112 protein-coding genes and 1 pseudogene are annotated in these 112,834 nt (G+C 64.6%); 51 read left to right on the top strand and 62 right to left on the bottom strand.

The annotated features are described in order from the left end of the window. The first annotated feature begins 41 nt into the window (after positions 1 to 41). Together CSW57_RS09510 and CSW57_RS09505 are read left to right on the top strand one after the other, a co-directional pair. Positions 42 to 425, top strand: coding sequence for a VOC family protein (locus CSW57_RS09510; protein ID WP_099382581.1), 384 nt, complete (start codon positions 42 to 44; stop codon positions 423 to 425). A gap of 118 nt (positions 426 to 543) precedes the next feature. Further along, entirely contained in the window at positions 544 to 831 is a 288-nt protein-coding gene (locus CSW57_RS09505; protein WP_143696505.1) for a hypothetical protein, read from the top strand. 54 nt (positions 832 to 885) lie between these two features. On the opposite strand, the gene CSW57_RS09500 is transcribed toward CSW57_RS09505, so the two are convergent. The 5 genes from CSW57_RS09500 to rnhA all read right to left on the bottom strand — a co-directional run bounded on the left by CSW57_RS09500 (position 886) and on the right by rnhA (position 4,852). After that, positions 886 to 1,647 (bottom strand): GAF and ANTAR domain-containing protein, encoded by a 762-nt coding sequence (locus CSW57_RS09500; RefSeq protein ID WP_099382579.1) that lies wholly within the window; start codon positions 1,645 to 1,647, stop codon positions 886 to 888. 184 nt (positions 1,648 to 1,831) lie between these two features. Then, the gene (locus CSW57_RS09495) at positions 1,832 to 2,950 is read right to left on the bottom strand and encodes a PQQ-dependent sugar dehydrogenase (RefSeq protein WP_099382578.1); all 1,119 of its coding nucleotides are present in this window, start codon (positions 2,948 to 2,950) and stop codon (positions 1,832 to 1,834) included. A gap of 133 nt (positions 2,951 to 3,083) precedes the next feature. Continuing rightward, positions 3,084 to 3,293 (bottom strand): dodecin, encoded by a 210-nt coding sequence (locus tag CSW57_RS09490; RefSeq protein ID WP_099382577.1) that lies wholly within the window; start codon positions 3,291 to 3,293, stop codon positions 3,084 to 3,086. A gap of 159 nt (positions 3,294 to 3,452) precedes the next feature. Then, positions 3,453 to 4,370, bottom strand: a complete 918-nt coding sequence (locus CSW57_RS09485; protein ID WP_099382576.1) for a D-isomer specific 2-hydroxyacid dehydrogenase family protein — start codon at positions 4,368 to 4,370, stop codon at positions 3,453 to 3,455. Further along, entirely contained in the window at positions 4,367 to 4,852 is a 486-nt protein-coding gene (gene rnhA / locus CSW57_RS09480) for a ribonuclease HI (protein WP_223249153.1), read from the bottom strand. The genes CSW57_RS09485 and rnhA overlap by 4 nt, the downstream gene beginning before the upstream one ends. Before the next feature lie 98 nt (positions 4,853 to 4,950). Here rnhA and CSW57_RS09475 point away from each other — a divergent pair, with 98 nt between their 5' ends. The 4 genes from CSW57_RS09475 to CSW57_RS09460 all read left to right on the top strand — a co-directional run bounded on the left by CSW57_RS09475 (position 4,951) and on the right by CSW57_RS09460 (position 9,676). Beyond that, positions 4,951 to 5,973 (top strand): nitronate monooxygenase, encoded by a 1,023-nt coding sequence (locus CSW57_RS09475; protein ID WP_099382575.1) that lies wholly within the window; start codon positions 4,951 to 4,953, stop codon positions 5,971 to 5,973. A 309-nt stretch (positions 5,974 to 6,282) separates the two neighbouring features. Continuing rightward, positions 6,283 to 8,118, top strand: coding sequence for a hypothetical protein (locus CSW57_RS09470; RefSeq protein WP_099382574.1), 1,836 nt, complete (start codon positions 6,283 to 6,285; stop codon positions 8,116 to 8,118). Further along, positions 8,118 to 8,351: a hypothetical protein gene (locus CSW57_RS09465; RefSeq protein WP_099382573.1), complete on the top strand. Its 234-nt coding sequence runs from the start codon at positions 8,118 to 8,120 to the stop codon at positions 8,349 to 8,351. Before CSW57_RS09470 ends, CSW57_RS09465 begins: the two co-directional genes overlap by 1 nt. Further along, positions 8,348 to 9,676: a hypothetical protein gene (locus CSW57_RS09460; RefSeq protein ID WP_099382572.1), complete on the top strand. Its 1,329-nt coding sequence runs from the start codon at positions 8,348 to 8,350 to the stop codon at positions 9,674 to 9,676. The genes CSW57_RS09465 and CSW57_RS09460 overlap by 4 nt, the downstream gene beginning before the upstream one ends. 8 nt (positions 9,677 to 9,684) lie before the next feature. Here CSW57_RS09460 and CSW57_RS09455 read toward each other — a convergent pair whose 3' ends face one another. From CSW57_RS09455 to CSW57_RS09440, 4 genes are all read right to left on the bottom strand, one after another. After that, a complete protein-coding gene (locus CSW57_RS09455; protein ID WP_223249152.1) occupies positions 9,685 to 10,461 on the bottom strand; it encodes a glycoside hydrolase family 16 protein in 777 nt (258 codons plus the stop codon). 5 nt (positions 10,462 to 10,466) lie between these two features. After that, positions 10,467 to 10,616 carry a hypothetical protein gene (locus CSW57_RS24430; protein ID WP_189339197.1) on the bottom strand — a complete coding sequence of 50 codons (150 nt, stop codon included), beginning with the start codon at positions 10,614 to 10,616 and terminating at the stop codon, positions 10,467 to 10,469. 83 nt (positions 10,617 to 10,699) lie between these two features. Then, entirely contained in the window at positions 10,700 to 11,134 is a 435-nt protein-coding gene (locus tag CSW57_RS09445) for a VOC family protein (protein WP_223249151.1), read from the bottom strand. A gap of 64 nt (positions 11,135 to 11,198) precedes the next feature. Then, positions 11,199 to 12,173, bottom strand: coding sequence for an arsenic resistance protein (locus CSW57_RS09440; protein ID WP_223249150.1), 975 nt, complete (start codon positions 12,171 to 12,173; stop codon positions 11,199 to 11,201). Between the two features lie 94 nt (positions 12,174 to 12,267). Between CSW57_RS09440 and CSW57_RS09435 the strand changes: the two genes are divergently transcribed. From CSW57_RS09435 to CSW57_RS09425, 3 genes are all read left to right on the top strand, one after another. Further along, positions 12,268 to 12,501, top strand: coding sequence for a DUF3263 domain-containing protein (locus tag CSW57_RS09435; protein WP_223249149.1), 234 nt, complete (start codon positions 12,268 to 12,270; stop codon positions 12,499 to 12,501). Positions 12,502 to 12,571: 70 nt separating this feature from the next. After that, the gene (locus CSW57_RS09430) at positions 12,572 to 12,784 is read left to right on the top strand and encodes a hypothetical protein (protein WP_099382569.1); all 213 of its coding nucleotides are present in this window, start codon (positions 12,572 to 12,574) and stop codon (positions 12,782 to 12,784) included. A gap of 233 nt (positions 12,785 to 13,017) precedes the next feature. Next, positions 13,018 to 13,992 (top strand): antibiotic biosynthesis monooxygenase, encoded by a 975-nt coding sequence (locus CSW57_RS09425; RefSeq protein WP_099382568.1) that lies wholly within the window; start codon positions 13,018 to 13,020, stop codon positions 13,990 to 13,992. A gap of 22 nt (positions 13,993 to 14,014) precedes the next feature. On the opposite strand, the gene CSW57_RS09420 is transcribed toward CSW57_RS09425, so the two are convergent. The 7 genes from CSW57_RS09420 to CSW57_RS09395 form a co-directional block, all read right to left on the bottom strand. Beyond that, positions 14,015 to 14,764, bottom strand: a complete 750-nt coding sequence (locus CSW57_RS09420; protein WP_099382567.1) for a maleylpyruvate isomerase family mycothiol-dependent enzyme — start codon at positions 14,762 to 14,764, stop codon at positions 14,015 to 14,017. A 19-nt stretch (positions 14,765 to 14,783) separates the two neighbouring features. Next, positions 14,784 to 15,683 (bottom strand): universal stress protein, encoded by a 900-nt coding sequence (locus CSW57_RS09415; protein ID WP_099382566.1) that lies wholly within the window; start codon positions 15,681 to 15,683, stop codon positions 14,784 to 14,786. Positions 15,684 to 15,813: 130 nt separating this feature from the next. Beyond that, the gene (locus CSW57_RS24425; protein ID WP_165842475.1) at positions 15,814 to 15,963 is read right to left on the bottom strand and encodes a hypothetical protein; all 150 of its coding nucleotides are present in this window, start codon (positions 15,961 to 15,963) and stop codon (positions 15,814 to 15,816) included. A 140-nt stretch (positions 15,964 to 16,103) separates the two neighbouring features. Next, positions 16,104 to 17,714: a regulator gene (locus tag CSW57_RS09410; RefSeq protein WP_099382565.1), complete on the bottom strand. Its 1,611-nt coding sequence runs from the start codon at positions 17,712 to 17,714 to the stop codon at positions 16,104 to 16,106. A 14-nt stretch (positions 17,715 to 17,728) separates the two neighbouring features. After that, the gene (locus CSW57_RS09405) at positions 17,729 to 18,427 is read right to left on the bottom strand and encodes a cysteine hydrolase family protein (protein WP_189339196.1); all 699 of its coding nucleotides are present in this window, start codon (positions 18,425 to 18,427) and stop codon (positions 17,729 to 17,731) included. Continuing rightward, positions 18,424 to 19,854, bottom strand: coding sequence for an allophanate hydrolase (gene atzF / locus CSW57_RS09400; protein ID WP_099382564.1), 1,431 nt, complete (start codon positions 19,852 to 19,854; stop codon positions 18,424 to 18,426). Before atzF (CSW57_RS09400) ends, CSW57_RS09405 begins: the two co-directional genes overlap by 4 nt. Positions 19,855 to 19,910: 56 nt before the next feature. Next, positions 19,911 to 20,591 (bottom strand): GntR family transcriptional regulator, encoded by a 681-nt coding sequence (locus CSW57_RS09395; protein WP_370623933.1) that lies wholly within the window; start codon positions 20,589 to 20,591, stop codon positions 19,911 to 19,913. 204 nt (positions 20,592 to 20,795) lie between these two features. Here CSW57_RS09395 and CSW57_RS09390 point away from each other — a divergent pair, with 204 nt between their 5' ends. Continuing rightward, positions 20,796 to 21,170, top strand: a complete 375-nt coding sequence (locus tag CSW57_RS09390) for a nuclear transport factor 2 family protein (RefSeq protein ID WP_099383266.1) — start codon at positions 20,796 to 20,798, stop codon at positions 21,168 to 21,170. Here the strand turns inward: CSW57_RS09390 and CSW57_RS09385 are convergent. Continuing rightward, complete coding sequence (locus CSW57_RS09385; protein ID WP_099382562.1) at positions 21,163 to 21,924, bottom strand: SDR family NAD(P)-dependent oxidoreductase; 762 nt, start codon at positions 21,922 to 21,924, stop codon at positions 21,163 to 21,165. The two genes, CSW57_RS09390 and CSW57_RS09385, sit on opposite strands and share 8 nt — an antisense overlap. Positions 21,925 to 22,035: 111 nt before the next feature. On the opposite strand from CSW57_RS09385, the gene CSW57_RS09380 reads away from it, so the two are divergent. Together CSW57_RS09380 and CSW57_RS09375 are read left to right on the top strand one after the other, a co-directional pair. Further along, on the top strand, positions 22,036 to 22,830 hold the full coding sequence (locus CSW57_RS09380; protein WP_099382561.1) for a helix-turn-helix domain-containing protein: 795 nt from the start codon (positions 22,036 to 22,038) through the stop codon (positions 22,828 to 22,830). 64 nt (positions 22,831 to 22,894) lie between these two features. After that, on the top strand, positions 22,895 to 23,272 hold the full coding sequence (locus CSW57_RS09375; protein ID WP_099382560.1) for a DUF427 domain-containing protein: 378 nt from the start codon (positions 22,895 to 22,897) through the stop codon (positions 23,270 to 23,272). Positions 23,273 to 23,276: 4 nt separating this feature from the next. Here the strand turns inward: CSW57_RS09375 and CSW57_RS09370 are convergent, their stop codons facing one another. Then, a complete protein-coding gene (locus CSW57_RS09370; RefSeq protein ID WP_099382559.1) occupies positions 23,277 to 24,299 on the bottom strand; it encodes an acrylyl-CoA reductase family protein in 1,023 nt (340 codons plus the stop codon). Between the two features lie 145 nt (positions 24,300 to 24,444). Here CSW57_RS09370 and CSW57_RS09365 point away from each other — a divergent pair, with 145 nt between their 5' ends. Then, positions 24,445 to 25,644, top strand: a complete 1,200-nt coding sequence (locus CSW57_RS09365; protein WP_099382558.1) for a hypothetical protein — start codon at positions 24,445 to 24,447, stop codon at positions 25,642 to 25,644. 66 nt (positions 25,645 to 25,710) lie between these two features. On the opposite strand, the gene CSW57_RS09360 is transcribed toward CSW57_RS09365, so the two are convergent. Together CSW57_RS09360 and CSW57_RS09355 are read right to left on the bottom strand one after the other, a co-directional pair. After that, complete coding sequence (locus CSW57_RS09360; RefSeq protein WP_099382557.1) at positions 25,711 to 26,670, bottom strand: alpha/beta hydrolase; 960 nt, start codon at positions 26,668 to 26,670, stop codon at positions 25,711 to 25,713. 292 nt (positions 26,671 to 26,962) lie between these two features. Beyond that, positions 26,963 to 28,414: an MFS transporter gene (locus CSW57_RS09355; RefSeq protein WP_189339195.1), complete on the bottom strand. Its 1,452-nt coding sequence runs from the start codon at positions 28,412 to 28,414 to the stop codon at positions 26,963 to 26,965. Between the two features lie 432 nt (positions 28,415 to 28,846). Here CSW57_RS09355 and CSW57_RS09350 point away from each other — a divergent pair, with 432 nt between their 5' ends. Further along, positions 28,847 to 29,992 (top strand): alpha/beta fold hydrolase, encoded by a 1,146-nt coding sequence (locus tag CSW57_RS09350; protein WP_370623953.1) that lies wholly within the window; start codon positions 28,847 to 28,849, stop codon positions 29,990 to 29,992. Positions 29,993 to 30,054: 62 nt separating this feature from the next. Here the strand turns inward: CSW57_RS09350 and CSW57_RS09345 are convergent, their stop codons facing one another. Both CSW57_RS09345 and CSW57_RS09340 read right to left on the bottom strand, forming a co-directional pair. Then, positions 30,055 to 30,975 (bottom strand): 3-oxoacyl-ACP reductase, encoded by a 921-nt coding sequence (locus CSW57_RS09345; protein ID WP_099382555.1) that lies wholly within the window; start codon positions 30,973 to 30,975, stop codon positions 30,055 to 30,057. 67 nt (positions 30,976 to 31,042) lie between these two features. After that, a complete protein-coding gene (locus CSW57_RS09340; protein ID WP_099382554.1) occupies positions 31,043 to 31,549 on the bottom strand; it encodes a nuclear transport factor 2 family protein in 507 nt (168 codons plus the stop codon). Between the two features lie 162 nt (positions 31,550 to 31,711). Here CSW57_RS09340 and CSW57_RS09335 point away from each other — a divergent pair. Then, positions 31,712 to 32,604, top strand: a pseudogene (locus tag CSW57_RS09335) (IclR family transcriptional regulator). 34 nt (positions 32,605 to 32,638) lie between these two features. On the opposite strand, the gene CSW57_RS09330 reads toward CSW57_RS09335, so the two are convergent. Next, complete coding sequence (locus CSW57_RS09330; protein WP_099382553.1) at positions 32,639 to 33,142, bottom strand: flavin reductase family protein; 504 nt, start codon at positions 33,140 to 33,142, stop codon at positions 32,639 to 32,641. A 183-nt stretch (positions 33,143 to 33,325) separates the two neighbouring features. On the opposite strand from CSW57_RS09330, the gene CSW57_RS09325 reads away from it, so the two are divergent. Genes CSW57_RS09325 through bphC form a run of 7 tightly spaced genes read left to right on the top strand, consistent with a single transcriptional unit; the run spans position 33,326 to position 40,824 of the window. Beyond that, the gene (locus tag CSW57_RS09325; protein WP_099382552.1) at positions 33,326 to 34,195 is read left to right on the top strand and encodes an alpha/beta fold hydrolase; all 870 of its coding nucleotides are present in this window, start codon (positions 33,326 to 33,328) and stop codon (positions 34,193 to 34,195) included. 2 nt (positions 34,196 to 34,197) lie between these two features. Then, positions 34,198 to 35,901, top strand: a complete 1,704-nt coding sequence (locus CSW57_RS09320; RefSeq protein WP_099382551.1) for an FAD-binding protein — start codon at positions 34,198 to 34,200, stop codon at positions 35,899 to 35,901. Next, entirely contained in the window at positions 35,901 to 36,686 is a 786-nt protein-coding gene (locus tag CSW57_RS09315; RefSeq protein WP_099382550.1) for a 2-keto-4-pentenoate hydratase, read from the top strand. Before CSW57_RS09320 ends, CSW57_RS09315 begins: the two co-directional genes overlap by 1 nt. Positions 36,687 to 36,696: 10 nt before the next feature. Then, a complete protein-coding gene (locus tag CSW57_RS09310) occupies positions 36,697 to 37,599 on the top strand; it encodes an acetaldehyde dehydrogenase (acetylating) (RefSeq protein WP_099382549.1) in 903 nt (300 codons plus the stop codon). 32 nt (positions 37,600 to 37,631) lie between these two features. Beyond that, on the top strand, positions 37,632 to 38,660 hold the full coding sequence (gene dmpG, locus CSW57_RS09305) for a 4-hydroxy-2-oxovalerate aldolase (protein ID WP_099382548.1): 1,029 nt from the start codon (positions 37,632 to 37,634) through the stop codon (positions 38,658 to 38,660). 36 nt (positions 38,661 to 38,696) lie between these two features. After that, the gene (locus CSW57_RS09300; protein WP_099382547.1) at positions 38,697 to 39,875 is read left to right on the top strand and encodes an acyl-CoA dehydrogenase family protein; all 1,179 of its coding nucleotides are present in this window, start codon (positions 38,697 to 38,699) and stop codon (positions 39,873 to 39,875) included. Between the two features lie 22 nt (positions 39,876 to 39,897). Next, positions 39,898 to 40,824: a biphenyl-2,3-diol 1,2-dioxygenase gene (gene bphC, locus CSW57_RS09295; protein WP_023954446.1), complete on the top strand. Its 927-nt coding sequence runs from the start codon at positions 39,898 to 39,900 to the stop codon at positions 40,822 to 40,824. A gap of 103 nt (positions 40,825 to 40,927) precedes the next feature. On the opposite strand, the gene CSW57_RS09290 is transcribed toward bphC, so the two are convergent. Genes CSW57_RS09290 through CSW57_RS09280 form a run of 3 tightly spaced genes read right to left on the bottom strand, consistent with a single transcriptional unit; the run spans position 40,928 to position 43,162 of the window. Next, positions 40,928 to 41,719, bottom strand: coding sequence for an SDR family NAD(P)-dependent oxidoreductase (locus CSW57_RS09290; protein WP_099382546.1), 792 nt, complete (start codon positions 41,717 to 41,719; stop codon positions 40,928 to 40,930). Positions 41,720 to 41,766: 47 nt separating this feature from the next. Further along, positions 41,767 to 42,021, bottom strand: a complete 255-nt coding sequence (locus CSW57_RS09285; protein WP_023954444.1) for a hypothetical protein — start codon at positions 42,019 to 42,021, stop codon at positions 41,767 to 41,769. Next, entirely contained in the window at positions 41,999 to 43,162 is a 1,164-nt protein-coding gene (locus CSW57_RS09280) for a Rieske 2Fe-2S domain-containing protein (protein ID WP_099382545.1), read from the bottom strand. Before CSW57_RS09280 ends, CSW57_RS09285 begins: the two co-directional genes overlap by 23 nt. A 175-nt stretch (positions 43,163 to 43,337) precedes the next feature. Between CSW57_RS09280 and hsaA the strand changes: the two genes are divergently transcribed. Beyond that, on the top strand, positions 43,338 to 44,504 hold the full coding sequence (gene hsaA / locus CSW57_RS09275; RefSeq protein ID WP_099382544.1) for a 3-hydroxy-9,10-secoandrosta-1,3,5(10)-triene-9,17-dione monooxygenase oxygenase subunit: 1,167 nt from the start codon (positions 43,338 to 43,340) through the stop codon (positions 44,502 to 44,504). A 17-nt stretch (positions 44,505 to 44,521) separates the two neighbouring features. Here the strand turns inward: hsaA and CSW57_RS09270 are convergent, their stop codons facing one another. Then, entirely contained in the window at positions 44,522 to 46,066 is a 1,545-nt protein-coding gene (locus CSW57_RS09270; protein WP_099383264.1) for an FAD-dependent oxidoreductase, read from the bottom strand. A 160-nt stretch (positions 46,067 to 46,226) separates the two neighbouring features. Between CSW57_RS09270 and CSW57_RS09265 the strand changes: the two genes are divergently transcribed. The 6 genes from CSW57_RS09265 (at position 46,227) to CSW57_RS09240 (ending at position 52,750) form a co-directional block, all read left to right on the top strand. After that, positions 46,227 to 46,841 (top strand): TetR/AcrR family transcriptional regulator, encoded by a 615-nt coding sequence (locus CSW57_RS09265; RefSeq protein ID WP_030165775.1) that lies wholly within the window; start codon positions 46,227 to 46,229, stop codon positions 46,839 to 46,841. 144 nt (positions 46,842 to 46,985) lie between these two features. Then, a complete protein-coding gene (locus tag CSW57_RS09260; protein ID WP_099382543.1) occupies positions 46,986 to 48,149 on the top strand; it encodes a steroid 3-ketoacyl-CoA thiolase in 1,164 nt (387 codons plus the stop codon). 52 nt (positions 48,150 to 48,201) lie between these two features. Further along, positions 48,202 to 50,391 carry an acyl-CoA dehydrogenase gene (locus CSW57_RS09255; protein ID WP_099382542.1) on the top strand — a complete coding sequence of 730 codons (2,190 nt, stop codon included), beginning with the start codon at positions 48,202 to 48,204 and terminating at the stop codon, positions 50,389 to 50,391. 34 nt (positions 50,392 to 50,425) lie between these two features. Then, entirely contained in the window at positions 50,426 to 51,295 is an 870-nt protein-coding gene (locus CSW57_RS09250) for a MaoC/PaaZ C-terminal domain-containing protein (RefSeq protein WP_099383263.1), read from the top strand. Then, on the top strand, positions 51,292 to 51,936 hold the full coding sequence (locus CSW57_RS09245) for a PaaI family thioesterase (RefSeq protein ID WP_030165765.1): 645 nt from the start codon (positions 51,292 to 51,294) through the stop codon (positions 51,934 to 51,936). The genes CSW57_RS09250 and CSW57_RS09245 overlap by 4 nt, the downstream gene beginning before the upstream one ends. A 25-nt stretch (positions 51,937 to 51,961) precedes the next feature. Beyond that, a complete protein-coding gene (locus CSW57_RS09240) occupies positions 51,962 to 52,750 on the top strand; it encodes an SDR family NAD(P)-dependent oxidoreductase (protein WP_099383262.1) in 789 nt (262 codons plus the stop codon). Positions 52,751 to 52,883: 133 nt separating this feature from the next. Here the strand turns inward: CSW57_RS09240 and CSW57_RS09235 are convergent, their stop codons facing one another. Then, positions 52,884 to 54,545, bottom strand: coding sequence for a class I adenylate-forming enzyme family protein (locus tag CSW57_RS09235; protein ID WP_099382541.1), 1,662 nt, complete (start codon positions 54,543 to 54,545; stop codon positions 52,884 to 52,886). Positions 54,546 to 54,735: 190 nt separating this feature from the next. Here CSW57_RS09235 and CSW57_RS09230 point away from each other — a divergent pair, with 190 nt between their 5' ends. The 9 genes from CSW57_RS09230 (at position 54,736) to CSW57_RS09190 (ending at position 64,444) form a co-directional block, all read left to right on the top strand. Beyond that, entirely contained in the window at positions 54,736 to 55,929 is a 1,194-nt protein-coding gene (locus CSW57_RS09230) for an NADH:flavin oxidoreductase (RefSeq protein ID WP_099382540.1), read from the top strand. An 83-nt stretch (positions 55,930 to 56,012) separates the two neighbouring features. Continuing rightward, complete coding sequence (locus CSW57_RS09225) at positions 56,013 to 57,641, top strand: AMP-binding protein (RefSeq protein WP_223249244.1); 1,629 nt, start codon at positions 56,013 to 56,015, stop codon at positions 57,639 to 57,641. Positions 57,642 to 57,694: 53 nt separating this feature from the next. Next, complete coding sequence (locus CSW57_RS09220) at positions 57,695 to 58,861, top strand: acyl-CoA dehydrogenase family protein (protein WP_099382538.1); 1,167 nt, start codon at positions 57,695 to 57,697, stop codon at positions 58,859 to 58,861. Further along, positions 58,858 to 59,793, top strand: a complete 936-nt coding sequence (locus tag CSW57_RS09215; protein ID WP_099382537.1) for a bifunctional MaoC family dehydratase N-terminal/OB-fold nucleic acid binding domain-containing protein — start codon at positions 58,858 to 58,860, stop codon at positions 59,791 to 59,793. The genes CSW57_RS09220 and CSW57_RS09215 overlap by 4 nt, the downstream gene beginning before the upstream one ends. Then, the gene (locus tag CSW57_RS09210; RefSeq protein ID WP_099382536.1) at positions 59,793 to 60,896 is read left to right on the top strand and encodes an acyl-CoA dehydrogenase family protein; all 1,104 of its coding nucleotides are present in this window, start codon (positions 59,793 to 59,795) and stop codon (positions 60,894 to 60,896) included. Before CSW57_RS09215 ends, CSW57_RS09210 begins: the two co-directional genes overlap by 1 nt. Next, positions 60,893 to 61,297, top strand: coding sequence for a MaoC family dehydratase (locus tag CSW57_RS09205; protein ID WP_223249148.1), 405 nt, complete (start codon positions 60,893 to 60,895; stop codon positions 61,295 to 61,297). Before CSW57_RS09210 ends, CSW57_RS09205 begins: the two co-directional genes overlap by 4 nt. After that, a complete protein-coding gene (locus CSW57_RS09200) occupies positions 61,297 to 62,472 on the top strand; it encodes a lipid-transfer protein (RefSeq protein ID WP_099382535.1) in 1,176 nt (391 codons plus the stop codon). Before CSW57_RS09205 ends, CSW57_RS09200 begins: the two co-directional genes overlap by 1 nt. After that, positions 62,472 to 63,308: a MaoC/PaaZ C-terminal domain-containing protein gene (locus CSW57_RS09195; protein WP_099382534.1), complete on the top strand. Its 837-nt coding sequence runs from the start codon at positions 62,472 to 62,474 to the stop codon at positions 63,306 to 63,308. The genes CSW57_RS09200 and CSW57_RS09195 overlap by 1 nt, the downstream gene beginning before the upstream one ends. Before the next feature lie 80 nt (positions 63,309 to 63,388). After that, positions 63,389 to 64,444, top strand: a complete 1,056-nt coding sequence (locus CSW57_RS09190) for a ferredoxin--NADP reductase (RefSeq protein ID WP_099382533.1) — start codon at positions 63,389 to 63,391, stop codon at positions 64,442 to 64,444. A 12-nt stretch (positions 64,445 to 64,456) separates the two neighbouring features. Here CSW57_RS09190 and CSW57_RS09185 read toward each other — a convergent pair whose 3' ends face one another. The 4 genes from CSW57_RS09185 to CSW57_RS09170 are packed head-to-tail and all read right to left on the bottom strand — an operon-like array spanning position 64,457 to position 67,782. Then, entirely contained in the window at positions 64,457 to 65,296 is an 840-nt protein-coding gene (locus tag CSW57_RS09185; RefSeq protein ID WP_099382532.1) for a mycofactocin-coupled SDR family oxidoreductase, read from the bottom strand. A gap of 46 nt (positions 65,297 to 65,342) precedes the next feature. Continuing rightward, positions 65,343 to 66,086, bottom strand: coding sequence for an SDR family NAD(P)-dependent oxidoreductase (locus tag CSW57_RS09180; RefSeq protein WP_099382531.1), 744 nt, complete (start codon positions 66,084 to 66,086; stop codon positions 65,343 to 65,345). Next, positions 66,083 to 66,964, bottom strand: a complete 882-nt coding sequence (locus CSW57_RS09175; protein WP_099382530.1) for a TIGR03619 family F420-dependent LLM class oxidoreductase — start codon at positions 66,962 to 66,964, stop codon at positions 66,083 to 66,085. The genes CSW57_RS09180 and CSW57_RS09175 overlap by 4 nt, the downstream gene beginning before the upstream one ends. 5 nt (positions 66,965 to 66,969) lie before the next feature. Further along, positions 66,970 to 67,782, bottom strand: coding sequence for an SDR family oxidoreductase (locus CSW57_RS09170; RefSeq protein ID WP_099383260.1), 813 nt, complete (start codon positions 67,780 to 67,782; stop codon positions 66,970 to 66,972). Positions 67,783 to 68,014: 232 nt separating this feature from the next. Here CSW57_RS09170 and CSW57_RS09165 point away from each other — a divergent pair, with 232 nt between their 5' ends. Next, a complete protein-coding gene (locus CSW57_RS09165) occupies positions 68,015 to 68,776 on the top strand; it encodes an SDR family NAD(P)-dependent oxidoreductase (protein WP_099382529.1) in 762 nt (253 codons plus the stop codon). A 298-nt stretch (positions 68,777 to 69,074) separates the two neighbouring features. Here CSW57_RS09165 and CSW57_RS09160 read toward each other — a convergent pair whose 3' ends face one another. The 11 genes from CSW57_RS09160 to CSW57_RS09110 form a co-directional block, all read right to left on the bottom strand. Next, positions 69,075 to 69,614 carry a DinB family protein gene (locus CSW57_RS09160; protein WP_099382528.1) on the bottom strand — a complete coding sequence of 180 codons (540 nt, stop codon included), beginning with the start codon at positions 69,612 to 69,614 and terminating at the stop codon, positions 69,075 to 69,077. A gap of 78 nt (positions 69,615 to 69,692) precedes the next feature. Continuing rightward, positions 69,693 to 70,217 (bottom strand): PaaI family thioesterase, encoded by a 525-nt coding sequence (locus CSW57_RS09155; protein ID WP_099382527.1) that lies wholly within the window; start codon positions 70,215 to 70,217, stop codon positions 69,693 to 69,695. After that, complete coding sequence (locus CSW57_RS09150) at positions 70,210 to 71,634, bottom strand: MFS transporter (RefSeq protein WP_099382526.1); 1,425 nt, start codon at positions 71,632 to 71,634, stop codon at positions 70,210 to 70,212. The genes CSW57_RS09155 and CSW57_RS09150 overlap by 8 nt, the downstream gene beginning before the upstream one ends. Positions 71,635 to 71,660: 26 nt before the next feature. Further along, entirely contained in the window at positions 71,661 to 71,852 is a 192-nt protein-coding gene (locus CSW57_RS09145; protein WP_099382525.1) for a hypothetical protein, read from the bottom strand. Between the two features lie 105 nt (positions 71,853 to 71,957). Next, positions 71,958 to 73,835 carry a propionyl-CoA synthetase gene (locus CSW57_RS09140; protein WP_099382524.1) on the bottom strand — a complete coding sequence of 626 codons (1,878 nt, stop codon included), beginning with the start codon at positions 73,833 to 73,835 and terminating at the stop codon, positions 71,958 to 71,960. 51 nt (positions 73,836 to 73,886) lie between these two features. After that, positions 73,887 to 74,762 carry a metal ABC transporter permease gene (locus tag CSW57_RS09135; protein ID WP_023954409.1) on the bottom strand — a complete coding sequence of 292 codons (876 nt, stop codon included), beginning with the start codon at positions 74,760 to 74,762 and terminating at the stop codon, positions 73,887 to 73,889. Continuing rightward, a complete protein-coding gene (locus tag CSW57_RS09130) occupies positions 74,759 to 75,547 on the bottom strand; it encodes a metal ABC transporter ATP-binding protein (protein WP_051721135.1) in 789 nt (262 codons plus the stop codon). The genes CSW57_RS09135 and CSW57_RS09130 overlap by 4 nt, the downstream gene beginning before the upstream one ends. Continuing rightward, a complete protein-coding gene (locus CSW57_RS09125) occupies positions 75,544 to 76,473 on the bottom strand; it encodes a metal ABC transporter substrate-binding protein (RefSeq protein WP_099382523.1) in 930 nt (309 codons plus the stop codon). The genes CSW57_RS09130 and CSW57_RS09125 overlap by 4 nt, the downstream gene beginning before the upstream one ends. A 55-nt stretch (positions 76,474 to 76,528) precedes the next feature. Then, the gene (locus CSW57_RS09120; protein WP_099382522.1) at positions 76,529 to 77,338 is read right to left on the bottom strand and encodes an alpha/beta fold hydrolase; all 810 of its coding nucleotides are present in this window, start codon (positions 77,336 to 77,338) and stop codon (positions 76,529 to 76,531) included. 13 nt (positions 77,339 to 77,351) lie between these two features. Continuing rightward, positions 77,352 to 77,777, bottom strand: a complete 426-nt coding sequence (locus CSW57_RS09115) for a hypothetical protein (RefSeq protein ID WP_030165686.1) — start codon at positions 77,775 to 77,777, stop codon at positions 77,352 to 77,354. Between the two features lie 61 nt (positions 77,778 to 77,838). After that, positions 77,839 to 78,747: a LysR family transcriptional regulator gene (locus CSW57_RS09110; protein WP_099382521.1), complete on the bottom strand. Its 909-nt coding sequence runs from the start codon at positions 78,745 to 78,747 to the stop codon at positions 77,839 to 77,841. Between the two features lie 83 nt (positions 78,748 to 78,830). Between CSW57_RS09110 and CSW57_RS09105 the strand changes: the two genes are divergently transcribed. Next, positions 78,831 to 79,943, top strand: a complete 1,113-nt coding sequence (locus tag CSW57_RS09105; protein WP_099382520.1) for a TDT family transporter — start codon at positions 78,831 to 78,833, stop codon at positions 79,941 to 79,943. Positions 79,944 to 80,090: 147 nt separating this feature from the next. On the opposite strand, the gene CSW57_RS09100 is transcribed toward CSW57_RS09105, so the two are convergent. From CSW57_RS09100 to CSW57_RS09090, 3 genes are all read right to left on the bottom strand, one after another. After that, positions 80,091 to 81,269, bottom strand: a complete 1,179-nt coding sequence (locus CSW57_RS09100) for an HNH endonuclease (protein WP_223249147.1) — start codon at positions 81,267 to 81,269, stop codon at positions 80,091 to 80,093. A 227-nt stretch (positions 81,270 to 81,496) separates the two neighbouring features. After that, the gene (locus CSW57_RS09095; RefSeq protein ID WP_099382519.1) at positions 81,497 to 82,174 is read right to left on the bottom strand and encodes a DJ-1/PfpI family protein; all 678 of its coding nucleotides are present in this window, start codon (positions 82,172 to 82,174) and stop codon (positions 81,497 to 81,499) included. Between the two features lie 51 nt (positions 82,175 to 82,225). Then, a complete protein-coding gene (locus tag CSW57_RS09090; protein ID WP_099382518.1) occupies positions 82,226 to 83,245 on the bottom strand; it encodes an NADP-dependent oxidoreductase in 1,020 nt (339 codons plus the stop codon). A 132-nt stretch (positions 83,246 to 83,377) separates the two neighbouring features. Here CSW57_RS09090 and CSW57_RS09085 point away from each other — a divergent pair, with 132 nt between their 5' ends. Then, positions 83,378 to 84,691, top strand: coding sequence for an alpha-hydroxy-acid oxidizing protein (locus CSW57_RS09085; RefSeq protein WP_099382517.1), 1,314 nt, complete (start codon positions 83,378 to 83,380; stop codon positions 84,689 to 84,691). Here CSW57_RS09085 and CSW57_RS09080 read toward each other — a convergent pair. Then, positions 84,688 to 85,575, bottom strand: a complete 888-nt coding sequence (locus CSW57_RS09080) for an oxygenase MpaB family protein (protein ID WP_099382516.1) — start codon at positions 85,573 to 85,575, stop codon at positions 84,688 to 84,690. The two genes, CSW57_RS09085 and CSW57_RS09080, sit on opposite strands and share 4 nt — an antisense overlap. A gap of 109 nt (positions 85,576 to 85,684) precedes the next feature. Between CSW57_RS09080 and CSW57_RS09075 the strand changes: the two genes are divergently transcribed. Next, positions 85,685 to 86,317: a TetR/AcrR family transcriptional regulator gene (locus tag CSW57_RS09075; protein WP_099382515.1), complete on the top strand. Its 633-nt coding sequence runs from the start codon at positions 85,685 to 85,687 to the stop codon at positions 86,315 to 86,317. Here the strand turns inward: CSW57_RS09075 and CSW57_RS09070 are convergent. After that, the gene (locus CSW57_RS09070; protein WP_099382514.1) at positions 86,302 to 87,561 is read right to left on the bottom strand and encodes an MFS transporter; all 1,260 of its coding nucleotides are present in this window, start codon (positions 87,559 to 87,561) and stop codon (positions 86,302 to 86,304) included. The genes CSW57_RS09075 and CSW57_RS09070 overlap by 16 nt on opposite strands. Positions 87,562 to 87,727: 166 nt before the next feature. On the opposite strand from CSW57_RS09070, the gene CSW57_RS09065 reads away from it, so the two are divergent. From CSW57_RS09065 to CSW57_RS09050, 4 genes are all read left to right on the top strand, one after another. Further along, entirely contained in the window at positions 87,728 to 88,372 is a 645-nt protein-coding gene (locus tag CSW57_RS09065) for a TetR/AcrR family transcriptional regulator (protein WP_023954281.1), read from the top strand. 120 nt (positions 88,373 to 88,492) lie between these two features. Beyond that, a complete protein-coding gene (locus CSW57_RS09060) occupies positions 88,493 to 89,719 on the top strand; it encodes an acyl-CoA dehydrogenase family protein (protein WP_099382513.1) in 1,227 nt (408 codons plus the stop codon). 14 nt (positions 89,720 to 89,733) lie between these two features. Next, positions 89,734 to 90,738 (top strand): phosphotransferase family protein, encoded by a 1,005-nt coding sequence (locus tag CSW57_RS09055; RefSeq protein ID WP_189339252.1) that lies wholly within the window; start codon positions 89,734 to 89,736, stop codon positions 90,736 to 90,738. A gap of 12 nt (positions 90,739 to 90,750) precedes the next feature. Further along, positions 90,751 to 91,491 carry an SDR family NAD(P)-dependent oxidoreductase gene (locus tag CSW57_RS09050; RefSeq protein ID WP_099382511.1) on the top strand — a complete coding sequence of 247 codons (741 nt, stop codon included), beginning with the start codon at positions 90,751 to 90,753 and terminating at the stop codon, positions 91,489 to 91,491. 62 nt (positions 91,492 to 91,553) lie between these two features. Here the strand turns inward: CSW57_RS09050 and CSW57_RS09045 are convergent, their stop codons facing one another. Next, positions 91,554 to 92,237, bottom strand: coding sequence for a DUF4352 domain-containing protein (locus CSW57_RS09045; RefSeq protein ID WP_223249146.1), 684 nt, complete (start codon positions 92,235 to 92,237; stop codon positions 91,554 to 91,556). Positions 92,238 to 92,660: 423 nt separating this feature from the next. Here CSW57_RS09045 and CSW57_RS09040 point away from each other — a divergent pair, with 423 nt between their 5' ends. Beyond that, positions 92,661 to 93,239 carry a hypothetical protein gene (locus CSW57_RS09040; protein WP_143696504.1) on the top strand — a complete coding sequence of 193 codons (579 nt, stop codon included), beginning with the start codon at positions 92,661 to 92,663 and terminating at the stop codon, positions 93,237 to 93,239. Positions 93,240 to 93,355: 116 nt separating this feature from the next. After that, positions 93,356 to 94,015: a hypothetical protein gene (locus tag CSW57_RS09035; RefSeq protein ID WP_099382509.1), complete on the top strand. Its 660-nt coding sequence runs from the start codon at positions 93,356 to 93,358 to the stop codon at positions 94,013 to 94,015. Positions 94,016 to 94,122: 107 nt separating this feature from the next. On the opposite strand, the gene CSW57_RS09030 is transcribed toward CSW57_RS09035, so the two are convergent. The 4 genes from CSW57_RS09030 to CSW57_RS09015 all read right to left on the bottom strand — a co-directional run bounded on the left by CSW57_RS09030 (position 94,123) and on the right by CSW57_RS09015 (position 99,382). Next, on the bottom strand, positions 94,123 to 94,557 hold the full coding sequence (locus CSW57_RS09030; protein WP_143696503.1) for a hypothetical protein: 435 nt from the start codon (positions 94,555 to 94,557) through the stop codon (positions 94,123 to 94,125). 151 nt (positions 94,558 to 94,708) lie between these two features. Then, on the bottom strand, positions 94,709 to 95,170 hold the full coding sequence (locus CSW57_RS09025) for a DinB family protein (RefSeq protein WP_099382507.1): 462 nt from the start codon (positions 95,168 to 95,170) through the stop codon (positions 94,709 to 94,711). A gap of 44 nt (positions 95,171 to 95,214) precedes the next feature. Beyond that, on the bottom strand, positions 95,215 to 95,775 hold the full coding sequence (locus CSW57_RS09020; RefSeq protein WP_189339194.1) for a GNAT family N-acetyltransferase: 561 nt from the start codon (positions 95,773 to 95,775) through the stop codon (positions 95,215 to 95,217). Between the two features lie 493 nt (positions 95,776 to 96,268). Continuing rightward, positions 96,269 to 99,382, bottom strand: a complete 3,114-nt coding sequence (locus tag CSW57_RS09015) for a DUF4132 domain-containing protein (RefSeq protein WP_189339193.1) — start codon at positions 99,380 to 99,382, stop codon at positions 96,269 to 96,271. Positions 99,383 to 99,796: 414 nt separating this feature from the next. Here CSW57_RS09015 and CSW57_RS09010 point away from each other — a divergent pair, with 414 nt between their 5' ends. Further along, positions 99,797 to 100,165, top strand: coding sequence for a hypothetical protein (locus tag CSW57_RS09010; RefSeq protein WP_143696502.1), 369 nt, complete (start codon positions 99,797 to 99,799; stop codon positions 100,163 to 100,165). 178 nt (positions 100,166 to 100,343) lie between these two features. On the opposite strand, the gene CSW57_RS09005 is transcribed toward CSW57_RS09010, so the two are convergent. Continuing rightward, positions 100,344 to 101,825, bottom strand: coding sequence for an SDR family oxidoreductase (locus CSW57_RS09005; RefSeq protein WP_099382503.1), 1,482 nt, complete (start codon positions 101,823 to 101,825; stop codon positions 100,344 to 100,346). Positions 101,826 to 101,936: 111 nt separating this feature from the next. Further along, entirely contained in the window at positions 101,937 to 102,623 is a 687-nt protein-coding gene (locus CSW57_RS09000) for a histidine phosphatase family protein (RefSeq protein ID WP_099383257.1), read from the bottom strand. A gap of 80 nt (positions 102,624 to 102,703) precedes the next feature. Between CSW57_RS09000 and CSW57_RS08995 the strand changes: the two genes are divergently transcribed. Beyond that, positions 102,704 to 103,579, top strand: coding sequence for a TIGR03621 family F420-dependent LLM class oxidoreductase (locus tag CSW57_RS08995; protein ID WP_099382502.1), 876 nt, complete (start codon positions 102,704 to 102,706; stop codon positions 103,577 to 103,579). Here CSW57_RS08995 and atzF (CSW57_RS08990) read toward each other — a convergent pair. The 5 genes from atzF (CSW57_RS08990) to CSW57_RS08970 are packed head-to-tail and all read right to left on the bottom strand — an operon-like array spanning position 103,576 to position 110,425. Further along, positions 103,576 to 105,237, bottom strand: a complete 1,662-nt coding sequence (gene atzF / locus CSW57_RS08990) for an allophanate hydrolase (protein WP_099382501.1) — start codon at positions 105,235 to 105,237, stop codon at positions 103,576 to 103,578. The two genes, CSW57_RS08995 and atzF (CSW57_RS08990), sit on opposite strands and share 4 nt — an antisense overlap. Further along, positions 105,234 to 107,237 carry a 5-oxoprolinase/urea amidolyase family protein gene (locus CSW57_RS08985; protein ID WP_099382500.1) on the bottom strand — a complete coding sequence of 668 codons (2,004 nt, stop codon included), beginning with the start codon at positions 107,235 to 107,237 and terminating at the stop codon, positions 105,234 to 105,236. Before CSW57_RS08985 ends, atzF (CSW57_RS08990) begins: the two co-directional genes overlap by 4 nt. Positions 107,238 to 107,240: 3 nt before the next feature. Then, positions 107,241 to 107,900, bottom strand: coding sequence for an urea amidolyase associated protein UAAP2 (locus CSW57_RS08980; protein WP_099382499.1), 660 nt, complete (start codon positions 107,898 to 107,900; stop codon positions 107,241 to 107,243). Between the two features lie 58 nt (positions 107,901 to 107,958). Then, positions 107,959 to 108,819, bottom strand: coding sequence for an urea amidolyase associated protein UAAP1 (locus CSW57_RS08975; RefSeq protein WP_099382498.1), 861 nt, complete (start codon positions 108,817 to 108,819; stop codon positions 107,959 to 107,961). A 43-nt stretch (positions 108,820 to 108,862) separates the two neighbouring features. After that, complete coding sequence (locus CSW57_RS08970) at positions 108,863 to 110,425, bottom strand: amino acid permease (protein WP_031333382.1); 1,563 nt, start codon at positions 110,423 to 110,425, stop codon at positions 108,863 to 108,865. 219 nt (positions 110,426 to 110,644) lie between these two features. Here CSW57_RS08970 and CSW57_RS08965 point away from each other — a divergent pair, with 219 nt between their 5' ends. Further along, positions 110,645 to 111,262, top strand: a complete 618-nt coding sequence (locus CSW57_RS08965) for a TetR/AcrR family transcriptional regulator (RefSeq protein WP_189339192.1) — start codon at positions 110,645 to 110,647, stop codon at positions 111,260 to 111,262. A 27-nt stretch (positions 111,263 to 111,289) separates the two neighbouring features. On the opposite strand, the gene CSW57_RS08960 is transcribed toward CSW57_RS08965, so the two are convergent. Both CSW57_RS08960 and CSW57_RS08955 read right to left on the bottom strand, forming a co-directional pair. Further along, positions 111,290 to 111,964: a response regulator gene (locus CSW57_RS08960; protein ID WP_223249145.1), complete on the bottom strand. Its 675-nt coding sequence runs from the start codon at positions 111,962 to 111,964 to the stop codon at positions 111,290 to 111,292. After that, the coding region (locus tag CSW57_RS08955; RefSeq protein ID WP_223249144.1) for a sensor histidine kinase at positions 111,961 to 112,834 on the bottom strand (874 nt) is incomplete at its 5' end. The genes CSW57_RS08960 and CSW57_RS08955, both read right to left, overlap by 4 nt.

Genomic DNA, 112,834 nt, shown 5'->3' with positions numbered 1-112,834 from the left:
GCGATGACCATCGGCGGTGACCGCCGGCGAGGAGGATCGACATGCTCGACATCAACAACGCGTTCAGCGGGTTCGCGGTCAAGGACATCGAGGAGGCCCGGAGCTTCTACTCCGAGACACTCGGTCTCGAGGTCGAGGACGGTCCGATGGGGTTGCTCAACCTCCACCTGACCGGCAGCACCAATGTGCTGGTGTATCCCAAGCCCGACCACGAACCGGCAGTGTTCACCATTCTCAACTTCGAGGTCCCCGACATCGACGCGGCGGTGACCGCGCTGACCGAACGAGGGGTCGAGTTCGTCCGCTACGACGACTTCGACCAAGACGAGCGGGGGATCTTTCGTGGATCTCGAAACGACCAGGGTCCGGACATCGGATGGTTCCGGGATCCCTCAGGCAATGTGCTGTCGGTCATCGGAGTGTGACGGCCACCGGTGAGGCTGCCGCTCAGCCACCCTCATCGCTGGTAAGGGCCGTGAGTCGAACAGATGAACATTCCGCGATAGGCGACACAAGTTTGCGATAAGCGGCAGAATGTACAGCGTGACTTTTCTTGAGCGGCCGAATCGCCATTCCCCGGTCAAGCCAGTGGCGGTCCGCCGTGAAAGTCGGCAGACGGTGCCTCGGGAGATGACCGGGGTGTTGTGGGACCCCAGCTTCGGGGGCCACCGGCCGCCGCGGCCCTCTGTCACACGCGAGACCCGCAGCCACACGCCCCACGAGAAACCGCGCATCTCCATCACGGGCAGCGACCTGACGATGTTGCTGTCGATGTCGGGGCTGTTGGGCGGAGTGCTCGGGGTGGTCGGGCTGATCGAACTCAATTCCTAGAGCGCGTGCGCGTCACCCGACCCATGTCGTTGCGTCTAAATCATCCGTGTGTGCTCAGTGGCCTTCCAGGTCGAGGGTGCGCAGGTTGATCCGACGGGCGACGACATCGTCGGCAACGTCCTTGAGTGAGCGATCGTGGCGAAACGAGAAGGCGCGCAACCTGGCGAGCCCCTCATCGGCAGACACGGCCAGTTGGGCGGCCACCATGCCGGATGCGAGGTAGACGTCTGATCGGGAGAACCTGTCCGTCGTGTGGTCTTGTGCGTGACTCATGTCGGCCGCCGCCGTGGCAACCCGGTCGTCGTAGTCACCCTGGGTGGCGAGGTACTCGTGCCAATTGCGGGTGACCGTGTACCCGGCAGTGGAAGCCGCGGTGGTCGCGGCCTCGTGCTGATCGGGAGTGAGCTCACCGGCTGTTCGCCGGTACAACTCGAGCACAGCCAGGGGGGTGCCGCCGGCGGCAACCGGGAAGGCGAACAGCGCCCGCGCACCCAGTCCGATGGCCTCCCCGATGAAGGTTGGCCACCTGCTGACGGTGTGATTGTCCAGGTCGGCGAGCAAGCGGGCGTCGTCGTTCTCGTATGCATCCAGGCAAGGGCCCTCGCCCAGCGTGAACTGCAGGTCGTCCAACCGGTGAGCCACCGAGTCCGTGGCGTACACCAGATCGCGGACCCGGCTGGAGGTGGTCAACAATGTCAGGGCGGCGCCATCAACGCCTGCGGCGTATACAACCTGCTCGCACAGGGGGGCCAGACCGATGGAGACCGAGCCGCGTCCAGCGGGGGTGTCATTGCCACAACTCCGCCAGCTTCCCATCGGTCTCCCTTCCGGTTGGAGGAGTCACCTGTGGTGACTACCGGGACGCGCCAGCCCGGATCGCGTCGTGATCAATTTCGTGTCTGTGGCGAACTACCCACAGCGAATAACCGCGAGTGCGGACAGCCAAACATGGCCTGAAAGCGCTGTATGGCAGTGCTTTCGGAAGGCTGTTCCTCGGAAGTCAGCCAGACTGCACCGTCACCCGTTTGATCCGGTCGTCGCCGTCTCGTGCATCGCCACGACCGTCAGTGTTGTTGGTGAGCAACCAGAGCGATCCGTCGCGGGCAACTGTGACATCTCGTATCCGGCCGAACTCGCCGACGAAGAGGTCTCGCCCGGTCTCGGGTGCGGCCACCGGAACGGCGCGGATGCGCTCACCGCGCAGGTTGGCGATGTAGATCGTGTCGCCGGCGATCGTAATCCCGCTCGGGCTCGCGTCGTCGGGATCCCACTGCTGAACGGGATCGATGTAGATGCTGTCGAACTGCTCGCTCTTGCCCTCCGCGCGGGGCCAACCGTAGTTGCCACCCTTCCTGATGATGTTCAGCTCGTCCCAGGTGTCCTGGCCGTACTCGGACGAGAACATCGTGCCGTCGGCCGCCCAGGCGATTCCCTGAACATTGCGATGTCCGAGCGACCACATCGGGCTGCCGGCTGTGGGATTGTCAGCGGGCACCTCTCCATCCGGGGTGATCCGCAGGATCTTGCCGGAGAGGCTGGCGGGGTCCTGCGCTTTGGGCCGGTCCTGGGCGTCGCCGGTGGAGATGTAGAGCATGCCGTCGGGACCGAACGCGATGCGGCCACCGTTGTGGGTGCGCCCGCCCGGAATGCCGGAAAGAATGGATTCAACCGGGCCGAGTCCGAGATCTCCGGTTGATCCGGTCAGGCGGTATCGCACGACACGGTTGTCGCCGTCGTCACTGGTGAAGTAGACGTACAGGAACTCCTCCCGCACGGCGAGACCTAGCAACCCGCCCTCGCCTGCGGGTGCGACATCGGCCACCGCGCCCATCACCCGGGTGCGGTCGCCGACGACTTCGAGAATGTTGCCGGAGTCGCGTTCGCTGATGAGCGGTGCATCTCCGGCGAAGACGATCGACCACGGCGCGTCGAGCCCGGCGACGACATCTGCGGGTTCGTCCGCAGGAGCGACACTCGCCGATGGTCGACTCGACCCGGTCGAACCGGAAGACTCTGTCGGACCGACCGACTGCGCGGGTCTGTCCGCGTTGTCGGAGACGCTGCACCCGGCGACGAGCACGGCGCCCGCGAGTACCAACGCGGCGAGTCTGTGTGTCATGAGCGCTTCCGGTCGGTGGAGTAGGCCGGTGGAACGCGCCGTTGCCGGCGGCGGGCGTGTCTGGGTCCCTGGAGAAACTGATCCCTGGGAAAAACGGTACCCGGACGCCGCGCCGCCGACCTGTCCTCGCTGGTCAGTCTGCCAGCTTGAAACCGACCTTCACCGTCACCTGGAAGTGGGCGATCTCGCCGTTCTCCACATGGCCACGGGTTTCCACCACCTGGAACCAGTCGATGTTCTTCAGGGTTTCAGCGGCGCGGGACAGCGCGGTCTTGATCGCGTCGTCAGAGCTGGTGGTCGAGGACCCGACGATCTCGGTGACCCGATAGACGTTGTCGCTCATGCTTCTCGATTCTGTTGAAGGGCGGATCCGGCTGTGGCTCAGCCTCGACACCGGGAGATGCCGACTGTCCCAGCCTCCCGACGCCGATGAGGCAGCGCAACCTTTACGACGTCGCCGAATCTTTGTCGGTCACCGGATGCACGCGGCTTAACCGCGCAACTAATAAGTTGCACCGGGCTCGACCACCGCGAGCATGTCGCCGCCTGCCGCAAAGCGTCGTAGATTCTCGGCGAGCCACGGCGCCATCGTGCGGGTCAGACCCGCGGACGGATTGGCCACATGCGGAGTGATGATCACGTTCGGCAGGTCCCACAGCGGGTCGTCGGCGGCGGGCGGCTCCGGATCGGTCACGTCGAGGGCGGCGCCTGCGATCTCCCCGGCCACCAATGCGTCCCGGAGGGCTATTTCGTCGACGAGTGGACCGCGCGCCACGTTGATCAACCAGGCATGTCGGGGCAGCGCAGCAAGAGTGCGGGCATTGATGAGATGGCGGGTGTCGTCGGTGGCCGGAGCCGCGAGGACCACGTGGTCGATGAGACCCCAGACCTCGTCGATCCTGCTCGCCGGCAGCGTCACCGACGCGCCCTCGACGGGCCGGCCGGATCTGTTGACCGCGATCACCTGTGCGCCGCATGCCTTCAACCGCGGTATCAGCGACCGGGCGATGCCACCGGCGCCGATGATCCCGACCGTAGAGCCGTGGAGCGACCGCACAGCCGGGTCGATCGCCTTCTCATCCCAGTGTCGTAGGACCGCGACGTTGATCTGGCGTAGGCCGGCCAGTAAGAGCGCGAGGGCGTGCTCGGCGACGTTCTCGGCGTAGAACCCCGACGCATTGGTCCAGATCCGACGATCGTCGAGCAACCCCGCGCGCAGGAACGACTCGATGCCTGCCAGCCGCAGCTGCACCCACTCGATGTTGTCGGGAAGCGGATCGGGGAAACCGTCCACATTGCCGATCCACACGAGGGCCCGCGCCTCGGCGAGGTCGGCGAGGGTGCCACCGGCGGACGCGATGGCTTCGGCGAGGTGGGGATCGGAATGGGGCAGCAGAGCCACCGGGATGGGGGCGGTCATCCGGCCACCTGGCCCGTCGGGCCGCCGTCACGCAGTGCCCGAGCCGCAGTGGTGGCGAGTTGGTCGGCGATCTCGTTGTAGTGGTCGCCGGCGTGACCCTTGACCCAGCGCCACTCCACATCATGGCGAGCGCACTGGGCGATCAGTTCGCGCCAGAGCTCGCTGTTCTTGACCGGCTTCTTGTCCTTGGTCAGCCAGCCGTTGTTCTGCCAGCCGGCCGCCCACTTCATGATGCCGTTGCGCACGTAGGTGCTGTCGGTATAGAGAATGACCTTCGACGGCTTCTTGAGCGCCTCGAGTCCCTTGATGGCCCCGGTCAGTTCCATTTTGTTGTTCGTGGTCGCAGGATCGGCACCCGACAACTGTTTCTCGTGATTCTTGTACCGCAGCACCGCGCCCCACCCGCCCGGCCCGGGATTGCCGAGGCATGCTCCGTCGGTCGAGATCTCGATCGGAGTCGCCATGTCGATGTCGTCGGCCATGGCGAAGAGGCTACCGTCGCGTCGAGACCGAATGCAGCAGCCCGACTGCCGCACACCCGAGACGGTGAACGCAGGCTCAGATCCCCGGGAGGTAACACGTGCCCACCTTCGACCTTCGTGACCTGGACGCCCCCGTGATCGGCGCTCCGATGGCCGGTGGGCCCAGCACGCCGGCGCTTGCGGCTGCGGTGACAAATGCCGGCGGCATGGGTTTTCTGGCCGGAGCCCTGTTGAACGGCGAGAAGCTGGTCGCCGACATCGAGGAGGCGAGGTCTCTGACGTCGGGGCGACTGGGGGTCAATCTCTTTGTCCCGCAACCAAATGCCGGTGATCTGGCGCAGATCGAGGCTTACGCAGCAGAACTCGCGCCACTGGCAGACAAGTTCGGTGCTTCGCTCGGTGAGCCGCGATACGACGACGACGCCTGGACGGAGAAGCTCGAGGTGTTGCTCGACCTCAAGCCCGACGCAGTGTCCTTCACCTTCGGATGCGCCACGGCCGATGAGATCCGGCGACTGACCGATGCAGGCATCTTCACACTCGGCACCGTGACCACGTCCGCCGAGGCGGACATCGCACTCGGCCGCGGAGTCGACGCGCTGGTGGCGCAGGGCCCAGGCGCCGGTGGGCACCGCGGGACCTTCGACCCCACCGCCGAACCCGCACTGGGCAGCCTCGACGAACTCCTCGCCGACGTGGTCGGACGGGGGGTCGGTGTGGTCGCGACCGGAGGGATCACGACTCCTGAGGAAGTGAGCCGGGTACTCGCCCTCGGCGCACAGGCGGTCCAGGTGGGCACCGCGTTCCTGCTCGCCGACGAGGCGGGGACCAATGCCGTGCACCGCGCCGCCCTGGTGAATCCCGATTTCACGACGACGGGAGTCACGCAAGCGTTCTCGGGCCGCTACGCGAGGGGTCTTTACAACCGGTTCATGCAAGAACACGACGCTTCCGCGCCGTTCGCGTACCCGCAGATCCACCATCTGACCGGGCCCCTGCGGAAGGCTGCGGTCGCTGCGGGTGATCCGCACTCGACCAACCTCTGGGCCGGTACGGACTTTCGCAACGCCACTTCCGGTACGGCTGAATCCATTGTGGCCAGGCTCGTGTCGGCCCTCTGACGTTGTTCGGGCGTTCATTGGTCCGCCTGGATGTGAATACGTTCAGACTTCGAAACCCACTGATCTTGACACCCGACGTTGTAACGTACAAAGTTCATGTGAACGCACGGTTGCAGGAGGCGGATCGGCAGAGCACACTTGCCGTTCGGTGTACGCCTGTGTACTGAGCTGAATCAAAGTCGCTGCCATGTTTCTGCAGGCAGCAGTCGGTGTCGCCCCTTGTAGGTGTACGTGCGTTTACTGTATTTTTACTGAGAATCTTCAGCTGAGTGGATTCGACCCAGTGTGGTGTGAGGTGGCGGGGAGTCGATGTTGACACAAGGTGAGAACGTGCTGGCGGCGTCCGAAGGCGGCGGAGCGGCACTGGATCAGGTCTTCGGCATGAGCGCGGCTGCCGGGGTGGTGTCGGTGATCCTGCTCTGGGTGGGCTATCTCCACCGCACCCGGAAGATCACCTGGCTCGCGTCCGCGGCCGAGTGGGCCGGTCGCCGTCTGAACCGCCCGCCATGGGCGGCGCTGCCCGTCTTCCTGTTCACCAGCACCATCATCTGCGCGCTGTTCGGGTTCATCTGGGACGTCAGTCTGCACATCGGCAAAGGTCGCGACGAGGGGCCACTGGCGAACCCGGCTCACTACTTCATCCTCGTCGGCCTGTTCCTGCTCTTCATCGCGGGGATGCTGGCCGTCTTCCTGCCATACGACAAGCCCGGTCCGGCAGCCGTTCGGATCACGCGCACCTGGTACGCACCCGTCGGTGGCATCCTGATGGCCGGCTGCGGCTTCTACGCGCTGGTCGGTTTCCCCCTCGACGACATCTGGCACCGCATGTTCGGCCAGGACGTCACCCTGTGGGGCCCCACCCATCTGATGTTGATCGGCGGTGCCGGGTTGTCGCTGATCGCAGTGGTGTTGCTCGACCGTGAGGGCCGCGCCGCGATGGGCGAGAACGCGCCGGCCGACGGGTGGGGCAACTGGCTGACCCGGTGCATGGCGTTCGGCGGACTCATCATCGGCCTGTCGGTCTTCCAGATCGAGTACGACTTCGGTGTCGAGCAGTTCCGGCTTGTCCTGCAGCCCATGATGATCGCCGGCGCGGCAGCGTTCGCCCTGGTTGCGGTCCGGATGACGCTGGGGCCCGGGTCTGCCATCGCCGCAGCACTTTTCGCGGTGGCCATCAGGGGGATCGTCGCACTGGTCGTCGGTCCCGCACTCGGAGCACCGATCAACTTCTTCGCGCTGTATCTCGGCCCGGCCGTGGTGGTCGAACTGCTGGCCCTGACACCTTTGGTGAGACGACCGGTGTTGTTCGGGGCTATCTCCGGACTCGGCGTGGCCACCCTCGGCCTGTGGATCGAGTCGTGGTGGATCGATGCGGTGTACCACTACCCGTGGCCGACCGGGATGTGGGCTGAAGCCCTGGCAATGGCGATCCCGGTCAGCATCGCCACCGGTGTGTGCGGCGCTCTGTTGGCCGTCATCTTGCGAGGCGAGCCGCTGCCGCGTCCCCGCCTCAGTGCTGTGGCAGTGGTGCTCACGGTCCTGATCGTCGGAGGGGCCGTTGCCAACGGGTTGCGCACCGAGGTGCCGGAAAATGCCAGCGCCACAATCACCCTCACCGATGTGCCAAGCACGGACGGTCGCATGGTGACGGCCGAGGTGACGATCGATCCGCCGGGGCTGGTCAGTGACGACCCCGAATGGGTGTCGATCCTCTCGTGGCAGGGCGGCATCGAGAACGACCGCGGTCTCTTCATCGATCCGCTCGAACGCGTCGGTGCCGGTATCTACCGGTCCACCGAGCCGGTGCCGGTGTCGGGGACGTGGAAAACGCTTCTGCGCGTGCAGGATGGCACGACGATGACCGCCGTGCCGATCTTCTTGCCCGCCGACCCGGGTATCGGCGCCCCTGAGGTGGCTGCGGAATCGACGATGACGCGCGAGTTCATGCCCGAGATCAAGATCTTGCAGCGAGAGCGCAGCTTCGACTACCCGAGCTGGGTGTTCACGGTCGCCGGCCTGGTGGTGTTGGCGTGCTCGTTGATCTTGATCGCAGCGTTGTCGTGGGGTGCCGGCCGGATCAACAACAAGCAGCAGGAGACCGGGGCCCGCACGGACACGCGACCGACAGTGCAACCGCAGACCTGATGGGCGACAACAACGTCCAGTATCTGGCCGGCCACTCACTGCTGTTGGCCGCGCCGGCGTTCTTCCCGGCGCTCATCCTGGTGATCGTGATCGTTGTCATCGCAGTCAGGGATCGACGGCGCGGCGACGATGACGGGTCCGGTCTCGAAGGCGACGTCGAACGCGACTCCATCGAGAAAGACGGCGACGAATACGTTCGCGACGACGGAGACGCCGGAGACGCCCGGGGATGATCGTTGCGCATGGCCTGGGCGGATCCGAAGACCTGCCCATCCCGTACACGTCTGTGCTCATCGGTGGGGCATGGGCTCTGACGTTCTCGTTCGCAGTGGTGGTTTTCGCATGGCGTACACCGAGGTTCGGTCCGGACAGACCAGGGCGGCCGGCACCGCTGTGGGTTGCTCGTTTCGTCGATTCTCCGGTGACACGCACCGTGGCGGCGGTGCTGGCTCTGGTGTTCGCGGTGTGGGTGATGATGGCCGGGGTCTTCGGGCCAGATTCGGACGACAACCCCTTCGCGGGAAGCTTTTACATTCTTCTCTGGGTGGGACTTGTTGTTCTGTCCGTACTGGTCGGCCCGGTGTGGCGGGTCATCTCGCCGATCCGCACCGTCTACCGATTCGGTAGCCGAGTTGTCGGCCGACCGCGATCCGACCGCACGCGCATTTACCCCACGACGTGGGGTTACTGGCCCGCAGCCATGGGGTTGTTCGCCTTCGTCTGGCTCGAGCTCGCCTCACCTGAGCCCGATTCGGTCCCGGCCATCCGGATCTGGCTGCTCTGCTACGTGCTGATCATGGTCGTAGGCGCTGCCGTCTGGGGAGACCGCTGGCTCACCAGGTCCGACCCGTTCGACGTCTACAGCGTCGTTGCTTCCCGTCTTTCGGTATTCGGTCGTGACCGGGCAACCGGGCGGATCGTCGTCGTGAACCCGATGAATCATCTGACCACGCTTCCGATTCTGCCCGGCACGGTGGTTCTGTTGTCGGTGCTGCTCGGCTCCACCGCTTTCGACAGCTTCTCCGACTTTCCCCAGTGGAAGGACTATGTGGAGTCGATCGGCGGCGGAGATGTGGGCTCCTCGGCGGCACACACCCTTGCCCTTGTCGTTTTCATCGCGGTGGTGTTCGGAACCTTCACGCTCGCCACCCGCGCCACCGGTGGCGTGAGTCCGGCGCAGCGACAAGCACTTCCGGGCCAACTCGCCCACACGCTGATCCCCATCGTGATCGGGTACGTGCTGGCCCACTATCTGCAATACCTGGTGGAGAAGGGGCAGGAGACGTTCCTGGCTCTCGGCGATCCGCTCGGCCGAGGGTGGAATGTGCTGTGGCTCCAAGACGCCCACCCCGGTTATGTTCTCTCCCAACACCCGACCGTGGCGGCCACGCTCAAGGTCGGGTTTGTCCTCGGCGGTCACATCGCCGCAGTCATAGCCGCGCACGATGCGTCGTTGCGACTTCTTCCGGCACGTCACCAGCGCACCGGCCAGTTGGCGCTGTTGCTGACGATGGTTGCGTACACCTTCCTCGGCCTGTACCTGCTTTTCGGTGGTTGACCGCCCGGTCAGGCGAAGCCGCGAAGATGATCAACAACCATTTCCGGCACCAGATGATCGTCGGCGCCGTTGGACCGCTCCGGGAAGTCGAAGACGGCCAGCATCATCTGCATGGGATAGGTCGGGGGATTGACGCATCGCCGGACAAACGTGCCGTCGACGTAGAACTCGACTGCATCGGTGGTCCACTCAACCCCGTAGTCATGGAAGTCGCCAACGTCGATGGGCAGCACGGTCGTCGTGAAATCGTCGACCACCGACGGATCGCGAAACGGATGCAGACCGGTACCCACCGCGGCAGAGGGCGACGAGGTGATGGTGTCACCGAAGATCTCGGCCACACAGATCTCGGCGCTGCGCTCGGGAACGTCTTCAAGGCCCACCATCCACCAGGCGAACATGGATCTGGGCGAGATGGTGGCACGCATCCGGATCTCCAGGTAGCCGCCCGCCGGCGTCCAGCCGCGAAGCTCCGGTTGGTGCTCCCGCACCACGGCCCCGTCGAAAGGCGGTTGCTGTCCCAGAGTGCTGCCGACAGCACCGGATCCGTTGCCCGACTGGATACCGGACACCCGTAGCGGGGAGTGCTCGCCCGCCAGCCACAGCGGCTGCTCCGGTGGGATGGACAGATGCAGACAGGAGTCGGAGATCTTGTAGGTGGCCGCGGTGTGCGACCGCGAACTCCAGGCGGGCAAGTAGTGCGGGGACCACACGGCCGGGTCCAACTCGTGGTTGTCGAACTCCTCGGAGAAGGTCAGGCGTCGGCCGCTGATGTCGGAGACCACGTGGGTTACTGCCCGTCCGTGGAACCCTCGGTTCCACCCAGAGCATGCCCGCGGTTGATCTCGTGCCCGTGCTCGCCGGCCTCGTAGACAGCGGCCTGTCTCAGGAGCTCATCGGTCTCGCCGATGGGCTCGTCGTCTTCAAATGGAAAGGTCATCGATCCTCGCTGGTGGTCACGTGCTGATCCCACCGTACGTCGCCACCTGCTGTCGCCGACCGAAAAGCATTCGAAGGACCGAGTCAGGAGAGAACCACTGTTCCGTCGGCCTCGACGTGCCAGCCGGGGTTGTGCGCGATCTCCCAGATGAGGCCGTTGGGATCCCGCACCTGTGCGTGGAAGATGCCTCCGAAAGCGCCCGGCTGTGGTGGTTTGACCACGGCCCCGCCGGCCGCGACCATGGCATCGGCGACCGCACGCACACCGTCCTGACTGTCGACATTGTGGGCGACTGTCGCGCCGGATATCGATGGGGCATCAGCCAGGCCGACGTCTTCGGCGAACTTCTCTGCGTCGAAGAACCCGAGAACAAGACCGGGCGCGATCTGGAAGAAGATGATCTCACCCTCCACGTCCATGAGCGGCTTCCATGCGAGCCCGTTCACATAGAACTGCCGTGCGGCGTCGAGGTCGGCGGTGGCGAAAGTCAGGAAGTGGATCTGCTGTTCGAGTTGCACCCTTCTCACGCTAGGTCAAGGCCACCACGATCTCGTGAACGTTTCGGACATTGCGCAGGCGATGTCAACGGGGAGGGACCAGGTACGGGATCACCCGGACGTAGACGACCATGCCGACCACCTCGACCAGCGTCTGCGTGACCACCACGGCCGCTGCCAGTTCGTAGCCCGCCGGCAGGGCGAGGGCCAGCGGGAGGACCACGAGTGAGTTGCGGGTGGCACCGCTGAAGACCAGCGCCCGGCGACCGGGGTTGTCGAACGCGAACCTCGAGGCCACCCAGCGACCCACAAAAGCCATCACGACCAGGAAGAGAACATAGAACGGCACAACCGCGACGACGTCACCGAGACTGCCGGACACCTTCGGTATCTGCGACGCGACAACCACGAGCAGCACGATGACCATCAGCGGCACCATGGTGGCTGTCGCACCCGAATGAACTCGACGCGCAAGCGGGAGACGCAACGCCAGCGTCTGGGTGACCCACGCGAGCAACAGTGGCATCACGATGAGGATCACAAAAGCCTCGACGAGAGGGCGCACCGCGATGATCTGGGCGAGGTCCGATCCGAGGAACACGGCAAGGTAGACCGGTAACAACAACATCTGCGCCAAGAGCAGCAGTGGCGTCGCAGCCAGCAACCGATGTGCGCTGCCCCCTGCGAGCCCGGAGAACACGATCACGTAATCGATACAGGGACTGAGCAGCACGAGAAGCACCCCGAACCGGACTGCCTGGTCGTCCGGCAAGAATGCGAACATCGCCCCGACCACCAACGGGACGATGGCGAAGTTGAGTACTCCGACAGCGCCCAGGAACCGGCGGTCTCGCAGCGATCGGGCGAGGTCACGGGTGGGGATCTGCAGAAACGTCACGTAAAGGAGCGCGCCGAGAGCCGGATTGATGGCCCAGTCCAGCGACTCGCCGGCGCCCGGTGCGACGAGGCCGAGAACGATGCCGGCACCGATGGCCGCCACGTAGGCGATCACTTGCCTCCGGTCGAGGAACTCGATCAACGCCGACGGTCGATGACGCACTGCCCCTCGCTTTCTGGTCCGCACGATCTTCTCAGGGCGACCGGCCGGGTCCTTGTCGGATGCGAAGTTCGGTCGCAGGATCGATAATTGGACCATGACCACTCTGAGCAACATCCCTCCGGACGAGGTGGAGCGAATGCTCGACTTCGCGCGGCGGTGGTACCCGTACGGCGGAGGGTCGGCCGACGACATCCTGGTGGAGTTCGGCATCGGGGAGCGGGACTACTTCGAGCGCCTCACCGATGCGCTCGACACCGATCAGGCCGGTGGTCAGGACCAGTCCGTCGTCGCCGCGATCCGTCAGGTGTGCACCCGCCGCCTCGCATGACTTCGCCGGTGTGAACTGGGCTTCCCATCTGGGTCGGACAGGAACTATAGAGCGGCTACAATTTTGCGGCATGACCTCCGGGCACTGGGAGCAGAACTCGAATGAGGCGCAGGCAACGTATTTCGCCGCGCAACTCGAGTTGTGGGCAACGCAAATCGAAGAAGAGTTGACCAACAACAAGGTGTCCGCGGAGACGCACTCGCGCAAACGGTTCGAGCTGTACGAGGTCCGTCGACAGATCGATGCACTTCGCCGACGATTTCCGGCCGCCTTCAGCGTCTGAGGCGTCAATGGTGCTCGGACGACCGGGTTTTCGTGACGCGCCGTTGGTGCTTCCCTCCGTTGCTCCGAGGTCGTGCCGATGGGCGATTTCTTCACACGGCCGGTGAAACGCGGTCGGCTCACGTACGATTGCGCCGCCAGGAAGTCGAGACGACGCGCTTCGAGTCACGTCGAGGTGTGGCCCGAGCCGGCCTGCCCGTGATTCCACCGCGTGACGACGAGTAGGAGCCGGCGATGACCGCCGAAGCAACGACGACAAACAACGCCGCAACGGTGATCATCGGTCAGAAGGTCAACCCCGGAACCGAACGTGCATTCGCCATCTGGCAGGACGACATGAATGCCGCGGCCGCCCGGTACCCAGGATTCATCGCCGCCGAGACTGCGCAACCGACAGACGTGCAGCCCGACTGGGTGGTGGTGTATCGCTTCGACTCGGTGGCTCACGTGCAGGCCTGGATCAACAGCGCCACCCGGCAAGAGCATCTTGACAGGGGCCGTGAGTACTTCGACGGCCCCGCGACGCAACAGGTCATCACCGGTGGCGCGGCCCCGGTGGATCCGCTTGTCACCGTGGTGGTGACACACCGGGTGTCGCCGGAGCACGTCGACGACTTTCTCGAATGGCAGGGCCGCATGCGCGAGGCCGAGGCCGGGTTCAAGGGGTTTCGCGGCACCGAACTGTTCCGGCCCATCGAGGGCCTGCAGAACGAGTGGACGGCGTTGTACCGCTTCGACAGTGCCGCCGACCTGGATGCATGGCTCATCTCACGTGAGCGGCAAATCCTGCTGGACGAGGGGAAGAAGTTCAACGAGTTCGAGTTGCGCACCATCGACAACTCATTCGGTAGCTGGTTCGCGTTCGATCAAGACGGGCACCGTGCGCCGATACCGTCGGATACGAAGATGTCCACCGCGGTCTGGGTAGGTCTCTACCCCACCGTGGTCCTGCTGTCGCTTGCCCTTTCGCCCTTGGGGATGCCGCTGTGGCTGGGGCTTCTGATCGGCAACCTGCTGTCGAGCTTTGTGATGACGTTCTTCACGATGCCGTACTACGTCAACAAGATCCTCGGTCACTGGTTGTACCCGACACCGAACACCCCGACGAAGCAGACCAATCTGCGTGGGTTCGCCGTGATCGCCGGCGTGATGGCGCTGTGGACTGTGGTGTTCTACCTCGTCACGGTGGTGTTCTGGACCCTGCCATGACGACGGCCGATGAGAACGCCGATCAGAACTGGGTTCGTTCTAGCCAGGTGTCCCACACCTGACGGTCGCCGAGGATCTCGATGTCCGCTTCCTCCGTCGTCTTCCGGCGGCTGATCGCCAACAGTAGGTTCGTTGCCTGTCCCCGCACAGCCGCGTCTGCTTTCGCGTGGCGGTGGTCCCACACCACCGCTCCTTCTTCTCCGAGGATGAACCACTCACCGGCCGCGCCGAGATCGGCCTCGTCAGCGTGTAGATGCAGCGTGGCCCCGTCACTCAGGGGAGCCGTAGGACCCGCCGGCCGAGCCGCCATCAGGCCCAGCCATTCGGAGATGCCGTCGGCTGCGAGATCAGGTTGCAGTTGGTACCGAAGGTCAAGTGCCAGTTCGGCATCGGCGCGATGCACCGTGGATTCGTGGAGGCGACGCCGGATCCACCAGGCCGCGGGCTGTGGCCCGGTGAATGTCCACACAGGGGTCTCGGGGCCGGTCTCGGCGACGGCGTCGACGAGTGTTCGAACGCCTTCATGGAACCACTCGATGGCACCGTCGAGATCTTCCGGTGGCTTGCCGTTCGGCACCTGGCGCGGGTCGGCCGGGCTGTCACGTCTTTCGCCCACGATCTGCGCCGCCCAGCGATCTCCACGTCCGACGTGCCGGAACAACTGCTGAATCGTCCACTCGGGGCAAGTGGGCACGGGCTGCGCGAAGTCGGCGCTCCGGATCGCCTCGCCGAGGAGCCGGTTCTGTTCTACAAGTGCGTCGGTGTAATCCACGATCGGACAATACCGCCGATCAATGTACGACGAGAACCGAACAATCCGCGTGGTGGATGAGGCTCTGGCTGACCGAACCCAGCACGGCCCCGGCGAGCTTGCCGTGTCCACGGCTGCCCACGACCACGAGTTGCGCGGATCGGGAGAGTTCCTTGAGCCCCTTCGCCGGCCCGGTATCGGTGTAGACCTTGTTGACGTGGGCCCCGGGGAAGCGCGAACGCAATGGTGCGACCAGTTCGTCCAATTTCTGTTCCTGATTGGATTGCAAGAGGTGCAGCAAGTTCCAGTCGACCGGACCCTCGCCGTAGCCGAGCCCGACCGCGGCTCCGGTCTCCCACATGTGTGCAACCGTCACCGGTGCGCGCAGCGTGTCGGCGAGTTCGAACGCCGATTCCAGCGCGCGCGTCGAGTTCTCCGACTCGTCCACTCCGACAACAACGGGTAGCGTCTCGTCGGTGTCGGGGCAGGCCGTCCTGCGCCACACCAAGACCGGGCAGCGCGAGTTGTTGACTATCCGGATCACGTGGCCGCCGAGGATGAGATCGCTTGCCGCGCTTGTCCAGTGAGATCCGATGACCACCAACCTCGCAGTGGCCGAGACCTTTTCAAACGCCGGACCGACGGCCTCGTTCACAATGTGTCGATCGATGATCAGGTCAGGATGCACCGCCCGGATGACCGATTCCGCCTCGTCGATCTTCTTGCGGCCCTCCTCGGCGAGTTCGGTGGCCAACGCCTCGGGCGTGAACACCATCGCGTTGGCGAAATACCAGTCGATCCGAGGTATGGCGTGGAAGAGGGAAAGGGCCGAATCGCTTGCGGCGGCATAGTCCGCCGCCCATCGGGCGGCGCCGAGTGCGGCCTCGGAACCATCGATCCCCACGACGATGGCCGGTGCGTTGCTGGCGTCGGTGTTCATCTCACATCCTCGGTCCGGTGAACCGGATGATCGAGGCCAGCGGATCGCTGGAAACAGTGCCCGGCTCGCTTCGAACTCTATGTCGGCGGTGTCGGCGACATCAACGCATTCGAGGTCGCGATGCGATCACCTACTGACCGTCGGACGTGCCCTCACTGCCGCCGAGCGCGTGGTCGCGTTCTTCTCCGGTGCCTTCTTCGCCCGCTTCGTAGGTCTTCTTCTGCTCGGCCGTCTCGTCGGTCTCGCCGACAGGCTCTTCGTTTTCATGCGGAAAGGTCATGGGGTCCTCTCATCGGTTACACGTCGTCCTGTGGTGACCACCGTACGGGGCGCCGATCGCGTCTCTCGATCGTCCGTGGTGAGCGACCGAGAGCCCCACGGCGTACGTGGGGCTCTCGGTGACCGGCTCCCGCTGGCGTGCTATTCCCTAGCGGCCTCGACGTCATCGGCCTTGACGGCATCGGTCTCGACCTCGTCCCTCGCATTCGGGAGGAAGTGATAGCCCAGGCAGACGATTGCGAAGAAGAGGTAGCCGAGAGCTATCTCCGGGGCTGCTGCCCACTCGACCTCGGGAGCGTGGATGAGGCCGATGAATGTCAGCGCCGCACCGGCCACGGAGGCGAGTGCTGCGTAGAGGAACTTCTTGTCGATGATGAAGGTGACCATGGTGCCGAGAACCAGGCCTACCAGGACGGCCCCCTCCCCGAGCGCTTTGAGTCCCTCGTAGACCACGCCAGCGCCGTCGAGCGAGTCGTAACCGACCTCACCGGCCGTGGTGCCTGCCGCGCTGAGTGCATTGTCGATCAGTCCTGTCGCCCATTGAGCGAGGTTGGGGATGATGGCGATGACCACCGCCACTGCGTGGATGCGGGGGACGGCCTGGAAGGCCTGCGCGCCGATGAGCAATCCGATGTACAGGAGGATGGGGACGATCGCCGGCACGGGCAGCAGGGAGTCGAGCACCCCGAAAAGACCGAGGAAACAGAGCAACCCGATCGCGACGCCGCTGGCAAGTGAGTAACTCGTGCGACCGCCGGCGTCTTTCCAGCCGGGGTGGCCGATGTACACCGCCGGTGGAAAGGGTGAGCCGAATGCGGATCCGATGACCGCGCCGGCGCCATCGGCGAGGAGCACACTGCGCAGGTTGTAGCTGTCCCCGGCCGCTGCCGCGCTCTCGACGTTGCTCATCGCCTCGGTGAAGTTGTACACACCGAGCGGGATCGCGGTACCGAGCAGTGGTGCAAGATCTTTCAAGCCGTCGAACAGCATGTCGAAGCGCTGGTCGGGAACGCCGACGGCGATGTCGCTCACGGCGTCCGACACCGCCGGCGCGTCCATGAATCCACCGGCCCATCCGATGGCAGTTCCGACGAGGAGAGCGGCCAGACCGACCGGGATGTTGCCGGGCAGACGAACATTGGTGAAGAAGCCGATGAGGATGATCGCCAGCACTGGGAGACCGATCCATGCCGCCTCCCACATCTGGGCTGCCGGGCGCATGGAGATGAACGTGATCGAGATGCCTGCCAGTGTGCCGAGCATGGCCGCTCGAGGAGTGATCTTGCGGATGTACGGCCCGACGAATGCGCCGATCATCACGATCACACCGATCATGAAGGCCCACGCCAGTCCCGCCTGCCATGCCGCCATCGCGTCGTTGGTGTTGAGGTAGACGGGCAGCATCACGACGAACACGACGATGAACATGTGTGGCACGCTCGGGCCGTACGGGAGGGCGGTGACGTCGGTGCGGTTCTCCGTGGTGGCCAGCCGTCGTGCCAGGAACGTGTAGTAGAGGTTCCCCAGTATCAGCGCAACACCAAGCGCCGGAAGGACTGTGCCGAGAACATCGCCGGCAGGCACGCTGACGACACCGATCATCAGCCCCGTCAGGGTCAGGACGTTGACCAGGATGTTGAAACCCAATCCGAAGAAGGCATTGGTGTCGCCGCGTGTCCACCAGGCGACGGTCACCTTGTGGTCAGTGGGGGAAGGGGGAGTAGCCGCCGTTTTGTTGACTTCTGTACTCATTGTCGTGCTTCCTGTCAGCTGTGTTGCATAGGATCGGGGATGAGAGACAGGGCGGCGATTGCCGCCGTGGAATCGGCAACCCAGCCGAAAATTCCACCTTGCGCGCTGATCATTTCCAGACCGACGCGCTGAAACTCGGGAAAATACGAACCGACACAATCGGATACGACGAGGCATTCGTACCCGCGGTCGTTCGCCTCCCTGGTTGTGGTGTGCACACACACCTCGGTGGTGACCCCGGTGACCAGCAGATGGGTGATGCCCGCACCGGTGAGGATCTGCTGCAGATCGGTGCCGTAGAACGCGCCTTTCCCGGGTTTGTCGATCACGATCTCACCCGCGACCGGTGCCAGCTCATCGACGATGTCGTGGCCGTACTCACCTTGGATCAGTATCCGGCCGTATCGACCAGGATCGCCTATCCTCTTCGAGGCTGCACCCCGGCGGAGTTTGCTTGGAGGGCAATCGGATAGATCGGGCTTATGACCCTCGCGGGTGTGAACGATCATGATGCCGGCGGATCGGGCAGCATCGATCAAGGCCGCAAGTGGTGGAACCACATCGAGGAGCAGCTCCACGTCGTTCCCGAGACTCTCACCGAAGCCGCCCGGCAAGAGGAAGTCGCGTTGCATGTCGATGACGAGCAGCGCCGTCCGGCCCGGTACGAGGGGAAACGGCTCCGGCACCGCGGTGTCGACGGTGATGGCGATCATGAGTTCTCCTCGTGGGACGGGACTGGGGTGGTGAGGGTTTGGTGGATCTGGGTGGCTGGTGAGGTGTCGCGTGGCTCGTCGAGGAGCCGCGCTGCGAGGTCGAGGACCGTGTCGTCGGACAGGGCAGGGCCGAGTATCGTCACGCTCAGCGGGCGACCATCGCCGGTGTGACCCACGGGAACTGCTACGCCGGTGAGGTCGAGCAGATTGCCGAAGTGCGTGTAGTGCCCCAGCATCGTGTTGCAGTCGATGGGCCGCTCCAGTACTTGCGCCACTGTGAAGGTGGTGCCGATGGTGGGGACAACCAGCACGTCCATCTGACGCCACAGGCGTCCGACCTGTGCACGCAACTCCTGCAGCTTCTGTTGTGCGGCGAACGCGTCGACAGCGGTGTACCGCTCACCGCTCCGCAGGATGTCGCGCACCACTGGATGGATCGATTCCGGTTGTGCAGCAAGGAAGTCGGCGAACTCGACCAGTCGTTCGGCCACCCATGGCCCGGAATAGAGCAAGGCGCCGGCCTCGAGGAACGGGGACAGCGGCGCGTCCACCACCGTCGATCCACGCGAAAGCCGTTCGCGGAAGGCGAGATGGGCGGTTTCCATGTCGGAGTCGCCGAAGAAGTCGAGTTCCTGCGGCGACGGCAGACCGACACGAATCGGCGCACCGTTGTGTCTCTTGCCTCGTGCGCGTGACCACGAGTCGTTCTCGTCCTCGGCCGCCATCACGTCGAACGCCCGGTCGGCGTCGTTGATCGATCCGGCCATGATCGTGATGCAGTCCAATGACTTACATGCCGGCACCAAGCCCACCGCACTGATGACGCCGCGCGATGGCTTGAACCCGACGACGCCGTTGAGCGCGGCGGGAACCCGGCCCGATCCGGCGGTGTCGGTTGCCACGGCGAAGGGAACCTGGCCGAGGGCAACGGCGAGGGCTGAGCCCGAGCTGGAGCCCCCGGAGATCATCTCGTTGCCATACACGCTGCGCGGCACGGTGAGTGGCGTTCGAGTGCCGTTGAGCCCGGTGGCGAACTGGTCGAGGTTGGTCTTACCGACATACAGAGCGCCCGCGTCGAGGAGGTGCTGGACCACCGCCGCGGTGACCTCCGGCACGTAGGCGAAGTCGGGGCACGACAGGGTGGTCGGTACCCCGGCGACATCGATGCTGTCCTTGACCCCGAACGGCACACCGTACAGCGGAAGGGTGCGCGCCGCGGGCCGTCTCTCGATGGCTTCGGCGGCGGCGATCAGTTGTTCACGCGGCACCGTGGAGATCCAGGTGCCGTCGTCACCACGTGCGGCGATGGCGTCTGCAACACGAGCGGCGGTGGCGGCCGGGGTACCGGTGCCGGTGGCGTGCGATTCGAGTATCTCGGCGATCGAGGGTCCGAGCGTCGGGCCGGGAACCGGTTTCCGGAAAGTCATAATGTCGATTGTCGACAGAATCGTGGCGACGACGGAACGGTTGTGTGTCGATCGTGTTAGTTGTTGCTCTCAAGCCCCAGATAGGCGAGTTGCCCGTGGTTCTTGGCCGCTTCCACGGCAACTCGTGCATCGTTGGTCTCGAGTGCCTCAAGAATTCGCTCGTGCCGACGGATTCCGTCACTGGGGTCGTGGACCCGCGCCTCCGAGCGCAAATTGATGGCCATCGGGAGCTGCAACTTCAGCAGCACGGGTTCCATGGCGATGTCGAGCTGGCGATTGCCGGCCAACCCGACCACTGCGGCGTGAAAACGACGATGGGCATCGTCCTTCTCGAGGTCGTCGTCGCGTTTGTCTGCCTCGCGCATGTCGTCGAGCGCAGCCCGCACCGGGTTCAGAGCGGTGGTCACGTCGGCAAGCGGCAGAGCCTTTTCGATCGCGTGCCGCTCGAGTACGTGCCGTAGCTCGAACAGCTGCAAGATGTCCTGTGGCGACCACTCGGTGACCCGTGATCCGCGCCGAGGGAGATGCTCGACCAGCCCCTGCTGCCCGAGTAGTCGCAGCGCCTCGCGCAGGGGGGCCCGGCTGATGCCCAACCCCGCACACAACTGTTCCTCGACGATCTTGTCTCCCGGTTGCAGGGTGCCGCTGAGGATCGCGTCACGAACCCGCCTCGCGGCCACGTCGACCAGACTCACCGGTAAGCCGTCGCCTCCCACGGCTCGTTTCGGTGCTGCCACAGGTGAAACCATCCCCTCCGTCGTCGGCGTCGTCACCATTCTGTCGACAATCCTAGAGCGCGCCGACGAATGCTGGAGTTGTCGACCTGAGCCGCGACGCGGCAAGCGGTCGACCGAAAGTGTTACCTCGGAGGTCATCGCTTCAACACACCGCAGCGCAGCAGCATGGTCATCACAACACCAACGCACGACGAAGGAGATGCGATGACCGAGATGACGGCCATGGTCGACGACTACCTGAGCGCCTGGAATGAAACCGATCCAGGCGCACGACGGACGATCGTCGAGAAGGTCTGGGACGCCGATGGGGTCTACACCGATCCACTCGCTTCGGTGACGGGCACCGAAGCGATCGATCAGGTGCTCGCCGGGGCCCAGCAACAATTCGCGGGGATGCGGTTCGTTCGGGGTGACGTGTTCGAGACGCACCACAACATCGCGCGCTTCACCTGGGAACTGGTGCCGGAGAACGGAGCAGAGGCAGTGGTGATCGGCTTCGACGTGGTCGCGGTGAACAACGAGAAGATCTCCAGCGTCTACGGGTTCATCGACAAGATGCCGGGCCAGACAGCTATGTGATGGTGAGGCCGCCGTCGACCACGATGGTCTGCCCGGTGACATACCCGCCGGCCGGTGAGGCGAGCCAGACCGCGGTGGCGGCGAGTTCTTCGGGATCGCCAGTGCGGGGCAGTACCTGCCGTGCAGCCATCTGCTGGAGATAGCCGTCGGGATACTGGGCGGTCATCTCGGACTCGAAGAATCCAGGGGCGATCGCGTTCACCCGGATGCCTTTTCGCGATCCCCACTGCTGCGCGAGATCGCGGGTGAGCCCCGAGATGGCGGCCTTGCTCGCGGAGTAGGCGGCCTGCGGAAGGCCTGCGGTGGTGATGCCGAGGACGCTCGAGATGTTGACGATCGAGCTTCCCGGCTTCATCACCCGGCCACAGGCCTGTGCGGCCCAATAGGAACCGTTGAGATTGATGTCGATGACCGACCGGAACTGCTCGGGAGTCTCCCGGGTGGCCGGCACGGCCGTACCCACTCCGGCGTTGTTGATCAAGACATCCACTCGTCCGAACTCGGTCATGGCAGCCTCGACCATCGCGGTGGCCTGCTCGACCTGCGTGATGTCGGTGACCACCGACAGGGAGGTACCTCCCACGGACTCGACCAGCGCGGCGGTCTTCTCGAGCTTGTCGGCGCGGCGGGCGGCGAGCACCACGCGGGCTCCGGCCTCCGCGAACCCCTTGGCAAAGGCAACCCCCAGGCCGGACGAGGCGCCGGTGACGATCACCACCCGGTCATCGAGCCGAAAGCGGTCGAGCACGGTCATGAGAACTCCTCTTCGATCGTCGAACACCCACCCACGGGCAGCAGTCGAACATGCGCTCGGTGCAAAACCCGCAGTCCATAATGCTGACAGATCAACCCGGGAGATCAGTACATGACCGAAGAACAGCGTTACCTATTCGGTGACCTGCTGCGGCAGTGGCGCACCACCCGCAAGGTGCCGCAACTGGAGCTCGCGTCAGCGGCCGACGTCTCGGCGCGGCATCTGAGTTTCCTGGAGACGGGCCGATCGGTGCCGAGCCGCGCCATGGTGCTCAGACTGGCCGAGCATCTCGATGTGCCGCTGCGTGAGCGCAACCAGATGTTGCTCGCCGCCGGATATGCCCCGTCCTACGGTGAGACGCCGCTCGACGGGTCCCGAATGACCATGGTGCGGAGCGCTTTACGTCAGGTGCTGGCCGCGACCGAACCGTACCCGGCCCTGGCGGTGGACCGGCACTGGAATCTCGTGGACGCCAATGCAGCAGTTGCCGCCTTCACCGACGGTGCTCCCGACGACCTGCTGGAACCCCCGTTCAACGTGCTCGAGTTCAGCCTCGACCCGCGGGGGCTCGGGCCCAGGATCATCAACCATCGGCAGTGGCGCAGACACTTGCTCGAACGACTCGACCGACAGATCAGGGTGACCGGCGACCCGGAACTGAAAGCACTGCTGGCCCGCCTCCTGCAGTATCCGGAGCCCGACGCGGACGAGGATGCCGACGCAGGTGCCACCCTCTCCGGCGATGTTGCGATCTACCTGAGGCTGCGCAGCGATCGGGGTGAGCTGTCGTTCTTCAGCACGGTCACCACGTTCGGTACCCCGCTCGACGTGACGGTCGACGAACTCAGCGTAGAGAGCTTCTATCCGGCCGACGACAAGACTGCGGAGTTCCTGCGACTTCGTTGATCGATGACGCGGGAATGCACGGCTGCGGTGAGCGTTGGCATCGAGGGAGAGAAAGAGGCGAACCATGTCGAGAACGCAATTGATCCCTGGCCCCGACCATCCGATCACGGTGGAACCGAGCACCCACTCGGTGACCGTGACCGCAGGCGGCACGCTCGTCGCCGCCACCGACAAGACGCTCACCCTGCGTGAGGCGTCCTACCCGCCGGTGGCGTACGTGCCGCTGGCTGCGGTCGATCCAAAAGTGCTGCAACGCAGCGACACCGAGAGCTACTGCCCGTTCAAGGGCAGTGCCTCCTACTTCGATGTCGTCACCGACGAAGGCGTCATCAAAGATGCAGCCTGGACGTACGAGGAACCCTACGACGCGGTTGCGCCGATCGCCGGGCACCTCGCCTTCTATCCCGACCGGGTCGACATCGCTGTTGACCCTGCGAACTGAGGCCTCAGAACCCGCCGGCCACCCGCACCACGGCCCGGCCTGAGAACTCTCCCGCGCGAACCTGGTCGATCACGCCGACCACGTCTTTGACGTCGACCTCCGAAAGAATGTTCGCGAGGTGCCTGGGGGCGAGCGGTCCGGCAAGTGCAGCCCAGATGGTTCGTCGAGGCTCGATCGGCATCTGCACCGAGTCCATGCCGAGCAGGGCGACACCGCGCAGGATGAACGGCAGCACGGTGGTGGCCAACGCAGGTCCGCCGGTCAGGCCGCTGGCAGCCACAGCGCCGCCGTACTTGATGCCGCTCAGCACCTCGGCGAGCGTCTTGCCGCCGACACAGTCGACGGCGCCCGCCCACTGGGCCTTGCCGAGCGGGCGGGGTTTGGCATCCGGGTCCAATGGCAGTCGGCCGATGACGTCGGCGGCACCGAGTTGTCGCAGCCTATCGCCCGCGTCCGCCTTCCCCGTGGACGCAACCACCTCGAAGCCCTGACCCGCCAGGATGTCGACGCTGACAGAACCGACGCCGCCGGTTGCGCCGGTCACCAGTACCGGGCCGTCGGCGGGGGAGATCCCGCGATCGAGCAGTGCTTGCACGCTCATCGCCGCGGTGAACCCGGCGGTCCCGATCGCGGCACCGTCGCGTGGCGAGAGTTCCCCGAGGGCAACCACCCAGTCGGCCGGAACGCGTGCGTATTCGGCGTAGCCGCCGTGGCGGCCGGTGCCGATCTCGTAGCCGTGGGCGAGGACCAGATCGCCGACCGCGAAGTCGGGTGACTTGGACTCCACGACCTCGCCGGTGAGGTCGATGCCGGGAACGATCGGATAGTCGCGTACCACACCGCCTTTCGGTGTCAGAGCAAGTGCGTCCTTGTAGTTGACACTGGAATACAACACGCGGATCGTGACGTCTCCCGTATCCGCGGTGGGAGTGCCACCTTCGGGCAAGAACGATGCATCCACGGTCTCGATCGCCGTCTCGATACCGTCGTCGGTCTGTCGCGCCACCAGGGCTGAGAACTGATCCATGAAGCGACGTTAACGCCACCGACCGCACGGTTGGACGACGGGGCAGTCCGAACGTATGAACTCATGCCGGGCGGCAGACCCCTGTTGGGGGCATCGCAGGGCTGGCACGATCGATTGCGGATCATCAGCGGAAGAAAGGTGAGAAATGCCCAGCCCCGTCACTCTTGTTCCATCGCCGGACTCGGACGACACCCGCCGCATCAGCGCGTTGCTGATCAACGGTGAACGCACCGATAGGGTCTCGACCACGGCAAACGTTCCACTGGCGGATGATGCGACGCCGTGGCTGGCGCCCGCAACCCTGATCGGGATGCGGAACACACGCGACGTGGTGGTGTACGGCGACGTCAGCGAGACAGCGGTGCAGGGCAGCGTCAAAGCCCAAGACACCCTCGGTTCGTGGTTTCCGGACATCTTGGACCAGGTGACGATCACCGCTCCCATGGCGGTCGAGACCACCAGGCCCTCCGGCCGGCGCGGGGTGGGTGCCTTCTTCTCTGGTGGCGTTGATTCGTACTACACCACGCTCAAACACCTCGACGAGATCACGCATCTCATTTTCATCCACGGTTTCGACATCGATCTGTCCAACAACGATCTCGCCGAACGTACCCTCGACGCCTTACGGAAATCGGCGTCCGAGCTGGGTAAGGAACTCATCGAGGTGAAGACCGATCTGCGCGGCCGATTGGACCGGAACCGGCTCAACTGGGGACTGCAGGGCCACGGTGCGCTGCTGGCGCACGTCGGGCTCGCGTTGTCGACCGTTGTCGAAAAGATCTACGTCCCTTCGAGTTACACCGCCGACCAGTTGCACCCATGGGGTACCCATCCCGACTTGGATGGGCATTGGTCCAGCGACGCTGTCGAGTTCGTCCACGACGGGGTCGAGGCGAGTCGGGCGGCGAAGATGGAGAAGTTCATCGAGGAAGACGCCGCGATGAACAACCTGCGAGTGTGCTGGTGGAACCAGGACAACGCCTACAACTGCGGCGAATGTGAGAAGTGCCTGCGCACCATGATCAATCTCTACATCGCCGGTGGTCTCGAGCGGTGCGCCACGTTGCCCGACAAGATCTCCATCGAGGCGATCGACCGGTTGCATTTCAATCGCGATGCGAAACTCTTTGTGGCAGAGAACCTTGCCGAACTGCGGGCCGGCGACATCGACGACCCGGAGCTCGAAGCGGCGCTGCAACGGGTTCTCGACAGGTCGAAGTTCAAGGACTTCTCGACGATGGCGAAGTTCGTGGCCATCGGCGTGAAGAACATCCTCACACCGCAAGGTGTGCGATTCCTGATCGGTCTCTACCGGCCGGCGCTGAACAAAGACCTCGTCGCCTGAGCACAGCAACAACGACGTCGGCCGCGACCCAAGAACCCTGGGGCGCGGCCGACGACTTTTGTGGGACTAGACGCCCAGCGAAGGAGCGAGCGTTCCGTACCAGGATTCCTTGAGGCGGTCCTCCCAGTGGGTCCACCAGTGCACACCCTCCGGCGTGATGTGGACTTGCGGGTTGACGCCGGCGACACGAAGACTGGCGATGTAGAGCTGGCTGCTGATCGCCGCCGCGGTCTCCAGCGGCACCATCTGGGAGAACTTGATCGGGTCGAATGCCGGGCTCGCCGGGTTGAAGATCGGGTTCGTCCGCGGCGAACCCGCACCTGAGGACACGTACACACGCTTGCCACGCAGGTTTCCGGTGTGCAGCGAGGGATCATTCGCCGTCCAGGCTCCGGCCGGCCACAGGCCCCACATGTTCACCGGGTTGCCGCCCATCTCGAGGACGGATGCGGCGATGCCTTGTGCAAATCCCGGTGTGCTGACCGTCGGGTAACCGCTGTACGACGCCACACCCTGGTAGAAGTCGGGGTGCTTGGAAGCTAGGTTCAGTGCGGAGGTACCGCTCATCGAGAGTCCGGCAATGGCGTTGCGCCGGTTGTCGCTGTTGAACGCCGACTTCAGGTAGGCGGGCAGCTCCCGGGTGAGGAAGGTTTCCCACTTCTGCCGGCCTAGGGTCGGGTCGTCGCGCTGCCAATCGGTGTAGAAACTGCCGCCGCCGCCGAAGGGGATCGCCACATTCACGTTCTTGCCCGCGAAGAACTGCTGCACATCGGTCTCGATGAGCCAGCCGCTGTTGTTGTTGGGTGCGCGCAGGCCGTCGAGCAGGTAGAGGGTGGCGTGGCTACCGCCGCCCGACGCGGGGAGAACGCGGACGGGAATGTTCTTGTTCATCGCAGCGGAGTAGACGTAGACCGTCTGTGGGGCTGCCGACGCAGTGCCGGGTGCCGCGGCCACCGAGACCGCCACTCCGGCCACAAGGGCAAGGGCTCCGGCGACGAACTTTCGCCAGGCGTGCTTCGCGCGCATCAGTTTCCTTTTGTACGTGGTACCAGTGAATGGTCCGATCCGGACCGGTGCTTGCCCCGGTGCCGCATGCGGCCCCGCGGGAAAGATAACAGCAAAATAACAGGGCCTTCTGCTGTATGCACGCCCGGCAACGTCGCTGGTGGAGGCGGCGATCGTGAGCTTTGCGAGCGACCCTGTATCACCTGCATCGCTGTTGATAACTAACCTGCCGCGAACCCGATGATGTGCCCTTGTGGCGAAGAAATCCCCAGGTGGGGTTCGCCAGAAGGGCACATCATCGGGTCGGGTGGGGTCAGGCGTCGGTGTAGACCGTCCCGCGGCGGAGCATCAAGGTGAGGCCGACGGTCAAACCGGTGCCGACAAGTATCACGATGGAGACGGTGTTGAGCCCGCTGACGGTGGGTGCGACGCTACCGGCGACCGCCGACGACGCCAGGATGGTCGTGGCGATCGACGTGCCGACGCCCTGCCCGGCAGTGCGAACGACGGTGTTGAGACCGGTTGCCTCGCTGGTGTTCTCGACCGGAACCTCTTCCACGATGAGGTTCGGCAGGGCTGTATAGGCAAACGACGTCGCGATGGACACGGTGACCACCATGACAAACATTCCGACCTTCGAATCGTGGAACATCATCAGCATCACGCCCGACACCCCGTACACCAGGCCGCCGATCAGGAGTGAGACCCGCGATCCCATGGTGCGCGTGATCCGGCCGCTCAACGGGGTGAAGGCGAACCCGAGGAGTGCTGCGACGAATACCAGCAGTCCGGCGTCGGTCGGGGTCATGCCCAGGCCGAAGGGCGCGCTCGTGGGCGTCTGCAACACCAGGGGAACGATCATGTTGCTGATACCGAAAGGACCGGCGGCCAGCGTCAGCGTCGCGAGCATCGTCAACGCGACCTTGCGGTGGGCGAGAAGTCGCACGTTTGCAATCGGATCGGTGACCCGCAATTCCCACAGCACCCAGAGCGCCAGTACCACCGCACCGCCGATGAGCAGGCCGAGCGTCTTTGCGTCGCTCCACCCCCAGGTGCCGGACTTGTTGATGGCGAGCAAGATTGCCGCGATTGCGGGGGCGAAGGCGATGGTGCCGAGGAAGTCCACCTTCTGGCTGGTGCCGACCGGCCGTCGCCAGGGCAGCACGAAGAGCACAAGCAGCAAGGTGAATGCGGCGTACACGGCCGCGACGATGAAGATCATGTGCCAGCTGGCGTGATCGATCATCAAACCGGCAACGTAGGCGGACGCTGCACCGGCGGCCACTGCCGTCCCGGAGATCAGGGCGACAGCGACAGGGACCTTCACATTGGGCAGGTGTTCGCGGGCCAATCCGATGCACAGCGGCAGGATCGCGCCGGCGACGCCCTGGATCGCACGACCGATGATGATGGCACTGATGCTGTCGCCGAGGGCACTGATCAGGGACCCGATGGTGGCGGCGGCGAGGATGAACACCAGAACTCTCTCGCGTCCGTACATGTCGCCGAGCCGACCGCAGACGGCCGCTGAGGCCGCGGCGACCAGCAGAAAGGCTGTCACCGCCCAGCCGACCGTCGCTGCGTCGCTGTTGAAGTCGGCGATGATGGTCGGGATCGCCGCGAACACCATCGAGGTCTCGAAGGCGCTGATGATCTCGACGAGGACCAGGATGCCGATGATCACCCCGGTGGAGCGTCGACGGTTGAATCGTCCACGTTCGGGCAACGGCTTTTCCGGCGCCGTCGGGTCGGGAATTGTTGTCATGGGTGTCCTCCAAGTAGACGTGGTGATGTGTGACGAACGCGGCTGTCGCCGACTGCGGCGTATAGGTCTGTCGCGCAGTACATGTGGATTCGATCGGGCGAGGACGGGCTGCCTCCGCCGCGGTGAGCCAAAAGCTACAGTGACGCAGCGCACACAAACTGCTCAGTCCCACTGGCCGGAATCGGATGTTGTTCGGCCCTACGAGTCGTCGCCTGGGCGGCTTGGAGGAGACAGATGAGTCGCTGAGCCGGGCGATGTGTGATGCGGGTACGTCCGATGGGCAGGCTGGTCTCGCTCACCGGGACTGGTCTGATCCCGAAGGGTGGGCGCTGTCACAGTGCCTGCATGAAAAGAGGCGCACCAATGAGCGAAAACATTGCCGCACTGCATCGTCGGAAGTCGGCGCCCACTCGGTGGTCGGCGATCGCTGCCATGGCCGTGGTCACCCTGGCGGTGGTCTCCTGCTCATCCGGCGCGGACGAGGGCGCGGACAGCGACAAGGAGCCCGTGAAAGCAGGCCGAGTGTTGTCCGCGGCCGTGGTCGGGGGACCGGTTGCTCTCCGAGATGCGGCCCAGACCAAGTTGATCACGTACTCGTCCGAAGACGCGAGCGGGAACGCCATCGTGGTGTCCGGAACGGTTGCGGTACCCAGAACTCCCGCCCCCGACGGGGGCTACCCGGTGATCAGCTGGGCGCATGGAACCACCGGCGTGGCAGATGCGTGCGCACCGTCCGCGGCTTTTGACGGCGGTCCGACCCAGGCGTATCTCACCGAAGTCGATGCCGCATTGAATGATTGGCTGAGTAAAGGCTTTGCCGTGGTTCGCACCGACTACGAAGGTCTGGGTACTCCGGGGGTCCATCCCTATGTCAACGCTGACTCGGAGGTGAACGCGCTCACCGACATCGTGCGGGCAGCACATGAACTGGACCAGTCGATCGGCACAGACTGGTACGCAGTCGGTCACAGTCAGGGCGGACAGGCCGCTTTGTTCGCCGCCGCGGACGCTCCCGAACGTGCACCAGAGCTCGATCTGCGAGCTGCAGCGGCCATTGCGCCCGGGAGTGGGCTCGATCGACTACCGGCGTACTTCAAATCGGGTCTGCCCGGAATCGCTGCGGCACAGTCGTTTCTCCCGCTGATACTGCTCGGTGCACAAGCGGCTGACCCCTCGATTCGTCCCGAGGACCTGCTGACCGATCAGGCTCGTCCACTCCTCGACTCCGCCAGGACCGGCTGCCTGGACGATATCCGCCGCGTGCCACCGGTGGTGGACGGCCAGGTGTTCCGGGCCGATGCCGACCTCGGTCCGTTGACGGACTACATGGCGAAGCAAGAGCCCGCGACGGTGAAAGTGGTTGTGCCGACGATGATCGCTCAAAGCTCCACCGACGCGGTTGTGCCGAAATCCGGCACCGATGTCCTGGTCGACACCCTGTGTGCTCGGGGCAACCAGATCGACTACCGACTGTACGAGGGCGCAGACCACCGCCAGACCATCGGCGCCTCGTTGGGTGACATCCAGTCTTTCGTCTCCGCGGTGGAAACCGGGGCCCCGGCGACCGACGGCTGCTGACCGACAACCCTGCCCGCCCGCCCGGGGCGGGCAGGCAGGGTCAGAAGTCACTGCAGAGCGTCTTAGTTGGTGGCCAGGGCGGGCTTCTCCAGCTCGGCCACCCCGTAGGCGGCGTACGTCTCGTACTGTCCACGTCCCGAGAAGTACGGCGTCAGCCGGCTTGCGAGTTCCTCGGCCGAGAACTCGGAACCGGCTGCGTCGAAACGATTCTCGACCTCTGGGGCGTGCATCAGCGCGACCATCCTGCCGTACACGACAAACACCTGACCGTTGATCTCGTCGGACGCGGGGGAGGCGAGATACCGAACCAGGGTGGCCACCCGCTCGGGCGAAAGCGGATCGCTTCCGGAGGCACCGTTATTCGCGCCGAAGGCGTCGGCGGTCATTGCGGTGCGTGCCCGCGGGCAGATGGCGTTGGCGCGCACACCGTAGCGGGACAATCCCTGTGCGGTCGAGAGCGTCAGCGCGGTGATACCGGCCTTTGCCGCCGAGTAGTTCGGCTGGCCGGCCGAGCCGAACAGAAATGCTTCTGACGAGGTGTTGATGACACGCCCGAACACCGGTTGACCGGCGTTCTTGCTCGCTTCGCGCCAATGGACGGCGGCAGCGCGCGAGGTGGCGGCGTGACCTTTGAGGTGCACTCGGATCACGTCGTCCCAATCGGATTCGGTCAGATTGAAGATCATCTTGTCCCGCAGGATCCCGGCGTTGTTGACCAGGATGTCGAATGATCCGAATCGGGTGACCGCCTCCTGGACGAGGCGCTCGCCCATCGACCAGTCCGAGACGTCACCGGTGACCGCGACAGCTCGACCACCGGCGGACGTGATCTCCTCGACCACGAGATGCGCGTTGTCACCCATGTCGTTGACGACCACGGCGGCGCCCGCCTCGGCCAGCGCCAGGGCTTCCGCGCGTCCGAGGCCCGCGCCCGCGCCCGTGACCACGGCGACGCGGCCGGCCAGATCGAGTGTGTCCACCATGTTGAGCTCCTCAGTTCGTTGGCTACTGCAAGGAAACTAGTATTCATTCTAGTTTCGACGCAAGTGGTCAACCTTCATGTTCGGCTCGGACCCCCTCGGCCAGCAACGCGCGTGCGTCGGGGCGACCGTCGAGCAGGCGTCCGGTCCGGTACGTCACCTTCCACATGCCGTCGATCTTCTGCAGCTCCCAGCGGGTGGCGGTCACCCGCAGGACCGTGAAGTGGTCGCCATCGCGAATGATCAACTGAGACTTGCATGTTGCGATCGCTGCGTCACCATCCACGATGATGTGACCCGGCTCCAATACGTGCCCGCAGCCGCCGTCGATCCACGCCTGGTGAGCCTGCGATCTCACCATCGCCGTGATCTCGGCATGTCCGCGCATGACGCCGGTGTCCACGTCGTAGACGCCATCTTCGGTCCACAGGCGGGCCACGGCCTCGGCCGAACCGCTGTCGACGGCCGGGCCGTAGGCCGTCATCAACTCGATGATCGCCAGTTTGTCCTCGAGCAGGGTGACGCGCTCGGTGAGTGCGTGGATGAGAAGGTCCACGTCAGGGGTGGTGTCGGTCATGGATCAGCCTTTCGTTTTGTTGGCCGGAGAGAGCGGGGATTCGTAGCGCCGCCGACAGCGGCTGCTGCGACGCTTCCCAGTCACCGGGACTGCTGTTAGTATTACAAGAATTCATTTCAGTTTTGTCCTGGATCTCAGATTCGACCAGGTTATGGAGGCTCGATGACGGTCATTGATTCCGGTGCTGCACACCCCCGCTCTGCCGGTAAGCGGGATCTGCCGCCCTCGATGCTCGAACGAATGACGCTCATCCTCGATTCGTTCGGCGGCCCGGCGTCGCGGCTGACTCTCGAAGAAGTGGCCGGGCGCACGCAGCTGCCGCGGTCGACGGTGCACCGCATCCTCGACCAACTGGTCCGGTTGAACTGGGTGGAACACGCCTCTTTCGGTTATCGACTCGGCCGGCGGTCGATGGGTCTCGGCGGAGGGGACGGTGGTCATGCACAGGTGCGTGCGGCTGCTGCGCCTCTGTTGCACGATCTGCACATGCAGACCGGCATGGTGGTCCATCTGTCGGTCCTCGACGGGGGCGAGAGCATCTACCTCGACAAGGTCGGTGGGCGGTTCGCTGCATCGCTGCCGTCACGAGTCGGTGGACGCGGACCGGCATATTCCACCGCCGGCGGAAAGTCGATGCTCGCCTGGCTCGATCCGGAGCGCGTCGACGCGATCTATCAGCAGCGGCTGAATCGGTGCACCGATCACACGATCCCTGATCTGCCGACCCTCCATCAGGAACTCAACCGCATCCGACAGCGCAGCGGATTGGCATTCGAACGCGGTGAGTCCGTACGCGGCGCCGCATGCGTCGGAGTGGCGGTGCGCGGATACGACGGCCCGGTCGCGGCGATCTCGCTCTGCGGAGACGCACGGACCGCCCAGCTCAAACGGGTTGCCCCCTGGTCGTGCGGGCGGTCCGGGAAGTCACGCGCACCATGTATCCCGAGGCCGGTACCACTCGCCGGGGGCGCAAAACCCCTCCGATGCCGGACAACACGTGGTCGGCAGAGGCCTTGGACCGACTGCTCGCCGTGCAGTCGGGGCAGTGGCTGTAGTCGATTCGCCACGCGCGATGAACCAATCGATGCTTCAGGCACGCAAAAGCTTTGAAGCCGCGTCGAGACCGAACCCGCCGCGGAAGAAGATCATCGGACGCTCTTCGGTGACCGACTCCAACCCGAGGATTCGGCCGATCACCACGTCGTGATCGCCTGCAGTGTGCACGTCGTGGATCTCGGCATGTACCCGAATGAGCACACCTGGGAGCGACGGCGTCGCCCACGTGCTTAACTCCCAGTCGAGCCCCTCGTATTTGCGACCTCTGCTCGACCCGAATCGGGAGCACAGATCGGTTTGGTTCTCGTGCAGCACGTTGATGCTGAACCGGCCCGTGTTCCGGATACGGGGCCAAGACCGCCCGCGGTGGTCGGCGCAGAACAGGATCAGGGGAGGATCAAGCGACACCGAGGCGAAGGACTGGCAGGCGAAACCGATAGGTCCCTCGTCGTCCATACCGGCGACCACGGTGACTCCGCTTGCGAACTGACCCAGCGCCTTTCGCATGTCGGTCTGCGACATCGTTTCGATCGACATCCGAACACCTCCGGTTCCGTTGTGTGGTCGATGATGAGGTGAGGCTATTGCGGCCGGCCTCGGCAGCCGTACGAGGTCTCGCTCAGCGGAAGCGCCAGAGTCCGTCCGGCCCTGGCGTGCTGGGGATCTCGCTCAACGAGACCTGGGCTGTGGATGAGGCGCCGGGCTGGCAACGTTCGGCCCATGACGACAGACGTGAGCTACGAGCGCAGTCTGCGGGAGTTGAACACCGATCTCGGGATGCTCCGGTTCCATGAGGCAGGCGAGGGCCCACCACTGCTGCTGCTCCACGGCTCCGGGCCCGGGGTGACCGGGTGGAGGAACTATCGGGGAGTGCTTCCCGCACTGGCCGAGCATTTCCGTTGCCTGATACTCGAATTCCCTGGCTTCGGGGTAAGTGATCCTGGTGACGGCCACCCGATGTCGATGGCGCAGTCCGCCGTCGGACTCTTTCTCGATGGTCTCGAGATCGATACCGCGCACATGATCGGGAACTCGATGGGCGGGATCGTCGCCACCAAGGTCGCGATCGATGAACCCAGCAGGGTGGACAAGTTGGTCACCATCGGTGGAATGGGCAAGGCCACGTTCTCTCCGGGGCCCAGTGAGGGAATCAAGCTCCTGATGGAGTTCACCGACAACCCCACCCGCGAAGGATTGGTCCGCTGGCTCCGGTCGATGGTCTATGACCCGGCTGTGATCACCCCTGAATTGATCGACGAGCGCTGGGAGCTGGCGACCGAGCCGGCAACCCTCGAGATCGCTCGACGGATGTACAGCAGCAAGGCCTTTGCCGCGTCCATGGTCGCGGCGGCGCGCTCAGACGCGCCGCCTTATTGGTCGCAGCTCGGCAAAGTCAAAGCCCCGACGCTGCTGACCTGGGGGGGCGACGACAGGGTGAGCCCGGTCGACATGGCAATGCTGCCGATGCGAGACATCCCGAACAGCGAACTCCACGTTTTCCCCAAGTGCGGGCACTGGACGATGATCGAGGCCCGAGATGCCTGGGTCTCTGCGGTGCTTGCCTTTCTCACCCGCAAGGACAGGACGTAGACATGGCCGACAACAATCGCTTCGACACCCGACAGTTCGAGACGATCGTCGACTTCCTGGTCGTGGGAAGCGGCGGCGGTGGCATGGCGGCCGGAATCACCGCCGCGCACAGCGGACTCGACACACTCATCATCGACAAGGGCGCCACCTACGGTGGATCCACCGCCATTTCCGGCGGCGGCATCTGGATTCCCAACGCGCCCACACTCCGGGCGAAAGGCGTGGTGGACAAACGGAGTTCCATCCGTCGCTACCTCGACGTCATCACCGAGGGCAAGGTGCCCGCGGATCGCCTCGACGCTTTTGTCGACAACGGGCCCGCGCTCATGGAACTGCTCGACAAGAGCCCGCGCATGAAGCTCTACTGGGTCAAGGGGTACTCGGACTATCACCCCGAGTTCGAAGGCGGGAGCGCGCTGGGTCGCACCATCGAGTGCAAGCCCTTCGACACCCGCGCGCTGAAGGAAGACGAGAAGTTCCAGCGCCCGAACAGCATGAAAGGCCCACTGGGACTGTGGGTCACATCGAAGGACTACCACGACCTCGCCATGGTCAAGAGAACGTGGAAGGGGCGCAGGGCCTCGCTGGTCGCAGCGTGGCGGGTGTCTTCCAACGTCATCCGACGCCGGCACATGGCGACCGGCGGCCGTGCCCTGGTCGCACGGATGCGCATGGTCCTCAAGGACGCAGGCGTTCCCTTGTGGCTGAAGACGTCGATGACCGAACTGATCACCGACGACCGCGGAACAGTCATCGGTGTGGTGGCCGAGCGTGATGGCGCGACCATTCGTATCGGTGCGCGCCGCGGCGTGTTGTTGGCGACAGGCGGTTTCGACCACAACAACGAGATGCGGGCGCAGTATCTGCCCCGACATGGTGTTGCCGACGTCAGTTCGGGTGCCCGAGAGAACGTCGGCGACGGGATCGTTGCGGGACAGCGTCTCGGGGCGGCGGTAGATCTGATGGACGACGCGTGGTGGATGCCATCGGTCCTTCATCCCATGGGTGCGGTCATCCCGTTGGTTTCTGAGCGATGTATCCCACCGTCGGTGATCGTGAACAGCGCCGGAAAGCGTTTCACCAATGAGTCGGCTCCCTACGTGAACTTCGTGCACGAGCAGCTGGAGGGCGGGCACGTCCCGGCATGGTTCATCATGGACACCAAGGCCAAGAATCGGTACCCGTTCGCGCAGGTACTTCCAAATGTTCCCTTCCCTCAGGGGTTCTACGACTCCGGTGTGGTGCACAAGGCCGACACGCTGCGTGAGCTGGCCGAAGAGATCGGTGTCCCAGCCGACGCGCTGGTCGAGACCATCAACCGTTTCAACGGCTTCGCGCGTTCAGGTGTCGACGAGGACTTCGGTCGCGGCGAGAGCGCATACGACCGTTATTACGGAGATCCGACGATGAAGAACCCCAACCTCGACGAGATCGTCAAGGGCCCCTTCTATGCAATCCGGTGTGAGGCAGGCGATCTGGGCACCAAAGGCGGTTTGGTGTGCGACGCAAAGAGTCGAGTGCTGCGCGAGGACGGAACGGTCATCGACGGTCTGTACGCCACCGGCAACACGTCGGCGTCGGTGATGGGCAACGAATATGCGGGCGCAGGAGCGACGATCGGACCGTCGATGGTGTTCGGCTACATCGCGGCCCGGCATGTCTCGGCGACCGAACGGGACACAACGCTCGATTCGGCCACAGCCTGATGCTGATCGATGACGAACGCTTGTCGGCTGCCGACCTTCTGTGGTACGCCGAAGCGAACCGCTCGCCGATCGATCCTCTCAGTACGACGTTCGAGCAGATCGATGTGGTCGACGCGTACGAGATCGCGCTGATCAACATCCGCAGGCGGCTGGCTGCCGGGGAGAGTGTGTACGGCCACAAGGTCGGGCTGTCTTCCGAGGTGATGCAGGCGATGATGGGTGTCGATGAGCCCGACTACGGGCATCTCCTGTCGTCGATGGTGTATTCCAAGGACTCCGCGATCGACACCGCGCAATTCTGTTACCCCCGTATCGAAGTCGAGATCGGCTACGTACTGGGCGAAACCCTTCCCGGGGAGGGCTGCACCGAAGAGGACGTGCTCGCTGCCACCGAGTACATCGTTCCGAGTATCGAGCTGATCGATTCACGGATCAGGAATTGGAAGATCGGTCTGGTCGACACCATCGCCGACAATGCTTCGTCCGCGGGGGTCATCCTCGGTGCGGGGAGGGCTCGGCCGTCGGACATCGACATCGGGAGTATTTCAGCGGTGCTCTTCGAGGACGGCGTGGAGATCGCTCGCGGCGAGGCGAGCGCGGTTCTCGGGGATCCGACGAAGGCCGTTGCCTGGCTGGCACGCACGGTCGCGGGCTTCGGGGTACGCCTCAAGGCTGGTCACGTCATCCTGCCCGGCTCGTGTACCCGGGCGATCGACGTGCATGCAGGCTCGACCTTCCGGGCTGACTTCAGCGGCATCGGCTCCGTGACAGCGCAATTCAAGTGAGGAAGAACCCATGACCAAGGCGAAGGCCGCCATCGTCGGATCAGGCAACATCGGCACCGACCTGATGTACAAGTTGCTGCGCTCGGACATCATCGAGCCGCGGTGGATGATCGGGGTCGATCCCCAGAGTGAAGGACTTCGGCGCGCCGCCGACGCCGGCATGGTGACCAGTTCGGAGGGCGTCGATTGGCTTCTCTCACAGGATGAGAAGCCCGACCTCGTCTTCGAGGCGACCTCGGCCTATGTTCACCGTGCGAACGCGCCCCGGTACGCCGAACTCGGTATCACCGCCGTCGATCTGACGCCCGCGGCGCTCGGTCCGGCGGTGATCCCGTCGGTGAACATGGGCGAGCACCTCGACGCGCCCAACGTCAACCTCATCACCTGTGGTGGTCAGGCCACGATCCCCATGGTGCACGCGGTGTCTCGTGTTGCCGAGGTCGCCTACGCCGAGATCGTCGCGAGTGTCGCGTCACCGTCTGCGGGGCCGGGAACGCGAGGAAACATCGACGAGTTCACCATCACCACCAGTCGCGGAATCGAGACCATAGGTGGGGCGAAGCGGGGCAAGGCGATCATCATCCTGAACCCCGCCGAGCCGCCGATGTTCATGCGGGACACCGTATTCTGTTCGGTTCCGGCCGACGCCGACCGCGATGCCATCGCAGCGTCCATCTACGAGATGGCGGGCTCGGTGCAGCAGTACGTACCCGGTTACCGCCTGCGGGCCGAGCCACAGTTCGACGAACCAAGCACGACGAGCGGTGGACTGGCGCGGGTCGAGATCTTCCTCGAGGTGGAAGGCGCCGGCGACTTTCTGCCGCCCTACTCGGGCAACCTCGACATCATGACCGCCGCGGCAACAAAAGTCGGCGAGAGTTTCGCTTCGAACCTGCTCGCCGGCGCCGTCTGAACCGCCCGAACTGATCTTCCTAAGGAACACTCATGCCCTACAGTCCTGATCTCGACATCCGGATCACCGACTCGTCGTTGCGCGACGGGTCCCACGCAAAGCGCCACCAATTCACCGTCGACCACGTCAAGGCGGTCGTCGCCGCCCTCGATGGTGCGGGTGTTCCGGTGATCGAGGTGACCCATGGTGATGGTCTGGGTGGGTCGTCCTTCAACTACGGCTTCTCGAAGACTCCTGAGCAGAAGTTGATCCGGGCGGCGGTCGAGACGGCGACGACGGCGAAGATCGCGTTCTTGATGTTGCCTGGTCTGGGGATCAAGGACGACATCCGGGCGGCGCAGGACAACGGTGCGCAGATCTGTCGTATCGCGACGCATTGCACCGAGGCCGATGTCTCGATTCAGCATTTCGGGCTGGCGCGTGAGCTGGGGCTCGAGACCGTGGGGTTCTTGATGATGTCGCACAGTCAGCCTCCGGAGGTGCTTGCCAAGCAGGCGCGGATCATGGCCGATGCGGGTTGTCAGTGTGTGTACGTGGTGGATTCAGCCGGCGCCCTGGTGCTCGATGACGTCAGCGATCGAGTGTCCGCACTGGTGTCAGAGCTGGGTGACGACGCTCAGGTCGGTTTCCACGGCCACGAGAACCTCGGACTGGGCGTTGCGAACTCCGTCCTCGCGGTGAAGGCCGGTGCGCTGCAGATCGACGGTTCCACCCGCCGGTTCGGGGCCGGGGCGGGCAACACCCCGGTGGAGGCATTCGCCGCGGTGACCGAGAAGCTCGGCATCCGAACGGGTATCGACACCCTCAAGATGTTCGACGCCGCCGAGGACGTCGTACGGCCGATCATGGACGGCGAGTGCCTCCTGGACCGGATGTCGCTGACGATGGGATACGCAGGCGTCTACTCGAGTTTCCTCAAGCACGCCGACAAACAGGGCGAACGCTATGGGGTCTCCGGCGCGGAGATCCTCATCGAGGCAGGTCGCCGCAAGCTCGTCGGCGGACAAGAAGACCAGCTGATCGAGATCGCGATCGGTCTCGCGGAAACAACCTCTGCCTAGGCGTTCGCCGGGTACCTATAGAAAGCCGAGAACATCATGGGCCAGGTTCTGGACAACATTCAGCAATTCGCCGAGGAGATCCGCGCCGAGGGCGTGGAGGGTGACAAGCTCATGCGGCTGTCGGACACCTCGGCAAAACGATTGCGAGACTCCGGGGTCATCCGCATGTTGCAGCCGAAGGAGTACGGCGGATTCGAGGCACATCCTCGCGAGTTCGCCGAGACCGCAATGGGTATCGGATCCATCGACGGCGCGGCCGGCTGGGTGAGCGGCATCGTCGGTGTGCACCCGTGGGAACTCGCCTTCTTCGATCGCAAGGCGCAGGACGAGATCTGGGGTGAGGACCCCGACATGTGGATGGCATCCCCTTATGCCCCCATGGGTGTGGCGAAGCCTGTAGAGGGCGGCTACATCCTCAACGGGCGCTGGTCGTTTTCCTCAGGTACCGACCATTGCGGGTGGATCATGATCGGTGCCGCCGTCGGAGACAAGGACGGCAACCGGCTGATGCCACCGCAAAACCTGCACGTGTTGCTACCGCGCTCGGACTACGACATCGACCCGGACAGCTGGAATGTCGTGGGGCTGCGCGGTACCGGCAGCAAAGACCTCATCGTCAAAGACGCCTTCATCCCCACGTATCGAACTCTCGCCGCAGGCAAGGTGTTCGACGGAACCGCAGCCAAGGAGTTCGGCCGCACCCAGACCCTCTACAACTTCCCGTTCTCGTGCATCTTTCCGCTCGGGATCACGTCGTCGCTGATCGGCATCGCCGAAGGCGCTCTCGCTTGTCACATCAACACCCAGCGCGATCGGGTCACGGTGTCGGGGACGGCGATCAAAGAAGACCCATATGTCCTGTTCGCGATCGGTGAGGCCGCGGCTGAGATCGCCGCCTCACGGGCAGCCGTCCTCGAAACGGTCGACCGATTCTGGGACATGACGGAAAAGGGTCAGGAGGTCTCGTTCGAGCTGCGTGCCATCGGCAGGCGAACTCAAACCGCTGCCGCATGGCGTGTGGTGCGGGCAGTCGACGAGGTCTTTGCACGGTCGGGCGGCGGTGCGCTACAGCTGAAGACCCCGATGCAGCGGTTCTGGCGCGACGCTCACGCGGGCTTGGCGCACGCAATCCACGTGCCGGGGTCGATCTTCCACGCTTCGGCACTCACCCAGATGGGCGGCGAGCCGCAAGGCCCGCATCGCTCGATGATCTAGATCTGACACGAAAGGTTCACCCATGACCGACATACGAGCACTTGGATATCTGCGCGTCCAGACCCGCGACGTCGACCGGTGGCGCGAACTGACTGTCGACGGACTGGGCATGTCGACGGGTTCGGGTCCAGAAGCCGACGGTCTCTATCTGCGGCTCGACGAGCGTCGTTCCCGCATCGTCGTCTTGCCCGGCGAGTCGGACAAGGCGCTGGCCATCGGCTGGGAGGTGCGTGACCAGTTCGCCCTCGAGCGTGTTCGCCAGGCGATCGAGAAGGCGGGCATCACAGTCGACGTGTTGTCCGAGGAAGAGTCGCTGTATCGCGATGCCGAACAGGTCATCGCGTTCGACGACCCGTCCGGTACCAGGACGGAGATCTTCTTCGGTCCGGTGCTTGACCACAGTCCGGTGGTCACGCCACACGGCGGCCGATTCGTCACCGGCACAGAGGGACTCGGTCACGCCGTGCTCCCGACCTCGGCATTCGACGAGACGTACGCCTTCTACACCGAGGTGCTCGGCTTCCTCCCGCGAGGCGCCATCCGCCTCGGCGGTCCCGACGCGCCCGCACCGGCCCGGAGAGTGCGGTTCCTCGGCGTCAACCAGCGTCACCACAGCCTCGCGCTGTGTCCGGCGCCGGCGAGTCAGGACCCCGGCATGGTGCACCTGATGGTGGAGGTCGACACTCTCGACGCCGTCGGGCAGGCCCTCGATCGTGTGAACAAGTTGGGGTTCAGCCTCTCCTCGACACTGGGCCGCCACACGAACGACAAGATGGTGTCGTTCTATGTGCGCGCACCCGGCGGTTGGGACCTCGAGTTCGGCACCGAGGGCATGCTGGTCGACGAAAGCCATTACACTGCCGAGGAAATCACCGCTGACAGCTACTGGGGTCACGATTGGTCGGGCTCCGAACCCCTTGCCGCCTTTGCGCCACCGGTCGACATCTGACCACCTGACCACGTCTGACCAAGACAAAGCCTTCCGCTTCGTTCACATCCTCCGGTTGCAACCGGAGGATGTGAACGAAACGGGAGGCTTTGTCAGTTGTGGATCAGCGGCGTCCGAGCAGCTTGCGCATGCTCTCGGCCGCGCCCTTGACGAGTTTGTCCCGGGGGAATCCGTTTCGTTTCTGCGCGGCCTCGTAGTTGCCGCCGGCAACCCATACCGGGCCGTCGGTGAGATGCTCGATTCCCTCGCGGGCAACATCTTCCGGCTCGGCAACGTTCATGCCGGGCACATCGAAATTCAGGCCGGCCCGGATCATCGCCGGGGTGCGTGTCACGCCGAGCACCAACTCGACCACGTGGACGCCGAACGGCTCGAGCTCCAACCACAGACTCTCGGCGAAGATGCGGCCGAACGCCTTGGATGCGGCGTAGATGCTCTGGTCTTCTGAACCCATGTAGCCGGCGAGGGAGCCGAGCAACATGATGCCGCCACGCCCGCGTTCTTTCATCTTGGCCCCGAAGTGGTGGGACAGGGTGAGTTGAGACGTGATGTTCAGGTCGATGACACCCTGGAATCCGGCGAGGTCGCCGGTGACGAACTCGTGCCCGTAGCTGTTGGCCCCGGCGTTGAAGATCAGCAGGCCCACCTCGATGTCGTCGGTGGCCCGCCGGATCTGCTCGAACGCGTCCGGTGAGAGAAGGTCGAGTGCCAACGTCCGGACCGCGACCCCGTTGTTTCGCGCCCTCTCTGCGGTCTCATCGAGAGGCCCGGGTTTCCGGGCTATGAGCACCAGATTGAGGCCGGCAGTGCTCAGAAGATCGGCGAACGATGCGCCGACGCCTTCGGATCCGCCGGCGATCACCGCCCAGGGTCCGTAGTGGTTCCTGTCGATCAAGGACGTACTCCTTCGGGATGATGCGGACGAAAGTGTGGAACGGACTGTCAATGTGATTGCGCCAGAGGCCGAACCGGCGTGTCATCGGCCACCGGGATGGAACCGGAGCGGGCGGCGTTCTCGATCACGTCGGTCAGCGTCTGGCATCGCTCCAACGGCGCCCCCACGCGGCGGGCAGCACCACCGGCGAGTTCTCGGCATGCCGCGCGGGCATCGTCGTTCCACTGCACCGAGGTGTGTTCCCAGCTGTTCTTCTGGACGAGAACCGCTGCCCCACACTCAGTGCACTGCAATGGCTGCATCGGAACCGATGGCCTTCCGGGCGACGTTGGCTTCCACTTCCTTCTTCCACGACTCCACAGGACGGGTGGTGTCGAGTTCGAACTCGAAGCGTTCGGTCATCTCCGGTGTCACGTCCGCGACATCGACATAGAACTGCTCGTACCAGCGCCGTAGTTGGTAGACGGGACCGTCCTCCTCGCACAGCAGCGGGTTCTCGATACGCGTCTTGTTCTTCCAGATCTCGATGTCCTGCTCGAAACCCTTGGCGATGAACACACCGAAGTTCTTGGCCATCTCGTCTGCGGCAGCTCCTTCGAGCCGCTTGGACTTCTTGACGATCATGCCGTACTGCAGCACGAACTGGTTGGCACTCACCGGGTAGTGGCAGTTGATCAGGATGGATTCGACGTCATGGTCCTCGTACTGGTACACGAGGTCGTCGATCATGAAGGAGGGGCCGAAGTACGTGGCATCCGAACGACTCCCGAGCATCTTCGGTTGTCCAGAGGCGTGAGGACGCATGTCCTCACGGGCCTCGCCACGCATGAACTGGCTTGCCACATGCCCTTCGAAAACGTTCTTGAAGTAGGTGGGGAACGAGTAGTGGACGTAGAAGAAGTGGGCCATGTCGACGATGTTGTCGACCACCTCGCGGCAGTTGGTGTCGACGGTGACCTGGTACCAGACCCAATCCGACCACTCATCGCTGAGCGCTCCCTCGATTCGGGGAATGGTCACATCTGCCGGCGGTGGCTTGCCTTCGGGATCGTTCCAGACGAACAGCATGCCGTCCTGGTCGAGCACCTTCCAGCTGCGCGTCTTCGCGACCGGGGGCACACGGCGCGCGTATGGGATCTTCTTGCACCGACCGCCCGCGCCCCATCGCCAGTCGTGGAACGGGCACGCCACCTCGTCGCCCTTGATGGTGCCCTGACTCAGGTCACCACCCATGTGACGGCAATACCCGTCCAGGACGGCCAATGTCCCTGAGCTGTCGGCGAATACCACGAGTTTGGTGCCAAATGCCTGGACGGAATGGGGCCGACCATCCTTGAAGGATTCGGAGAGGCCGAGGCAGTGCCAGCCGCGGGCGAATCGTGTGGGTGGGGCCCCCGTGTCGATCTCACGGATCTCACCTGTTTCGGACTGCGAGGTGGTCACGATGCGTCCGTCCTTTCCTTGAGGAGTTGCGGCAGAACAGTTGTGACCCGAACGCTAGGTGACCATGGCCACATTCACGGCGGAGGTCTCACTAACCGAGACCTGGTCAATGCGGTGCCCGGGCCCGTCGGCCTACCATCGCGAAACCACTGCGCTGCATCGATGGAGTTCGAAGATGACAAACGAGACGCTGCACTCGGTCCGTGACCTGCTGCCCGACATCGCCGACCAAGCGCAGGTGGTCGACGAGACACGTCGGGTGTCCGACGACGTGATCGAGGATCTGCAGAACACCGGGGTGCTGAGGATGTTGCAGCCCAAGCGGTATGGGGGATCGGAGATCGATCCGGTCGAGTTCTACGAAGTGGTGCGCGCCATTTCGGGGGCCTGTGGTTCCACGGGCTGGATCGTGTCGGTACTGGGTGTGCACCCGTGGCACCTGGCCCTGTTCGACCAGCGGGCCCAGGAAGACGTCTGGGGCCACAACCGGCTCGAACTCGTGTCGTCGGCCTACGCGCCGATGGGGCAATTGCTGCCGGTGGAGGGTGGGTACGAGCTCTCGGGTACCTGGAAGTTCTCGTCGGGATGTGACCATGCATCGTGGGCGCTGCTCGGTGCCCTGCAGTTCGGGGCAGAGGGCCGGCCGGTCGACTTCATGACCGTGCTCGTGCCACGCGCCGACTACACCATCCACGACGTCTGGGACGTGGTGGGAATGCGGGGCACGGCGAGCAATGAGATCACCGTGGCCAAAGCCTTTGTGCCCGAACATCGGACGATCCGCAACTACGAGACGGCCCAACTGCGGGGCCCTGGCCAGAAAATCAACTCAGGTCCGCTGTACCGGCTGCCGTTTGCCACGATCTTCACCTCCGCCATCGCGGCGCCGATCGTGGGTGTGGTCGCGGGGTGTCACGAGTCCTACGTGGGCGTGATGCGTGAGCGGGTGCGGCTCAGTCTCGGCGGCGGACGATTCGCCGAAGACCACGTCGCCCAGGTGTCGGTGGCCCGCGCTGCATCCGAGATCGACGCTGCGACACTGCAGATGGATCGCAACGTCCGGGAGATGTGGGACCTCGCTCGGGTCGGGGAGGATTTGCCGATGTGGATGCGGCTGCGGGCCCGCCGCGATCAGGTGCGCGCCACTGAGCGCGCGCTCGAGGCGATCGACCTGCTGTTCAAGACCGCGGGAGGCAATTCGCTGACCCGCGGCAACCCCATCGAGCGAGCATGGCGGGACGCCCATGCGGGCAGCGTCCACGTCGCCAACGAGCCCGAACGTGCACTGGCCCTTTACGGCCGCGACGCATTTGGGCTGCCCGTCGAGGACAATCTCGTCTGAAGCCGGCGTGGGATCGGTTATCGGATCATGTGCTGGACGGCCCGATAGGCGAACGCCATCGCTGTCCCGAGAGGTACACCGGGTCCTGGATAGAAATGGCCGCTGAGTGAAGCACTCGTGTTACCGGCCGCGTAGAGACCGTCGATGGCAGTGCCGTCCTGACGCAGCGCGCGGCCGTCGACATCGGTTCGCACACCACCCTTGGTGCCGAGGTCGCTGAGGATGATCCGGGCCGCATAGAAGGGTCCGGTGGAGATCGGCCGCAAGGCCGCGTTGGGTTCTTCTGCAGCCTTGCTCGGTCGGCAGAAGAACGTGTCGTAGGGGTCTTCGCCGCGTCGGAACTGCTCGTCGACCCCGGCCTTGGCGTAGCCGTTGAACTGCTCGACCGTGCGGTGCAGTGTGCCGGAGGGAACGCCGATCTTGTCTGCGAGCGCCTCGATCGTGTCCGCCTGCACCCAGGTGCCGGCGTCGAGATGTTCTTCGGCCGATGCCTGCGGGATCGAAATGGCCGGTAGCACCGGGCCACCTTCGGCGGAGTCGAAGACGAAATACGAGGGGATGGCGGAGTCGGCGCCCCGGGCGATCATGGCCCGACCGAATTGGTCGTAGGGGAGTGACTCGTTGAGGTACCGTTCGCCCGATGCGTCGACCAGGATGCCGCCGCGCACGCAGACCATGAAAGCGCCGGAGCCGTCCGGCATCTCGACGCCCGGGCACCACCACGCCTCGTCGAGAAGGGCGGTGTCGGCGCCCGCATCCACTGCCGCCCGGATGAGGTCACCCGTATTGGCACCGTTGGGGCCCATCGTCCATGCGGCGCGGCCGGGTGTGCCGTTGGCCGCTCGCAATTCCGCATTGCTCTCGATGCCGCCGGCAGCGAGGAGGACGCCGCGGTCGGCGCGGATGCGAAGAATCTCACCCGCAGTGGTGACGGCCTCGACCCCGACGACCCGTCCATCGTCGACGATGAGGCGGCGGGCCGCGGTGCCGGTACGGAGATCGGCGTGGCCGGTCCCCCGCAACGCCAGGACCAAACGGCCGATGAGTGCACGTCCACCGATCAGGGTTTCGTCGGGATGTGATCGGCCGGCCCGATCGACATCGGGTTCGGGCCGGATCAGTTCACGTAGGTCACCGATCTCGGCGCTGGGCAGATCGAGGGGATTGATCGCCCGGCCGGCGTCCATCCTGCCCGGGGCGCGGTAGTAGTCGGGAAAAGCCCGCCATTCGAACTCGATGTTCGGGTCGCTCTCCAGGAAGTCGACGAGGATCGGAGCGGTGGCCAGGTAGGCCTCCTGGCGATCGACGTCGTTGTCTCCGACCACGGCGCGCAGATAGGTGCGCGCCTTCTCCGGGGTGTCGCCGATCCCGGCCCGTTCCTGCACGGCCGTTGCCGGCAGCCACACAGCGGCGCCCGAATAGGCAGATGTGCCACCGAACAGGCTGGTCTTCTCCAGGACGACCGTGTCCAGGTCCTGTGCCGCCGCCGTGTATGCGCCGGTCAGGGCGCCGCCGCCGGAACCGACGACCAGTACGTCGCATCGGATGGTCCAGTCCTGCATCGTCATTGCCTCCATCGGGTCTGTCGTTCGTTTCACGCAATCCCAATACGCGGGGCATTGCTCCGCAGGTCCCACTCACCGGGAAAAGTGCGCAATTTCCTACGGTGATGAGAGAGTCAGTCACCACATGATGTTGGTGTCGCACGACGGGAGATGGACGTTGCCGAGAATTGGCGAGGCGAGGGACGCGGCGGAACCCAGTTCCGACGATCAGCGGGCCCGTCATGTGCGGATGCTTGAGGCCGCCGCCGAACTCGCGACCGAGAAAGAGCTGGCGCGGGTTCAGATGCACGAGGTGGCCAAGCGTGCGGGTGTCGCGATCGGCACGCTCTACCGGTACTTTCCGTCCAAGACGCATCTGTTCGTCGCCGTCATGGTCGAGCAGATCGATCAGATCAGGGACAACCTCGACAGGCGGCCACCCGCGGGTCAGGGTCCGGATGCGATCTACGAGGTACTGGTCCGAGCGACCCGTGCGCTGCTTCGCCGCCCCGCGCTCTCCACTGCGATGATCCAGTCGAACAGCACGGCCAACGCCGCCACCGTGCCGGACGCGGGGAAGGTTGACCGCGTGTTCCACCAGATCTTGCTCGAGGCCGCGGGCATCGAGAATCCGTCCGAGGACGACTCCACCGCGGTCCGGTTGATGATGCAGCTCTGGCTGGGCGTCATCCAGTCGTGTCTCAACGGCCGCATCTCCATCCCGGATGCCGAGTCGGACATTCGTACCGCGTGCGACCTCCTGCTTACGCGGTTGTCCACGAACTTGTACTGAAATACATTCTCGCCCGCCGCGCTCTGCGGTAGTGAGCTCACCAGGGATGCAGGCGATTGTGCGCATTGCTGAATCAGCAGAACTAGAATACATTCTAGAAATCTGACGCCGCTCGTTCGGCTCAGGCCAGTCGAAGGAGCCAAAATGAGCAACGTTGTCATCGTGGAAACAGCCCGCACGCCGATCGGCCGACGCCGGGGAGCGCTGTCGGGGGTGCACCCGGCCGTCTTGCTGGGCGCAGCTCAACAGGCGGTACTCGACAGGACCGGCCTGCCCGCCGGCGACATCGGCCAGTTGATCGGCGGGTGCGTCACCCAGGCCGGGGAACAGTCCAACAACGTCACCCGGCAGGCATGGCTCCACGCCGGACTGCCGTATACGACGGCCGCGACCACGATTGATTGCGCGTGCAGCTCCTCGCAGCAGGCCGTCCACATCGTCGCCGGACTGATCGCCTCCGGCCAGATCGACGCGGGGATCGCCTGTGGCGTCGAGGTGATGAGTCGGGTCTTCCTCGGGCAGGCCAACACTCCCGAAACGGGCAACCCGTACCCCGATGACTGGGCGATCGACATGCGGGATCAGTTCACCTCGGCCGAGCGCATCGCCGAACGACGTGGCATCAAACGCGGGGATGTCGACGCCCTCGGCCTCCTTTCGCAACAGCGCGCCGCTGCAGCCTGGGCCGAGGGCCGATTCGAGCGGGAGATCGTGCCGGTCGAGGCGCCCGTCGTCGACAAGCAAGGCACCCCGAGCGGTGAGACCGCCACGGTCACCCACGATGGTGGCCTGCGCGAGACCACCGCCGATGGGCTTGCGGCTCTCAAGCCGGTCATCGAGAACGGTATGCACACCGCGGGTAACTCGTCTCAGGTCAGCGACGGCGCCGCAGCCGTGATGCTGATGAGCGAGGACAAGGCGGCACGGTCGGGTCTGCGGCCACGGGCCCGGATCGTCGCGTCCACCATGGTCGGCGCCGATCCCTACTACCACCTTGATGGACCGGTCGACTCCACCCGGGCCGTACTCGAGAAGTCGGGAATGTCGTTGGGTGACATCGACATCGTCGAGATCAACGAGGCGTTCGCCTCGGTGGTGCTCTCGTGGGCGCAGGTGCACGAGGCCGACATGGCCAAGGTCAACGTGAACGGCGGAGCCATCGCGCTGGGCCATCCGGTCGGATCGACCGGATCGCGGTTGATCACCACCGCGCTGCACGAACTCGAACGCAGCAACAAGTCCACCGCGCTGATCACGATGTGCGCCGGCGGAGCGCTCTCGACCGCCACCATCATCGAACGCATCTGACAACTCGCCGGATGCCCGGCGGGCACCGCGCACGACAGGAATTTGAACCAATATGGGAATTGCACTGAGCGACGACCACCGCGACCTGCGCGATTCGGTGCGGGGGTGGGCGGAACGCCACGCCACGCCCGCGGTGATACGCGATGCCGTCGAAGCCAAATCCGAAGCGCGACCCGTGTTTTGGAACTCGCTGGCGGCGCTCGGCATGCTGGGACTGCACCTGTCGGAAGAATTCGGCGGAGCGGGAGCCGGATTCGTGGAGCTGGCCATCGTCACCGAAGAGCTCGGTCGATCGATGGTGCCCGGGCCGTTCTTGCCGACCGTCATCGTCTCGGCTGTCCTGCACGAGGCCGGGCGAACCGCCGAGCTGGCACCTCTTGCCGATGGCTCCATGCTGGCTGCCGTTGCGCTGCAACCAGGCTCACTGCGGCTGATCCGTGACGGCGACACCGTGACACTGGCCGGAAGATCCGGCCACATTCTCGGTGGTCAGGTTGCAGACCTGTTCTTGGTGGCCGCCGACGACAACGGCGAGCGTGCGTTTGTGGTGGTCCGCCCCGATCAGGTGTCGGTGACAGAACTGCCCAGTCACGATCTCGTGCGACGAAATGCGCAGATCGAGGCCGAGAACGTGGAACTCGGCCCCGAAGACGTCCTCGATCTGGATCCGCAGCGGGTCCTCGACCTCGCGTCGACACTGTTCTCTGCGGAAGCCGCAGGTCTGGCCGGCTGGGCCACCGACACCGCGGCTGAATATGCCCGGGTACGACAGCAATTCGGCCGGGCCATCGGTCAGTTCCAGGGTGTCAAGCACAAGGCTGCGCGGATGCTCGCCTCCACCGAGCAGGCCCGGGTGACCGCGTGGGACGCTGCCCGCGCGATGGCGCCGCCGACAAACCGATCCGAGGCGTCGCTCGCCGCCGCTGTCGCGGGGGCCGTGGCCCCGGAGGCGGCCTTCACCGTCACCAAGGACTGCATCCAAATCCTCGGCGGCATCGGGTACACCTGGGAACACGACGCTCACCTGTACATGCGGCGCGCCCAATCCCTCCGGATCCTGCTCGGATACACCGCCATCTGGCGACGACGGGTGGCGAGCCTGACGATCGACGGAGTCCGTCGTGTGCTCGGCATCGACTTGCCTGCGGAGGCCGAGGCGATCCGTGCCGACATCCGGTCGGAGCTGGCCGGCGCCACGTCGCTGGACACGAGCAAGCGAGCAAACTACCTGGCCGACAGAGGCTATACCGCACCGCATTTCGCCGAGCCCTGGGGTAAGGGGGCCGACGCCGTGACGCAATTGGTCATCGCCGAGGAATTGCGCGCGGCGGCTCTGGAGCCGCACGACATGATCATCGGCAACTGGGTGGTCCCGACGCTGATCGCCCATGGCGACGACCAGCAACTGCAGCGCTTCGTGCCGCCGTCTCTACGGGGCGACATCGTCTGGTGCCAGTTGTTCTCCGAACCAGGGGCCGGATCGGACCTTGCCGGGCTGAGCACCAAGGCCACCAAGGTCGACGGGGGCTGGAGACTGCAGGGACAAAAGGTGTGGACGTCCGGCGCGCGCGACGCCCACTGGGGCATCTGCCTGGCCCGCACGGACGGCGACGTCGCGAAACACAAAGGTTTGTCGTACTTCCTGGTCGACATCCAGAACAGTCCTGGCCTCGACATCAGGCCACTGCGCGAGATCACCGGCGAGTCACTGTTCAACGAGGTGTTCCTCGACGACGTGTTCGTCCCCGACGACTGCCTCGTCGGCGAGCCCGGCGAAGGATGGAAGCTGGCGCGCACCACACTGGCGAACGAACGGGTCTCACTGTCGAACGACTCGTCGTTGGGATCGGGTGGGGAAACGTTGCTGAACCTGGCCGCGTCGGTGCCCGGCGGTCTCGACGACGAGCAACTGACCGTTCTCGGAAAAGTGCTGTGCGACGCACAGTCTGGCGGCTTGATGGCGCTCCGGACCACACTGCGCTCGCTCGCCGGAGGACAACCCGGAGCCGAGTCGTCCATCGCCAAGTTGCTGGGCGTCGAGCACATCCAGCAGATCTGGGAGGTGGCGATGGAGTGGACCGGGCCTGATGCGCTACTCGGAGAACAGGACCGGTGGTCGCCAACGCAGCAGTTCCTGAACTCGCAGTGTCTGTCCATCGCCGGCGGTACCACCAACGTCCAGCTGAACATCATCGGTGAGCGGATCCTCGGCCTACCTCGCGACCCCGCGCCCGGCCAGTGAGGCAACCCGTTCGCACCACAAAGGAGCCCTGACCGTGGCTATCGATCGACTCGCAGCACTGGCCGCTGAGCCCTCCGTTCGAGAGGTCTCCTGGACCGAGCGGGACGTGTTGCTGTATCACCTCGGGATCGGTGCGGGCGCCGATCCCGTCGATCCGGCGGAATTGCGCTGGGTGTACGAGAAGAACATCAGCGTGCTCCCTACGTTCGCCATGGTCGCGGGACAGGGTGTTTCGGCGGGGGACATCGCACCGCCCGGGATGAACCTGCCGGGAATCGACATCGATCTCCGCAAGATCCTGCACGGCGGTCAGTCGCTCACGATGCACGGCCCCATCCCCGCTTCGGGGTCAGGGGTACTGTCCTCCCGCGTCGCAGAGGTTTGGGACAAGGGCAAGGCGGCGGTCATCGTCTTGGAGCAGGCGGCCGCCGACGTGGACGGGAACCCGTTGTGGACCAGCGAGATGCAGATCTGGGCCAGTGGTGAGGGCGGATTCGGAGGCCCCGCGGGCCCCGAGACGTCCGCAGTCGCCCCAGACCGCGCGCCGGACGAGGTACTCAGATCGCAGACCACCGCCCGACAAGCCCTCGTCTACCGTCTCAGCGGCGACATGAACCCTCTGCACGCGGATCCGGATTTCGCCGCGCACGCCGGTTTCGATCGGCCCATCCTGCACGGGCTGGCATCCTACGGCGTGGTCTGCAAGGCCGTCGTCGATGGCGTCCTCGGCGGTGATACCGCGGCTGTACAGACGTTTTCGGCGCGGTTCGCCGGATCGATCTATCCCGGTGAGGCCATCGAGACATCGGTGTGGCGCGAGGACAACCGGCTCATCCTGCACGCTGTCTGCCCGGACCGTGATGGTCAGGCGGCATTGACCCACGCACACATGGAGATCCGATGACCCTTCACCCCACCGTCGGTAATGCGCCTGACGGAACGGTGCTCACCTCGGCTCCTCAGGACCGGCCCGTCGACCGCGCCACGGCTGCGGCGCGTCGGGTCGTGGACGCCCTGTTGCGCACGGACCGAACGAATGCCAATTTGCAACGGGTCGCCGAGGAGCTGGACAACATCGCCGAGCACCTCGAAGAACACTCGCCGGAGATCGCCGAGCGGCTGATCGACATGTGGCACGGCGAAGGCGTCACCCGCCACGACCCGGTCACCGGACCAGAGAATGCGATTGCGCCGCCGCTGACACTGGCCGGCCGCGAGGACGGTTCTGTCGAAGGTGAAGTGACACTGACTTTTCCATACCAGGGTCCACCCGGACACCTTCATGGCGGCGTAGCAGCAATGCTTCTCGACCACACCCTCGGTGTGGCGAATGCCTGGGCGGGCCGTAGCGGTGCCACAGCACAACTCAACGTCCGCTACCACCGTCCTACGCCTCTGTTCGAACCGCTGACCGTGAGCGGCCGGATGGTCGCCGAAGAGGGGATCAAGATCAATACCGTCGGCGACATTCGCACTGCAGACGGCACCGTATGTGTCTCGGTCGAGGCACTGTTCATCGACAAGACGGTGCCGCGCCCTCGATAGGTGCGGGCCGATGAAGGAGCGTTTGATGGCCACACTGAACGGACGGGTGGCCGTGGTCACCGGCGCCGGTATGGGGATCGGCAAGGGTGTCGCCGGGGCGCTCGCGCGCGAGGGTGCATCGGTGATGGTTGCCGAGATCGACCGCGCAGCAGGCGAAGCCACCGCGGCGTGGCTTCGAGACGAGTGGGGTGCGGAGGCGGAATTCGTGTCCACCGACGTCACAGACAAGGCGCAGGTCGTCGGAATGGTCGACGCCGCTGTGCGCCGTTTCGGCAGGCTCGACGTCCTGGTCAACAACGCTTGGCGAGGGTCGGGTTACGCGCGGCTGGAGAACATGACCGACGACCAGATGCGTGGTGGTTTCGACATGGCCGTGATGGCGGCATTCTGGGCGATGAAGGCTGCGCTGCCCGAATTGCAGCGGCACGGTACCGGGCGGGTCATCAATCTGTGCTCCCTCAACGGCGTGAACGCGCACATGTATTCGGTGCAGTACAACGCAGCCAAAGAGGCACTGCGCACCCTGACGCGCACCGCCGCCCGCGAGTGGGCGCCAAAACAGGTGTGCTGCAACGTCATCTGCCCAGGTGCCCAGAGTGAGGCATATCGGCGCATGGCTGATGGGAATCCGCAGATGGCGTCGGCGATGGCTTCAGCCAATCCGATGGGCCGCATCGGTGACCCGCTCGAGGACATCGGACCCGTTGCGGTGTTCCTGGCCGGCGACGCCAGCCGGTACCTGACGGGGAACACACTGTTCGTCGACGGCGGTGCGCACATCAACGGCGTGCAGTGGGCGCCGGCAGTCGACTAGGCGTTGCCCTCTGACGGAGCCTGGTTGCACACAAGTCGGGGTCGTCCGGCCGGATGTGACGCTGCGGGGCATCTTGTGTGCAGCTGGACCCGCGAGGTCCGGCGCCGGCGGTTGACCACCGGCGCCGGAGAACTCACAACGCGATCTGCCGACGCATCATCTTCCCGGTTGCGTTGCGCGGCAACGGCTGATCGGTGATCCGCCACTGCGTCGGGACCTTGTAGTACGAGAGTCGTTCGGCTGCGAAGGCGCGTAATCCGTCCTCGGTGGTGGTGGATCCAGGGCGGGTCACCACCACTGCGGCCACCTCCTGGCCGAGGTCCGGATGCGGTACGCCGACCACCGCGCACTCGGCCACGTCCGGATGTTCGTCGAGACACTGCTCGATCTCTGTCGGGTAGACATTCTCGCCGCCGCGCAGGATCAGGTCCGACCGGCGGCCGGTGAGCCGGAGCCGGCCGTTGTCGATCAAGCCGAAATCGCCTGTGCGAAGCCAGCGCCCGGGGGCGATGGCGGCAGCTGTGGCCTGCTCGTCTTCCCAGTAGCCGAGCATCACGAACGGGCTGCGCACGCAGACCTCTCCCTCGGTCCCGTCGGGCACCGGGTCTCCCGACGCATCGCGGATCTCCATGCTGACGGTGATGATCGGCCTTCCGAGTGTGCCGGGGAAGGCTTCGATGTCGGCTGGGGTCGCGACGGCGATGGCAGTGCTGCACTCGGTGAGGCCGTAGCTGTCGACCAGCGCGCCGCGGGCGAAGGGGAACTTCTCCTGCAAGCGTTCTTTGAACGCCACCGATGACGGCGCCGAAGCCAATGCAAACGACGTCAGGGACGAGAGGTCGTACTTCTCGACGTTGTCGTGCTCGAGGAGCCGGGTGGCCATGGTTGGCACTGCACCCCAATTGGTGATCCGCTCACGTTCGATGAGCCCGAGCACGGTGTCGGCGTCGAAGGCACCCTGGTTCATCACGACCGCGCCGCCGGTCGCCAGGCGCGGGACCACGAGATTGTGCAGACTCGCGATATGGAACAGCGGCGAGGTCAGCAGGTGGCGTGCAGAACTGGGCGCAGACGGGTCCGGAGTCCGTCCGTGTAGCTCGGCTGTGAACGCTTCGGCGAACCGTTGGTAGTCCACGACGGCCAGGAGGTTGCGCTGTGAGTGCAGAGCGCCCTTCGGGCGTCCACTGGTACCGCTGGTGTAGAGGATCACCGACGGGTCGTCTTCGTCGATGTCGACGCTCGGGAGGTCGGCGCCGCTGAACTCCGCGATCAGGGCGGGGAGGTCGTCTTCCATGGTCAGGACGGTGACGGTGTCCGGCAGCTCCGGTAGGGCAGCAGCCCTTTTGGCGTCGACCACCAGTACCTTCGGTCCGCTGTGCTCGACTCCATAGATGACCTCGCGAGGCACCCACCAGCCGTTGAGGCCAACGGTGATGGCCCCGAGCGCCTGTGTGGCCCAGAAGGTCATGACCCACTCCGGCGTGTTCGCCGCCAGGATTGCGACCCGGTCGCCCTTGCCCACCCCGTACCTCTCGGCGAACCCAGCTGCCAGTGCGGCAACTGCAGCCAGATGGTCGGCGTAGGAGATCCGTCGGTCGGTGGTGACGAGGTAATCGCTTGTTCCCCATGTTGTCGACATCGGGAGTAGTTCGGCCACGGCGCGCCTGCGGTTTTTCATCACCGACATGCTGGCGCCGAGGACCTCTTCGTCGACCAACTCGAACGGCCCTCCTGGGCCGACCAGGCGGGCCATCACCTGATCAAGATGGTGCTGGAGATCGGTGGACGCAGTCATGCGGAGGCCTTTCGGTAGTACTGCTGTGCTCGCCACGCTCGGGCTGCTCATCGGGACTGGGATTCTGGTCACAAAATGTCATGGCGCCACGTATTGATGGTGACCGTTACCACTCACCGAGACTCGCCTGTTCGGTATCGGTGGGCGGCGATACGGTTCGGCCCAGTCTCGCAGCTGGAGGAATATCATCATGACCACAGAACTCGGGTTTCCCCCGGTGCACGCCGATCCGCTTGCACCGGCAAAGTTGGGGCCGATCTCCCTACGTAACCGGGTCATCAAGGCCGCCACCTTTGAGGGGCTGACCCCCAAAGGGCTCGTCACCGACGAATTGATCGATTTCCATCGCCGCCCGGCCGAAGGTGGCGTCGGGATGACAACCGTTGCGTACTGTGCGGTGTCGTACGAGGGCCGGACCTCGCCCGCCCAGATCTACTGGCGCGACGAGGCCATGCCAGGTCTGCGCAAGCTCACCGATGCCATCCACGACGAAGGTGCGGCGGTGTCCGCTCAGATCGGTCACGCCGGCCCGGTGGCAGGCTCGAAATACCTTGGTACACCAGCTCTAGGGCCTTCCCGCGCCTTCCGGATGACCACACAGAACTTCTCCAAACCGGCCTCCACCGCGGACATCACACGGATCGTGGAGGCACACGCAGATGCCGCGCGCCGCGCCATCGAGACCGGTTTCGACGCCGTCGAGCTCCATTTCGGTCACAACTACCTGGTCAGCTCATTCCTTAGTCCACGGGTGAACAAGCGTAAAGACGACTATGGCGGGTCCCTGAAGAACCGGGCGCGTTTCGCCCGTGAGGTCGCTCGTGCGGTGCGCGACGCCGTCGGCAGCAGGATCGCGATCCTGGCCAAGCTGAACATGGACGACGGTGTGCCCGGGGGATTCTGGGTCGACGAAGCCATCCAGGTTGCGCAGTGGCTCGAGCAGGACGGATCCCTGGACGCGCTGGAACTCACCGCGGGCAGTTCACTGCTCAACCCGATGTATCTGTTCAAGGGTGACGCGCCCCTGCGCGACTTCGCCGCCGTGATGCCGCAGCCGACGAAATTGGGAATCCAGCTGGTGGGCAAACACTTCCTGAAGGAGTACCCGTACAAGGACGCGTATCTCCTCGACGACGCCCGCCAGATCCGCGAAGCCGTGAAGATGCCCCTGGTCCTGCTCGGTGGGATCACCGGCCGCGAATCCATGGACCTCGCGATGAGGGAGGGCTTCCAGTTCGTGGCCGTCGCCAGGGCGCTGCTCCGTGAGCCCGACCTCGTGAACCGGATTTCCGCTGACACCCACTCGCCGGGCCTGTGTAATCACAACAACAAGTGCATGACGGCGATCTACGGCGGCACACACTGTGTGCTGCGTCCACGATGAGGACTGATGTCTTGAACCCGACCACCACCGACGCCGGCTCGACGGCATCCTCAGCGACGACCCACCACCCTGACGTCGCCCGGATGCTGATGGAGCGGGTAGGCGACCAGCACCTCGGGCTGCGTACCCGCGCCCGGGACTGGACATGGGATGAGGTGGTGCGGGAGAGCGCGGCACGCGGCGCGCTGGCGCAGTCGCTGCGACGGCCCGGTCCCTTCCACATCGGGGTCCTGCTGGAGAACACTCCTGAGTTCGTGTTCTGGCTGGGTGCAGCGGCGTTGTCCGGGGCCACCGTCGTCGGCATCAACCCGACTCGCCGAGGCCGAGAACTCGAGGCCGAGGTCCGCTACGTCGACTGCCAGCTCATCGTCACAGACCACAAAGGACGGGAGAAGCTCGCGGGCATCGACCTGGGCCTCACCGACGACAGATTTGTCATGGTCGACGCCGATTCGTACATCAACACGGTGTCCGAGCACGCCACCGAACCCTCCGTGGCAGAGGATGTCGACGCCACCACGCTGTTTCTGCTGCTGTTCACCTCAGGCACCACCGGCATGTCAAAAGCCGTGCGGTGCAGCCAGGGTCGGATCACGCGGCTGGCCTACTCGAACTGCGCGAAGTACGACATCGACAGGGACGACGTCTGCTATTGCTGCATGCCGCTGTTCCACGGCAACGCGTTGATGGGTCTGTGGGCACCGGCCCTGTCTCAGGGTGCCACGGTGGCCCTGGTGCCGAAGTTCACGGCCTCGGGCTTCATGTCGGACGTTCGGTATTATGGGGCAACGTATTTCACGTACGTGGGCAAGGCGCTCGGTTACCTGATGTCCACCGAGGAATCGCCCGACGACCTTGTGAACACGCTGACCCACGGGTTCGGCACAGAGGCGTCCCCCGGTGACAAGGCCGAGTTCGTCCGCCGTTTCGGGGCGAAGCTGTACGAGGCATACGGCTCGAGCGAGGGCGCAGGCTCGGTGAAGCTCGATCCCGATGCGCCCGCCGGCGCGCTGGGTCGGCCGGCCAACGACAACGTTGTCATCGTCGACCCGGAGACACTCCAGGAGTGTCCGCGCGCAGTGCTGGACGAGCACGGCCACGTCGTCAACCCCGATGTTGCCATCGGGGAGATGATCGACAAGGCCGGTGCCGCGCGATTCGAGGGCTACTACAAGAACGAATCGGCGGTCGCCGAGCGAATCCGCCACGGCTGGTACTGGACTGGCGACCTCGGATACATCGATGAAGCCGGATTCATCTACTTCGCCGGCCGCAAGGGTGACTGGATCCGGGTGGACGGGGAGAACACCTCTGCCCTGATGATCGAGCACATCCTGCGTCGCCACCCCAAGGTGATCGCCACCGGTGTATTCGCAGTTCCGGACCCCCGATCCGGTGACCAGGTGATGGCAGCCGTCGAAGTGTCCGACCTGGCCGACTTCGACCCGGATGAGTTTGCCGAATATCTCTCGGCGCAAGCGGATCTCGGGACCAAGGCGGCACCCCGGTTCGTCCGGGTGTCGACCGACCTCCCGGTCACCGGGTCGAACAAGGTGCTCAAACGTGCACTGCAGTCCGAGGGCTGGCGGTGTGAGGAGCCGGTGTTCCACTGGGTGGGTCGAGGAACGCCCCGGTACACGCTGATGACCGACGCCGATCGCCGAGTGCTCGAGCAGGACTTCCGCGACCACGGTCGCGCTCGCTTCCTCTGACTGCACGCCCCGACTCGACCTTGTGCCCCCTGAAATTCTCGAGGAGAACCACGATGGATCTGACCGAATCGCCTGAGCAGCAGCAGCTCAGGAAGGAATTGCGCGCCTACTTCTCCACGCTGCTCCCCGAAGACGAGCGCCGCGCTGCCGGAGAACAGGGTGTGGGCGGTCCGAGATTCCGTGAGATCGTCAAGATGCTCGGACGGGACGGCTGGCTGGGCATCGGCTGGCCGACGGAGTTCGGTGGCCAGGGCCGGTCGATCGAGGATCAGTTCGTCTTCTTCGACGAGGTTCAGCGCGCGGGATTGCCGTTCCCGTTTGTCACGGTCAACACCGTGGGGCCGACGCTGCAGAAGTACGGAACCGAAGAGCAGAAGGCGCGGTACCTCCCCGGAATTCTTTCGGGAGACACCGTTTTCGCGATCGGATACACCGAACCCGACGCGGGCACCGACCTCGCGTCCCTCAAGACCCGGGCAGTGCGCGACGGCGATGAGTGGGTGGTGGATGGCAACAAGATCTTCACCTCCGGTGCCAACACCGCCGACTATGTGTGGCTGGCTTGTCGGACAAACCCCGAAGCGTCGAAGCACAAGGGTATTTCGATCCTCATCATCCCCACCGACGACCCCGGCTTCTCGTGGTCACCGATCCCGACGGTCGGGGGACTGATGGTCACCTCGACCTACTACAGCGGAATCCGGGTCGGTGAGGACGCGCTGGTGGGGGATCTCAACGGCGGCTGGCGTCTGATCACCGCGCAGCTCAACCACGAGCGGATCGGACTGGCGGCCCTCGGTGGACGCACCGAGGGACTGTGGACCCAGGTGATCGACTGGGCGCGGGAGTCTGGTGCCATCGAGATTCCCTGGGTACAGCAAGAATTCGCGCGCACCCACGCCAAGCTTGTCGCGATGCGGTTGATGAACTGGAAGATGACGGCGGCGGTCGCCACCGATACCCTCTCTGGGGCAGACGCTGGATCGGCAAAGGTGTTCGGCACCGAAACCCACGTCGACGTGTACCGCACGCTGCTGGGCATCCTCGGCGCGGCAGGAAGAATCCGCCCCGACAACCCGGGTGCCGTCCTGGCCGGACAGATCGAGCAGATCTCCCGCCAAGGCGTTGTCAACACGTTCGGAGGAGGCGTGAACGAGGTGCTCCGCGACATGGTTGCGACCATCGGCCTGGGGACCGCGAAACTCGGACGGGCGAAATGATCGATACCCGGGTGCTCAACGAGTTCGTCGGGCGCGAACTCGTCCCGACCACGTGGGCACAGGACCCGGTGAACGAGCCCATGATCCGTCATTGGGTGGAGGCAATGGGAGACACCAACCCGATCTACCTCGATGACGCGGCCGCTCGCGGCACCGGACGTGCCGGAATCATCGCCCCTGCGACCATGGTTCAGGCATGGACGATGCGGGGATACGGGGCAACGATTGCCGGTGGCGCGGCCTCGGACACTGCTACCCAGCTGCTCGGCGTCCTCGCCGATGCGGGCTTCACCTCCGTGGTGGCAACAGATTCCGAGCAGGAATACTTCACCGAACTCCGACCCGGAACCCGGATCAATGTCACCGAGGTGATCGAATCGATCTCCCCGGAGAAGAAAACCGGGCTGGGCGTCGGACATTTCGTGACCACGCTCAAGACCTACCGCGACGAGGACGGCGAGGTTGTCGCCACACAGCGGTGGCGAACATTGCGGTTCCGGCCCGTGAAGAAGGAGAAACCCCGACCGCCACGGCCTCGTCCGGCGCTCAACCAGGACAACGCTTTCTGGTTCGAAGCCGCCAAGGAGCACCGTCTGGTGATCCAGCGATGTTCGAATTGCCTCACCCTGCGTCACCCGACCGGGCCCATGTGCGGGCAGTGCCGGTCGCTGGAGTGGGACACCATCGATGCCTCCGGCAAGGGCACTGTGTACAGCTTTGTGGTGAACCACCACCCGAAGATCGATGCCTTCGACTACCCGCTGATCGTCGCGGTGATCGAACTGGAAGAGGGCACCCGGCTGATCGCCAACATGGTCGGGGCGGCCCCGGAAGAAGTGACCATCGACATGCCGGTGGAGCTGGAGTGGATCGACGCAGATCCGGACCTGACGCTTCCCGCATTCCGGCCGTCTGTACCCGAGGAGAACTGATGGACTTCACCTTCAATGAAGAGCAAACCGCGATCGGTGACCTGGCTGCGAACATCTTCTCGCAGAGGTCCGGCATCGACCGTGTCAAGGCTGTCGAGTCCTCCGACGAGCGGATCGACCGCGACCTCTGGCGAGAGCTGGCACAGGCGGGACTGGTGGGAATCGCCCTACCCGACGAATTCGGTGGCGGCGCGATGGGTTTCAGTGAACTCTGCGTGGCGCTCGAACAGCAGGGACGATGCGTGGCACCGGTTCCGCTCTGGGAAACGGCGCTCGCCGCTGCGGCCATCGCACAATTCGGCACTGCGGAGCAGAAACGGATGTTTGTGGCACCGGCCGCCGCCGGCGAGATCTTTCTCACCGTCGGCATCGAGGAGTTCGGACCCCACGATCCGACCGAGCCGACGATGAGTGCCCGCGAAGGCGCGGCCGGGTCGTGGACGTTGCACGGCGCCAAAGCGGTTGTGCCGTCGGCGCACGTCGCCGCCGGCGTTGTGGTCTCGGCCGTGACCCCGGCAGGAACGGGTCTCTTCCTGGTCGACCCGGCCGATCCCGCGGTGCACGTGCAGAACAACGAGACGACCACCCGCGCGATCGCGGCCAACATGACCTTCGACGCCGCGCCGGCACAGCTGCTGGCGGGAGGCGATGCGGTCAACTGGCTCGTCGATCGGGTCGAGGTCGCCCTGGCCGCACTGCAAGTCGGAGTGGGTGCCGGGGCCGTCGAACAGGCGGTGACCTATCTGAACGGCCGCGAACAGTTCGGTCGTCCGCTGGCGACGTTCCAGGCGGTGAGCCACCAGTTGGCGGACTGCTACATAGATCTCGAGGCCATGCGTGTCACGTTGTGGCAAGCGGCCTGGATGCTGACGAACGGAGCTGCTCCGGGTACCGCCGTGCTGGTCGCCAAGTGGTGGGCAACCGACGCTGGTCAACGTGTAGTGCATCGAACCCAGCACGTCCATGGCGGAATAGGGGTCGACACCGACTACCCGGTGCATCGGCATCTGCTGTGGGGCAAACAGATCGCCGCATCATTGGGTGGGTCGAATGCCGACCTCGCGCGGCTCGGAGCGCAGCTTGCGCTGGGCGTGGCCTCGTGATCACCGATGTGGCGGTGGGTCACGAACTGCCGGAACTCGTTGTCCCGATCACGCGCACGATGATCGTGGCGACGGCCATCGCGAGTCGCGATTACCAGGATGTGCATCATGATCCGGCGCTGGCGGTCGAACGTGGATCCCCAGACGTGTTCATGAACATCCTTACGACCAATGGTCTTGTCGGGCGGTTCATCACCGACTGGGCGGGCCCCGGGGCATCGCTGCGCAAGGTCGCGATACGGCTTGGTGCGCCCAACTACCCCGGCGACACCATGACCCTCACCGGGAAGGTGATCGCGAACGACAACGGTGTGGTGTCGGTCCACGTCCGCGGCGTCAACAGTATCGGCGCGCATGTCACCGGCACTGTGACGGTCACCGTCATGAAAGGAGGCAGGTGATGTCCAGCCCACTGTCCGGGTCGGCGGCCATCGTCGGGATCGGGGCCACCGAGTTCTCCAAGAACTCGGGCCGAAGCGAACTGCAGCTCGCGTGTGAGGCGATCGTGGCAGCTCTGTCCGACGCAGGCATCGACCCATCCGAGGTCGACGGCCTCTCGACGTATACCGCCGAGACGAACGGCGAGGTGCTCGTTGCCCGCAACTGCGGGCTCGGTGAGTTGAAGTTCTTCTCCCGCATCGGATATGGCGGAGGAGCGGCGTGCGCGACCGTGCAGCAGGCCGCGATGGCGGTGGCGACAGGAGTCGCGGAGGTGGTGGTCTGTTATCGCGCTTTCAACGAGCGATCAGGCGTCCGGTACGGGCTGGGCCAACACGATCGACCGATGGACAGCACCGCAGACCGCGCCGCCTACGCGTGGATGACGCCTCAGGGACTGTCGACGCCGGCGCAGTGGGTCGCGATGTTCGCTCGGCGGTACATGCATGAACATGGCGCCACCAGTGAGGATTTCGGCCGGGTTGCGGTGGTGGCCCGCAAGCACGCGGCGAACAACCGCGAGGCGTGGTTCTACCGCCGGCCGATCACGCTCGACGACCATCAGAACTCGCGCTGGATCGCCGAGCCCCTACATCTGCTGGATTGCTGTCAGGAAACCGATGGGGGCCAGGCACTCGTCATCGTCTCGGCCGAGCGGGCCGCGACCCTCGACAACAGGCCGGCGCTCATCAAAGGCGCGGCACAGGGCAGCGGCAGGGATCAGCACATGATGACCAGCTACTACCGTCCCGACATCACCGGCATTCCGGAGATGGGTCTGGTGGGCCGCCAGCTCTACGCCCAGAGTGGGTTGGGACCCGAAGACATCGACGCTGCAATCCTATACGACCACTTCACACCTCTTGTGTTACCTCAGCTCGAAGAGCTGGGGTTCTGCGCCCGGGGTGAAGCGAAAGACTTCATCGCCGACGGCAACCTGGAGGTCGGTGGACTGTTGCCCTCCAACACTCACGGCGGACAGATCGGAGAGGCGTACCTGCACGGCGTCAACGGCGTAGCCGAAGCGGTCCGTCTCATCCGGGGAACGTCGACCAATCAGCCCGACACGGCCGAGAACATCATCGTCACCGCAGGCACCGCGGTTCCGACCAGCGGCCTCGTCCTCGGGGTGGCGTAGTGAAGAGCTGGGAGAACGCGGGCCGGTGGCGAGGCGTCGACCTAGGTACACGCACCGTGTCCTACGACGAACGCGATGCGATCATCTACGCGTTGGCCGTGGGCGCGAAAGCAACCGAGCTGGACCTGGTGTTCGAGGACCGACTGAGGGTGTTGCCGACGTTCGCGCTGACACTCGCGCAGTGGGCCCCGGACGAGCTCGGGTCGCGGGGTGCGTTCGATACCCGCACGGCACTGCATGGGTCACAACAGCTGACGGTACTGGCACCTTTGCCACGCAGCGGCGAGGTGACGCTGTCGGCATCGGTCGGCAATGTGTGGGACAAGGGCGCGGCAGCGGTCTTCGAGGTCGAGGTCCGCAGTGAGTACTTCATCGCGACGTGGTCGTTGTTCGCACCGGGCGCAGGAGGTTTCGGTGGCGAGCGAGGGCCGGCGAGACCGGTTGATGCGCAGGGCGATCCGACATTCGAATCCGTGTTGCACACGCGTGAGAACCAAGCGGCACTCTATCGACTCACCGGCGACCGGCACCACATCCACATCGACCCCGACGCGTCGGAGCGAATCGGTCAGCCGCGGCCCATCATGCACGGACTGTGCACCCTGGCCGCCGGAGCGCTGGAATGCGCGCGTCTGACCGGCGCACATCCAGCAGACCTGGCGAGTCTCGACGGCCGATTCGCAGCGGCACTCCATCCCGGTGAGTCCCCGGTGATACGGGCGTGGGGCGATGGCTCGGATCTCACGTTCGAACTCGTCAAGAACGGACGGCCGGCGATCTCGGGAGGCAGGGCGTCGTTTGCCGCCACGACGGGGGTACCGAGCGCGTCCCGTTGAGCGGGAGCGGCGGCGCACCGAAGCGCCCGTTCATCTAGTTTCGGCGAGTCGTGTCCACTCAGGGAGAGGCTAGACCGGCGATGACAACTGCTGTATCTGAACCTAATTCGCGGTCAGTGATGGTGACCGTGGCTGCCGTCGTCGAGGAGACGGCCGAAGCGCGGTCGTTGGTGTTCGACGTGCCCGCCGACCGTGGCGACGAGTTCAGATACAAGCCAGGGCAATTTCTCACCCTGCGTATCCCCAGCGACCGGACGGGGTCGGTTGCCCGGTGCTATTCACTGGCCAGTTCGCCGCTGACCGACGACCGACCGAAGGTCACCGTCAAGCGCACCGACGGTGGATACGGATCGCACTGGCTGTGCGACAACGTCAACGTCGGTGATGTCCTCGAAGTGCTGCCCCCGTCCGGCGTCTTCACCCCGGTGAATCTGGACGACGACTTGCTGCTGTTCGCCGCGGGCAGTGGGGTGACGCCGGTGATCTCCATTCTCAAGACAGCGCTGAGCGGAGGCGCCGGCAAAGTCGTTCTGCTCTATGCGAATCGGGACGAGAGCTCGATCATTTTCCGGCAAGAACTGCACGACCTCGCAACCCGGTTCGCTGACAGGTTGCTGGTGCTGCACTGGCTGGAGAGTGTGCAGGGTCGGCCGACCGTCGATCAGCTTGTGCCCCTTTGCTCGGCATTCGGGAACCACCGGGTGTTCATGTGCGGTCCCAAACCGTTCATGGACATGGTGCACAAGGCAACCGCGCGATCGGGCATCGCCCGGGGCCGAGTGCACGCCGAGGTCTTCACGTCACTGTCCGGCGATCCCTTTGCCGAGGTGGAGGTACCGGTGCTCTCCGAGGGTGATCACGGCGACGCGCCGACGGTATCGGTGAGTCTCGACGGTGAAGCGCACGAGCTGAGCTGGCCGCGGTCGGTTACGCTTGTCGACGTTCTGCTGTCCAAGGGACTGGATGTGCCGTACTCGTGCCGCGAGGGCGAATGTGGTTCCTGTGCATGCACTCTTGTCGACGGCGAGGTCGACATGGGTGATACGTCGATCCTCGATGAGGAGGACATCGCGGACGGCTACATCTTGGCCTGTCAGGCCCGCCCGCTCAGCGAGCACCTGACCATCGAGTTCTGATACAGCTCTACCTCACCCCGTGACGCGTGCCGCATTCCCGGCGTCGACCGGAATGACCGTACCGCTGATGTGCGCACTGGCCTTGTCGGTGAGGAACAGCACCACCCGGGTGATCTCGTCGGCTTCGAGCCACGGCACCGGCTGGGCGTGCAGTGATGCGAAGACGGGCTCGACGTCCTTGTCGGTCGGATGGTCTAGGTCGGGCCGCATCATCGCGTACAGGGCTTCGTTGTGAATCATCGGAGTCGAGATGTTGCCCGGGGCAATGGCATTCACAGTGATGCCATGCGATGCGAGATCAAGGGCAGCGCTCTTCGTCAGACCGATGACGCCCCACTTGGACGCGGCGTAGCCGACCATGCTGACGTTCCCCGCTCGGCCGAGCATGGAGGAGATCGTCACGATTCGACCGTAACCGCGCTTGATCATTCCCGGTGAGACTGCGCCGACGGTGTTGAAGACACCGGTGAGGTTGGACGAGATGACTTCTGACCATTGCTGCTCGGTCATCGACTGGACGGGCGCGGCGACCGAGACGCCGGCGTTGGCCACCGCGATGTCGATCCGTCCCAGTTCTGCTTCGGCCCGGCCGACCAGAGCGTCCATCGCCGGGCGATCGGCAGTGTCAGCTTTGACCGCAATGCACTGTCGTCCAGTGGCTTTCACAAGACGCACGGTCTCATCAAGGTCTGCTTCGGTGGCCAGCGGGTAAGCGACCGAAGGGCTGTCTTCACATCTGTCACACACCACGATGTCAGCGCCGCGTTCGGCGAAGGCGATGGCGTGGCTACGGCCCTGTCCGCGGGCGCCGCCGGTGATCAGGGCGACCTGTCCGTCGAAACGCTCTGTCATGTGCTGACTCCTTGTTGTTCGAGAGCTGACGCAGTGGTTTGCAGACCTACCGCAGTTTGATGATGCCGCCGTCTGCCATCAGAGTCTGCCCGGTCATGTACTTGGAATCCTCGGAAGCAAGAAAGACGACGATGGGTGCGATATCGGTCTCAGGGTCCCCGACACGTCCGAGGGGCACCTTGGCAGCCGATTCGGCGGCCCGCTCGGGGAAGGCCTTCTGCCAGGCCAGAACACCCTCGGTGGCCGCAAACGGACAGATCACGTTCACGCGGATGCCGTCGGCCGCCCACTCATTGGCGGCGACCCGGCTCACGCCCCGAATGGCTTCTTTGGCTGCGGCATAGGACGTCTGGGTCGGCATCCCTTCCAGGCCCGACCCGGAAGCGAAGTTGATCACCGAACCCGAGGCAGCCTTCAGCTGTTCGTAGCAGGCCTGCATGAGGTGCACCGTCGGGTAGAACCCGGTGTTGAAGGACAACTCGAACATCTCGGCGGTGTGGTCGACCAGCGACGCCTGGCGCGACGCATGGGCGTTGTTGACCAAGATGTCGACCGAACCGAAATGTGACACGGCGGTGTCGCGAATGGTCACCGCAGCTTGTGGTTTCGAGATGTCCACATTCAGGAATCGTGCTGACGGACCGAGGTCGCGTTCCAACTCGTGGCCGCGCTTGTCGTCGATGTCGGCGAACAGGACGCCTGCGCCCTGCTCGACGAACACGCGGGTGATAGCGCTTCCGATCCCGCCCGCGCCGCCCGTGACAATCGCCGTCTTTCCCTGCAGTTTCATGGTCTGTCCTCCGAAGTGAAGTCGATGTCGAGCTCGATGCAGGCCTCGTGCAACGCCTCGAGCTGGTCGCAGTAATGGGACACGCTGGTGGCCGAGATACTGACGCTCACGATGGTGGCCCCCATCTCCCTGCGCCGCTCCAGCGATCTGAGGGCACCCGACCGGTTGCCGAGTGGGTCGATGTGACTCGCGGGGAGGACCACCGTGAAGTCGTGGGGCAGTTCGGCGGCCTCGAGGAGCCGCTCGAGGTCGAGCAGCGGCAGGCCGAACGGAACCCATCCGTCTCCGAGCGTGACGGCACGGCGCAGAGAACGGAGCGTGCGTCCGCCGATCCACATCGGAACGTGCGGCTGTACTGCGTGGGGCTCGACGACAACATTGCCGAAGTCGTAATAGGGGCCGTGGTAGGCGGGGTTTGGACGAGAGAGCGAAGCCCGCAGCGCGGCGAGGGCGTCGTCGGCGATGCGACCCCGGCCGGCGAAGTCTGCACCGAGTGCGTCGAACTCTTCGCGCAAGCTGCCGACGCCGAGTCCCAGCACGAGGCGGCCGCCGCTGACCAGATCGAGGGTGCCGTACCGCTTGGCGATCTCGAGGGGATGGTGATAGCCGAGGACCAGCACCTGGGTGGCGAGTTTGATCCGGGACGTGTGCGCCGCAACGAAACCGAAGGTGGCGAGCGGGTCCCAGTAGGTACCCCCGCGTTCGGCGGCGACGTCGATGGGGACAGCGACGTGCTCGCTGCACGTGAGGTGGTGGTAGCCGAGTCGATCGGCCGTCTGGGCGATACGGATCAGCTCTGCGGGCCCGGCGTCGCGCTCCCATGCGGATGCGGTGGCCGGGTGCTGGACGACGATGGGTGATGTGATCCCGATACGCATGGCGGTCAGCGCACGCCTTCCAGTGTCACCGAGCGGTCGCGGGCACCGCTGTGGGTGGCGACGTACCTAGCGGGGTACTCACCACCGCCGTGGACGGCGAGGTCTGAACCATTGACGTAGGACGCCAATCGGCTCGCGAGGAACAGGCAGGCGTTGGCGATGTCGTCGGGGACGGCCATCCGGCCCATCGGGAGTGTGTTGATGACGGCTGCCCCGCCGTCGTCGCCGTATACCGAAGCCGCGCTCTCGGTGCGAATGAGACCCGTGGTGATGTGATTGATGCGCACGGCCGGCGCCCATTCCAGAGCCAGGGCTTTGGTGAGGACGAGCAGGCCGGCCTTGGCGGCGCTGTATGCGGCAGTGCCCGGCTGGGGGTCGTGGGCCGAGACACTGCCGATGTTGATGATGGAACCGCCCTCGGGATTGGCTTGCATCACCGAGTTCGCGGCTTGGGCGGCGTAAAAGGGCCCGAGGAGATTGAGTGCGAGGATCTTCTCGACAAACCGCGGCGAGACGGTGGCGGCGTCGGCATCGGGGGAGCCGCCGGCATTGTTCACCAGCACGTCGAGCCCACCGTGTGCCGCGACGGTGTCGTCGATCAAGCCGACTGCGTCCGAGTGATCCCGAACATCGGTGGCGCGGAACGATGCCGTCCGGCCGGCGTGGTGCGGCAGCGTGGCGGGGGTGTGCCGACCGCAGACCATCACGTCGGCACCGGCCTCTAGGAACGCCGTTGCCACGACGAATCCGATGCCTTTGGTGCCGCCTGTCACGACAACACTTCTGCCTGAGAAGTCCCAGTCGGTGCGCGGATCCATCAGCATCCTTTCCCAGTCGGTGCGCTGTGCGGCGCCTGACACGGACGCTAGATGTTGCGGTGGCCGTGGTTGGTCGAAGTCCCGTCCACCGGGATCTGAGCAGCGTCTCGGTGAACGGGAGTGCAGCACCGCCGGCAGAGCTCCGCCATTACCGTCCTTGCCCGTGAGATCTCGCGCCCCTGCCCGCGCAGCACCTGAGCAGATCTGACAGAACCTTGAAAGGAAGTGCAGCATGGGAACACTCGACGGCAAGGTGGCACTCATAACCGGAGCAGGTCAGGGGATCGGGCAGGGCATCGCGCTCGCCTTGGCCAAGGAGGGCGCTGCGATCGCCGTGGCCGGCCGAACGGAGTCCAAGCTGCTCGACACCTGTGCGATGCTGACCGATCTGCGCGCGCTTGCTGAACCGATCGTCTGCGACGTGAGCGATCGCGACGATATCGCGCGCGCGGTCGATGGCACGGTGGCCGCTCTCGGGTCGGTCGACATCCTGGTGAACAACGCCAACGACTGCAAGCCGGGCCCGATCCTGTCGATCGTCGACGAGGACTACGAACGGTCGTTTGCCACCGGGCCGCTCGCGACCCTTCGGATGATGCAGCTGTGCCATCCCCACATGAAGGCACGTGGCGGCGGCGTCATCATCAATCTCGTCACCTCAGCGGCGGTGCGCTGGGACGCAAGCAATTACGGCGCCTACGGGTCGATCAAAGAAGGCATGCGGTCGCTCACGCGGGCGGCAGCGTGCGAGTGGGGTGGTGACGCAATCCGAGTCCTGTCGGTCGCCCCGCACGCCGCGTCACCCGCCCTTGACCGGTGGATGGAGAAGAATCCCGAAGAAGCGGCTGCGTTTGTGGCGGGTATCCCGCTCGGCCGTGTAGGTGACCCCGAGAGCGACATCGGCCGGGCCATCGTCTTCCTGGTGGGGCCAGATGCCGGGTATCTCACCGGAGCGACCATCCCACTCGACGGTGGTCAATCACGTTGGGGATGAACCACATCGGTCGGCGACTATGACAGGGCTCCTCATCTGCAGCAGAGTACCGACAGTGTCTGCCGACAACCGCAGCTCGGTGACCTCTGTCCAAGGTGAAGAAGTGAACCACCGTCCGGTGCCCTGACCGTCACTGATGTAGGTGACCGCCACGGTGGACATCATCCAGCCACCGACGGTCCGAGAGACGCGGGAGCTGAGCCGAGAGCGCATACCTCAATGATGCAGTGATCCAGCGCACAGGTGCTGGCAAGTCTCATTGAGCGGAAGTCGCTGCGAGCAATGGTGATTGGAGTTCCTACCAGGAGCTGTTGAAGCGAGTGCCCGTCACATCGTACAAGTGGTGAATCGGGTCGTGTATGAAGTAGAGCGCGAGCGAGTCCACGGTGAACTCGCTGCCGTCACTGCGGCGGCCGCGTCGGCTGAGCGCTTCATCGGGGACGTTGGCGAACGCGTCTGCGAGTCGGGCAGCGCCCGCGGTCAATTCGTGGGACACCGCGGCCGGATCCTGGTCGTTGTAGCGTTCGGCAACTGCGGTGGCGTCCTGATCCCAATTCTCGAACGCCGGATTGTCCTGCGAGAGCATCGCCTCAAGGCGCTCGTCGAACTTGATGAACACATCTCGGACGTGGGCGGCGTACTCGAGCGGCGACCATGTGGAGTCGTCCGGTCTCCGGTGGGGATCAGACGCGGCCAGGGCCGGAGGCCATTGGGCGGAGTTGGCTCTGATCAGGTCCGGACTATCCCGGAAAGCTATCCTGGAGGGATCGAATCCGCAGTCGGGACATGGCCGTTCGAGCACCCACGTCCAGTTCTTGGTGTCGGGCACGATGGCCATGCAGTCTCCCGTCGTCAGGTGGTCTGCAGCCTATCGTTCTCCAGTGGGATGTGGTCCGATTTGCTCGCGATCGGGTGGTCAGGACGGTATGTCGAAGACGAGCAGTGCGCTCGATGCGGTCGCGACAGTCTTGCCGCTCTCATCGGTGATCTCCGCCTCGGCAAACGCCACCCGCCGCCCTGGCTTCTTCACCCAGCCGCGTGCTGTGAGCTGGCCCGAGTCGAGGGTGACTCCCCGCATGAAATTGACCTTGATCTCGATGGATGTGTAGCCGGTGCCGCGCGGCAAGGTGGAGTGCACGGCGCATCCCGCGGCCGAATCGAGCAGTGTGCAGATGATGCCACCGTGAACCGCGCCGATCGGATTGAAGTGAGACTCGTTGGGCTCGAGGGTGAATACGGCCGTGCCCGAGTCCACCGATGCCAACTGGGCGTCGATCAAACCGACGATGGGCGGTGCGGGAATCGTTCCGGCCGCCATGGCCTGCAGATAGTCCAGACCGGACATCTTCTGCGATGCGGCAGCGGGTTTCGACGGGTCGTGCCACGTGACGGTACGGGATCTGGGCTCACCCCACTCGGTGGATGCGAGCGCGTCACCCATGTGAGGGCCTGCTTCGGACGAATACTGCGGTCGGGATGGCCACCGCAGCGAACACTGCGGCGGCTACCAGTGCGCAGGTGTGGAATGCCGACGCAAACGCTTCGTCGGCGGGGCGGGTCAGCAAACCTGAAGCGAGCTGCGAGGTGAGTATCGACCCGAGCACGCTTGTGCCGAGTACCCCACCCAGCTGGCGGAACATGTTGACCGTGCCGCTGGCCATCCCTGCCTGTGCAGGCGCCACACTGTTCATGGCGGCAGCGGTGGCCGGCGCGATCAGTGAACCGAAGCCCACTCCGAGGACCACCAGTGCCACGGTCAGGTTTGTCCAACCCTCGTGCGGATGGACTCGCAGCAGCAGTAATGATCCGAGCGCTGTGATGATCAGCCCGGCGGTGAGCATGACCTTGAAACCGATGCGCGGCAACAACCGTGGCGCGATCGCGCTGATGGCAACGTAGGTGCCCATCAGGGCCAACAAATGCAGCCCGGTGCTCCAGGCGCTCAGCTTCCCTATCCTTTCGAGAAACAGCACGGAGATCAGGGACAGTCCGGTGAAACCGAAGAGCACCGTCGCGCTGACCACCATGACGGTGGAGAAGGACGCTGACCGAAACAAGCGCAGATCAAGCATCGGCGCGTCCGTCGACCGCTCGTAGGCAATGAAAAAGGCCAAGGCACAGTCGAATAGGATGATCGCGATGATCGCGTGGGTGGACCTGAAGCCACTGTGTGAACCGTCGATGACCCAGTAGGTGAGCGCGGCGATCGCTGTAGTGGCGGACAGCAGGCCGGGAACGTCGAGTCTGGCTCCCTGAAGCTTGCTGCGTGGCACAACAATCGGCGCGATGACCACGACCACGAGGGCAGCGATGGCGTTGACGAGGTAAACGGCATTCCAGGAGAATGCCCCGAGTAACGCTCCAGCTGACAGGGGCCCGATCGCGAGGCCGAGTCCGGAGCACGCAGCCCAGATGCTGATCGCCTCGGTCCGCTCCTTCGGGTCGGGGAAGCCGTTGCTGATGATGGCCAGACTGTTGGGCAGTACCAGCGCAGCTCCCACACCGGTGATCGCCTGAGCCACAAGGATCATGCCGCTGCTGTGCGAGAGGAATGATGAGAGGCTGCCGATCGACATGATCGCAGAGCCGGCGATGAACGCGGTTCGCCTGCCGATGACATCCCCGACGGTGCCCGCCGAGAGCACCAGGCTGGCAACCACCAACGCGAAGATGCTGGGGATCCACACCATCGTGGCACTGTCGGCATCGAGATCGGATTGGATCGCGGGCACGGCCGAAATGGTGGCCGTGATGTTCAGGAAGGTCAGCATCATGCCGAAGCACACCGCTGCCAGCGCAAACCACCGGGTGTTGTCGCTGCCGGTCGCCGGCGCGGCAGACTGACTACTAGTAAGCATAGTCAGAAGGTACGGCCTGACTATGGTCAGCGCAAGACAGTGGGAGCTACAGCGGCGAGAAGATCGAACTGGGCAACACCCATGCGCCGGCCGTTCACCTGCACGGCCAGCTCATGGCGGCCGGGGTGGTATACGAGGTCTGATCGGTTCTTGAGCGCCATGCCGTCGAACTCGGTGACGGTTGCCGACGTGCGGCCGGTGTCGTAGCCGGCGAGCATCACCGCACGTCGTCAAACCCTCGACCGCGGAGGCGCCCAGGAGTTCGTCGGCGAATGGCATGGTGCAAATCTATGGGTGGCCACCGACACGTTCCGTGACCACGATCATTCGAGTTGGCTCTTCAGCGCCTCGAGAACACTCGGGTCCTCGATTGTCGATGGCACCGTGAAGGATTCGTGGTCGGCGATCAGACGCATCGTCTTGCGCAGGATCTTGCCCGACCTCGTCTTGGGGAGCGCATTGACGACGGTGACATCGCGGAAGGTCGCGACTGCGCCGATCTGCTCACGCACCATGGCGACCAGTTCGGAACGGAGACTCTCCGGATCGATGTCGACCCCTTCTTTGAGAACCACATATCCGCTGGGCCGCTGACCCTTGAGTTCGTCCTGTATGCCGATCACCGCGCATTCGGCGACCGCCGGATGTGCCGCGACCACGGCCTCGATACTCCCGGTGGACAGCCGGTGGCCGGCGACGTTGATGACGTCGTCGGAACGTCCGAGGACAAACACGTAGCCGTCGGAGTCGATGTATCCCGAGTCGCCGGTGAGGTAGAAACCGGGGAATGCCTTGAGATACGAATCGTGGTAGCGCGCTTCGTCATTCCACAGACCGGTGAGAGTTCCGGGTGGAAGCGGGAGTTCGATGACGATGTTGCCTTCGCCGCCTGCCGGAACAATTTTCCCCTCGGCGTCGACAACCTTCACCCGGAAGCCCGGGACCGGCACGGTAGGCGACCCGGCCTTGAGTGGCATGGGTTCGAGGCCGCGGAGATTGGCCGCGATCGCCCAGCCGGTCTCGGTCTGCCACCAGTGGTCGACCACCGGGACGCCGAGCACCTTCGTCGACCACTCGTATGTGTCCGGATCGAGTCGTTCGCCGGCGGCGAAAAGTGTCCGAAGCGATGAGATGTCGTACTGTGCAATCAGTTTTGCCTCCGGATCCTGCTTCCGGACGGCGCGGATGGCGGTGGGGGCGGTGAACAGCGCCCGCACGCCGTAGTCGTCGATGACCCGCCAGAAAGCGCCCGCGTCCGGCGTGCCCACCGGTTTGCCCTCGTACATCACGGACGTGGCGCCCGCCAGGAGTGGGCCGTACACGATGTACGAATGGCCCACCACCCAGCCGACATCGGATGCCGTCCACCACACGTCGCCTGGGGCGATGTCGTAGATGTTGCGCATCGACCACGTCAATGCCACGGCGTGGCCGCCGTTGTCGCGGACGACGCCTTTGGGTTTACCGGTGGTCCCGGAGGTGTACAGGATGTAGAGCGGGTCGGTGGCCGCGACCGGAACAGGTTCTGCGGCAGTCGCTTCGGCAGTCAGCTCGTCCCAGTCGAACCAGCCGTCGTGGTCTGCCGCGCTTCCGGCGACCTGCTCGCGATTCTTGACGATCACTGTGCTGGGTGGGTGATCGGACAGTTCGAGTGCTGTGGTCACCATCGGTAGGTACTCCACGGTCCGCCCCGGCTCGAGTCCACCCGAAGCGGTGATGAGGGCAACCGGGCGGGCGTCGTCGATGCGGGTGGCGAGTTCCTTGCCGGCGAACCCGCCGAACACCACCGAGTGCACGGCGCCGATCCGTGCGCAGGCCAGCATGGCGATGGCCGCCTCCGGGATCATCGGCATGTAGATGATGACGCGGTCACCGGCGGTGACGCCGCGCTCACGCAGGGCGCCTGCGAATGTGGAGACCTCGGCCAGCAGGTCGGAGTAGGAGAAGGTGCGTGAGACACCGGTCATCGCCGAATCCCAGATCAGGGCCGGCCGATTGCCGTGGCCGGCGTCCACATGCCGATCCAGCGCGTTGAAACTCGTGTTGAGGATTGCTCCGGGAAACCACTGGTACTGCGACTCGCTCTCTCGGCCGAGAGCGACGGTTGGGGCGGTGTACCAATCAACAGCTTTGGCCGCGTGAAGCCAGAACTCGTCCGGGTCGTCCACACTCTGCGCAAAAGCCTCCGCGTACAGCCCCATCACTCGCCATCCTCTCGCCGATCAGGACGGCCCTGAAGGGCCGGCCCTGCGTCAGGACGCCGCGAGAGCCGTGGAGCGTCGTCGCTGCGCCCGGTTGATCGCCTTGATCAACACGCCCTGGCGAGGTGCGAACAGATAGATGACCGCAAACGCCAGTCCCTGGGCGAGTACCACCATCGCGCCGGGTGCCACGTCCAGGTAGTACGCATAGTAGATCCCCAGGACTGCGCAGGAACAGGCCAAGATCGGGGCGATGATCAGCATCCGGTTGAAGCGATCGGTGAGCAGGTAAGCGGACGCACCCGGGATGATCAGCATCGCGACCACCAGAACAACGCCGACGATCTGCAGTGCCACAACACATGTGAGAGCAAGCAGTCCGAGCAGCAGCGCACCGAGGCGACGAGGGGACAAACCGATCGCATGAGCGTGGGTGGGGTCGAAGGCGAACAGGGTGAGGTCTCGTCGTTTGAGCGTCAGGACCACCACGGCGACCACTGCCAGTCCGAGGATCTGCCACAGGTCCGATTGCGAGACCCCGAGAACGTTGCCGAAAAGGATGTGGTTGAGGTCGGTCTGACTCGGCGTGATCGAGATGAGTACCAGGCCCAGGGCGAACAGTGTGCTGAAGACGATGCCGATCGCGGCGTCTTCCTTGACCCGGCTGGTGTCGCGGACCACGCCGATCAGCAGGACGGCACCGAGGCCGAAGATCAACGCACCCACCGCAAACGGCGCACCGAAGATGTACGCGAGCACCACACCGGGCAGAACCGCGTGGGATACGGCATCACCCATCAGCGACCAGCCGATCAGAACGATCCAGCAACTGATCATCGCGCACACCGCGGCCGCGACCGTGGTCGCGAGAAGCATGTTCACCATGAAGTCCTCGGCCAGAGGATCGAGCCACCAGTCGATGATCATGACCGCACCCCCCGTCCCAGCACGTCCATACCGAACGCCAGGGCAAGGCTCTCAGGACGTAGTACGACGTCGGGCTCGTCGTGCATCAGGACCGTGCGCATCAGCAGTACCGCCTCGTCGCAGAAGGTCTCGAGCGAGCCGAGGTCGTGGGTGGAGATGAGGATCGTCTTTCCCTGTGAGGCCAGGGACGTCAACAGGGCGATGATCGTGGCCTCCGACTTCTTGTCGACGCCTGCAAAGGGTTCGTCGAGCAGCAGGACGTCCGCCTCTTGGGCGATCCCACGGGCGACGAATGCCCGCTTGCGTTGTCCACCGGAGAGTCGCCCGATCTGGCGGCCGGCCAACTCGGTCAGCTCGACCTGGGCGAGGGCGTGGTCGACGGCTTCCTTGTCGGCTCGACGTGGCCTGCGGGTGAATCCTTGACGACCGTATCGCCCGGTCATCGCGACTTCGCGGACCGAGATGGGGAACGTCCAGTCGACGTCTTCGGACTGCGGGACGTAGGAGATGAGACCGTTGCTGCGCGCCTCCGCCGGTGTACCTCCGGCGATCTCGACCGATCCGGAGTCGGGTTTCACGAGCCCCATGATGGTCTTGAACAGTGTCGACTTGCCGGATCCGTTCATCCCGATCAGTCCACAGATGCGCCCCGGCGCAATGTTGATGGAGACGTTGTCGAGGGCGTGTACGTCGCCGTAGAACACGCTGACCCCGTTGATCGCGATGGCGGGGGGCCCGTCGTGAGGGGTACGGCCCGGCTGAGGCTGGGAAGGAAGTGTGGTCATTGGGATCCACCTCGGGTCAGTGCGTTGACGATGCTGTCGGAATCGTGGCGGATGAGGTCGAGATACGTCGGCACCGGGCCATCTGACTCGGACAGCGAGTCGACGTAGAGAAGGCCCCCGAAGTCGGCGTCGGTGGCGCGCTCGACCTGGCGCATCACCGAATCACTCACGGTGGACTCGCAGAACACCGCGCGGATGTTGTTCGCGCGCACGAAGTCGATCGTGGACTGCAATTGCTTCGATGTGCCCTGCTGTTCGGCGTTCACGGGCCATACGTATTTCTCCTGCATACCGGTGTCACGGGCGAGGTATGAGAAAGCACCTTCGCAGCTGACCAGCGCCCTGCTCTGTGGTGGCAGCTTGGCCAATTCGGAGACCATCCGGTCGTGGACCTCTTGCAACTGCGCCTTGTAGGTGGCGGCGTTCTGGCGGTACTCGGCAGCATGGTCGGGATCGAGTTCGGCGAGTGCCGATGCGATGTTGTCGGCGTACGTCTGGACGTTCAAGGGAGACATCCAGGCGTGGGGGTTCGCGGTACCCGCTCCGGCGTCATCGCTGATGGGGATGGGCTCGACACCCTTGCTGGCGACCACGTGCTCCACATCGAGACGGTCGACGAACTGCTCGAACCAGGCTTCCAGGTGCAGGCCGTTGTCGATGATGAGGTCCGCTTCCGCGGCCCGTCGCAGGTCGCCCGGTGTCGGTTCGTAGCCATGGATCTCCGCGCCGGCCTTGGTCACCGATTCGACCCGGACATCTGGTCCCGCGATGTTGGCGACGATGTCTTGGAGCACGGTGAAGGTGGTGAGCACCGTGAGTCGGCCATCGTTGCGCTCGCGTTTGCCGACGCACGCACTGAGAGCCAAGACGCTCAGGGCGATGACGAACACCGAGGTCACCCGCAATACCCTGGACCGAGTTCGCATCCTCTCACCTTAGAGTTCGGGAACCCGAACTTTCAACTTCAACCGAGCGGCAGATTCACCCGTCCAGGAAGTCTGCGACCCCTTGCGGCCACTCGCGGAGCTGACCCGGGGTGTCGGCGACGCACAATCGCGCGCCCGGGATGACGGTTGCCAACCGACGTGCGGTGGACAGTGGATGGCCCGGATCTCCTGACCACGCGAGGACCAGGGTGGGTATGCGCAGTGCGCGCAGCTCCACGTCTGCCGGCAGATCCGACCGCGCGGCGCCCCGCAGGACCGATGGCAGCAGGGATTCGGCCACAGCGATCGGGGTTCGGGCGTCGGCAAGACCTGACAACACCGCAGGCGGTGGCCCTGCGGAAGCTGCTTCATAGGCGGCCAGCCCGCTGCGTTCGATGAGGTCGGCGCCTGCCCGGTAGGCGACAACGTGTGCGGCCCGGACCCGTCCGGCGGTCGGCGGGGTGGTCAACACGAGGTGGTGGAACCGATGGGGTTCGGCGACCGCCGCCCACAGCACTGTGGCTGTCCCCATGGACGAGCCGATCCCGGCGACCGGCTCGTCGGGGCTCACCGAGTCGAGGAGCCCGAGCAGGTCACGGCCGAGGTTCGGCCAGGTGTACTGCTCCGGATCGGCACCGCCGGTCGATCGGCCGTGGCCGCGGGCGTCGTACCGGATCAGCCGGTGATCGCGGGTGACAGGCGACCAATCGAACATGCCGACGGCCTCCTGTGCGGTGGCGCTGGACGTCAGCCCGTGCACCCAGATGGCGGTCCGGCCGGGCCTGGAGGCCTGGCCCGACTCTGTCCAGGCGAGTTCGGCGTCCCCGATCGCGGTGGTGTGGATGGATGTAGGGAGGTCGCTCACCGGCAGGCCGCCGTTACTTCGACCGCACCTTCTCGCCGAGAGCGTCAACCATCAGTCCCACACCGATGCCCAACATCCAGACATCCTTGGCAAGCGCGGTGCCCTGCTGGGTGGGGGCCAGGGTGCCTGGTTCCCGCATGCCTGGGGTGTTCAGGTAGAGGCCGAGGAGACTCGCCGAGAAGGCTGTCAGACCCGCGCCGGCAACGGCGGTGGGGACGATGGGGAGCAACAACGCGGCGCCGAGGGCGATCTCGCCGGTCGAGACAAACCGGATGAACGCAGGTGGGCTGAGCTTGGTTGCCAGTGGGTATGTCCCGGCGGTGAGGCCGTGGAGCTGTGTGGCGGTCTCCTCGTCGGCCTGTCGTTTGGCCAGACCCGAACTGAGGATGAACGCGCCGGTGGCGACCCGGGTGGGGATGTGGCGAACTTTGAACTTCATGATGGCTCCTTTCGGCAGCATCCACTGCCTCAGCCGATGGTATTGCCCGACAGCACTTCAGTCAGGGCGAAGAGGAAGACCGGGTGATCGCGAGGTCGACCAAATCCCTTGCTGGCCCGCGCAACCCGCGATTTGGATCCCATACTGCACGCAACACCCGAGGCATTGCGACGCCGGACACCTCGATGCGGACCAACTTGCCGTCCGCCAGCTCGGGCGCGACGGACAGACTGGACAGCACGGCCGGTGCGTCGGAACTGAGGACCGCGGCCTTGACTGCAGCTACCGACGTCAGCTCGAGCAGCGGATCCGCGGCCTCACCGAGCGCCGCCTCGAAGGTGACTCGCGTGCCCGAGCCGTGTTCACGTTGAACCAGCGGGGTGCGGATCAATTCGGCAGGGGAGATGGCGCGGCCGGCTTGTGCCCAGGGATGATCCGGCCGGGTGACCACCACCAGCTCGTCGTGCGCGACAGCCCGGTGATCCAGATGCGAATCGGTGTGTGGCCCTTCGACAAACCCCACGTCGACGGATCCTGCCAACACATCCCGGATGACATCGGCGGAGTTCATCGGCTGCACCCGTATCCGTGTTTCGGGGTGAAGGCGCCGGAGAGCCAGGGCCCAGGACGGAATCAGATACTCGGCAACCGTCATCGAGGCCGCGACCGTGACCGTGGCGCGCTTGCTGCCCAGCAACGAGTCGATCCCGGCGGAGAACCGTTCCGCTGCTTCGAGCAGACCCGATGCCCACTCCAGCACTGCGACGCCTTCGGGCGTCAGCTCTGTGCCCGACGGCGACCTGCGGAAGAGCACCACACCCAGTTCGCGTTCCACGGCATGGACGCGTGCGCTGATGGCCTGCTGGCTGAGGTTCTGCTCGCGGGCGGCGGCGCTCATACTGCCTTGCCGTGCCACTGACACGACAACGTCGAGGGCAGAGAGGTCGGGGACTCGGGCGGGCAGAACCATCTGTCGAGGCTACAAGCCTGACTTGTACCCGGACAACAACAAGCCCTCTACCTGTCTCGACGAGACGAGGTGACCATGAATCCATGACGCCGAACTGGTTCTCTGCAGTGATGGGCACGGGCATCGTGGCCACGTCGGGTGTGGCGTTGCACTCCGTCTGGCCGGCGATGGGAGTTCTCACCACCTTTTTCTGGGTGATTGCGCTGGCCGGCCTGGTAATCGCGTCGTGCCTCTTCCTCGGTAAGGGGCCTGCCGATCACGCCGCGGACCCCGGTATGGCTCACTTCTACGGCGCGCCAGCCATGGCCTTGGTCACGGTTGGGGCCGGGACGCTCGAGCTCGGACCGCAGTTCGTCGGTGACTCAGCCGCAGTGTGGGTCGGCGGTGCGTTGTGGGCGGTGGGTACCGCCGCGGGCGTGTTCACAACGGTGTGGGTTCCATTTCGGACGATCACCGGTACGCAAAGTTCCGCGGACGGTGCCATGCCGAGTTGGTTGATGCCGGTGGTTCCGCCGATGGTGTCGGCAGCCACCGGACCGTTGCTCCTCCCGCACGTGCCGCCCGGCGACATCCGATCAGGACTTCTCGCTACGTGTTACGTGCTGTTCGGGCTGACGTTGATTGTCGGGTTCTTGACGATGACGATGGTCTACTCGCGTCTCATCCATCGCGGACTGCCGTCTGTGCAGGTTGCGCCGACGGTATGGATCATGCTCGGAATGATCGGCCAATCCATCGCAGCCGCAGTGTTACTCGGGTCGAGTGCTCACCTCGTGTTCGACGGCGAGCAGGCCTCGATCGCAGATGGTCTGCGCGTCTTCGGTATCGGCTACGGATTGGTCATGTCGGGGTTTGCAGGGTTCGTCTTTGTCCTCGCGGCGTTGATCACCGTGCACAACGTCCGACGGGGACTGACCTTCACGCCCACCTGGTGGAGCTTCACCTTTCCGATCGGAACGTGCGTGACCGGTTCGGCATCACTTGCGGTTGCGGTGGGGTCGACACTCTTGCACGTCATTGCTGCAGCGTTGTTCGCGCTACTGCTGGTCACGTGGATCGTCGTGGCAGTATCGAGTTCGGTCTACCTGCGCAGAACAACCATTCAGCGACAGCGCTTTTCACGCCTCGAGGTCGCCAACGCAAGCGGTCCCGATCTTGCTCCTGGGCCGGCCCGTATTGGTAGGGCTGTCGCCTGACCTGGGCCAGTAGGGTAGGCGACAGCCCCTGGCCACGGCCGTTCACACTATGGAGTTGTCAGGGTGCGTCCGCGGTCCCGTCGATGTGTCGGGTGCGGTGGTGTGCTGGTTAGCGTGCGTGAGGCAGTCCGAGTCCGGCGGCCTGAGTCAGGCTGCGAGGGTGAGGGTTCGGCGGTTGTAGGCTGGTAGTGGTTGTCGGGTGGGGTCGATGTCGGCGGGTGGGATGAGCCAGGGGTGTCCGTCGGCGCCCATGGTGATGTCCCAGTCGGTGTGGTGCACGGCCCGATGGCAGGTGCGGCAGAGTAGGCAGCCGTTACCCAGGGTGGTGGGTCCTCCGTCAGCCCAGTGCACGATGTGGTGGCAGTCCGACCAGGTCGCCGGCGCCCCGCATTTGATGCAGCAGGTATCTCGGATCAGGATCGCTTTCCGCACAGGCCCGGTGAACAGGCGTCGGGGTGGGCTCAGATCGATCGGCACTTGCTGTCCGTCCAGGGTGATCGAGGTGATCACCGCATCACACGCAGCTGCGGCTGCGGTTGCTTCGGTGACCGGGCCCATCCATCGCAGTGACGCCCGGTCGGGATGATCGACGGGAACCGTCACCATGACTTCCGTTTTCGGTGCTGACACCCAGCCCTGCCCACCGCCGCCGCAGTCGAGGAGTTGATGCAGAGCGTCAGCTCGTCGTTGTGTCGGTGTGCGGGTATCTGCGCTGCCGTCGGGTTCGGGTCGGGGTCTGGACCACACGTCGAGGGCGGACATCATCTTCTCGCCAGTCACCGCATCAACATCAAACGTGCCTGCCAGTCGGCCATCGTCAGTGATCGCATAGTCCAGAGTGTTCAACGAGGCGTCCTCGGCGGCCGGCACCCCACCCGCCGGCCCGGCGACGTCGTTGCCTATCGCCCGGGCGATCCGCCCGATCTCCGCCGGTGGTGCACCAGAGAACGGATGGCTGAGCAATTTTCGCTCGACCTCACCCCGGAACTCTTCGCTCATCACACCCACCACGCGGCCCCGAACATGGCTGATGCCTGGGACCACTGCATCGACGTGTTCGGCGGACAGGAATCCGTCCCGAAAGTATCCGGCTGTACGGTCCAGGCCTGCTAGCCCGGTGCCGATGCGTAACCACCGCGCCGCCGCCCCAGGAGTAGCACCGTTGGCCTGCAACAGCTTTGACGTTGTCGACCCCATCCGTTTGGCGACACCCAACCGGTCGATGATCGCCGCACCCGCCGCCAACCGTGCATCGACAGCATTACGCAGGGTGATCAGATCTTTCACCACCGCCACCACCCCGGCCGGATCAGCAGGGAACTCCACCCCGATGACCTCATCAACCAGATCAACAACAGCCTCACCACACCCCCTCCAAGACAACAACACTGGGACAACAACATTGGGACAGCCGATCACAATGGTGGCGTAGTCACACGTATCTCAGAGTCAGGTCTTGCGGACGATCAGCGTGTCATCAGTCTAGCTCAATCGAACACACATTCGATAGTCATTCGTCTGGATGAACCCTCAGGGCTTCGGCATGCGGGCAATCAAAGCGCCTCGCGCCCAAGCACCTTCGCGATCAACGGCAGACGAGCGGTCCGCATCTTCTGTCTCATGTCGTCGACAAAAGCTGGGTCAGCAGTACTCGGCGAGCCCGCGTCGAAAGGTGGTGCCGGATCGTATTCGATCATCAGCTGAATGCGGCGTGCCACATCCTCGCCGAAGATGGTTGCAGCGACCGTCAAGGCGAAGTCCATTCCGGAGGTGACGCCGGCTCCGGTGATCACGTTGCCGTCCTGGACCACTCGCTCACCGACGGGTTCGCATCCGAACTCGCTGAGCATGGACATCGACGCCCAGTGGCTTGTCGCCTTCTTTCCCGCGAGTAAACCGGCAGCCGCGAGGGTGAACGAGCCGGTGCACACGGAGGTCACCCATCGAGCGCCGGCTGCCTGTGTGCGTAGGAAGTCAAGCGCAACAGTATCTTCGAACAGCTCGAACGCTCCCCGTCCACCGGGGACGAACAGCAGGTCGGCCTGCGGCGCCTCGTCGAGGGTGACGGTCGGAACGATGCTCCAACCACAATCGGTGGTCACCGGTTCGAGCTTGTGCCATGCCAAGTGCACGTCGGTGTCGGGGAAGTGTGAGAAGACCTGGGCGGGGCCGGTCATGTCCAGCTGCGTGACGTTCGGGAAGAGCAGCACGACGATCTGCAGTCTGGTCATGACCGACCCTAAACCAGAGTCACCACCGATAGGGCTGTTCGAGTCCGACTCTCACTCGGCTACGCGCACCAGCGCCTTGCCGAAGTTGCGGCCACTGAGCAGGCCGCGGAATGCCTCGGGCACGTTGTCCAAGCCGTCGGTGATGTCTTCGCGGTACTTGAGCGACCCATCGGCCACCCACTGTGTGGCCTCCTCGAGGAAGCGAGGCATCTGCTCGGCTGCGAACTCGGTCTGGATGAACCCGCGGATGGTCAGGCTCTGGGTGAGCACGGCGCCCATCAACGCACCGGACCGGTCTGGGCCTTCCGGGGCCGACGTCAGGTTGTAGTTGGCAACCAGGCCACACACGGGAATGCGTCCGTACAGATTCATCCTGGGCAGGACCGCGTTGAAGACCGCCCCTCCCACGTTCTCGAAGTACACGTCGATGCCATCGGGGGTCGCGGCCGCGAGCTGGTCTTTGAAGTCGTCTGCACGGTGATCGATGGCTGCGTCGAAGCCGAGCTCGTCTTTGAGGTAGGCCACCTTGTCTGGTCCGCCGGCGATCCCGACCGCACGGGCGCCCTTGAGCTTGGCGATCTGCCCGACCGCTGACCCGACCGGGCCGGCAGCCGCGGCCACCACCACCGTCTCGCCCGGCTGCGGCTTTCCGATGGTCAGCAGCCCTGCGTATGCGGTGAAGCCGGGCATACCGAGAACGCCGAGCGCGGTGGACGGCGAGATGGCCTCTGGATCGAGCTTGCGGAGGTATTTTGCCTGTTCAATCGAGTGGGTGCGCCAGCCGGCGTACCCGAGCACCACGTCGCCAGGCGCGAAGTCGTCGACGGTCGAGGTGAGGACGCGTGAGACCGTGGCCCCCACCATCGTGTCGCCGATCTCGACCGGTGCGGCATACGACTTGGCCGCACTCATCCGGCCACGCATGTAGGGGTCCAGCGACAAATACAGGGTTTCCAGCGCCACCTCGCCCGGCCCCGGCTCGGAGAGATCGAATTCTTCGAATCGGAAATCGGAATCCTTGGGTTCGCCGTGTGGGCGTGCTGCCAGGACGATGCGGGTGCCGTTGGTCATGTATCTCCTCGTCGAGAATTGTTGCGGTCTCCCTCGTCAACAGCCGAGGGTGACAGTGCTGTTCCGTCGGCTGCCGAATGTGAGGCAACTCAAGTCACCATCGTCGCTCATCTGGTTCGCTACGGTGGGCCGATGAGCAGCAATACGCGACCGGCGTCCGAACTTTCCGGCCGGGCTCGACAGAACCAGATCTACACCGACGGCGTCTTTGGACGAAAACCCAAGGTACCCACTAATTTCGACGATCTGGAACGCGCTGCCAAGCGCAAGATGTCCGCGAAGGCGTGGGCCTATGTCGCCGGCGGGGCGGGTGACGGCAGCACCATGCGTGCAAACCGCCACGCCCTCGACAGCTGGGCGATCGTTCCCAGGATGCTGCGCGACGTGTCAGTGCGGAGTCTGTCCACCGAGCTGTTCGGACAGCAGTTGCCGGCACCGATCCTGTTCTCTCCGGTCGGTGCGGGCGGCCTCGTCTTTCCGCAGGCCGACGTCCACATCGGCCGGGCCGCCGCCGAACTCGGTGTGCCGTACATCTTCTCCAGCCAGGCCAGCGCGCCGATGGAGAGCACTGCCGCGGCGATGGACGAGGTGTCGCCCGGGGCGCCCCGTTGGTTTCAGCTGTACTGGTCGAGCGACGAGCAACTGGTGGACAGCTTCCTGCAGCGCGCCGAGAAGTGCGGTGCGGCGGCCATCGTGGTCACGCTCGACACCACCATGCTGGGATGGCGGCCGCAGGACCTGAACCTGGGGTCGCTGCCGTTCGCGCAGGGGCTTGGCATCGACCAGTACACCTCTGATCCGCGCTTCGTCGACATGGTGCGAGCTCGTATCGCTGCGGCCGTACCCGGTCCCAAGCCCCAGGTGACGGTCGGCGCGATCAAGTCCCTGGTGTCGATGGCGAAGAACACCCCCGGCAGTGTGTTGGCCAACCTTCGCTCGCCTGTGCCCAGGGAGTCTGTGCAGACCTTCCTGGAGACCTATTCGCGTCCCTCGCTCAATTGGACGGACATCGCCGGGCTGCGCGAGCGGACGTCACTGCCGATCGTCCTGAAAGGAATCCTGCACCCCGAAGACGCACGGCAGGCCGTCGATGCCGGGGTGGACGGCATCCTGGTCTCCAACCATGGCGGCCGGCAGATAGACGGATCCATCGGCTCGGTCGAAGCGCTCACCGACGTGGTGGCAGCGGTTGACGGCAAGGCGAAGGTGTTGCTGGATTCGGGCATTCGCGGCGGCGCCGACGTCTTCAAGGCGCTGGCTCTGGGTGCGGACGCGGTGTGTATCGGACGTCCGCACATGTACGGACTCGCGCTGGCCGGATCGGCAGGTGCGCGAGATGTGGTCGCCAACATCATCGCCGAGCTCGACCTGACGCTGGGACTGTCCGGGAACACCAACACCGCCGACCTGTCGCCGGCGGTGTTGAAGAAGGTACGACTCGACTAGATGAGTTTTCGGCCGGTCCGGATGCGACGGCGGACGTCCCACAGGTAGGCGTTGAACGGGAATGCGCGCATCGGTTCGGGCAGTCGCGTCACAACCGACCGGACGATGCGATTGTGCAGGTCGAAGAGTCGTTGCTGCCGCGGTGACCACTCGAGGCCCATCTTCTCGCGGAACTCGGGTGGCAAGAACCCTGTGGTGAGGAAGAGACCGAAGTCTCCGATCAGCATGGACACCGGCTTGGGCAGGAACTCGAACTTGGCGATGCTGATCAGCAGGTCCCGGATGGTGTCGTCGATCTCCAGCTGCGCGACGGTGCCATCCCAGTACTCCTGGAAGTCGGCGCGTGTGGCCGGCCACATCTCGCGTGGCATCTGCAGGGTGGTGCCCATGAGAGCGCCCTGCTGGTATGCCTCTTCGGTGATCGCCGATGGGTCGCCGTAAAGAACCTGCATGTCTTCCCAGCCCTTGTACAGGCAGGCGGCAACCCACAACTGCAGACGGGGATCAAAGGCGTTGTACTCGACCGGGCTCGACTCGGTGGACCGCACCTGTGCGTGTGAATGACCGACGGCTTTGCGGTATGCCTTGCGGTCTTCCGGGGTGCCGTTCACCGCGACCGCGAGGTACGACAGTGTGGTGCGGCCCCGCTTGATGGGGTGCTTGAACAGGTTGCCGCTGTCGACCTTGCTCTCCGCGACGCCATATCCGACCGCAGGGAGTGCGAGTTGCATGATCACGTTGGCCGCCCCGGCGAGAGCGGAAATGCCCGGCATGTCCAACAGGTCCCCGGGCGCACCGTCGGTCTCTGCGCGATTGCGGGTTCGGATGGGCTGCGGCCTGTCGATGGACAGGGCAGCCGTTCCGTCAACGGTTCCAGACGTCATTGTCGGCCTCCAAGGTTGCTTCTGATAACAACCGTTATCTCTTTCGTATTGAAGCGGCGATCGGACCGAAAGTCAATCGTCGTTAACCGAAGGTGGAAAGATGAGGCCCATGGCAGATCCTTTGCGCCCATATGGCGGCGAGAATGGAGCTGACCGGGTCAAACGTCGCCGGGCAGCGCTGATCGAAGCTGCGCTAGAGATCCTCGGCTCGGCCGACGGGGTGGCGATCAGTGTTCGCGGGGTGTGCCGGCAGGCCGGACTGACCGCGAGATACTTCTACGAGAGCTTCGAAGACGTGGACCAGTTGGTGGGCACCACGTACGACGCCGTCGTTTTCGACATAGCCGAGGCCGCCCAGACCGCAGTGACATCCGGCGGTCAGTCTCCGCGCGAGCAGATCCGCTCCGCGGTGGGCGCCATCGTTCGGCTCATCGACACCGATCGGCGCAAGGGCCGGGTGCTGTTCTCGCAGACACTGCTCAGTGGGACCCTGGCCACCAAACGGATGGACGCCGCCATGATGTTCGCGGCGCTGACCATCCAGACCTCGGGCGCCCAGTTCGACGACGCGACCACCCAGGGGGCGGCCCACTTCTATGTCGGCGGGCTCGGGCAGGTGCTCAACGCGTGGATCGACGGGCGGATCGATTGCGCCACCGACGAATTGATCGAACTGTGTGTGACGATGATGTTCGGTGCGATCTACGAACTCCTGCCCGAGAACGCTCAGCGCACCGATTGACCGGCGCGGCGTTCGTTCCAGCGGTCGAAGACCAGCCACGCGAGCAGACCGGTCACAGCTACACCGATACCGCTCAGGCACACGGCAATCCAGCCTCCGGCGCCGTATGCGTAGCCCGACGAGACCGAACCCGCCACCGCGCCTGCAAAGTACGTGACCATGTACGCCGTCGTCACGCGGCTGCGCTCCTCCGACGCCAGCGAATAGATCGCGGATTGATTCGCCAACTGCGAAGCCTGAACCCCGAAGTCGAACACCACGAGGCCGATCACCAGCGCTGCCAACGGTGTTCCGGGCCACGCGAGCGACAACCAGCCGATGATGGTGACAACCCACGCGGCCGTGGTAGCCATCCGCAGATGCCCACGGTCGGCGAGCTTTCCGAACAGCGGAGCCGCCGCGGCGCCGGCGACCCCGGCAAGACCGAACAGGCCGATGGCAGCCTCCGAGTAAAAGAAGTGCTCACCCCGGCTTCCCGAGAGCAGGAACGCGATCGAGGTCCACATGGCGCTGAACCCGAACATCGTGAGAAACCCGAGCAGCATCCGTTGCCGGAGCATCGTCTCGGCACGGACGATCCGGGCCACCGAGATCAGCAGTTGGCCATAGGGCTGCCGGGGGCGGTGCGCGTCGGGTGGCACCGAGACGTAGACCACCACGGCCAGCACCACCATCAGGGCCGACCCCGTGAACAACACCGATCGCCAGCCCCCGAATTCGGCGATGAGCCCGCTGACGACGCGGGCGAGCAGGATGCCCAGCAACAGTCCGCTCATCACCATGCCGACCACGCGTCCGCGATCTGACGGCACCGCAAGGGACGAGGACCACGGCAACACGATCTGGGCGGTGGCCGCACACACGCCGGTCAGGATCGATGCGATGAAGAGGGTACCGAAACCGGGAGCCAGTCCTGAGAGCAACAGGGCAACTGCGGATGCGACCATCATGCTGGGCGCCAACAACTTCCGGTTCAGCAGATCGCCCAGCGGGACCAAGAACAGCAGCCCGGCCGCGTACCCGAGTTGAGCGGCGGTCACCACCAGTGCGGCAGTCGACGTGGAGACGTCGAAGTCCCGACGGATCTCCTCGAGCACAGGTTGCAGCACGTAGAGCGACGACACCGAGACGCCGCACGTGATGGCGAACAACACCACAAGGGACCTGCTGATCCCCGGCCGGTCACCCGGTGAGGCGGGAATTGCCGACGACGGATCGGTGGGTGGGTCTGGCGTCGCTCGCATGATCCCCAGCCTGCCGGATGCGTCGCGGTGACGCGCGATCGGAGCCCTGCGGCGACGTCGGTCAGGCGTCGGCACGGCGGCATCGGGAGGCCTTGCGCGGCGAAACGCGCAGCGGCCGACCCCGTGTTCGCGTGAGCGTGATGGAGCGGCACAGTAGGTTGATGACATGAACACCGTGCCCGAGCCGACGCCGCGAGACCACGGCGGCGACAGCTGGCGCGAATACGGCCAGGAAGATCTTCCTGCGCCGCTGGCGGCAGCGTTGTCAGCCTTTGCCGAACACGGATATCACGGCACCTCGGTTCGCGACATCGCCGCACGCGCAGGTCTGAGTGTGCCCGGGCTGTATCACCACTATCCGTCGAAGCAGTCGCTGCTGAAGGGTTTGCTCGAGCTCACGATGAGTGATCTGCTCGGCCGGTCCGAAGCAGCGCTTGCCGAAGCCGGTCCGACGCCGCTCGAACGCTACGACGCCGTGGTGGAGTCCCTGCTGCGGTTCCACATGTACCGGCGGGCCCAGGCGTTCGTCGGCTCCACCGAGATCCGCAGCCTGGACCCGTCGTTCCGCACCGATTACATCCAACTGCGCGACAGGCAGCAGCGGATGGTCGACAGGCTGGTGATGGACGGCGTCGAGTCGGGTGACTTCCGCTGCCCCAATCCAGAGGACGCCGGACGGGCGGTCACCACCATGTGTGTGGGGGTCTCCACCTGGTACCGGCCACAGGGACGTCTCGGTCCCGACGAACTCGTTGCCCGTTATCTGCTGATCGCCAGACGGATGGTGGGGTACTTTCCGGATCAGCCGTGAGGGGTGACGTCGACCGGCTTGACCGTCGAGTCCGGGCGTGACATCCTGAGCCCATTACCGAACGAGCGCTCGGTCGGGATTGCCTTTTCGGGCCCTCCGGCGCCGCACTAGGAGGTGCACATGGCGATCAGCCTTTCCTACGATCCAGCCGTTGAGGACGTGGTCTCGAAAACCCGTGACTTCGTCCGCGACCACGTGATGCCGATCGAGGACGAGTTCGCCGGTGACATCACCGCCGCCGGCGGCGACAAGCGGAGACTGAAACTGCGTGACCAGGCGCGCGACGCCGGTGTGCTCGCGCCTCACGCGCCCGTCGAATACGGCGGCCTCGGCCTCAATATGTCCGATCGCGCCCCGGTCTTCGAGGCCGCCGGTTACTCGGTGTTCGGTCCGATCGCGCTGCACATCGGCGCACCCGACGAGGGCAACGTGCACATGCTCGCGCACATCGCCGGCGCGGACCAGAAAGAGAAGTACCTGGCTCCACTGGCCCGCGGTGACGTGCGGTCGGCCTTTGCGATGACCGAGCCCGCACCGGGCGCGGGTGCCGACCCGGCAGCACTGCGCACTGCGGCCACCAAGGTCGACGGCGGCTGGAAGATCAACGGCGACAAATGGTTCATCACCGGCGCCGACGGTGCCGGCTTCTTCATCATCATGGCGCGGACTGCGGGTTCCCCCGGTGACCGCGGCGGCGCGACGATGTTCCTCGCGCCGGCCGACACCCCCGGCATCACAGTGGGACGCCACATCAACACGATCGACCGCGCGATGATCGGTGGCCACTGCGAGGTGGCATTCCGCGACGTGTTCGTTCCGGACGAAGACGTGCTCGGAGAGGTCGACGAGGGTTACCGCTATGCGCAGGTGCGGCTGGGTCCAGCGCGTATGACCCACGTCATGCGCTGGATGGGCAGCGCCAACCGTGCCCAGGACGTCGCGCTCGACTACGTCGCACGCCGGGAAGCCTTCGGCGGCAAGCTCGGCGATCTGGGGATGATCCAGCAGATGGTGGCCGACAACGAGATCGATCTGGCTGCTGCGCGGGCGTTGCTGGTCAAGGCCTGCTACGCCCTCGATCAGGGGCAGCATGCGGGCGACGAGACGTCGATCGCCAAAACATTTGCCGCCGAGGCATTTTCAAGGGTCGTCGACCGCGCGATCCAGATGTGCGGCGGCCAAGGCGTATCCGACGAGCTGCCGTTGGCGCGTTTGCAGCGTGAGCTGCGGCCGTTCCAGATCTACGACGGCCCGTCCGAGGTCCATCGCTGGGCGCTGGCCAAACGGGCCGTGGGCAAGGCGAAGAAGGCGGCAGCCGCTACTGCCGCGAACGGGACGGCGTCGTGACCGAGCTACCGGGCATGGACGTCCCGGCCCTACGCGCCTTCCTCGTCGACAGCGGTGTGCCGGTATCCGGCGAGCTGGTGGTGGAGCTCATCAGCGGTGGCCGCTCGAATCTCACATTCGCTGCGCGCGATGACAATTCGCATTGGGTGGTGCGCCGTCCCCCGACGGGCGGACTGACACCTTCTGCCCACGACATGAACCGTGAGTGGACCGTCACCCGCGCACTCCAGGACACGCCGGTGCCGGTGGCGCGCACCGTCGCTTTCGACAAAGAGGGAACTGCCCTCGGTGCGCCGCTCACCGTGGTCGAGTTCGTGGAGGGCCTCGTGGTGCGTAGCGACGACGAACTCGACGCGCTCGACGACGATGCCGTGGAACGCAACGTCACCGGACTGGTCAAGGCGCTCGCAGACCTGCACGCCGTGGACTACCGAGCGGTGGGGTTGAGCGAGTTCGGCCGTCCCGATGGCTTCGTCGGACGGCAGGTGAAGTTGTGGGCCCGGCAGTGGGAACACGTGAAGACCCGCGAACTCGACGATGTGGCGACATTGCATGCGGCACTGACCGAGGCGATCCCTGCGCAGACCACCAACTCGATCGTGCACGGCGATTTCCGGGTCGACAACACCATTCTCGACGCCGGTGATCCGGGCGTTGTCAAAGCTGTAGTCGACTGGGAGATGTCGACCCTGGGTGACCCGCTGACCGACGTCGCACTGATGTGCACCTACCGGGAACCGATATTCGACGCCGTACTGGGGATGAAGGCGGCGTGGACAAGTGATCGGTACCCCTCGCCGGACGACATCGCTCAGCGGTACGCACTGGCATCCGGTCGTGAATTGTCCGACTGGAACTTCTATCTCGCGCTTGCCAACTTCAAACTCGGCGTGATCGGCGAAGGCATCACCCACCGCGCGCTCAGTGGATCGTCATCGGGCCGGGGAGCCGAGAATGCAGCGGCTGCGACCGGCGAGTTCATGGCGGCAGGATTGCGCGCCATCAAGGGAAAGAACTAGAGGGGCACACACGTGACACATGGTGCAGAACGCAAGGTGGCGTTGGTGACCGGTGCCTCGCGCGGTATCGGCGCGGCGATCGCGACCCGATTCGCCGCAGCAGGCTGGGATCTGACGATCAGCGCCCGCAGCCCGGAACCATTGCAGGACTTGGCCGGCCGCCTTTCAGGCGAACACGGGGTGCGCGTGGAGGTTGTCACCGCCGACATGTCCGACGAGGAGCAGTTGCAGTCGCTGGCCGCGGGTCACCTCGAGCACTTCGACCGGGTCGACGCACTGGTCCTCAACGCTGGGATGGGGCAGAAGGGGCCGATCGGTGAACTGCCGGTTCGCCGATTCGACAAGCTGTACCAGGTCAATGTCCGCTCGGCCTACGTGTTGCTCCAGTCGTTGCTGCCGACTCTGCGCAGTACCGCCGAGACTGCCGGTGCTGCGAAAGTGGTTGCCATAGCATCGATCACAGGAGTGCACCCCGAGCCTGAGTTGTCCGCATACGGTGCCACGAAGGCCGCGCTGATCTCCCTGTGCGAAACCTTCAACCTCGAGGAATCCGAGAAGGGCGTCTCGGCGACCACCATCTCACCCGGTTACGTCAACACCGACATGTCCACGTGGACCGCGATCCCGGCCGCGGAGATGATCACCGCCGACGACGTGGCCACCATGGCATTCGCGGTCACCGAGTTGTCGCGGTACGCGGTCCTTCCCGGCATCGTCCTCACCCGGCCCGGTACCAACCTGGGGCGTGCCTGACTTGCGTCACTAGAACCACTGTCACCGCTCAGAGCCATGGCTCCTCGTCATCGGGCGGCAGACTAACGCTGGTTGATCCATCCGATGCGGTCCGCAGTGAAGATGAAGGACACGTCGTAGAGCACAATGTACTGGCCTGGGGGAGAGCCAGGAGGATTGTCGAAGCACACATCGCCTGAGGCGGTTCCGCCAGGAGCGACTTGACCAGAGTTCAGCGGGGTTTCGCTTCCTACGAACGAAGAGTTCCGTATTGCTCCGTTTGGATCCTGCAACTTCCAATCGAAGACGTTAAAGCTGGCTTGGTCTTTTCCCGCGTTTCGGATCGTCACTGCGGTGCACAGGTAATTCGAACCAAAGGTGCTGGTGTCAATTAGGGGGGTCGTGGTGGTGGTGACATCTTCGAGTGTGACCGCATCCCCGGCATTGGCCGCGGTGTCACCGGATTGCTTGCCCGGAAACGTCAGCCCACTCTCGGCCGGTTTGCTGCCTGCGCTCCCGCCAGATGTCACAGTGGCTTCATCATTACTACTCAAACCTGCCAAAGCAGCAACACATCCACCGAACAGCAGCACAAACACACCGAGAAGGATCCAGGGCCATATTCTACGTTTTTTGGGAGGGGGCGCCTGTTGGTAGTACCCCGGAGCGGAGCCTCCCGGATAGCTACCTTGGGGATAGGGGTAGCCGCCAGACGGTTGCACGTACTGCGGATTGTTGGGGTCGTAGGGGGGTTGTGAGTTGGACACGACCGCTCCTTCGTTAGCTTACGAAATACAACATTAAGTTTGAGATACGCAATCGAAGTATCGGCCGCCTTGCGGGCGGTGTTACCGCCGTCCGGGGTCACTATCTGGCAGGAGCCAACCCAGCCTTGAACGACAGACCTAAAGGGGAGTCCAAGCCAGTTCAGGCTGAGTCACACCGACATGTTCACGTGGACCGCGATCCCGGCTGCGCAGATGATGACCGCCGACGACGTGGCCACCAAAGCGTTCGCGGTCACCGAGCTGTCGTAGTACGCGGTTCTTCCCGGCATCGTCCTCACCCGGCCCGAGACCGACCTGGGTCGTGCCTGACACCGCTGGTGGTGGGCGTACGCGCATGGGAGGGTCTCAGAAGTGGCGGGATCTAGTGGGGGTGTCGGGATGAGTAGAGGGCGGGTCGCGGTGGTGTATGCCGCGGCGGCGATTGCAGTCATCGGAGCGGTATCGGCCTGTTCGCCCGACCGGCCGCCGAATGAGACATTCTCCGTCCAAGATCCTTTTGACGTCGATGACCTCGACGATCCGTCGAACGTAAAGCGCCCTGATGTGGAGGGCAATGTCGTTGTACGGGGAGCGAAATCGTCGTGTGCGGGCCTGGCCGTCGGCGTCGATGACTTCTACCTGAAGCGAGTAGACGTCGAGGTCGGTGAGGGGGGAGACGGAGTCGCGACCAGGGTGACGTGGACTTTGTCGAGTCCGATCCCACCGTTTGGTGGGACGGTGTTTGTGTTCACAGGGGTAAGCGCTGACGAGACGGAGTCGATTCAGCTCCGTTACTCCGTGGCAAACGGCCAACGGTTCGAGCTGTATGTGCTCAACAGCGAAGACCGGAGAATAGACCTCACTGGCGAGCCACTCCGTACCGACACTGGAGTTGTCAGTGTGGTCGTTCCATCGCCAGACATCATGGTGTTGGGCGCGGGATTTCACTGGTCAGCGGAAATGTCACACAATTCCGGTGCCGTGCAACATTGCCCGGCGTGAACGAGGGTCGCGGGTGTCGGACGAAGGCCCGACGCTTGATCGATGGGCTTGGTGGGGCGCTCAAACCTTGTGCGAGCGTGTAGGAGTTCTTTGTGCCGGCCGTTACGCTAGCCGGGATGTATATCGGGGAGGTTGAAGCGTCGGTCCTCGACAGGTTCCGGCGGTCTGGCGGTCTCGCCGACGTCGAAACACTGCGTAGGTGCGTGCCGATACGCAGGGACCAGTTCGACAACTTTATTTTTGAGGCCACCCTTTGGGCGATTGACGAAGGCGCTGCGAACTCGTTCTCGTATGCCTGCAGCGAATTCAAGGCGGCGTACCGGTCAGATCAGACCGCCCTCGGCAGTCCGGTGCCTCTTGTTCCGCCGGCGGTCACCGAACACGTCGGCCGCATCGTTTCTCGATGGCAGCTTGGTCGGCAGGTCGCCGGGGCTATAGATCTACCCGACGAAGAGGCTCGGCTTCGCGCGGAGCTGTATCTAAACCTTGGCGGCGACCTTGGGGATGGGCTGGCGGCCGCGGGGCGCCGTCTCTGTAGCCGCATGTGGTCGGCACGTATCGGAGACGGCTTTGTGCACCCCGTGGTTGGCGGACACATCTGGAACAGCAACGCAGGGAGTTACGGCGGCGATGACGTTGGTGGCGGAGGACCGCTCATCGACGCGATCTACGCTGCCGGTGATTTGACAGGACGATGGCAGTCCGAACCGGATGACCGTCCCGTCATCGACCGCGAGATTATCGACCTGGCACACACTTTGGGCTGGAAGCTGTAGGAGAAAGCCCGTATCAAGGCGCCCCGGGCCCGTGCTGCTGCCGTCACTGCAGCCATGGGCCGTCGCTTCACCTGAACCTGAATCTGAGTTGAAATCGTTGCATGCGACTACTCGATGGCGTAGCCGAGCGCCCATCCGTGATCGGCAAGTGACTTGAGCAAATTACGGTCGCCGTGCTCGCAAGCTATCGCGGGGTAGGTGTCGTTGGGTAGGTGGGCCGTCGCGAACACGCCTGGGCGACCGCCCACGGAGTCTCGCAGCGTTGAGGCCGCCAGATACTCGCCGTAATACAACGGAACCCCTGGATAGACTTTGCTCCTACAGTTGCCGCCCGCCACGGTGCCAGTCAACGGGCCAGTGTCCGCGCTGCGCGTTCCGGGCGAACAAACAATTTCGAGAGCAGCGGCAAGCGATGGGCCCGCAGGGTCCGACGTCTCGTTGCCGATGACGATGATGCCGGCAGAAACCAGCGCCACCAGAATCGCCCCAGGAACGATAAAGCGCCAGCGGCGTGCCCCGACTCGCTGGCGCAGTGTCGTCATCACCAAACCTTGCCACATGGGTGACGCAGATCCGCTGCAGTGAGGTTCTGTTTCGTCGCTGGTGTCGAAACGTCCTGCAGCGAAGCTATTTACGTCGGTATGATTGGCTACGTCGGGTTAAATCCGGGGAGAGGTACGCCTCGTCGGAGGGCTACTGCGGGGCGGCGAGTATCTGTTCGACGAGGATGTCGGCGCGGCCCGCGTGCCGTGCCAGCTCCTCGATCATGTGAAGCCCTATCCAGTGGAAGGTCACCTCGCCGCGGCGGTAGTGCACGAACCGGTCGGCCGGATCAGGTCCTTGCGCGATGTGTCGGGAACGGTCAGCGGCAGCTTCGTATTCTGCGATCACGTCTGCGAGCGTTTGTTCGGGATCCACCAGCCATCCGCGGTCGTCGCCCGCCGCATAGCCGTCGCACTCGGCCGCGGCAAGACCCGCGACAGTGCGTTGGAACCAGACCCTTTCCGCCGCGGCGCAATGTTTGACAAGTGCAATCGGAGTGGTCAGTGAAGGCACGAAGCGCGACCGGCTTTGAAAGTCCGTCAAGCGGGCCACCGAGTCGATCAGGGCCGTACGGTTCGCGTCGAGGACAGCGGCAAGCTCTTTGTCGATCATCGTCAGATTCTACGGAGAGGGCGGCAGCAAAGGAATACCGGAATTCATTGTCGGACGACCTCTCCAGACACACGGCACCACCGAGATTCGGGAAGCGTTCCGCCCTTGGTGACTAAACACGTTGTGCCGCAGCCGATAATAGATACTACGTGGCTGGCGATTGGTTTTTTCGGGCTGCAGTGGTGGCTGCCTACCAGAGATCCGCGGGGCGCCAGTCGCAGATGAGCGGACTTGTTGACTTGCCAGGTGTCAGTCGGGAGCTGGCGCTGGGGGCGGAACACGAAGATGCGGTCTTCTTCGTCATATGTGTCGATCAAGCCGGTGGAGCTCAGTGCTGCGGTGGGGCCCGTCCATTGACGCCAGTCCCGGGCGGCGTAGAACTCGGCGGCCGTGTCGACGGCGTTGAGGGCGCCGATGTCGTGGCGCTCGCGGATGATCGACTCTGCATGGTCCATGATCACCCGGCCCAGGCCGCGCCCCTGCTGATCGGCGCGGACGGCGACACCTTCGACGTAGCCGGTGCTGAACGAGTGGTCGTTGTGCCAGAGTGTGCGAGGTACGACCGACGCGTGTGCTATCAGGGAGCCGTCATCGGTAACCAGCACATGGACACCGTCAATGCCATGTATCTAGTCGTGGGATCGGAAGCTGGTTCCGAACGCATCCCGAACAAGCGCCTCCGCCGCGCGGGACTGCGCCGGCAAGAGCTCGCCGGGCTCCGCGATTAGTACATCAGCCATTCCTGCATGCTGCCATACGAGCGTCGAGAGACGGGCTACATTTCGGCATGGTGAGGAAGTCCAGTGCGGCACAAACGATTACGTCGATGAGCTGTACGGTCCACACCCTGCCTCTAACCAAAGTTAGACTAACGCAACAATAGTTGGAGAGTGCTGGATGGCGGAGCGGCCTCGTGGGACTATGCACATCCTAGATCGGGCTTCGTTTTGTCGTAGCGACGAATAATATTGTGACGCAATTCAATATGCTGAGAATAGGTATTCCGGCAATTAAACTTGACGAAGGAGTGGGTCTTGACGTGTGTTTCAAGCACCAGTGACTGTGATCGGGGTCGTAGGCCTGGCACGGCGGGTTGAGTTAGGGGTCAGCGTCGAATCCGAGTGACCTGTCGATGAGATCGATGTCGGTGGCCTTGATGGGGCGAATCTTGAGGGCGGACAGGTCGCGCATGAGTTCGGATGTGTCGATAGGTGACAGCTGCTGTGATCCGCTGACGCTGACGTCAACGATGCGCTGAGTTTTCCATTGCTGGGCGTTGGAGATGTTGAATCCGGGAAAGACCATCATGGTCGCTAGGGCGCCCTTACCGATGGGTTTGTGTAGGGCGATTTGTGCGCCTTTGTCTTGGGGTTCCTCGCGGACCCATCCTGATCGGCGCAGCGCCAGCAGTTCTCGGGTCGACACTTTCACGTTCTCGTACAAAGAGAGTCCCTTGGTGAGTTCGTTGGTGTACACCGCGCGCCACAGTTGCTCGAACGGCTGCTCTAGTGCGGAGTTATCGAACACTGTTTGCCACGCCCGCAGGTCGTCGCTGGCCATCGCGACGGGGTGGGCTAGTCGAATGGTGGCAGCACCGTCGAGGTGGAGTGGTTGTTCGCTGGCAGTGACCGGTTCTTTCGTGAGTTCGTCGAATCGGAAGAACGCGCCTTGATCGTTGACCCAGAGCAGGTTACGAGCCAGTGGTCCCATCAGGGGATGGTGCAGGTATCGCTGTACGACCGCGTCGAGTGTCCACCGCCGTTCGGTGAGCATTGCGGTCTCGAGGCGGCCGATGAGGTCGGGGCCGGTAGTCCGCAGGGTGCGTCGCATGGTGGTGTATTGCTTGTAGGTGTCGTGGACATCGCCTGGATCTGCGGCGTTTGGTGCTGGGACGTCAGCGAGGGGGGTCCCGGTCGAGTCCGTGATCTGTACCTGGAGCCGGTTGGTGAGGCTGACCGTGAACGTTGTCCGGTGGTAGTCGATGATCATGGTGGACTGTGCGTCGAAGCCGAGTCGTGGGATGACGCGGTCGGCGAGGTCCTCTGGTGCGAGGTCGAGCTGGTCGGCGATATGGTTGATGTTGGCTTCGGCCTTCTTCCGCAGCGCGGGGAATCTCAGTCCGTCGGCGATTGTCCATAGGGCGTGCAGTGCGTTGTCGGATCCGATGGCCATGAGGACGTCGAGGCCGGTGGCGGCGCGGCGGTGGGCCGATTGTAGGGGCCATGTCTGGATCAGCGGCGCGAGCAGGTCCACGGTGATGTCATCGCCCAGCACTCCCAGCGCGTCCAGTGCCCAATCTTGTTGCGATGGAGAGCCGGCTGCGGACCAACGAGTGAAGATGTCTCGTGTGAACTGGGCGAGGTGAGCGGGTGTGATGAGGTGTCGAAGTATGTCGATGCCTGCGTATTCGTCGCCGAGCCGCGACATCGCCAACATGGTGCAGATGTTCGTGACGGCTGAGGCAGGCAACGGACGGCCGTCACCCTTGAGGGAGATGGGCGGCAGGAGGACGGGTGAGAGCCACTCGGGCATGGTGGGAACACGCGACGGCAGGTGCATGAGCGGGTCGGTGTCGAGGATCCGGGTGACTTCGGCATGGGCGTAGTCGCCGGCTAGCGCTCGGCTGGCGTCGAGCAGGTGGTCGCGGTGACCTTCTCGGCCCAACTGCCCCAAGAGCTGTTCGGCACGTCGTCGGGGTGAGCCTGTGGCGCCGAGCGTGTGTGCGACGAGATCGGCTGCGGCAGTGTCGATGTGGCGGCGAAACCAGTGCATCGCTGTCGGGCGGATCGACTTGTTCCCTAGGCGTTCGATCATATGGGTGCTGATTGCGGTGCCATCGATGGGCGCCAGGACAGGAGTTAGTGCGGGTCGGCTTCGCACGACGCGAAGGACGAAGTCCGCGGCAGGATCACCGAACCGGGCGAGAATCCGTTGCAAGGTGGGTTCGGCCCTCCATAAAAACGTGGGGATCCCCTCGCGCAGCAGCCGCCGGGCGATCTCATCGGGGGCATTGGCGACCGTTTCGAGATGAGCCTGGGAGCCGCTCGAGTAGTAGTGCCCGGTGTCGTCCGCGTGATACCTGTGCAGCCAATCATTGTGCTCTCCCGGGAGCCAGGACACAGCAAGTTCTCGCTCTGGCGCGGGCACGTTGAGAACCAGCGGTGACCGGCGAGAACGAGGCTGCTGCCAGGGTGGGCTGGCCAGCAATGCGGGTAGGTCCTCTGCCGGTACGCTCAATGCCGACGGGACGGTGGCAGCGGCCTTCGATGACATCTTGGGGTGTGTGCGCTGCAGATCGCTCAGCAGCCGCACTGCTGTCGGGCCTGACGCGACCGCAAGCATTCGAGCGGCCCGTTCGGGATTCCTGGTCATCGCGTCGAGAATGGCCGGTTCCACGTACTTGTCATCTATTCGCGACAACAGCTCGGTCAGAGCGGCATCGGTGTCAAACTCGGCCAGTATCTTGGCCATGATCTTCTTGTGTTTGGCGTACAGGTTGCCGTCGAACAACTCGCCGACTAGGTACTCACAGCCGGGCCCGGCGTTTGTGCACATGCTGTAGACCAGATGTGGATGTTGCCCCACCGCCCACACCGCTGTGCCCCGGGAAGGCTCTCTCGGGTCAATGCGTGAGGCGGTCTCGAATATGTGCTCGGCGGTCTCGACGGTGGTGACGCACGTCAATAGCCATATCACGCTCCATTTGTCGTCAACTTCGACAGAAGAGAACGCCTCAATGTCGCTGTCGACCCAGTCGTTTTGGGTAGGCAGAAGGAATGAGCTCTCAAGGTTGCCGGCCAGCGTCAAACCCCGCAGGCGTGCCGCCCGGTCGACAACAGCGGTGTACTCGGCATCGGCCAGGCCCGCCAGCAGCGTTCGAAGATGGCTATGTACCTCAGTGAGGTGGAAGCCGCGTAGGTCCTGCCACGCACGGGCCCGAATTTGTCCCGGTGCCTCGCCCCGCGCGGACACAGACGCCGCCACAATCACGCACTCCGCTGCGAAGTCGGTGCCGTAGTGAGCGACTACGTGCTCCAGCAAAGCGATACCCGAGTCCTGACTCGAGGTGGACGTTGTCAGCACCTCCCATGCGCACGCGGCCGCCAGCAACTGAGCGAGTTCTCGGCCTGCGAACTGGGACGCAAGAGATGTCGAGGTGGCAATCGCTGAAGGTATAACCGCATCGCGGTATGCGCGGTCGAACTCAGCCACGAGAGCGCCGGACATTTCAGCCCGGGCGCGGGCACCTTTCGCGTGACCCGAGCGGACGGATCGCGTAACCGGCCCACGCCCTCGAATGGACTCGGTGTGTTTCCACCACGAGTCCGGTACCTGCCAACTGCTCCGCCGAACTCCCACTGTTCCCCCGTCACCTAGCCTGCATTACGCACCTATAGCGGCGGCGAGAACTAAACTTGTGCGAAGCCACCTGAGACGAGCCTAACTGTGCTGAGCGTGAGTGGTTCCCCTTCTCGCCCCGCCGACCGTTCAGTACGATCGCGGCAGTTCCCCATTGACGAGAAGGCCGCTGTCCCAGTACAACAATGCCTCAGGTGCACACGCAACGAGCCGGTGGACGTTGCTTGGTATCGGAGCATTAAGAACCTGGTTCGGTATTGTCCGCGTATGCGGAGATTAATGGTCGGGTTCGTGGCCGGCGGCGCTCTGCTCCTGTGCGCCGGATGTTCCAACGACTCCGACGATTCGGCGCTCGTACTGGAGATCGGTGGCGACTACGAGTTCGCCGCCTACAGCGATTCCTCGGGAAGCCACGACTTCGAGCAAGGGCAGACCAAGGTCATCTTGACCGGAGACGAGATCCCGAAAAGCATCTTCCTCCAGGTGCTGCCATTCCTCGACGGACGAGCCGCCGAGACGTGGTGTAAGGCAACCCTGGACGGCGTAGTCCAGTATGAAGACAGTAGCGACCACGGAGCACTGTGCTCCGAGTTCCAACCGTACGGCGGCGGGAACCGGTTAGATCCCACCAAGTGAACTTGGCGAACCGTTTCATTCGCTGATCGGCCCTGCATCCGGTCGCGGAAGGTTCCGTCTCTGGTGACGAAACATATTGTGCCGCAACTTGTTACGCGGACAGTGTTTCACATGTCAAGTAAACATGACACGGCGCAGGTAGGGCTAACGCTGGTCGGCCGCTAGCGCCGGAATCAGATCAAACTGATCTCTCGGCCTCACGCAGAATGTTCTTCATCATCGTGCGGTACACCGCACGATGAGCCGGCAAGTGGGCATACCAGTAGGCACGTCCGACGATGCCACGCGGATAGAACACTGTGCGCAGGTCGAGTTCGCTACCGGATTCGCTTGCGCTGATGCGGAACTCGAGCCACGACGTACCTGGTGACCGCATCTGTGACCGTAGCCGCAACGTGTGCTCGGGCTCCACTGTTTCCACGCGCCACCATTCGAGGTCGTCGCCGGGAGCCGGGGTGCCCTCATGGCTCGGGCTGCCGGACGATCCGGGGCCGCCGACGGCCCAGTCGATTCTCGAACGCAACTTCCAGGCCGGTGCTGTTCCGTACCAACCGTTTTCGGTGCCCAGCCCCTCGATCGCCTTCCACACAGCCGCCGCGTCCGCGACGGTGTGGCTGGTGTGGGCATCGACGTACGCCTCTTCACCGGCCCACTTGGGATCTGAGGGAATCGGTTCGGACGGGGCGCACGCCGGAGACGCGTTGGACCACGGCGTCTCCACATCACCGCGCCCCACGCGGGCCAGCGCGAGTTCGACGGACGTGCGGTAGGGGGTCAACCCGCCGGGCGGGGGTGCGATGACGTCGTCGATGTCGTGCTCGGAGGCGACCGCGTCGTGTTCGAGCGACTCCACCAGGGGACGGGCGAGACCGCCAGGAATCGGGGTGACGGTGCCGACCCAGTTGCTCGCCAGCGACGGTGTCAGGAACGGGATCACGATCATCTTGCGCTTGCGCAGCCCGGCAACCTCGGCATAGATCTGCATCATGTCGCCGTACTCGAGTACGTCAGGGCCGCCGATGTCCCATGTGCGGGACTCTGGAACCGTCGCGGTCGCTGCTTCCATCAGGTAGTGCATGACGTCCTGGACGGCGATCGGCTGAATCTTGTTGTGCACCCACTTCGGGGTGGTCATCACCGGCAGACGCTCGGTGAGGTGCCGAATCATCTCGAAGGACGCCGAGCCGGAACCGATCACGACGCCGGCCTGCAACACGATGGTCTCGATGCCCGATTCCATCAGTACTTCGCCGACCTCGGTACGCGAGCTCAGGTGCTCGGACAGTTGCACGCCGGAGGGGTGCAGCCCGGAGAGATAGACGATCCGGGACACCCCCGCCTTGCGTGCGGCCTCGGCGACGTTCTCTGCCGAACGCCGCTCCTCGGCGCTGAAGTCCTTGGAATTCCCCATCGAGTGCACGAGGTGGTACACCACGTCGACGTCGGTGAAGGCGTTCTCCAGCGACGCTTTGTCGCTGAGGTCGCCTTTGATCACCTTGGCGCTGCCGATCCAGGGCGCGCCCTTCAACTTGTCCGGGGTCCGCGCTAGGACTCGAACATCATGGCCACGTTCGATCAGGCGTGGTGCCAGCCGGCCGCCGATGTAACCGGTGGCGCCGGTGACCAGAGCACTGGGTGTCGAACTGGTGGCGGGCTGCATGAGCGCTCCGATGGTTGGGATTCGGCTTCGTTCCGAGACCGCGATCGTCTCGGTTCAACAGTTGCTGACGACTGAATGCCCAGGTCGAGAGATCTCAAACGCGAAGGTGCTCTAACGCATGGTGACGAGCGGTCGCTTTCCTTGATCGTCAGGATTGTCGGCGAGTGCGTGATCATTCACCGACATCACGTTGATGCCGGTGCTCCCCACGATGAGCTTGGTGATCGAGGCGTTGACCATGGTGCGGGCGACGACGGGCCAGGTCTGCGAGTCCACACCCCACAACTCCGCGACGACGGCCGCGATGGTGCCTGCCGACGATGCGGCGAGGGCGACCTGACCGGGACCCGCGAACGTGGCGATCTCCTTGAGAGCCTCGCGGATCGACTCGCGGTACTCGGCATAGGAACCGGCCCCGGTGCTGTGGCCGTCGGCAGCCCAGGCCAGCAGTGCCTTGTCGAGATCGCGCTGGAAGTCGCGCTGGGCGTCGGCGGCCTCGGCCGACGTGCCCACCGGTGGCATCTCCCGGTTGGTCAGGTGAGTCAGGTCGTATTCGTTCCAGCCCGCATTCACGACGGGCTCGGGAGCAGTCCCTTCCTTGAACTGCGCGACGATCTCCTGCACCGTCTCCAACTGCCGGGCCAGATTTCCCGACGCCGCGAAATCGAGCCGGCCCACGCGCCGCGCGAGGTGCTTGCCCACGTTCCGTGCCTGCTCCCGTCCGAGATCGGTCAGACTCCCGTAGCCGTTCTCGTCATGACCGGCCTGACCGTGACGCACCAAGTAGATGACACCCATGGGCATCATCTTGCCGTGCGGTGGCCCGCCGCCCGGCATCGGTCGCGCCGAGGTGCGGTGATCGTCTCTAATGGTGTGTCATGAGCGGTTCTCGAGACTTCCGGTTCGGGGTGAACTTCCTGGCCCAAGGAACGGCCGATGAGTTCTTGGCCCAGGTGCGGCACGCCGAACGCTGCGGTGTGGACGTGGTGCTGCTGCCCGACCATCTCGAACTGGGTGCGCCGTTCCCCATGTTGGTCGCGGCCGCAGCTGCCGCGCCGACCGTGCGGGTCGGCAACTTCGTCCTCAACGCAGGCTTCTACCGGCCGGCTCTGCTCGCCCGCGACATCGCCGGTGTCGACCAGTTGACGGGTGGACGCGTGGAGATCGGACTGGGCGCGGGCTATGTCGAGGCGGAGTTCGAAGCAGCGGGTATCCCGTTCGGGTCGCCGGGGCAACGCGTCGACCACATGCGCGACGTGGTGATCGAACTCAGACGGCTTCTCGGTGACCCGACCCGGACGCCGCCCTCGGTGCAGACACCACCTCCGATCATGGTCGCCGGCACCGGAAATCGGGTGCTGACGATCGCGGCCCACCATGCGGACATCGTTGCCCTTGCGGGTCTCGCCGACGACGAGGCTCTCGCTGAGCGCGTGGAATACATTCGCCGCCAAGCGGGTTCGAGGTTCGACGACCTTGAACTGAATCTGATCGTCTTCGACCTCGCCATCGACCGAGAGCCCGACCTCGACACGTTGCGTCACCACAACCGCGATGCCACCGACCGCGAACTGTTGCGCCAACCCAACGCGTTGCACGGGTCTCACGACGAGGTGGTCGCCCGCATCCGGCAACTGCGAGAGCAGTTCGGGATCACCTACCTGACGCCGATCGAGCCGTCGGCGGCAGATCTCGACGCGTTCGGCAGGGTGATCTCAGAACTGCGTCAAGGTCCGGCGGGAGCGAACCGCTAGCGTTCGAGCCAATGGGTGGCGGTCAGTGGCACAGCCTCGCCCACCGACTGGTGGTCGCACCCGAAGCCCACTGTCCAGCGACCGTCGGAGAGTTGGACCGGCCCCAGCATCATCGGCGACGGGAGTTCGCTGAGAAACTCACCGAGCGCCGCCGGTGAGAGGGCCCATAGTTCTCCGCGAATGGATGTGCCCGACAACTCGTCGCGGACGAGCCCTGGCTTTGCGGGCTCGGTGTCGAGGGCGACGAGCCGGTACCCCTCCGCTGTCGCGGCGTCTCCGGCCCAACGCGCGCCTTTGTCGGTGAGCTGACCCACCAGCGGCTGGCCCCGCAGATGCGCACCCACCACGAACACCTCGGTGGCCTTGGCGCCCGCCCGTTCGGGCCAGGACCGGCCGACTACGGGCGATCCCGTACCGATTCGGCCGGCGATGTCGAGCACCACTGCGTCGTCGTAGGCCCGGCCCACCACGGTGACACCGAATTGTGCTGCCGAGCCGTCATTTTCGACCACCTCGCCCGCAGGAACGGACACCGCGCACAGGTCGAACAGATTGCAGAAGTTGGTGTAGGTCCCCATCGTTGCGTTGACGCCGACGGGGTCGGCCTCCACCTCGGCCAGCGTCGGATGCATCGGGGCAGTCGGGATCAGCAGAGCGGTCGCGTCGCCGAGCACCGACATGGCGCGCTCACCCAGCGCCTGTACGCGTCGGCGATCCGACAGCAGGTCGGTGGTACTGAACCGGTCGGCCGGGCCGATGATCGCGGCGACTGTCGGGTCCACGAGGTCGGAAGAGCATGCCGCTGTGATGAATTCGCCGACCGCGTCATAACGCTCGGCGACCAGGGCGCCTTCGTACAAGAGCTTGGCCGCAGCCAGGAAGTCCGACAGATCGATTCGCTTGATCCGCACACCCGCGTTCTCGGCGTATTCCACCGCGGTGTGGAAGGCCTCCTGCCACCGTGCATCGAGAGCGGGCAGCGTGGCCGGCACGGCGACCACCGGACTGTCGGGCGCAGCGAAATGCGTTGAGGCCGGCCACACAGCGGCTCCCGCCATCACCCCCATCGCGCGATTGGCGAGGTCCAGATCTGCGGCGAGGATGGTCACACAGTCATAGCTGGCGCAGGCCGGCACCACACCCGCGGTGCTGACCACTCCGATGGTGGGCTTGATGCCGACGATGCCCTGCAGGCCGGCTGGCACCCGTCCCGATCCGGCAGTGTCGGTGCCGATGGCGATGTCGGCGAACCCCAGTGCAACGGTCACTGCCGAGCCGGAGCTCGAACCCCCAGATATGTAGTTGGGTCGACGTGAATCACGCACCGCACCATAGGGGCTACGTGTGCCGACCAGACCGGTCGCGAACTGGTCGAGGTTGGTCTTGCCGATGACCACCGCTCCGGCCGCGCGAAGGGCGGCGACTGAAGCGGCATCGTGTTCGGGCCGGTACTCATAGCCCGGGCACGCAGCGGTCGTCGGCAGCCCGGCGACGTCGACGTTGTCCTTGACCGCAAGCACCACCCCGGCCAATTCGCCCCCGGCCGCGATGGAGGCAGCGTGGTCTCTCTCGACGTCCGCCTGATCACGAAGGGTGATGAACACCTCCGGCCGGTCGGCCGCGGCGATCTGGGCGTAGATGTCGGCTATTCGTGTCACGCGACTTTTCCTGTCTTAGTGGCGAACTCGCCGCCGTCGGACCAGCGCTTGCGCTCCTCGGCGCGCGCCGTCTCCATCGCTGACCGTTCGACCTTGATGTCGTCGGCGTTGTCGGTGAGGAACTGTTGATGCTCGGCCAGTGAGAACGTGCCGTCGGTGATCTCCACATGTCCTCGACCGGCGGCCATGTCGGCCCGCAGGTCGAGCAACTCGTCGGCAGTGACCGGGTACCAGCTGATCTTGTCGAAGAACCGCAACAGCCATGGGTGCTCGGGTTCGAACCCTGCTGCCTCGAGTGGATGCCGATGGTTCCACACCTGGGTGGTCCGACCGACGAACTGGTAGCCGCCGGGACCCTCCATGCCGTAGATGCACATGTAGGCGCCGCCGATGCCGACCGCGTTCTCCGGGGTCCAGGTGCGAGCCGGGTTGTACTTGGTGGTGATCAGACGGTGTCGCGGATCGAGTGGAACGGCAACGGGCGCACCGAGATACACGTCACCCAGGCCAAGCACGAGGTACTCGGCGTCGTAGACGATGCGGTACACGTCGTCGACGGAGTTCAGCCCGTTCATCCGCCGGATGAACTCGATGTTCCACGGGCACCAGGGCGCGTCGGAGCGCACGCCCAGCATGTACCGTTCGATCGCCTCGCGGGTCGCCGGATCGTCCCACGACAGGGGCATGTGCACCGTACGGCTCGGCACCACCAGCTCAGACGCCGACGGCAACTGGGCTTCGCACTCGATGAGCCAGTCGAGCAGGACCGATTGCCGCATCACGGTGGCGTCGACCTTGACCTGAAGTGACCGGATGCCGGGTGTGAGCGAGACGAGTCCGGCGGGCCGGTCGGCCTCGATCCGCTGTGCAAGGGCATGCACCCGTGCTCGGAGCGCGAGATCGAGTGTCATTTCGCCGTATTCGACGAGGACGTTGTCGTCTCCGCTACGGCGATAGGTCACCTCGGTGGTGCCGTCGGCGGTTCGGGTGGATCCGAGCACTCCGTCGTCGAGATCGCTACCGGACGACAGAACGGTGACCATGTTCGAGCGCCGAGCTGTCCCCAATGCGGCCGAACTCGCCACCTCGGCAACCCGCACCGGTACGAACCGGACGGTGTCGCCCGGTTTGAGCTGACCCATCTTCCAGCGGTCCGCCGTGGTGACGGTGACCGGGCAGACGAAGCCGCCCAGACTCGGCCCGTCGGGGCCGAGCAGGATCGGGGTGTCACCGGTGAAGTCGAGCGCGCCCACGGAATAGGCGGTGTCGTGGATGTTGGACGGGTGAAGACCTGCCTCGCCGCCATCGGTGCGGGCCCAGCGTGGCTGCGGTCCGAGCAGGCGGACACCTGTGCGGTCGGAGTTGAAATGCACCTCGTAGGCGGTGTCGTACAGATCCTCGATGTCCTCGGGGGTGAAGAACTCTGGAGCGCTGTGTGGTCCGACGGTGACGGCGAGTTGCCAGTTGTTGGTCAGCGCGGGCTTTTCGTCGATCAGGATGCGGCGTGCCGGTCCGGCAGCAGGTGCCGACGCCTTGGCCAGGGTGTCGCCGTCGGCCAGTGAGCGGCCGTCTTTGCCGCCGAACTTTCCGAGCGTGAAGGTGGCGCGACTCTCCAGGTACAGCTCGGCGTCGATCCCGCCCGCAACGGCGATGTACATCCGCATCCCGACACCGCCTGCTGCGCCGACATCGAGGATCTGTCCCGCTTTGACCTCGATCGGTGACCACTGCGAAACCGCCTTGCCCGCCACGGTCACCTGCACAGGTGCGCCGGTGACCGCGACGACGGTGTCCTCGTCGAAACTCAATTGCGGCCCCAGCAGGGTGCATTCGAGGCCGGGCGCTCCTTCTGCGTTGCCCACCGCGATGTTCGCAAGTCGGAACGACAGATCGTCCATGGGTCCGGACGGCGGTACACCCACCTGCCAGTACCGGATACGGCCCGGCCAATCCTGAATGGTGCTCTGCGGGCCCGCCCGCAGTACCGAGATGCTCGACATCTGTTATGCCTCTGGTCGTGTCACGATGACCCGCACCGAAGTGGGGTCGAATCCGTTGCAGGGGTTGTTGATCTGGGGGCAGTTCGAGATCAGCACCAAGGTGTCGGCGTCGGCGCGCAATGCGACTCGCCGGCCCGGTGCCGACAATCCGTCGACGATGCCGAGCGAGCCGTCCGAATCCACCGGCACATTCATGAAGAAGTTGACGTTGCCGACCAGATCCGATTTACCCAGCCCGTGTCGCGCGCCACCGATCAAGAAGTTCTCCACGCAGGCGTGCTGGTGTTTGGTGTGGTGGCCGTAGCGAAGGGTGTTCGATTCCTGCGAGCACGCGCCGCCGACGGTGTCGTGGTTGCCCACCTCATCGGCCACGATGGTCATCATCGGCGCCGAATCATGGTCGCGGATCACGGTTCCGGTGGTGAGGAAGATGTTGCCCTGGGCGGCGATCGTGGTCTGGGCGGAGTAGCGGATGGCGTGATCGGCACCGCCGAAGAACAGGGTGTCCACGGCCTGGTTCCCATGCAGATCGACGATGGTCAGCACATCGCCGGCTTCGACGATGCCCGACCACGGTGCACGTTCGCCGATCTCATGGTCGAGGATCACCTGTCCGTCGACGAGGGCGAGATCGCGAGCCGATGCCGTTGTGGCAGAGGTCATCACGGTGTCCTTTCGGAAAGTTTGCGGAAGGGGTTCACGGGGTGCGGCAAATCGGACTCTAGAAGTGGGCCGCGCCCCACACGTCCTCGGAGTTGAGCACCGCGCGCTGATACTCCGGGTCTGTGTCGGGCAGGGAGGCCAACGCGGAGTCGAGATCGCCCGGAGCCTTCCACGCCAGGATCTCCAGTGGCCCCACATCGAAACCGGGAGACGGGTCGAGAGGGTGCGCGGTGTTGACGATCGCGACGGTGCACGGGAGATGCAAGAGCAGATCTACGTACTTGTCGCGGCCGGCGGAGCCCTTCGACGTCAGTGTTCCGTCGGCCTCCACCACGATGCTGTGGAAGAACGACAGGGACGGAACCACGTCGGTGGGGCTCAGTCCGTGCTTGGCCGCCGCCAGCGTGAACATCTCGCGCCCGGCCGGCGATGTCGAATGAACGGCCCCGGCACCATATTTCGCGACGTTCCCCGCGAGCGTGCTGGTACCGCACAGGGCGTCGTGATGGCCGGAGGTGTCGGCGACGATGGTCGCGAGTGCGCGACCCTGATCGCTGAGCAGCGGGTGACCGGAACCGAGGTACGCCTGCCAGGGCACCTTGACCGTGTCGGCGACATTGAGCCGCTCCCACGGTGCGTCGGCGCGCCACAGGAGGACGTGCGCACATCCGGTGCCGGCCACATCACGCAGTCGCAGGCGTGTTCCGCGGGCAAGGACCTTCACCGTGTAGCGCCCGCCGGGAACCGTCTCTGCCCAGGTCATGTCACGCGCGGCGACGTTGTCGGGCAACGGTGTCCACGTCGATGCCGGCACCACCGGCATGGAGTCGGTGATGGTGGCGGCCTGTGCCCGCGCATGTTCGCGGGCACCTGCGGTGGTGCCGGTCGAACCGGTTGTCGACTCGGTGGACGTTGTCATGACGGAGTTCCCTTTCGGTGAGAGCTGTTCGCGGAGAGCCGGATCAGATGGGCTCTGCGGGTGCGGCGACCTTCACGGGCATCGGATGCTTCTTGCCGTGGGGGAAGCAGGCGATACCGAGCAGGATGGCCACCGCGATGCAGATCGGGCCCGCCCATTTCAGGATGGGCATCTCGCCGGCCGGGTCGAAGATCTCCGACCGCGGCCATGCCAGGTTCACGACCATGGCGAGCCCGTAGACGACTGCCAGGAGGTTGATGGGAATCCCGAACCGGCCCAGGCTGAACAGCTTTTTGCCCTCGGCGTCGACGGTGGGAGTGCCGTGCGGCCAGCCCTTGAGGCGTCGCCACAGCATCGGGCCCGTGACGGAGAGGTAGGCAAGGTAGATCAAGATGATGCAGACACTGGCGAGGGTCGCGAAGATCGCCGAGTTGCCCACGTTGACCACCAAGACGCCGATGCAGAGAACGCCGATCAGAATCGACGGGGCGATCGGGGTGCCGGTTCTCGGGTTGACGTGCGAGAGGATCCGGGATCCGGGAAGCCGGTCGTCGCGGGCCATCGAGAACATCAGCCGGGAGCATGCGGTCTGAATTGCCAAGGTGCAGATGAAGATCGCCACCACCACGTCGCACAGCAGGACCTTGCCCCAGAACGATCCGAGCACGGAATCGAGGACGTAAGGCAGGCCGCCGACGGCCAGTTCTTCACCGAGGCTCGGAGCTGCCATCAGGGCGCCGAGCAGCATGAGCCCACCGCCGATGGCCGATACGGTCAACGCCAAGCGGATGGTCCGCGGTGCGACGCGCCGCGGGTTCTTGGTCTCCTCGGCGAGCTCGCCTGCGGAGCCGAAGCCGACCATCACGTAGGCGGCCATCAAGCCGGAAACGATGAAAGCCCAGACGTACCCGGGCTGTTCGCCGGGAATGCCGGTGTCGAACACCACGTCGGGGCCGCGCTCGGCATGGGTGAACAGAGCCAGGATCACAGCGATGACGCCGACGATCTCGCAGGTGACACCGATACTGTTGACTCGGCTCATCCAGTTGACGCCGATGCAGTTGATGATGGTGGTGATCACCAGCAGGATCGAGCCGAGCAGCACAGCGTTGGACGCGCCGCTGGTGCTGGTGAGGGCAGGGTCGGAGCCGATGAGCTGGAAGCCGGTCCAGATGGACGGCATCACCACCTGCAGCGCGATTGCCGCTGCCGAGGCGGTGACGATCTGCGCGAGGATCATGAACCAGCCGCCGAACCAGCCGATCACCTCGCCGCCCATACGGCGCGACCATTGGTAGATGGCCCCCGAGATGGGGAAGCGAGCGGCGATCTCGGCGAAGCACAGAGCCACCAGGAGTTGACCGACGTAGACCGCGGGCCAGGTCCAGAAGAATGCCGGACCGCCGAACGAGAAGCCGAGTCCGAAGAGCTGGAAGATGGTCGTCAGGATGGAGACAAAGGAAAATCCCGCCGCAAAGGACGCGAATGTTCCCAGCGAACGATGGAGCTGCTGGGTGTAACCGAACGCGGAGAGATCGTCGGAGTCGCCGTTCTTGGTGACGCCGCCGCTCACTGGTGCCGAAGGTGGTTGCGCAGTTGCGGTCATGGGAGATCTTCCTGGTAGTGGGCCCATGAGCCCGGTTTATCTGTCAGGTGATAGATAAACCGTTCGCTATTTCTGTCGAGTGACAGGTTTGTTACCCCGAGGCAAACGAGTGCAACAACTGTGTTTCCGAATGCGCACTGGCCAGGTCAGGTCCGTTTGTCATCCGAGCCGCGCTGCGACGACGGATCGGCTGCAGCGGATGACAGTAAGGTGCTCTGTGTGAGTTCGGTTTCGGCAGGGCCAGGTCGCCCGAGGTTGGTGGAGCAGCGTCGCCGTGGGGATACCGCGCGGGACGAAATCCTCGACGCCGCCGGAGAACTCTTCACCACACGCGGGTACTCCGGTACCTCCACCCGAATGATCGCGGAGGCCGTGGGGATTCGGCAGGCCTCTCTCTATCACCACTTCAAGACCAAGGACGACATCCTCGAGGCGTTGCTACAGAACACCGTGGCCCGGGCACTCGTCACGGCGCAGGAGCTCCGAGAGGCAGACGGCGAGCCGGCGCTCGAACGGCTGCAGTCGCTCGCCCGGTTCGACGCCGCCCAGCTCGCAGGTTCGAGGTGGAACCTCGGCGCCCTGTATCTCCTACCGGAATTGCGCACCGAGCGGTTCGCCGAATTCCGCCAGGCGAGAACAGATCTGGCGCGTATCTATGCCGCGCTGGCAGGGGAGGTACTCGGTGACCCCGACGATCCGCGTCGACACCTTCCGTTCCGGCTTGTCGAGTCGGTGATCAGCATGCGTTCTGATGAGATGGCCGGAGCGCTGGGCGCCGACTCCCTGCACGAAATGGTCGATCTCTTGGTCGACACCATCGCACTGGTCCTGAAGTAGCCGCCGCAGCCGCGAACGGGCAACAGTTCAGAGCACCTCACCGGGCAATGCGTCGTGAACCAGGAGTGCGATCTGCACCCTGTTGTTGAAGGTCAGCTTCTCCAGGATGTGCGAGATGTGGCTCTTGACCGTGGCGATGGACACGAACAACTCTTCGGCGATCGCGGCGTTCGACATCCCGCGCGCGACCGCGATGGCCACGCGCTGCTCGCCGGCGGTGAGCTGATCGAACTGCGCAGTTGCCTTCGTGCGGCGATCACCGGGGTCGGTGAAGCGCACGATCAACTTGCGGGTGATCGACGGTGACAGAATCGGTTCGCCCGCAACAACTTTGCGCAGAGATGCGATGAGGTCGGCCGGCGGGGTGTCCTTGAGGAGGAAGCCGCTGGCGCCGGCTTGCAACGAACGCAACACCAGGTCGTCGGTGTCGAAGGTGGTCAACATGATCACCTGTGGCGGCTCGGCCATCGAACGCAACGCGACGGTGGCCTCGAGCCCGTTGACCTTCGGCATCCGGATGTCCATCAGCACCACGTTGGCGCCGGTCTGCTGGGCAAGCGCCGAGACCGTGGATCCGTCCGCGGCTTCGCCGACGATGTCGATGTCCGGCTGCCCCGACAGCATCGTCCGCAGACCCGCACGCACCAGCCACTCGTCGTCCACGAGCAGCAGTCGGATGGGGGAAGGGGCCTCAGAGCTCACAGGCTGCCCGCCTCCCACGGCAGGCGAGCGGTCAGCACGAAGTTGCGCTCCACGACGCCATACGACAACTCGCCGCCGGCGAGAGTGACCCGCTCGTTGATGCCGACAAGACCCGACTTGGCCCCCGGGATCGGTTCGATGGCCGAATTGGCAGCCATCGACAGTGGTTGGCGAATTCTCACACTCAGCCCATCTCCGGGTCCGCCACTGATGTGCACGGTCACCGGAACAGCACCCGCGTGTTTACGCGCATTGGTCAAGCCTTCCTGAACAATTCGATAGGCGGCCCGGCTGACCACACCCGGGACGTCGTCGAGGTCGCAGATGTCGATGGTCGCGCGGATCTGACTGCCCGCCTCCTCGGCCTCGCCGAACAGGGTGGGCAACGTGCTCAGCGATCGGGTGGGCTGAGCAAAATCCTCGGAATCCTCACGCAGCATGGCGATCACGTCACGCAGGTCGTTCAGCATCTGGTGGACGCCGGCGCGAATCACCCCGGCCGCCCGGCGGATGTCCTCCGGTGGCGCGTCGGGCCTGAACTCGAGCGCACCGGCGTGCACGGACAGCAGGCTCATCCGGTGGGCGAGCACGTCATGCATCTCCCGTGCGAGCCGTTCGCGTTCGGTGGCCCGCGCATTGGCGATCCGCTCGCGCTGCTCGGCCTCGACGGTTCGCGCACGCTCGGCCAGGGAGATCAACAGCTGCCGGCGGTTGCGGACCATGGTTCCCCACCCGACCGCCACCGCAGCCATCAGCGCCCAGAACACGAGCACCGCGAGCAGCGACTCCTGCCCTTCCGGGTACAGCCAGCGGTTTGTCATAGCTGCTACAAAGCTGGCCAGGGCCACCGAGGCGAACGGCTCGCACGGG

This window comes from Williamsia muralis, assembly GCF_002735905.1.
In the GTDB taxonomy this organism is placed as follows: domain Bacteria; phylum Actinomycetota; class Actinomycetes; order Mycobacteriales; family Mycobacteriaceae; genus Williamsia; species Williamsia muralis_A.
This window is presented reverse-complemented; position numbering and strand designations above follow the sequence as displayed.

Excerpts from the sequence above, each read along its gene's own strand:
- CSW57_RS09510 (WP_099382581.1), top strand. The coding sequence starts at position 42 with ATGCTCGACATCAACAACGCGTTCAGCGGGTTCGCGGTCAAGGACATC.
- CSW57_RS09500 (WP_099382579.1), bottom strand. The coding sequence starts at position 1,647 with ATGGGAAGCTGGCGGAGTTGTGGCAATGACACCCCCGCTGGACGCGGC.
- CSW57_RS09495 (WP_099382578.1), bottom strand. The coding sequence starts at position 2,950 with ATGACACACAGACTCGCCGCGTTGGTACTCGCGGGCGCCGTGCTCGTC.
- CSW57_RS09490 (WP_099382577.1), bottom strand. The coding sequence starts at position 3,293 with ATGAGCGACAACGTCTATCGGGTCACCGAGATCGTCGGGTCCTCGACC.
- CSW57_RS09485 (WP_099382576.1), bottom strand. The coding sequence starts at position 4,370 with ATGACCGCCCCCATCCCGGTGGCTCTGCTGCCCCATTCCGATCCCCAC.
- rnhA (WP_223249153.1), bottom strand. The coding sequence starts at position 4,852 with ATGGCCGACGACATCGACATGGCGACTCCGATCGAGATCTCGACCGAC.
- CSW57_RS09470 (WP_099382574.1), top strand. The coding sequence starts at position 6,283 with ATGTTGACACAAGGTGAGAACGTGCTGGCGGCGTCCGAAGGCGGCGGA.
- CSW57_RS09465 (WP_099382573.1), top strand. The coding sequence starts at position 8,118 with ATGGGCGACAACAACGTCCAGTATCTGGCCGGCCACTCACTGCTGTTG.
- CSW57_RS09460 (WP_099382572.1), top strand. The coding sequence starts at position 8,348 with ATGATCGTTGCGCATGGCCTGGGCGGATCCGAAGACCTGCCCATCCCG.
- CSW57_RS24430 (WP_189339197.1), bottom strand. The coding sequence starts at position 10,616 with ATGACCTTTCCATTTGAAGACGACGAGCCCATCGGCGAGACCGATGAG.
- CSW57_RS09435 (WP_223249149.1), top strand. The coding sequence starts at position 12,268 with ATGACCACTCTGAGCAACATCCCTCCGGACGAGGTGGAGCGAATGCTC.
- CSW57_RS09430 (WP_099382569.1), top strand. The coding sequence starts at position 12,572 with ATGACCTCCGGGCACTGGGAGCAGAACTCGAATGAGGCGCAGGCAACG.
- CSW57_RS09425 (WP_099382568.1), top strand. The coding sequence starts at position 13,018 with ATGACCGCCGAAGCAACGACGACAAACAACGCCGCAACGGTGATCATC.
- CSW57_RS09415 (WP_099382566.1), bottom strand. The coding sequence starts at position 15,683 with ATGAACACCGACGCCAGCAACGCACCGGCCATCGTCGTGGGGATCGAT.
- CSW57_RS24425 (WP_165842475.1), bottom strand. The coding sequence starts at position 15,963 with ATGACCTTTCCGCATGAAAACGAAGAGCCTGTCGGCGAGACCGACGAG.
- CSW57_RS09410 (WP_099382565.1), bottom strand. The coding sequence starts at position 17,714 with ATGAGTACAGAAGTCAACAAAACGGCGGCTACTCCCCCTTCCCCCACT.
- CSW57_RS09405 (WP_189339196.1), bottom strand. The coding sequence starts at position 18,427 with ATGATCGCCATCACCGTCGACACCGCGGTGCCGGAGCCGTTTCCCCTC.
- atzF (WP_099382564.1), bottom strand. The coding sequence starts at position 19,854 with ATGACTTTCCGGAAACCGGTTCCCGGCCCGACGCTCGGACCCTCGATC.
- CSW57_RS09390 (WP_099383266.1), top strand. The coding sequence starts at position 20,796 with ATGACCGAGATGACGGCCATGGTCGACGACTACCTGAGCGCCTGGAAT.
- CSW57_RS09385 (WP_099382562.1), bottom strand. The coding sequence starts at position 21,924 with ATGACCGTGCTCGACCGCTTTCGGCTCGATGACCGGGTGGTGATCGTC.
- CSW57_RS09380 (WP_099382561.1), top strand. The coding sequence starts at position 22,036 with ATGACCGAAGAACAGCGTTACCTATTCGGTGACCTGCTGCGGCAGTGG.
- CSW57_RS09375 (WP_099382560.1), top strand. The coding sequence starts at position 22,895 with ATGTCGAGAACGCAATTGATCCCTGGCCCCGACCATCCGATCACGGTG.
- CSW57_RS09370 (WP_099382559.1), bottom strand. The coding sequence starts at position 24,299 with ATGGATCAGTTCTCAGCCCTGGTGGCGCGACAGACCGACGACGGTATC.
- CSW57_RS09365 (WP_099382558.1), top strand. The coding sequence starts at position 24,445 with ATGCCCAGCCCCGTCACTCTTGTTCCATCGCCGGACTCGGACGACACC.
- CSW57_RS09360 (WP_099382557.1), bottom strand. The coding sequence starts at position 26,670 with ATGCGCGCGAAGCACGCCTGGCGAAAGTTCGTCGCCGGAGCCCTTGCC.
- CSW57_RS09355 (WP_189339195.1), bottom strand. The coding sequence starts at position 28,414 with ATGACAACAATTCCCGACCCGACGGCGCCGGAAAAGCCGTTGCCCGAA.
- CSW57_RS09350 (WP_370623953.1), top strand. The coding sequence starts at position 28,847 with ATGGCCGTGGTCACCCTGGCGGTGGTCTCCTGCTCATCCGGCGCGGAC.
- CSW57_RS09345 (WP_099382555.1), bottom strand. The coding sequence starts at position 30,975 with ATGGTGGACACACTCGATCTGGCCGGCCGCGTCGCCGTGGTCACGGGC.
- CSW57_RS09340 (WP_099382554.1), bottom strand. The coding sequence starts at position 31,549 with ATGACCGACACCACCCCTGACGTGGACCTTCTCATCCACGCACTCACC.
- CSW57_RS09330 (WP_099382553.1), bottom strand. The coding sequence starts at position 33,142 with ATGTCGATCGAAACGATGTCGCAGACCGACATGCGAAAGGCGCTGGGT.
- CSW57_RS09325 (WP_099382552.1), top strand. The coding sequence starts at position 33,326 with ATGACGACAGACGTGAGCTACGAGCGCAGTCTGCGGGAGTTGAACACC.
- CSW57_RS09320 (WP_099382551.1), top strand. The coding sequence starts at position 34,198 with ATGGCCGACAACAATCGCTTCGACACCCGACAGTTCGAGACGATCGTC.
- CSW57_RS09315 (WP_099382550.1), top strand. The coding sequence starts at position 35,901 with ATGCTGATCGATGACGAACGCTTGTCGGCTGCCGACCTTCTGTGGTAC.
- CSW57_RS09310 (WP_099382549.1), top strand. The coding sequence starts at position 36,697 with ATGACCAAGGCGAAGGCCGCCATCGTCGGATCAGGCAACATCGGCACC.
- dmpG (WP_099382548.1), top strand. The coding sequence starts at position 37,632 with ATGCCCTACAGTCCTGATCTCGACATCCGGATCACCGACTCGTCGTTG.
- CSW57_RS09300 (WP_099382547.1), top strand. The coding sequence starts at position 38,697 with ATGGGCCAGGTTCTGGACAACATTCAGCAATTCGCCGAGGAGATCCGC.
- bphC (WP_023954446.1), top strand. The coding sequence starts at position 39,898 with ATGACCGACATACGAGCACTTGGATATCTGCGCGTCCAGACCCGCGAC.
- CSW57_RS09285 (WP_023954444.1), bottom strand. The coding sequence starts at position 42,021 with ATGCAGCCATTGCAGTGCACTGAGTGTGGGGCAGCGGTTCTCGTCCAG.
- hsaA (WP_099382544.1), top strand. The coding sequence starts at position 43,338 with ATGACAAACGAGACGCTGCACTCGGTCCGTGACCTGCTGCCCGACATC.
- CSW57_RS09270 (WP_099383264.1), bottom strand. The coding sequence starts at position 46,066 with ATGCAGGACTGGACCATCCGATGCGACGTACTGGTCGTCGGTTCCGGC.
- CSW57_RS09260 (WP_099382543.1), top strand. The coding sequence starts at position 46,986 with ATGAGCAACGTTGTCATCGTGGAAACAGCCCGCACGCCGATCGGCCGA.
- CSW57_RS09255 (WP_099382542.1), top strand. The coding sequence starts at position 48,202 with ATGGGAATTGCACTGAGCGACGACCACCGCGACCTGCGCGATTCGGTG.
- CSW57_RS09245 (WP_030165765.1), top strand. The coding sequence starts at position 51,292 with ATGACCCTTCACCCCACCGTCGGTAATGCGCCTGACGGAACGGTGCTC.
- CSW57_RS09240 (WP_099383262.1), top strand. The coding sequence starts at position 51,962 with ATGGCCACACTGAACGGACGGGTGGCCGTGGTCACCGGCGCCGGTATG.
- CSW57_RS09235 (WP_099382541.1), bottom strand. The coding sequence starts at position 54,545 with ATGACTGCGTCCACCGATCTCCAGCACCATCTTGATCAGGTGATGGCC.
- CSW57_RS09230 (WP_099382540.1), top strand. The coding sequence starts at position 54,736 with ATGACCACAGAACTCGGGTTTCCCCCGGTGCACGCCGATCCGCTTGCA.
- CSW57_RS09225 (WP_223249244.1), top strand. The coding sequence starts at position 56,013 with ATGCTGATGGAGCGGGTAGGCGACCAGCACCTCGGGCTGCGTACCCGC.
- CSW57_RS09220 (WP_099382538.1), top strand. The coding sequence starts at position 57,695 with ATGGATCTGACCGAATCGCCTGAGCAGCAGCAGCTCAGGAAGGAATTG.
- CSW57_RS09215 (WP_099382537.1), top strand. The coding sequence starts at position 58,858 with ATGATCGATACCCGGGTGCTCAACGAGTTCGTCGGGCGCGAACTCGTC.
- CSW57_RS09210 (WP_099382536.1), top strand. The coding sequence starts at position 59,793 with ATGGACTTCACCTTCAATGAAGAGCAAACCGCGATCGGTGACCTGGCT.
- CSW57_RS09200 (WP_099382535.1), top strand. The coding sequence starts at position 61,297 with ATGTCCAGCCCACTGTCCGGGTCGGCGGCCATCGTCGGGATCGGGGCC.
- CSW57_RS09190 (WP_099382533.1), top strand. The coding sequence starts at position 63,389 with ATGACAACTGCTGTATCTGAACCTAATTCGCGGTCAGTGATGGTGACC.
- CSW57_RS09185 (WP_099382532.1), bottom strand. The coding sequence starts at position 65,296 with ATGACAGAGCGTTTCGACGGACAGGTCGCCCTGATCACCGGCGGCGCC.
- CSW57_RS09180 (WP_099382531.1), bottom strand. The coding sequence starts at position 66,086 with ATGAAACTGCAGGGAAAGACGGCGATTGTCACGGGCGGCGCGGGCGGG.
- CSW57_RS09175 (WP_099382530.1), bottom strand. The coding sequence starts at position 66,964 with ATGCGTATCGGGATCACATCACCCATCGTCGTCCAGCACCCGGCCACC.
- CSW57_RS09170 (WP_099383260.1), bottom strand. The coding sequence starts at position 67,782 with ATGGATCCGCGCACCGACTGGGACTTCTCAGGCAGAAGTGTTGTCGTG.
- CSW57_RS09165 (WP_099382529.1), top strand. The coding sequence starts at position 68,015 with ATGGGAACACTCGACGGCAAGGTGGCACTCATAACCGGAGCAGGTCAG.
- CSW57_RS09160 (WP_099382528.1), bottom strand. The coding sequence starts at position 69,614 with ATGGCCATCGTGCCCGACACCAAGAACTGGACGTGGGTGCTCGAACGG.
- CSW57_RS09155 (WP_099382527.1), bottom strand. The coding sequence starts at position 70,217 with ATGGGTGACGCGCTCGCATCCACCGAGTGGGGTGAGCCCAGATCCCGT.
- CSW57_RS09150 (WP_099382526.1), bottom strand. The coding sequence starts at position 71,634 with ATGCTTACTAGTAGTCAGTCTGCCGCGCCGGCGACCGGCAGCGACAAC.
- CSW57_RS09145 (WP_099382525.1), bottom strand. The coding sequence starts at position 71,852 with ATGCTCGCCGGCTACGACACCGGCCGCACGTCGGCAACCGTCACCGAG.
- CSW57_RS09140 (WP_099382524.1), bottom strand. The coding sequence starts at position 73,835 with ATGGGGCTGTACGCGGAGGCTTTTGCGCAGAGTGTGGACGACCCGGAC.
- CSW57_RS09135 (WP_023954409.1), bottom strand. The coding sequence starts at position 74,762 with ATGATCATCGACTGGTGGCTCGATCCTCTGGCCGAGGACTTCATGGTG.
- CSW57_RS09130 (WP_051721135.1), bottom strand. The coding sequence starts at position 75,547 with ATGACCACACTTCCTTCCCAGCCTCAGCCGGGCCGTACCCCTCACGAC.
- CSW57_RS09125 (WP_099382523.1), bottom strand. The coding sequence starts at position 76,473 with ATGCGAACTCGGTCCAGGGTATTGCGGGTGACCTCGGTGTTCGTCATC.
- CSW57_RS09115 (WP_030165686.1), bottom strand. The coding sequence starts at position 77,777 with ATGAAGTTCAAAGTTCGCCACATCCCCACCCGGGTCGCCACCGGCGCG.
- CSW57_RS09110 (WP_099382521.1), bottom strand. The coding sequence starts at position 78,747 with ATGGTTCTGCCCGCCCGAGTCCCCGACCTCTCTGCCCTCGACGTTGTC.
- CSW57_RS09105 (WP_099382520.1), top strand. The coding sequence starts at position 78,831 with ATGACGCCGAACTGGTTCTCTGCAGTGATGGGCACGGGCATCGTGGCC.
- CSW57_RS09095 (WP_099382519.1), bottom strand. The coding sequence starts at position 82,174 with ATGACCAGACTGCAGATCGTCGTGCTGCTCTTCCCGAACGTCACGCAG.
- CSW57_RS09090 (WP_099382518.1), bottom strand. The coding sequence starts at position 83,245 with ATGACCAACGGCACCCGCATCGTCCTGGCAGCACGCCCACACGGCGAA.
- CSW57_RS09085 (WP_099382517.1), top strand. The coding sequence starts at position 83,378 with ATGAGCAGCAATACGCGACCGGCGTCCGAACTTTCCGGCCGGGCTCGA.
- CSW57_RS09080 (WP_099382516.1), bottom strand. The coding sequence starts at position 85,575 with ATGACGTCTGGAACCGTTGACGGAACGGCTGCCCTGTCCATCGACAGG.
- CSW57_RS09075 (WP_099382515.1), top strand. The coding sequence starts at position 85,685 with ATGGCAGATCCTTTGCGCCCATATGGCGGCGAGAATGGAGCTGACCGG.
- CSW57_RS09070 (WP_099382514.1), bottom strand. The coding sequence starts at position 87,561 with ATGCGAGCGACGCCAGACCCACCCACCGATCCGTCGTCGGCAATTCCC.
- CSW57_RS09065 (WP_023954281.1), top strand. The coding sequence starts at position 87,728 with ATGAACACCGTGCCCGAGCCGACGCCGCGAGACCACGGCGGCGACAGC.
- CSW57_RS09060 (WP_099382513.1), top strand. The coding sequence starts at position 88,493 with ATGGCGATCAGCCTTTCCTACGATCCAGCCGTTGAGGACGTGGTCTCG.
- CSW57_RS09055 (WP_189339252.1), top strand. The coding sequence starts at position 89,734 with ATGGACGTCCCGGCCCTACGCGCCTTCCTCGTCGACAGCGGTGTGCCG.
- CSW57_RS09035 (WP_099382509.1), top strand. The coding sequence starts at position 93,356 with ATGTATATCGGGGAGGTTGAAGCGTCGGTCCTCGACAGGTTCCGGCGG.
- CSW57_RS09030 (WP_143696503.1), bottom strand. The coding sequence starts at position 94,557 with ATGACGACACTGCGCCAGCGAGTCGGGGCACGCCGCTGGCGCTTTATC.
- CSW57_RS09025 (WP_099382507.1), bottom strand. The coding sequence starts at position 95,170 with ATGATCGACAAAGAGCTTGCCGCTGTCCTCGACGCGAACCGTACGGCC.
- CSW57_RS09010 (WP_143696502.1), top strand. The coding sequence starts at position 99,797 with ATGCGGAGATTAATGGTCGGGTTCGTGGCCGGCGGCGCTCTGCTCCTG.
- CSW57_RS09005 (WP_099382503.1), bottom strand. The coding sequence starts at position 101,825 with ATGCAGCCCGCCACCAGTTCGACACCCAGTGCTCTGGTCACCGGCGCC.
- CSW57_RS09000 (WP_099383257.1), bottom strand. The coding sequence starts at position 102,623 with ATGGGTGTCATCTACTTGGTGCGTCACGGTCAGGCCGGTCATGACGAG.
- CSW57_RS08995 (WP_099382502.1), top strand. The coding sequence starts at position 102,704 with ATGAGCGGTTCTCGAGACTTCCGGTTCGGGGTGAACTTCCTGGCCCAA.
- CSW57_RS08985 (WP_099382500.1), bottom strand. The coding sequence starts at position 107,237 with ATGTCGAGCATCTCGGTACTGCGGGCGGGCCCGCAGAGCACCATTCAG.
- CSW57_RS08980 (WP_099382499.1), bottom strand. The coding sequence starts at position 107,900 with ATGACCTCTGCCACAACGGCATCGGCTCGCGATCTCGCCCTCGTCGAC.
- CSW57_RS08975 (WP_099382498.1), bottom strand. The coding sequence starts at position 108,819 with ATGACAACGTCCACCGAGTCGACAACCGGTTCGACCGGCACCACCGCA.
- CSW57_RS08970 (WP_031333382.1), bottom strand. The coding sequence starts at position 110,425 with ATGACCGCAACTGCGCAACCACCTTCGGCACCAGTGAGCGGCGGCGTC.